This is a genomic window from Psychrobacillus sp. PGGUH221 (assembly GCF_042055255.1).
GTDB lineage: Bacteria > Bacillota > Bacilli > Bacillales_A > Planococcaceae > Psychrobacillus.
This window is the reverse complement of record NZ_JAQMHQ010000002.1, coordinates 57,672-173,014: the sequence shown is the minus strand read 5'-3', so window position 1 is coordinate 173,014 and position 115,343 is coordinate 57,672. Positions and strand designations below refer to the sequence as shown.

Annotated in this window: 110 protein-coding genes and 2 other RNA genes (1 of these 112 only partly in view); 70 read left to right on the top strand and 42 right to left on the bottom strand. The window is 36.0% G+C overall.

Translation table 11 applies throughout. The features are described from left to right. A protein-coding gene (locus tag PGC35_RS04795; protein WP_375218374.1) for a histidine phosphatase family protein crosses the window boundary here: on the top strand, positions 1-525 show its 3' portion. 75 nt of this gene lie to the left of the window's left edge; the window shows 525 of its 600 coding nt (coding positions 76-600); the start codon falls outside the window, past its left edge; it ends in the stop codon at positions 523-525. Between the two features lie 15 nt (positions 526-540). Further along, a complete protein-coding gene (locus PGC35_RS04790) occupies positions 541-1,248 on the top strand; it encodes an alpha/beta fold hydrolase (RefSeq protein ID WP_375218373.1) in 708 nt (235 codons plus the stop codon). 123 nt (positions 1,249-1,371) lie between these two features. Here the strand turns inward: PGC35_RS04790 and PGC35_RS04785 are convergent, their stop codons facing one another. From PGC35_RS04785 to PGC35_RS04770, 4 genes are all read right to left on the bottom strand, one after another. Further along, entirely contained in the window at positions 1,372-2,547 is a 1,176-nt protein-coding gene (locus tag PGC35_RS04785) for an iron-containing alcohol dehydrogenase (protein ID WP_375218372.1), read from the bottom strand. Positions 2,548-2,558: 11 nt separating this feature from the next. Continuing rightward, complete coding sequence (locus PGC35_RS04780) at positions 2,559-3,980, bottom strand: aldehyde dehydrogenase family protein (RefSeq protein ID WP_375218371.1); 1,422 nt, start codon at positions 3,978-3,980, stop codon at positions 2,559-2,561. Positions 3,981-4,001: 21 nt separating this feature from the next. After that, positions 4,002-5,387, bottom strand: a complete 1,386-nt coding sequence (locus PGC35_RS04775; RefSeq protein ID WP_275788792.1) for a hypothetical protein — start codon at positions 5,385-5,387, stop codon at positions 4,002-4,004. Between the two features lie 165 nt (positions 5,388-5,552). Beyond that, a complete protein-coding gene (locus PGC35_RS04770) occupies positions 5,553-6,545 on the bottom strand; it encodes a LacI family DNA-binding transcriptional regulator (protein ID WP_056828746.1) in 993 nt (330 codons plus the stop codon). Between the two features lie 153 nt (positions 6,546-6,698). Here PGC35_RS04770 and PGC35_RS04765 point away from each other — a divergent pair, with 153 nt between their 5' ends. The 3 genes from PGC35_RS04765 to PGC35_RS04755 all read left to right on the top strand — a co-directional run bounded on the left by PGC35_RS04765 (position 6,699) and on the right by PGC35_RS04755 (position 9,652). Continuing rightward, on the top strand, positions 6,699-7,688 hold the full coding sequence (locus PGC35_RS04765; RefSeq protein WP_375218370.1) for a macro domain-containing protein: 990 nt from the start codon (positions 6,699-6,701) through the stop codon (positions 7,686-7,688). 81 nt (positions 7,689-7,769) lie between these two features. Further along, positions 7,770-8,414 (top strand): vWA domain-containing protein, encoded by a 645-nt coding sequence (locus PGC35_RS04760; RefSeq protein WP_375218369.1) that lies wholly within the window; start codon positions 7,770-7,772, stop codon positions 8,412-8,414. 371 nt (positions 8,415-8,785) lie between these two features. After that, positions 8,786-9,652, top strand: coding sequence for a helix-turn-helix domain-containing protein (locus tag PGC35_RS04755; RefSeq protein ID WP_275788785.1), 867 nt, complete (start codon positions 8,786-8,788; stop codon positions 9,650-9,652). A 246-nt stretch (positions 9,653-9,898) separates the two neighbouring features. On the opposite strand, the gene PGC35_RS04750 is transcribed toward PGC35_RS04755, so the two are convergent. From PGC35_RS04750 to PGC35_RS04740, 3 genes are all read right to left on the bottom strand, one after another. Next, the gene (locus tag PGC35_RS04750) at positions 9,899-10,669 is read right to left on the bottom strand and encodes a cardiolipin synthase (RefSeq protein ID WP_375218368.1); all 771 of its coding nucleotides are present in this window, start codon (positions 10,667-10,669) and stop codon (positions 9,899-9,901) included. A 19-nt stretch (positions 10,670-10,688) separates the two neighbouring features. Continuing rightward, positions 10,689-11,210 carry a matrixin family metalloprotease gene (locus tag PGC35_RS04745; protein ID WP_375218367.1) on the bottom strand — a complete coding sequence of 174 codons (522 nt, stop codon included), beginning with the start codon at positions 11,208-11,210 and terminating at the stop codon, positions 10,689-10,691. Positions 11,211-11,489: 279 nt separating this feature from the next. Then, complete coding sequence (locus PGC35_RS04740) at positions 11,490-12,233, bottom strand: hypothetical protein (protein WP_375218491.1); 744 nt, start codon at positions 12,231-12,233, stop codon at positions 11,490-11,492. A gap of 272 nt (positions 12,234-12,505) precedes the next feature. Here PGC35_RS04740 and PGC35_RS04735 point away from each other — a divergent pair, with 272 nt between their 5' ends. The 5 genes from PGC35_RS04735 (at position 12,506) to PGC35_RS04715 (ending at position 20,340) form a co-directional block, all read left to right on the top strand. After that, complete coding sequence (locus tag PGC35_RS04735; protein WP_375218490.1) at positions 12,506-14,287, top strand: LytS/YhcK type 5TM receptor domain-containing protein; 1,782 nt, start codon at positions 12,506-12,508, stop codon at positions 14,285-14,287. Next, complete coding sequence (locus PGC35_RS04730; protein ID WP_375218366.1) at positions 14,265-15,002, top strand: LytR/AlgR family response regulator transcription factor; 738 nt, start codon at positions 14,265-14,267, stop codon at positions 15,000-15,002. The genes PGC35_RS04735 and PGC35_RS04730 overlap by 23 nt, the downstream gene beginning before the upstream one ends. 134 nt (positions 15,003-15,136) lie before the next feature. After that, positions 15,137-16,942, top strand: coding sequence for a carbon starvation protein CstA (gene cstA / locus PGC35_RS04725; RefSeq protein WP_056828738.1), 1,806 nt, complete (start codon positions 15,137-15,139; stop codon positions 16,940-16,942). Between the two features lie 292 nt (positions 16,943-17,234). Beyond that, a complete protein-coding gene (locus PGC35_RS04720) occupies positions 17,235-18,599 on the top strand; it encodes an amino acid permease (protein WP_375218365.1) in 1,365 nt (454 codons plus the stop codon). A 487-nt stretch (positions 18,600-19,086) separates the two neighbouring features. Beyond that, positions 19,087-20,340, top strand: a complete 1,254-nt coding sequence (locus tag PGC35_RS04715) for an MFS transporter (RefSeq protein WP_375218364.1) — start codon at positions 19,087-19,089, stop codon at positions 20,338-20,340. A 78-nt stretch (positions 20,341-20,418) separates the two neighbouring features. Here PGC35_RS04715 and PGC35_RS04710 read toward each other — a convergent pair whose 3' ends face one another. Further along, positions 20,419-20,784: a DUF2188 domain-containing protein gene (locus tag PGC35_RS04710; RefSeq protein WP_375218363.1), complete on the bottom strand. Its 366-nt coding sequence runs from the start codon at positions 20,782-20,784 to the stop codon at positions 20,419-20,421. A 130-nt stretch (positions 20,785-20,914) separates the two neighbouring features. On the opposite strand from PGC35_RS04710, the gene PGC35_RS04705 reads away from it, so the two are divergent. After that, positions 20,915-21,574, top strand: coding sequence for a DUF2238 domain-containing protein (locus PGC35_RS04705; protein ID WP_375218362.1), 660 nt, complete (start codon positions 20,915-20,917; stop codon positions 21,572-21,574). 165 nt (positions 21,575-21,739) lie between these two features. Here the strand turns inward: PGC35_RS04705 and PGC35_RS04700 are convergent, their stop codons facing one another. Further along, the gene (locus PGC35_RS04700) at positions 21,740-22,915 is read right to left on the bottom strand and encodes an ISL3 family transposase (RefSeq protein ID WP_054193193.1); all 1,176 of its coding nucleotides are present in this window, start codon (positions 22,913-22,915) and stop codon (positions 21,740-21,742) included. A 318-nt stretch (positions 22,916-23,233) separates the two neighbouring features. On the opposite strand from PGC35_RS04700, the gene PGC35_RS04695 reads away from it, so the two are divergent. The 7 genes from PGC35_RS04695 to PGC35_RS04665 all read left to right on the top strand — a co-directional run bounded on the left by PGC35_RS04695 (position 23,234) and on the right by PGC35_RS04665 (position 31,356). Beyond that, positions 23,234-24,007: an ABC transporter ATP-binding protein gene (locus PGC35_RS04695; protein ID WP_053590851.1), complete on the top strand. Its 774-nt coding sequence runs from the start codon at positions 23,234-23,236 to the stop codon at positions 24,005-24,007. A gap of 14 nt (positions 24,008-24,021) precedes the next feature. Continuing rightward, entirely contained in the window at positions 24,022-25,917 is a 1,896-nt protein-coding gene (locus tag PGC35_RS04690; RefSeq protein ID WP_375218361.1) for an AMP-binding protein, read from the top strand. A 2-nt stretch (positions 25,918-25,919) separates the two neighbouring features. Then, positions 25,920-26,804, top strand: a complete 885-nt coding sequence (locus PGC35_RS04685) for a branched-chain amino acid ABC transporter permease (RefSeq protein ID WP_056828724.1) — start codon at positions 25,920-25,922, stop codon at positions 26,802-26,804. 1 nt (position 26,805) lies between these two features. Continuing rightward, the gene (locus tag PGC35_RS04680; RefSeq protein ID WP_375218489.1) at positions 26,806-27,870 is read left to right on the top strand and encodes a branched-chain amino acid ABC transporter permease; all 1,065 of its coding nucleotides are present in this window, start codon (positions 26,806-26,808) and stop codon (positions 27,868-27,870) included. Positions 27,871-27,942: 72 nt separating this feature from the next. Then, positions 27,943-29,160 (top strand): ABC transporter substrate-binding protein, encoded by a 1,218-nt coding sequence (locus PGC35_RS04675; RefSeq protein ID WP_053590847.1) that lies wholly within the window; start codon positions 27,943-27,945, stop codon positions 29,158-29,160. A gap of 33 nt (positions 29,161-29,193) precedes the next feature. Beyond that, positions 29,194-29,985, top strand: coding sequence for an ABC transporter ATP-binding protein (locus PGC35_RS04670; RefSeq protein WP_375218360.1), 792 nt, complete (start codon positions 29,194-29,196; stop codon positions 29,983-29,985). A gap of 471 nt (positions 29,986-30,456) precedes the next feature. Then, positions 30,457-31,356 (top strand): LysM peptidoglycan-binding domain-containing protein, encoded by a 900-nt coding sequence (locus PGC35_RS04665; protein ID WP_375218359.1) that lies wholly within the window; start codon positions 30,457-30,459, stop codon positions 31,354-31,356. Positions 31,357-31,729: 373 nt separating this feature from the next. Here the strand turns inward: PGC35_RS04665 and PGC35_RS04660 are convergent, their stop codons facing one another. Further along, the gene (locus PGC35_RS04660) at positions 31,730-32,281 is read right to left on the bottom strand and encodes a hypothetical protein (protein WP_375218358.1); all 552 of its coding nucleotides are present in this window, start codon (positions 32,279-32,281) and stop codon (positions 31,730-31,732) included. A gap of 156 nt (positions 32,282-32,437) precedes the next feature. Between PGC35_RS04660 and PGC35_RS04655 the strand changes: the two genes are divergently transcribed. Together PGC35_RS04655 and PGC35_RS04650 are read left to right on the top strand one after the other, a co-directional pair. Further along, positions 32,438-33,088, top strand: a complete 651-nt coding sequence (locus PGC35_RS04655; RefSeq protein ID WP_375218488.1) for an SIMPL domain-containing protein — start codon at positions 32,438-32,440, stop codon at positions 33,086-33,088. A gap of 287 nt (positions 33,089-33,375) precedes the next feature. Next, positions 33,376-33,717: a zinc ribbon domain-containing protein YjdM gene (locus tag PGC35_RS04650; RefSeq protein WP_375218357.1), complete on the top strand. Its 342-nt coding sequence runs from the start codon at positions 33,376-33,378 to the stop codon at positions 33,715-33,717. 287 nt (positions 33,718-34,004) lie between these two features. Here PGC35_RS04650 and PGC35_RS04645 read toward each other — a convergent pair whose 3' ends face one another. Continuing rightward, a complete protein-coding gene (locus PGC35_RS04645; protein ID WP_375218356.1) occupies positions 34,005-35,321 on the bottom strand; it encodes a helix-turn-helix domain-containing protein in 1,317 nt (438 codons plus the stop codon). Between the two features lie 117 nt (positions 35,322-35,438). Between PGC35_RS04645 and PGC35_RS04640 the strand changes: the two genes are divergently transcribed. From PGC35_RS04640 to PGC35_RS04630, 3 genes are read left to right on the top strand one after another with little or no spacing between them, the layout of a single operon-like run. After that, positions 35,439-36,974, top strand: coding sequence for an AbgT family transporter (locus PGC35_RS04640; RefSeq protein WP_375218355.1), 1,536 nt, complete (start codon positions 35,439-35,441; stop codon positions 36,972-36,974). Positions 36,975-36,999: 25 nt separating this feature from the next. Next, a complete protein-coding gene (locus PGC35_RS04635) occupies positions 37,000-38,310 on the top strand; it encodes an amidohydrolase (RefSeq protein ID WP_375218354.1) in 1,311 nt (436 codons plus the stop codon). Continuing rightward, on the top strand, positions 38,311-39,747 hold the full coding sequence (locus PGC35_RS04630) for a M20 family metallopeptidase (RefSeq protein WP_375218353.1): 1,437 nt from the start codon (positions 38,311-38,313) through the stop codon (positions 39,745-39,747). Between the two features lie 92 nt (positions 39,748-39,839). Here PGC35_RS04630 and PGC35_RS04625 read toward each other — a convergent pair whose 3' ends face one another. The 4 genes from PGC35_RS04625 to PGC35_RS04610 all read right to left on the bottom strand — a co-directional run bounded on the left by PGC35_RS04625 (position 39,840) and on the right by PGC35_RS04610 (position 43,251). Continuing rightward, positions 39,840-40,409 carry a PepSY domain-containing protein gene (locus PGC35_RS04625; protein WP_375218352.1) on the bottom strand — a complete coding sequence of 190 codons (570 nt, stop codon included), beginning with the start codon at positions 40,407-40,409 and terminating at the stop codon, positions 39,840-39,842. Positions 40,410-40,517: 108 nt separating this feature from the next. Further along, complete coding sequence (locus PGC35_RS04620) at positions 40,518-41,114, bottom strand: PepSY domain-containing protein (RefSeq protein WP_375218351.1); 597 nt, start codon at positions 41,112-41,114, stop codon at positions 40,518-40,520. A gap of 80 nt (positions 41,115-41,194) precedes the next feature. After that, entirely contained in the window at positions 41,195-42,553 is a 1,359-nt protein-coding gene (locus tag PGC35_RS04615) for a sensor histidine kinase (protein WP_375218350.1), read from the bottom strand. Then, positions 42,550-43,251: a response regulator transcription factor gene (locus PGC35_RS04610; RefSeq protein WP_375218349.1), complete on the bottom strand. Its 702-nt coding sequence runs from the start codon at positions 43,249-43,251 to the stop codon at positions 42,550-42,552. The genes PGC35_RS04615 and PGC35_RS04610 overlap by 4 nt, the downstream gene beginning before the upstream one ends. Before the next feature lie 204 nt (positions 43,252-43,455). Between PGC35_RS04610 and PGC35_RS04605 the strand changes: the two genes are divergently transcribed. The 3 genes from PGC35_RS04605 to PGC35_RS04595 all read left to right on the top strand — a co-directional run bounded on the left by PGC35_RS04605 (position 43,456) and on the right by PGC35_RS04595 (position 47,487). After that, on the top strand, positions 43,456-44,877 hold the full coding sequence (locus tag PGC35_RS04605) for an NAD-dependent succinate-semialdehyde dehydrogenase (RefSeq protein WP_375218348.1): 1,422 nt from the start codon (positions 43,456-43,458) through the stop codon (positions 44,875-44,877). A 695-nt stretch (positions 44,878-45,572) separates the two neighbouring features. Beyond that, entirely contained in the window at positions 45,573-46,265 is a 693-nt protein-coding gene (locus tag PGC35_RS04600; protein WP_375218347.1) for a Type 1 glutamine amidotransferase-like domain-containing protein, read from the top strand. A gap of 28 nt (positions 46,266-46,293) precedes the next feature. Further along, complete coding sequence (locus PGC35_RS04595) at positions 46,294-47,487, top strand: MFS transporter (protein ID WP_375218346.1); 1,194 nt, start codon at positions 46,294-46,296, stop codon at positions 47,485-47,487. Between the two features lie 93 nt (positions 47,488-47,580). On the opposite strand, the gene PGC35_RS04590 is transcribed toward PGC35_RS04595, so the two are convergent. Both PGC35_RS04590 and PGC35_RS04585 read right to left on the bottom strand, forming a co-directional pair. Continuing rightward, on the bottom strand, positions 47,581-48,210 hold the full coding sequence (locus PGC35_RS04590) for an alpha/beta hydrolase (protein ID WP_375218345.1): 630 nt from the start codon (positions 48,208-48,210) through the stop codon (positions 47,581-47,583). A 99-nt stretch (positions 48,211-48,309) separates the two neighbouring features. Continuing rightward, positions 48,310-50,070, bottom strand: coding sequence for a methyl-accepting chemotaxis protein (locus tag PGC35_RS04585; protein WP_375218344.1), 1,761 nt, complete (start codon positions 50,068-50,070; stop codon positions 48,310-48,312). 302 nt (positions 50,071-50,372) lie between these two features. Between PGC35_RS04585 and cypC the strand changes: the two genes are divergently transcribed. Together cypC and PGC35_RS04575 are read left to right on the top strand one after the other, a co-directional pair. Next, positions 50,373-51,629 carry a CYP152 family fatty-acid peroxygenase CypC gene (cypC, locus tag PGC35_RS04580; protein WP_375218487.1) on the top strand — a complete coding sequence of 419 codons (1,257 nt, stop codon included), beginning with the start codon at positions 50,373-50,375 and terminating at the stop codon, positions 51,627-51,629. A gap of 26 nt (positions 51,630-51,655) precedes the next feature. Next, entirely contained in the window at positions 51,656-51,889 is a 234-nt protein-coding gene (locus tag PGC35_RS04575; RefSeq protein WP_056828685.1) for a hypothetical protein, read from the top strand. A 25-nt stretch (positions 51,890-51,914) separates the two neighbouring features. Here the strand turns inward: PGC35_RS04575 and PGC35_RS04570 are convergent, their stop codons facing one another. Then, positions 51,915-52,799, bottom strand: coding sequence for a DMT family transporter (locus PGC35_RS04570; RefSeq protein WP_375218343.1), 885 nt, complete (start codon positions 52,797-52,799; stop codon positions 51,915-51,917). A gap of 202 nt (positions 52,800-53,001) precedes the next feature. On the opposite strand from PGC35_RS04570, the gene PGC35_RS04565 reads away from it, so the two are divergent. The 9 genes from PGC35_RS04565 to PGC35_RS04525 all read left to right on the top strand — a co-directional run bounded on the left by PGC35_RS04565 (position 53,002) and on the right by PGC35_RS04525 (position 57,974). Further along, positions 53,002-53,265: a metal-sensitive transcriptional regulator gene (locus PGC35_RS04565; RefSeq protein ID WP_053590826.1), complete on the top strand. Its 264-nt coding sequence runs from the start codon at positions 53,002-53,004 to the stop codon at positions 53,263-53,265. A gap of 78 nt (positions 53,266-53,343) precedes the next feature. Then, positions 53,344-53,685 (top strand): rhodanese-like domain-containing protein, encoded by a 342-nt coding sequence (locus PGC35_RS04560; RefSeq protein ID WP_375218342.1) that lies wholly within the window; start codon positions 53,344-53,346, stop codon positions 53,683-53,685. Between the two features lie 14 nt (positions 53,686-53,699). Then, entirely contained in the window at positions 53,700-53,996 is a 297-nt protein-coding gene (locus PGC35_RS04555) for a rhodanese-like domain-containing protein (RefSeq protein WP_056829140.1), read from the top strand. A 51-nt stretch (positions 53,997-54,047) separates the two neighbouring features. Next, on the top strand, positions 54,048-54,605 hold the full coding sequence (locus PGC35_RS04550) for a sulfurtransferase TusA family protein (RefSeq protein WP_375218341.1): 558 nt from the start codon (positions 54,048-54,050) through the stop codon (positions 54,603-54,605). Positions 54,606-54,622: 17 nt separating this feature from the next. Further along, on the top strand, positions 54,623-55,018 hold the full coding sequence (locus PGC35_RS04545) for a DsrE/DsrF/DrsH-like family protein (protein ID WP_375218340.1): 396 nt from the start codon (positions 54,623-54,625) through the stop codon (positions 55,016-55,018). A 55-nt stretch (positions 55,019-55,073) separates the two neighbouring features. Further along, positions 55,074-56,201, top strand: a complete 1,128-nt coding sequence (locus PGC35_RS04540) for an MBL fold metallo-hydrolase (protein ID WP_375218339.1) — start codon at positions 55,074-55,076, stop codon at positions 56,199-56,201. A gap of 27 nt (positions 56,202-56,228) precedes the next feature. Continuing rightward, a complete protein-coding gene (locus PGC35_RS04535) occupies positions 56,229-56,456 on the top strand; it encodes a sulfurtransferase TusA family protein (RefSeq protein ID WP_375218338.1) in 228 nt (75 codons plus the stop codon). A 57-nt stretch (positions 56,457-56,513) separates the two neighbouring features. After that, entirely contained in the window at positions 56,514-57,290 is a 777-nt protein-coding gene (locus PGC35_RS04530; RefSeq protein ID WP_375218337.1) for a sulfite exporter TauE/SafE family protein, read from the top strand. A 72-nt stretch (positions 57,291-57,362) separates the two neighbouring features. Further along, positions 57,363-57,974, top strand: a complete 612-nt coding sequence (locus tag PGC35_RS04525; protein ID WP_375218336.1) for a hypothetical protein — start codon at positions 57,363-57,365, stop codon at positions 57,972-57,974. 54 nt (positions 57,975-58,028) lie between these two features. Here PGC35_RS04525 and PGC35_RS04520 read toward each other — a convergent pair whose 3' ends face one another. Both PGC35_RS04520 and PGC35_RS04515 read right to left on the bottom strand, forming a co-directional pair. Then, entirely contained in the window at positions 58,029-59,126 is a 1,098-nt protein-coding gene (locus tag PGC35_RS04520; RefSeq protein ID WP_375218335.1) for an ABC transporter ATP-binding protein, read from the bottom strand. Positions 59,127-59,236: 110 nt separating this feature from the next. Next, complete coding sequence (locus tag PGC35_RS04515) at positions 59,237-60,130, bottom strand: PucR family transcriptional regulator (protein ID WP_375218334.1); 894 nt, start codon at positions 60,128-60,130, stop codon at positions 59,237-59,239. A gap of 215 nt (positions 60,131-60,345) precedes the next feature. Between PGC35_RS04515 and PGC35_RS04510 the strand changes: the two genes are divergently transcribed. The 3 genes from PGC35_RS04510 (at position 60,346) to ssrS (PGC35_RS04500) (ending at position 61,454) form a co-directional block, all read left to right on the top strand. Continuing rightward, a complete protein-coding gene (locus PGC35_RS04510; protein WP_053590816.1) occupies positions 60,346-60,879 on the top strand; it encodes a YhcN/YlaJ family sporulation lipoprotein in 534 nt (177 codons plus the stop codon). 53 nt (positions 60,880-60,932) lie between these two features. After that, a non-coding RNA gene (ssrS, locus tag PGC35_RS04505) (6S RNA) lies at positions 60,933-61,127 on the top strand. Between the two features lie 132 nt (positions 61,128-61,259). Next, positions 61,260-61,454: non-coding RNA, 6S RNA (ssrS, locus tag PGC35_RS04500), on the top strand. 102 nt (positions 61,455-61,556) lie between these two features. Here the strand turns inward: ssrS (PGC35_RS04500) and PGC35_RS04495 are convergent. Then, entirely contained in the window at positions 61,557-62,162 is a 606-nt protein-coding gene (locus PGC35_RS04495) for a TetR/AcrR family transcriptional regulator (protein ID WP_056828663.1), read from the bottom strand. Between the two features lie 199 nt (positions 62,163-62,361). On the opposite strand from PGC35_RS04495, the gene PGC35_RS04490 reads away from it, so the two are divergent. From PGC35_RS04490 to PGC35_RS04465, 6 genes are read left to right on the top strand one after another with little or no spacing between them, the layout of a single operon-like run. Then, the gene (locus PGC35_RS04490) at positions 62,362-63,048 is read left to right on the top strand and encodes a CoA transferase subunit A (RefSeq protein ID WP_053590814.1); all 687 of its coding nucleotides are present in this window, start codon (positions 62,362-62,364) and stop codon (positions 63,046-63,048) included. Next, positions 63,032-63,685 carry a 3-oxoacid CoA-transferase subunit B gene (locus PGC35_RS04485; RefSeq protein ID WP_375218333.1) on the top strand — a complete coding sequence of 218 codons (654 nt, stop codon included), beginning with the start codon at positions 63,032-63,034 and terminating at the stop codon, positions 63,683-63,685. The genes PGC35_RS04490 and PGC35_RS04485 overlap by 17 nt, the downstream gene beginning before the upstream one ends. 35 nt (positions 63,686-63,720) lie before the next feature. Continuing rightward, complete coding sequence (locus PGC35_RS04480) at positions 63,721-64,683, top strand: 3-hydroxyacyl-CoA dehydrogenase family protein (RefSeq protein ID WP_375218332.1); 963 nt, start codon at positions 63,721-63,723, stop codon at positions 64,681-64,683. Next, a complete protein-coding gene (locus PGC35_RS04475; protein WP_275788671.1) occupies positions 64,680-65,435 on the top strand; it encodes a 3-hydroxybutyrate dehydrogenase in 756 nt (251 codons plus the stop codon). Before PGC35_RS04480 ends, PGC35_RS04475 begins: the two co-directional genes overlap by 4 nt. Positions 65,436-65,454: 19 nt before the next feature. Further along, positions 65,455-66,633: a thiolase family protein gene (locus tag PGC35_RS04470; RefSeq protein ID WP_375218331.1), complete on the top strand. Its 1,179-nt coding sequence runs from the start codon at positions 65,455-65,457 to the stop codon at positions 66,631-66,633. Positions 66,634-66,689: 56 nt separating this feature from the next. Next, on the top strand, positions 66,690-67,997 hold the full coding sequence (locus tag PGC35_RS04465; RefSeq protein ID WP_275788668.1) for an MFS transporter: 1,308 nt from the start codon (positions 66,690-66,692) through the stop codon (positions 67,995-67,997). Between the two features lie 215 nt (positions 67,998-68,212). On the opposite strand, the gene PGC35_RS04460 is transcribed toward PGC35_RS04465, so the two are convergent. Continuing rightward, complete coding sequence (locus tag PGC35_RS04460; protein WP_056828651.1) at positions 68,213-69,094, bottom strand: LysR family transcriptional regulator; 882 nt, start codon at positions 69,092-69,094, stop codon at positions 68,213-68,215. Positions 69,095-69,222: 128 nt separating this feature from the next. Between PGC35_RS04460 and hutG the strand changes: the two genes are divergently transcribed. After that, positions 69,223-70,185, top strand: coding sequence for a formimidoylglutamase (hutG, locus tag PGC35_RS04455; protein WP_275788665.1), 963 nt, complete (start codon positions 69,223-69,225; stop codon positions 70,183-70,185). Next, complete coding sequence (gltS, locus tag PGC35_RS04450; protein WP_275788662.1) at positions 70,182-71,372, top strand: sodium/glutamate symporter; 1,191 nt, start codon at positions 70,182-70,184, stop codon at positions 71,370-71,372. Before hutG ends, gltS begins: the two co-directional genes overlap by 4 nt. Before the next feature lie 116 nt (positions 71,373-71,488). Here gltS and PGC35_RS04445 read toward each other — a convergent pair whose 3' ends face one another. Together PGC35_RS04445 and PGC35_RS04440 are read right to left on the bottom strand one after the other, a co-directional pair. Continuing rightward, positions 71,489-73,012: a solute symporter family protein gene (locus tag PGC35_RS04445; RefSeq protein WP_275788659.1), complete on the bottom strand. Its 1,524-nt coding sequence runs from the start codon at positions 73,010-73,012 to the stop codon at positions 71,489-71,491. Then, positions 73,009-73,398 carry a DUF485 domain-containing protein gene (locus tag PGC35_RS04440; RefSeq protein ID WP_082355274.1) on the bottom strand — a complete coding sequence of 130 codons (390 nt, stop codon included), beginning with the start codon at positions 73,396-73,398 and terminating at the stop codon, positions 73,009-73,011. Before PGC35_RS04440 ends, PGC35_RS04445 begins: the two co-directional genes overlap by 4 nt. Positions 73,399-73,621: 223 nt before the next feature. Between PGC35_RS04440 and PGC35_RS04435 the strand changes: the two genes are divergently transcribed. Continuing rightward, the gene (locus PGC35_RS04435; protein WP_375218330.1) at positions 73,622-77,440 is read left to right on the top strand and encodes an AAA domain-containing protein; all 3,819 of its coding nucleotides are present in this window, start codon (positions 73,622-73,624) and stop codon (positions 77,438-77,440) included. After that, positions 77,433-78,191 (top strand): hypothetical protein, encoded by a 759-nt coding sequence (locus PGC35_RS04430; protein WP_056828642.1) that lies wholly within the window; start codon positions 77,433-77,435, stop codon positions 78,189-78,191. The genes PGC35_RS04435 and PGC35_RS04430 overlap by 8 nt, the downstream gene beginning before the upstream one ends. Positions 78,192-78,336: 145 nt before the next feature. Here the strand turns inward: PGC35_RS04430 and PGC35_RS04425 are convergent, their stop codons facing one another. The 3 genes from PGC35_RS04425 to PGC35_RS04415 all read right to left on the bottom strand — a co-directional run bounded on the left by PGC35_RS04425 (position 78,337) and on the right by PGC35_RS04415 (position 79,887). Beyond that, a complete protein-coding gene (locus PGC35_RS04425; RefSeq protein ID WP_375218329.1) occupies positions 78,337-79,140 on the bottom strand; it encodes a S1C family serine protease in 804 nt (267 codons plus the stop codon). A gap of 112 nt (positions 79,141-79,252) precedes the next feature. Next, positions 79,253-79,426: a hypothetical protein gene (locus PGC35_RS04420; RefSeq protein ID WP_172794311.1), complete on the bottom strand. Its 174-nt coding sequence runs from the start codon at positions 79,424-79,426 to the stop codon at positions 79,253-79,255. Between the two features lie 77 nt (positions 79,427-79,503). Next, complete coding sequence (locus PGC35_RS04415; protein ID WP_375218328.1) at positions 79,504-79,887, bottom strand: SLAP domain-containing protein; 384 nt, start codon at positions 79,885-79,887, stop codon at positions 79,504-79,506. Between the two features lie 640 nt (positions 79,888-80,527). Here PGC35_RS04415 and PGC35_RS04410 point away from each other — a divergent pair. The 3 genes from PGC35_RS04410 to PGC35_RS04400 all read left to right on the top strand — a co-directional run bounded on the left by PGC35_RS04410 (position 80,528) and on the right by PGC35_RS04400 (position 87,020). After that, positions 80,528-84,985, top strand: a complete 4,458-nt coding sequence (locus tag PGC35_RS04410) for a S8 family serine peptidase (protein WP_375218327.1) — start codon at positions 80,528-80,530, stop codon at positions 84,983-84,985. A 203-nt stretch (positions 84,986-85,188) separates the two neighbouring features. Continuing rightward, the gene (locus tag PGC35_RS04405; protein WP_375218326.1) at positions 85,189-86,652 is read left to right on the top strand and encodes a hypothetical protein; all 1,464 of its coding nucleotides are present in this window, start codon (positions 85,189-85,191) and stop codon (positions 86,650-86,652) included. Positions 86,653-86,786: 134 nt separating this feature from the next. After that, positions 86,787-87,020, top strand: coding sequence for a hypothetical protein (locus PGC35_RS04400; RefSeq protein WP_375218325.1), 234 nt, complete (start codon positions 86,787-86,789; stop codon positions 87,018-87,020). Between the two features lie 22 nt (positions 87,021-87,042). Here the strand turns inward: PGC35_RS04400 and qoxD are convergent, their stop codons facing one another. From qoxD to qoxA, 4 genes are all read right to left on the bottom strand, one after another. Continuing rightward, a complete protein-coding gene (qoxD, locus tag PGC35_RS04395) occupies positions 87,043-87,324 on the bottom strand; it encodes a cytochrome aa3 quinol oxidase subunit IV (protein ID WP_053590800.1) in 282 nt (93 codons plus the stop codon). Between the two features lies 1 nt (position 87,325). Then, positions 87,326-87,922 carry a cytochrome aa3 quinol oxidase subunit III gene (gene qoxC / locus PGC35_RS04390; protein WP_375218324.1) on the bottom strand — a complete coding sequence of 199 codons (597 nt, stop codon included), beginning with the start codon at positions 87,920-87,922 and terminating at the stop codon, positions 87,326-87,328. Next, positions 87,919-89,868: a cytochrome aa3 quinol oxidase subunit I gene (qoxB, locus tag PGC35_RS04385; RefSeq protein WP_053590798.1), complete on the bottom strand. Its 1,950-nt coding sequence runs from the start codon at positions 89,866-89,868 to the stop codon at positions 87,919-87,921. The genes qoxC and qoxB overlap by 4 nt, the downstream gene beginning before the upstream one ends. A gap of 61 nt (positions 89,869-89,929) precedes the next feature. Beyond that, complete coding sequence (qoxA, locus tag PGC35_RS04380) at positions 89,930-90,853, bottom strand: cytochrome aa3 quinol oxidase subunit II (RefSeq protein ID WP_375218323.1); 924 nt, start codon at positions 90,851-90,853, stop codon at positions 89,930-89,932. Positions 90,854-91,197: 344 nt separating this feature from the next. On the opposite strand from qoxA, the gene PGC35_RS04375 reads away from it, so the two are divergent. Beyond that, complete coding sequence (locus PGC35_RS04375) at positions 91,198-91,887, top strand: YqjF family protein (RefSeq protein ID WP_275788633.1); 690 nt, start codon at positions 91,198-91,200, stop codon at positions 91,885-91,887. A 39-nt stretch (positions 91,888-91,926) separates the two neighbouring features. Here PGC35_RS04375 and PGC35_RS04370 read toward each other — a convergent pair whose 3' ends face one another. Continuing rightward, positions 91,927-92,601, bottom strand: a complete 675-nt coding sequence (locus PGC35_RS04370) for a hypothetical protein (RefSeq protein WP_275788630.1) — start codon at positions 92,599-92,601, stop codon at positions 91,927-91,929. A gap of 140 nt (positions 92,602-92,741) precedes the next feature. Here PGC35_RS04370 and PGC35_RS04365 point away from each other — a divergent pair, with 140 nt between their 5' ends. Beyond that, complete coding sequence (locus tag PGC35_RS04365) at positions 92,742-93,668, top strand: serine hydrolase domain-containing protein (protein WP_375218322.1); 927 nt, start codon at positions 92,742-92,744, stop codon at positions 93,666-93,668. Positions 93,669-93,842: 174 nt separating this feature from the next. Then, positions 93,843-94,415: a hypothetical protein gene (locus PGC35_RS04360; RefSeq protein WP_053590795.1), complete on the top strand. Its 573-nt coding sequence runs from the start codon at positions 93,843-93,845 to the stop codon at positions 94,413-94,415. 50 nt (positions 94,416-94,465) lie between these two features. Here PGC35_RS04360 and PGC35_RS04355 read toward each other — a convergent pair whose 3' ends face one another. Next, on the bottom strand, positions 94,466-94,675 hold the full coding sequence (locus tag PGC35_RS04355) for a small, acid-soluble spore protein tlp (RefSeq protein WP_375218321.1): 210 nt from the start codon (positions 94,673-94,675) through the stop codon (positions 94,466-94,468). Between the two features lie 187 nt (positions 94,676-94,862). Between PGC35_RS04355 and PGC35_RS04350 the strand changes: the two genes are divergently transcribed. The 3 genes from PGC35_RS04350 (at position 94,863) to PGC35_RS04340 (ending at position 96,523) form a co-directional block, all read left to right on the top strand. Beyond that, positions 94,863-95,123 (top strand): hypothetical protein, encoded by a 261-nt coding sequence (locus PGC35_RS04350; protein WP_275788622.1) that lies wholly within the window; start codon positions 94,863-94,865, stop codon positions 95,121-95,123. A gap of 94 nt (positions 95,124-95,217) precedes the next feature. Further along, positions 95,218-95,499 (top strand): DUF3219 family protein, encoded by a 282-nt coding sequence (locus PGC35_RS04345; RefSeq protein ID WP_053590792.1) that lies wholly within the window; start codon positions 95,218-95,220, stop codon positions 95,497-95,499. Between the two features lie 19 nt (positions 95,500-95,518). After that, the gene (locus PGC35_RS04340) at positions 95,519-96,523 is read left to right on the top strand and encodes an LLM class flavin-dependent oxidoreductase (protein ID WP_375218320.1); all 1,005 of its coding nucleotides are present in this window, start codon (positions 95,519-95,521) and stop codon (positions 96,521-96,523) included. Here the strand turns inward: PGC35_RS04340 and PGC35_RS04335 are convergent. Next, positions 96,520-96,879 carry a hypothetical protein gene (locus PGC35_RS04335; protein ID WP_231687580.1) on the bottom strand — a complete coding sequence of 120 codons (360 nt, stop codon included), beginning with the start codon at positions 96,877-96,879 and terminating at the stop codon, positions 96,520-96,522. The genes PGC35_RS04340 and PGC35_RS04335 overlap by 4 nt on opposite strands. 117 nt (positions 96,880-96,996) lie before the next feature. Further along, positions 96,997-97,299 carry a YunC family protein gene (locus PGC35_RS04330; protein ID WP_056828617.1) on the bottom strand — a complete coding sequence of 101 codons (303 nt, stop codon included), beginning with the start codon at positions 97,297-97,299 and terminating at the stop codon, positions 96,997-96,999. Positions 97,300-97,633: 334 nt separating this feature from the next. Between PGC35_RS04330 and cax the strand changes: the two genes are divergently transcribed. The 7 genes from cax (at position 97,634) to PGC35_RS04295 (ending at position 105,750) form a co-directional block, all read left to right on the top strand. Then, positions 97,634-98,689, top strand: a complete 1,056-nt coding sequence (cax, locus tag PGC35_RS04325) for a calcium/proton exchanger (protein ID WP_053590788.1) — start codon at positions 97,634-97,636, stop codon at positions 98,687-98,689. A 142-nt stretch (positions 98,690-98,831) separates the two neighbouring features. Continuing rightward, on the top strand, positions 98,832-99,770 hold the full coding sequence (locus PGC35_RS04320) for an MBL fold metallo-hydrolase (protein ID WP_056828615.1): 939 nt from the start codon (positions 98,832-98,834) through the stop codon (positions 99,768-99,770). 134 nt (positions 99,771-99,904) lie between these two features. Beyond that, positions 99,905-101,932 carry a Na+/H+ antiporter gene (locus PGC35_RS04315; RefSeq protein ID WP_056828613.1) on the top strand — a complete coding sequence of 676 codons (2,028 nt, stop codon included), beginning with the start codon at positions 99,905-99,907 and terminating at the stop codon, positions 101,930-101,932. Positions 101,933-102,127: 195 nt separating this feature from the next. After that, complete coding sequence (locus PGC35_RS04310) at positions 102,128-103,225, top strand: hypothetical protein (RefSeq protein ID WP_275788607.1); 1,098 nt, start codon at positions 102,128-102,130, stop codon at positions 103,223-103,225. Between the two features lies 1 nt (position 103,226). Continuing rightward, entirely contained in the window at positions 103,227-104,453 is a 1,227-nt protein-coding gene (locus tag PGC35_RS04305) for an amidohydrolase family protein (protein WP_275788605.1), read from the top strand. 153 nt (positions 104,454-104,606) lie between these two features. After that, the gene (locus PGC35_RS04300; RefSeq protein WP_275788601.1) at positions 104,607-105,398 is read left to right on the top strand and encodes a VLRF1 family aeRF1-type release factor; all 792 of its coding nucleotides are present in this window, start codon (positions 104,607-104,609) and stop codon (positions 105,396-105,398) included. Between the two features lie 142 nt (positions 105,399-105,540). Next, positions 105,541-105,750, top strand: a complete 210-nt coding sequence (locus PGC35_RS04295) for an alpha/beta-type small acid-soluble spore protein (RefSeq protein WP_053590783.1) — start codon at positions 105,541-105,543, stop codon at positions 105,748-105,750. Between the two features lie 36 nt (positions 105,751-105,786). Here PGC35_RS04295 and PGC35_RS04290 read toward each other — a convergent pair whose 3' ends face one another. From PGC35_RS04290 to sda, 4 genes are all read right to left on the bottom strand, one after another. Continuing rightward, positions 105,787-106,563, bottom strand: a complete 777-nt coding sequence (locus tag PGC35_RS04290) for an alpha/beta fold hydrolase (RefSeq protein ID WP_375218319.1) — start codon at positions 106,561-106,563, stop codon at positions 105,787-105,789. A 107-nt stretch (positions 106,564-106,670) separates the two neighbouring features. Beyond that, positions 106,671-106,961 (bottom strand): DUF2653 family protein, encoded by a 291-nt coding sequence (locus PGC35_RS04285; RefSeq protein WP_275788596.1) that lies wholly within the window; start codon positions 106,959-106,961, stop codon positions 106,671-106,673. Continuing rightward, a complete protein-coding gene (locus PGC35_RS04280; RefSeq protein ID WP_056828603.1) occupies positions 106,949-107,395 on the bottom strand; it encodes a hypothetical protein in 447 nt (148 codons plus the stop codon). Before PGC35_RS04280 ends, PGC35_RS04285 begins: the two co-directional genes overlap by 13 nt. Positions 107,396-107,607: 212 nt before the next feature. Then, positions 107,608-107,739, bottom strand: a complete 132-nt coding sequence (gene sda / locus PGC35_RS04275; RefSeq protein WP_082355375.1) for a sporulation histidine kinase inhibitor Sda — start codon at positions 107,737-107,739, stop codon at positions 107,608-107,610. 670 nt (positions 107,740-108,409) lie between these two features. On the opposite strand from sda, the gene PGC35_RS04270 reads away from it, so the two are divergent. From PGC35_RS04270 to PGC35_RS04260, 3 genes are read left to right on the top strand one after another with little or no spacing between them, the layout of a single operon-like run. Then, positions 108,410-109,627 (top strand): ATP-grasp domain-containing protein, encoded by a 1,218-nt coding sequence (locus PGC35_RS04270; RefSeq protein ID WP_375218318.1) that lies wholly within the window; start codon positions 108,410-108,412, stop codon positions 109,625-109,627. 17 nt (positions 109,628-109,644) lie between these two features. After that, the gene (locus PGC35_RS04265) at positions 109,645-110,085 is read left to right on the top strand and encodes a CotY/CotZ family spore coat protein (RefSeq protein ID WP_375218317.1); all 441 of its coding nucleotides are present in this window, start codon (positions 109,645-109,647) and stop codon (positions 110,083-110,085) included. A 49-nt stretch (positions 110,086-110,134) separates the two neighbouring features. After that, positions 110,135-111,175 carry a YheC/YheD family endospore coat-associated protein gene (locus PGC35_RS04260; RefSeq protein ID WP_375218316.1) on the top strand — a complete coding sequence of 347 codons (1,041 nt, stop codon included), beginning with the start codon at positions 110,135-110,137 and terminating at the stop codon, positions 111,173-111,175. A 32-nt stretch (positions 111,176-111,207) separates the two neighbouring features. On the opposite strand, the gene PGC35_RS04255 is transcribed toward PGC35_RS04260, so the two are convergent. The 3 genes from PGC35_RS04255 to hutH all read right to left on the bottom strand — a co-directional run bounded on the left by PGC35_RS04255 (position 111,208) and on the right by hutH (position 114,177). Further along, the gene (locus PGC35_RS04255; RefSeq protein WP_375218315.1) at positions 111,208-111,927 is read right to left on the bottom strand and encodes a YwaF family protein; all 720 of its coding nucleotides are present in this window, start codon (positions 111,925-111,927) and stop codon (positions 111,208-111,210) included. A gap of 342 nt (positions 111,928-112,269) precedes the next feature. After that, positions 112,270-112,515: a hypothetical protein gene (locus tag PGC35_RS04250; RefSeq protein ID WP_056828596.1), complete on the bottom strand. Its 246-nt coding sequence runs from the start codon at positions 112,513-112,515 to the stop codon at positions 112,270-112,272. Between the two features lie 165 nt (positions 112,516-112,680). Continuing rightward, on the bottom strand, positions 112,681-114,177 hold the full coding sequence (gene hutH, locus PGC35_RS04245) for a histidine ammonia-lyase (RefSeq protein WP_375218314.1): 1,497 nt from the start codon (positions 114,175-114,177) through the stop codon (positions 112,681-112,683). A gap of 242 nt (positions 114,178-114,419) precedes the next feature. Between hutH and PGC35_RS04240 the strand changes: the two genes are divergently transcribed. Continuing rightward, positions 114,420-115,310, top strand: coding sequence for a DUF4349 domain-containing protein (locus PGC35_RS04240; RefSeq protein ID WP_375218313.1), 891 nt, complete (start codon positions 114,420-114,422; stop codon positions 115,308-115,310). Positions 115,311-115,343 lie beyond the last annotated feature (33 nt).

Sequence of the window (115,343 nt, the reverse complement as noted above, 5' to 3'; positions counted from 1 at the left end):
TCTTTAACCGAGCTAGGAGAGAAACAAGCAAAGAAAATGGCCGCTTTTGTAGCAACACACTTTCCTCCAGACATTATCTTATCAAGCCCATTAAAAAGAGCGAAAAGCACAGCCTTAACACTTCAAGAAGAAGTAGGATGTGTATTAATCGAGGATAAAGACTTAATGGAATTTAATAATGGTGTACTTGCTGGACTTTCAAGAGAAGTGGCTGCTATTAAATATCCCTTACCTCCCAATGGAAGACCTGCTCATATTCCGATTGAGAATGGAGAATCAGAGTTGGAATTTCGTTTTCGAGCAGAAAGGATATTTCATAAAATAACAAATGTATACCAAGAGTACAAGCGGGTGGCGATTGTCTCTCATGGTGGACTAATCTCCCAATTTCTTAAAGCATTTCTTCAGCAGTCAAATACCAGTAATTTTGTATATGCTACTGGAGATACGGGTATACATTTATTGGAGATTAAAGAGAATGTGAGAGTTATTAGATTTTTAAATAATCAGGCGCACTTAAGTTAAATTAGGGGTGGGAAAGTGATACTACATACACATACTAGAGGTAATGGGGAACCAATCGTGTTTTTACATACTGGTCTACAGACAGGATTGACAGACTTTGAGTCTCAAAGAGAGTATTTCAGTAAAGATTTTCAAGTTTTATCACCGGATTTAAGAGGACACGGGCAATCTATTTCGAATGATATACAAAATTTTTTCGAGGATTCTGCGAGAGATCTATTCGAAACGATTGAACATTATAAACTAAAAGCTATCCATTTAGTAGGATGTTCATTGGGGGCTTTAGTTGCTATTAAGTTTGCTCAGCTATATCCTGAGAGACTTTACACATTAACTGTTTCGGGAATTACTCCAGTGAAACCGGATAATTGGATAGAGCTTCATAAAGAAGATGTGGATTCTCAAAAGAATGTAATGAAGAGCGAAGAAGCAAATAATTATTTTAACCAATTATATTCTTCCGACTGGAAACAATTCATTTTAAAGGGGAGAAATGAAGGTTGGTATCCATTCGATGATGTTAAATCAATGCACGAATTTGATTTTCCGGTCCTATTCATCGTTGGAGAAAGAAACCCACACGAAACGGTTGGTGCAACAATATATCCAAAAGCTAATAAAAATGTACATGTGGCAATCGTTCCCTTTGCGGGCCATTTGGTGCAAACAGAACAACCAGAAATATACACTAGAATAGTAGAAGAATTTATAAAACAAACATAACTATTAGGAGACTGTAGGTAATAGTAGCTCCTCCAACGGATACTATTCCATCTATACAAAAGCAATAACAGTCTCGAAAATAATAAAAAACCTGGAGCAGCAATTAGCGCTCCAGGTTTTTTATTATTTCTCTACAACTACCCCATCAAAAGCTGCTTTATATATCGTATAAATGTCTTCTTTTAATAAAGGCATTGGGCTACGAGCAAGGATGCGTTTTTGCTCGACGGCATCGTTAGTTAAGCTATCTAGTGCATCTTCTGTAATGTTAAAGCCTTTTAAAGTAGATGGAATGTTCACATCTTCTACAAGACGTTTCAACTCCGCTACACATTTATAAGATGCTTCTTCTTGAGATAGATTTGTAGAGCTAAAGCCCATCGCTTCAAATATATCTTTCATTCGTTTTTCACAGCTTTGGCGAATATAGCCCATTACATATGGAAGTAAAACGGCATTTGAGTCCCCATGTGCAACATGGAATTGTCCGCCGATTGGATAGGCTAATGCATGAACACCCGCAACACCTGCGTTGAAGAAAGCGAGACCTGCTAAGTAACTTCCATAGCTCATATCAGTTCGAGCTTGCTTGTCCTCGCCGTTTGATACAGCAGTTCTAATTGAGTTACTGATTAAACGAATTGCTTGTAGAGCCAATGCATCCGAGATAGGACTAGCGTTTTTAGAAATATACGCTTCTACTGCATGTGTTAATGCATCTACTCCAGTTGCAGCAGTAACTTTTGGTGGTAAAGAAATAGTTAAAGCAGGATCGACAATTGCCACGTCTGCTAACAAATAGTCGTGTGTTACTACGTCTTTTGTAGTTTCCAAAGATAGAACAGAAATATTAGTCACTTCTGAACCAGTCCCCGATGTAGTAGGGATTAAGATAGAAGGGAGCCCTTTTTTTGTCACTTTTTTTGTGCCAGTCAAATTTAAATAATCTGCAACGTTCCCGTCATGTGCTGCTAACACACCTGCAAGCTTTGTTAAGTCTAGTGCGCTTCCGCCGCCAATTCCGATAACCATATCAAATTCATTGTCACGAGTGTAAGCGACTAATTTTTCACCAATAGCTAAAGGTGGTTCTGGTACAACCTCTGTGTAGATTTCCATCACGTAACCTGCTTCTTCAAGTGGAGAAACTACTTGATTAGTTAAGCCGATCTCCTTTAAAAAAGGGTCCGTAATAACGAGAATTTTTTTTGAATTAAAGCGATTTACTTCTTCTAATAGATAAGAAAGTGAACCCCATCCAGTATAACTAACTGGAGGTAATGTAATTTTTTCAGACATATTAACACTCCTTATTGTTGATTCCAAACTACTAGTTTGGTTTCTGTCATTTCATGAATCGCATACTTTAAGCCCTCTTTACCTGTACCGCTTTCTTTTACTCCGCCATAAGGCATTTGGTCGATACGGTACGTTGGGATATCGTTAATCATTACACCTCCAACTTCTAATTCTTTAGAAGCTTTAAAGGCTGTTTGGATATCGTTCGTAAAAATACCAGCTTGTAGGCCATAGTTTGAGTCGTTGATAGCGTGAATACCTTCTTCAATAGAAGAGATTCGGTTTACAACAACGATTGGTGCAAAGACTTCCTGACAGGAAACTTTTGAAGTGGGGGATACATTTGTTAAAATGGTTGGCATGAAAACACCATTTTCAGTAGTGCCTCCCGCAATTATTTCCGCGCCATGCTCTACTGCTTCCTGTACCCAGCTCAATGCTCTTTCCTGCTCACCTGGATTGATCATGGCAGCTATGTCTGTTGTTTCTTCTAGCGGATTTCCAATCACAAGTTCTTTTGTAGATGATGAAAATTGTTGGATAAATTCTTCGAATAATTCATCCATTACATACGTGCGTTGCAAGGAAATACATACTTGCCCTTGGTTTGAAAATGCGCCCATGACACATTTTGGTACGATCTGCGATAAATCCACGTTCTTGTCTATGATCAATCCTGCGTTGGAACCTAGTTCGAGTGCTACTTTTTTCAATCCTGCTTTATCACGGATACCTTTTCCGACTGCAGGGCTACCTGTAAATGTAATCATTTTCACTTTGTCACTTTCCACTAGTGCGTCTCCAACTGTTTTACCACCACCTGTTACGACGTTGAAGGCACCTTTAGGTAAAGCTGTTTGGTCAATCAATTCAGCTAAAAATAGAGCAGAAAGGGGAGTTTGTGATGCTGGCTTTAGGACAATTGTATTGCCAGCAGCAATTGCAGGTCCTACTTTATGTGCTACTAAGTTTTGTGGGAAATTGAAAGGTGTAATGGCACCGATCACTCCAATTGGCTGTTCAATTGTGTAGCCAAAACGATTTACACCATTTTTTGCAGCATCCATCGGAATCAATTCACCAGTTAATCGTTTTGCTTCTTCAGCTGCAAATTTATAAGTTTCAATTGTGCGGTCAATCTCCGCTAATGCATATTTCATTGGCTTCGCCGCTTCAAAAGAAATAATCTCAGCTGCTTTTTTGCGGTTATCAATAAACAATTGTGTAATATGCTCTAAAATTGCAGCACGTTCGTAAGCAGTAAGTTCAGCCATTTGTTTTCTGGCATCGTATGCAAAGTCGATTGCTTGTTCTACTTCTTCACGTGTTGCTTGTGGTATTTGTGCAATCACTTCTTTAGTATGTGGGGAGTGGAGGTCAGCTAGTTTTTCTGAAGACTTCCATTCACCATTTACGTAAAATTGCTTTTCCATCAAATAATCATCCTCTCGTATTTAACTCATGTCTTCTTCGGTTATTTTATCTTTTATAAATGTATCGTCTACTTCACCTTTGAAGAAGTCTTTACCATAGATTAAAAAGCAAAGTAACAACCCTACTGCGAATCCCCATGCAGCTCCTTTAATACAAAGAACTGCACCGATAATACCAGCAATCCCTAAATCACGTTGGCTCCGTGATTCAAGAATACCAACTTTCACACTTACATACCCTTGAATTAACATCGTTAAAGCTAAAGCAACGCCTAAGATCGGTTCTACTAAACTAACTATTGGTAATAAGAATAAACCTGTATTTGTACCCCAACGGAAGGAACCGACACCACCGAAGATGGAATCCATAGCTTTACGGCCTTTTTTAAATCGTTCAATCATAACTACTTGCATCGCAGACCATAATGGACCGCTCATTGTAACGTCCGGACCTAAAATACTCATTACACTGTTACGCATACCGAATATTAAATGTGCACGACTTGGGCTATATTCAACTTTTTCATCTGGACGTACTGCTGCACCATCTTCAACTAAAGCTTTTGTTTGTAAAACATCACCGAATAATACAATGTAAGCTGCAAGTACAGTAGGTAAACCAGTGATAAACATCATAAGTGGTGGGAAGCCTAACCCAAAAACAGTATATTCATTCCATAATGTGATGAAGTCTGGAGATGAGATGCCCCATTGAATTGTTGGCCAAGCTGCTTCTCCGAATAAAGGAGCAATAACAACTGCTATAATAATCACTGGGAAAATACCTAGTTTAGCAATCGTTCCCCAAAATGGATTGCGATTCTGGAATGTTGCAAAGTGTTTTGAAAATAAAAGATAGAATCCGATACCTATTGCAATTGTAATTGTCCATGGAAAATCATCGAATTTCCCACCGATTTGAAAAACAGAGATGATAGCTGCAAATCCTGCGCCAAGAATAACACCAGATTTCATCGCTGCTGGAATTAATTGTACGACTCTTGAAGCCAAACCGGTTGCGCCTAAGAAAAGAGAAAGAATCCCGAGCGTCATCTGGAAAGCTATCAGCGAATGTACTCGTTCAGGTCCTTCAGGGAACTGTTGGCAATATAACATGATTAATGGAATTGCCGGTGTAATCCATCCTGGAACAGCCGGGTCTCCAAGTAAATGATGCAGTAAATAGAAAAGACCATTTAGTACTATAATTGCTAAAGCTACTTCAAATGGCATTCCTAATAATTCAATTAATAGTGGAATGGCAGATAAATCAACTGCACACATAAGTAACCCTTGAACATAGTCAGGCCATTCAAAACGATAATGAATAAAAGGTAAACGTATTTTAAAAGGTCCTGCTGGTATGTATGGAGATTCTTCCCCAAACTTTCTGTCTTTCCATTTCATAAAAAAATTCCTCCCCCTAACATAATGAAACCCCTTTCAAAACGATATAAATAAAAAATAATCTTACATGAATACGTAACCATTTTTAGAGAAAAATATATAGACTAAAAATGGTTACGTATTCATTTTTGAGAAAAAATAAAACAAACCCTTCAAAAGGCTGTTTTATATTTTCCGTGTTGTGTTTCTACCAAACACTTTAACAGATTCAGTAATTTGTATGCAACCATTTTTTTTATTTTCAATCATTTCTATCAATTTCTGAATAGCTATATATCCTAGATTTTGCTCAGAGACGCTACCAACCGTAGTAAGCTGAATGGACCCATGGCGACTTAAATCTACGTTATCGATTCCAATAATACTAATATCCTCTGGTACCTGTAATTTTTCCTGTATAGCGTCATCGATTAAGTTTAAAGCAATCGAATCAGCTCCGGCACAAATAGCAGAAGGGCGTTTTTTTAGTTGGAGTAACTCATGGAAAGCACGTGTAATATCTTGTTTAGACGTGTCCGTATTAATAATATATTGCTCTTGGAGTGGTACTTTACAATCTTCCATCGCTTGAAGAAATCCAAGATAACGGTTATTGAATGTGCTAACGTTCAAAGTTCCACCAACCCAAGCAATTGCTTCGTGGCCTTGTTCAATCATATGCTTTGCAGATAAATAACCAGCATGAAAATTATCAATTTCAACAAAGTATTCATTATTTTTGTGTTTTCGGTTATAGGTGATAAATGGAATGTCCATCCGCTTCAGTTTTTCAAATATTGGATCATCAATTAATATGCAGGATAAAATAACGCCGTCAACTTTATGGGCAATAGCAGTTGCGTATGCTTCGGAAAGGTTTTTGTCATTAACGAACTGTACATTCACCCGAAAACCCTTTTCATTGGCATAATTTACGATTGCTGTTGTTGTATCTACGAAAAAAGGATTATGTAGTGGACCTGATAAAAGGGCAATTGTATTGGTTTTATTTTGAACAAGAGAACGCGCATGTCCATTTGGTATGTAGTTTAACTCGTCGATTGCTTTCATTACTTTATCAAGAGTTGGTTTTTTAACAGTTTGAGGCATATTTAATACCCGAGAAACTGTCGTTTGGGATACTCCTGCGTGCTTTGCCACGTCTTTAGATGAGACCAAAACGATACCTCCTTTTTACGTTGATAATACATTATTTTATACAAAGTTGCTATATGTAAATGCTTGTATAAAAGAGAAGAGAGATTCTTTCCAACATGCTTTATATTGGCTATCATTTAAGAAAGAGCAACTTTGAGAAGGAGCGTGAAAATTTTGCCATTAGAAATCGTACGAAATGATATTACTAAAATGCCGGTAGATATTATTGTTAATGCAGCTAACGTTTCCCTTCAAATGGGTGGAGGAGTATGTGGAGCTATTTTTCAAGCAGCAGGTGCAGAGCAATTGCAAAAAGCGTGTAATGAAATTGGAGAGTGTCCTGTAGGGGAGGCAGTCATTACGGATGGCTTTCAGTTACAAGCAAAGCATATTATTCATACAGTCGGTCCAATTTGGAGGGGAGGCTCACAAAACGAGGAAGCACTACTTACAGCATGCTATGGAAATGCATTGTCTTTGGCTAAACAATACAATTGTAAATCTATCGCTTTTCCCCTCATTTCTTCTGGCATATATGGCTATCCGAAAGAACAGGCTTTACAGGTTGCCATTTCAACCATTAGTGCCTATTTGATGGAACATGAAATGTATGTGTATATGGTTGTTTTTGATAAGAGTGCATTCAGATTAAGTGGAAAATTATTTACTTCCATTCATGAATACATTGATGAATATTATGTTGAGGAACTAGGTCTACAATTTTCTCGCAATCGACAAGAAGAGCTATTTGAACTGGAGTCTCAAGTTATATTAGTGGAAGCTTCAATAAAAAAGAGGAGCTTGGAAGATGTATTTAAACATATGGAAGAAACATTTTCAGAAAGACTTTTACGTTTAATTGATGAAAAAGAGATGACAGATGTGGAGACGTATAAAAAAGCGAATATTGATCGCCGTCTTTTTTCTAAAATCCGCAATTCTGTTGATTACACTCCGCTCAAAAAAACAGTGATTGCCTTCGCTATAGCATTAGAATTAGATATTGAGGAAACAAAGGATTTGTTATCTAAAGCTGGCTACACTTTGTCACGTAGTAGTAAGTTTGATCTTATAATTGAATATTTTATAGAAGATGAGAATTATAATATTCACGAAATTAATGAGGCATTGTTTGCTTTTGATCAAGTTCTGTTAGGTGCTTAATTTGTCGCCTTGGAAGCGACCTAATTGTATGTCGGAGTTGTTATGCTGAGTTTGTAAATAAAACTTAGGAGGATGACAAATATGAAAAACAATTTAACAGAGTTAGTTTTTATTCTTGATAAAAGTGGCTCAATGGCTGGGCTAGAGGCAGATACAATTGGTGGGTATAATGCGATGCTTGCCAAGCAAAAAAAAGAAGAAGGCGAAGCAACGGTGACAACTGTATTGTTTAACCACGAATATGAATTGCTCCATGACCGTATTAATGTAGGAGGAATTTCCCCAATTACGGAAAAGGAATATGAGGTTGGTGGAACGACAGCCTTGCTTGATGCAATTGGATCTGCAATTCAAAAAATAGGGAACGCACAAAAAAGAACAATGGAAGGGGAACGCGCTGATAAAGTGTTGTTTGTAATCACGACTGATGGTATGGAAAATGCAAGTTGCGAATATACCTATGACAAGATAAAATCAATGATTGCACATCAAAAAGAAAAACATGGATGGGAATTTATTTTTCTTGGTGCAAATATTGATGCCATTTCCACTGCTGCAAAGTTCGGAATCAGGGAGGAGTTTGCTGTAGAATATCACGCGGATAATGAGGGGACTCAGTTAAATTTCCAAACACTCAATGAAGCTGTAACTTCATTCCGTAAAGGGAAAAAGATAGATCGAACTTGGAAAAAAGATATTGAAGAAGATTTTCAGCGACGCTTGTAATAAGGAGTGTTGCGGATGTTAGAAAGAAATCAGCCGTTAAGAATAGGTTGGTTTCTTTTTTTTTGTAATTTTCTTATGTAGTAACTGTAAAAGGGATATATGTAGGAATTAATGAAGGTTTCTAGATATAGTCACCATTAATTGGGGGAAACAATAAATGGTGACTTTTTTCACAATGGTTCTTTTAAAATAAATCCAACTACAGGTATAGATTTATTTCTATTTCAAAGTATTAACCACCAGAAATTAACCAAATATCTTGGATAATAATAATTAATATATCCATATAAATTACCTCCTTTTTCTAAATAATAATTCAATATTATGGTATAATTACAAAATATCAGAAAAATAATATTGGGGAGGTAAACTTGATTAATTACGGGTCTACACTTAAAAAAATACGTAAAAATAAAGGATATTCTCAAAAAGAAGTCGCTGGTAATAGTTTTGCCCAATCTACTTATTCAAATTTCGAATCAAATAAGTCGGATATCCATTCAGCTGGTTTCTTATACCTATTAAATCAACTTCAATTATCTTCTGACGAATTTGAATATATTTTTAATGAATATAAATTTGATAAAGTGACAGAGATTAAACAACAATTTTTTCGTTTGCCATATAATAATAAGCAAGAAATCAAGCATGTTATTAATTCAATAGATATGTATCTAGAAACTAATCAAAATAAGTTTTTGGAAGAATTAAAGTGTATTTGTGAGGCCTTATTAATTTTGGAGATTTCGGGTGATTTAACAAAGGCAAAAGAAAAAGTAATTACGGTATGGGAACGCCTTTCTCGTTATGACCAGTGGTATTTAATGGATATCAAAATCATTAATGTAATTTTATATTTTTTCGATGATGATGTAGCTATTCAAGTAACTGATAAGTTATTAGAAAGGCTAAAAACTTATAAGGGATTAGGAGATTCACTTAGACTCTCTTTAACACTAACGTTAAACTTATCAATGATTCTTATCAAAAATGGTAAGTATTCTGAAGCTCTAGTAAAATTAGAAAAACTATTACAACAAAATTTACATTCATTTCCCTATCAATCCTTAGCTGTATGTTTTAATAGAATTGCTATTTGCTATTCCTATTCAAATAGAGAGAAAGAAGATAATTATAAAATGAAATTATTTAATTTATTGGAAGTCTATGACGATAAACTTTTTTTAAATATGATTCAACATGAGTATGAAAAATATGCTCTACAAAAAGATTATTAGAATAGAAATTACATAGTAGATAATAAACAAACAAAAAACAGCCCTAGATTTCTCCAGGACTGTTCAGTTGTCGACAAAAGGTTTCGATAAATCATCCACTCGATACCTTTTGTCATTATTATTGTATTTAACTTGGGGACATCTTAACTTATAAAATTATCCAATATATTGATTGGAGCGGAAGCGACTCGGCCCCGCCCGCGGCGTCCGCCAGGAGCAGAAAACCCAATTCGATTTATCATAGAATCAGTTACTATTTTGTACTTGTTGAATCAACTCTTTAAGACTCTTACCGCTAATTGTATCAGTGATAGTCTCATGGATTTCATTTTTCACTATAAATGTTTCTTCTGCAAATTGTGTTTGTGAGGTTAGGCTATCTTCATCAATAGTTTCAATGTTTGTTTGAAGTTCTGCTTTATCATTTTTATCGAAGCTTATGGAGAAAGGTTCAATTGCGCCGTAATAGCTTCCTAAATCCTCATTTTTCTTCAAGAAAAGCATATATTTTTTGCCATTGGCTGGCTCTATATATAAGGGGTCCTTATTCTCAATTTCTTTCATATCTACTTTTGTTGCTTCTTTAGTAACTATGCCTTCAGGGGATACTACTGCATCTGATACTTCTAAGGTTACAGTTTCTGCAAAACGATGGTTTACATGGATTTGTTTGCTATCCGTAGAACCTTTAATTGTTTCTGAAATTTTGAAGTTATATAAATGCCCTTCTACGTAATTCTCTGTATCTTCCTGTGAAGGATTATTTGGGTTTCGTGCCATATTCCATTTAGAATCGAGCCCATTATAATGACCAATAACAACTAAATCTGCTTCATCAATCATCACATTTAAATCACTTGTAGAAGGAAAGTCCTTACTGAGTATAACTGTTTGAGGTTCTTTTTCAATCCCCGCTAAGCTGTGAACCTGCCCACTCAATGTCATATATCCTCCAAAGCCGATAACTACAGCTAATGGAATTATTATTGCCATTTTTTTTGCTTTTTTTGTTAACATCAGAAATCCTCTCCTTTTCTTAGTAAATTGCATTTACGCCATTTTTGTCATCTGTTTGTGGAGTGTGCATTGTAGTTCGATCACGACTGCTATTCATGATGGAAGTCCCGCCAGTATGGGCGATTCCAATTGCATGCCCAAACTCATGAACGCCAGTACTTTTAGCAACATTTGATTTTGTAATATTTGTATTTCCGGAGTTAAGATCTCCAGCAAATTTTGTTACTTTACCATCTGAATGAGTTGTTGTCATTCTTCCATAATAGGTAGAAGAGTATTCGTACCAAGAATTTAATGTATTAACAGAGGAAGTATTAACCGTGAAGTTAATGCTGGATGCAGTATACCAAGCTGAGTCTGCAGCAGACCAACCAGATTTGATCACACTTGAGCCGTCATCTAGATTAGTTCCCCACTTATATGTCGATGATTTTGATGGTAGTTTCCATCCGTGTAAGACGTATGCTTCTGAAACACTCGTACTTGCTAAAATAATTGTTATTCCTAACAAAAGTGAAGTAACTACTTTTTTGATTTTCATATTATCCCTCCAATGTTTTATGAAAAAATTAAAATCTTATAATTCCAAAACGATTACTCTCCCATTATTTTTGGGGCTTATAAAGCTTGTCCAACTGGGATAACCTCCTCTAATTTTTATAATAAATTATAGAAATTAAAAGGTTGCAAAATATCAGAAAAATGTTATTTGTGATAATTTTTTGTTTTGCATTCAGTTCAAATTCAGTTAAATGGATATAAACTCTATTACTTCAATATAAAAGACAGAGATCATTAAATCTCTGTCTTTTTGTACTACTTATTGTTGTGCTTTCTTAACGCTATTCATTATTTCATCAATGTTTTTTCCACTAATATTATCAACAACGGTGTAAGGAATTTCATTAATTACATAAAATGTTCTCTCTTCTACTTTTGTTTTAAATTTAAGCTTACTTTTATCAAGGTTGATTAAATTACTTTTTAACTGTGCTACATCATTAGAATCGAATTGAATCATAAAGGGTTCAATAGCGGGATAATAATGACCAAGCTCGGAGTTTTCTTTTAAGAAAATCATATATTTCTCACCGTATGCTGGTTTTATATAGAGCGGATCTTTGTTTTCTACTTCTTTTGTAAAGATGTTCTTAGCTTCTTGAACAATTACTCCAGTTTCATCAACCACTTCATCACTTTCCTCTATTGTAATGATTTCAGAATATCTATGATTTATTAATATTTCTTTTTCTACAGGTTTTCCTTTTAAAGTTTCATTTACTTGGAAATTAAATAAATGTCCCTCTACATTTTCATTTTGTTCAAATGGTGCCTTTTCCATATTCCATTTAGAGTCTAAACCTTTATATTCACCTAGAACAACGACATCTGATTCCTGGACCATTTCACTTAATTCATTTGTTACTTTAAACGTCTTATGTAAAACTAACGTTTTAGGTTCCAAATTATTTTTTGATATGAACCAAAAGGTAATACCTATAATAAGAAACAAAATAAATAATAAGAAATAAAAATAAGTTCTCCTAGACTTAGGTTTAGACATCATTATCTTTCCTCCTTTTAATGAGTAGGTTCTACATAATGAGAAGTATGTTGATAACATTAATTGTCAGATGATACGTTCCTCTTTAATGTATTTAGACAGTTGTTTAGTGGGAAAAGTTACAATAATTTTCTGAATACTATAGTTTCTGAGATATGAAGTTGCTTCTAAACAAAAATAAAATGGCGTTTTTACTAGAGGTTTTTTTCTTTAGATTTTTCAAGTATGATAAACATATTAGAATATTTCGAAAGAAGGAGAACTTAACGATGATATTAGTTTTGGCTGCATTAATGATAGAAAAAGTTGGGATCATCGTTATTGTTGCATTCTTACTTTCTCAAATAAAATCATTTCGACAGGTTATTCACAATGAACACAATTGGAGCGAAAAAGTAATTCTTATTTTAATTTTTGGTGCTTTCGGATTGATTAGTAATTACACAGGAATTGAAATGGAGCGAGGGACTATTGTAAATAGTGGCTGGCTTGTAGGAATTGACCCGGATAATGCGATAGCAAACACAAGAGTAATGGGAGTTGTGATTGGTGGAATATTAGGTGGGCCAGTTGTTGGGCTAGGTGCTGGTCTAATTGCTGGTATCCACAGGTATTCACTTGGGGGTTTTACGGCAATAGCATGTTCATTGGCAGTTGTTGTAGCTGGAATTTGTTCTGGGTATTTTTCTAGAAAACAATTAAAACGTGATAAGAAAATTACACCAATCTATGCTGCAAAGTTAGGAATGACATTAGAAGCTGTACAAATGATTATAATTTTGGCTTTGGCAAAACCATTTGAAGAAGCATGGGCTCTCGTGCAAGTCATTGGGATTCCAATGATTGTTGTTAACGGATTAGGAATGTTTTTATTCATGTATATTATCCAGTCAATCGTACGAGATGAAGAGCGTGCTCGAGCAAACCAAACGAGCCAAGCATTTTATATTGCAGATCAAACCTTGCCTTTCTTTCGACAAGGATTAAATACAAATTCTTGTAAAGAGATTGCAGAAATTATGTTGCGGTTGACGGATGCCGATGCGGTTGCGATGACAGATGAACATCGAGTGTTAGCGCATGTTGGAGCAGAAGCAGATCACCATATTCCAAAGAGAGGCCTAACGACTGGATTAACAAAAAAAGTGTTAGAAACCGGCAGGATAGCAGTCGCCAAATCAAAGGAAGAAATTTTTTGTTCCCATAGTGATTGTTCGTTAGAAGCAGCCATCGTATTACCTTTAAAGATACAAAACAAAACTGCAGGAACATTAAAAATGTATTATATTAAGCCGAGTAAGTTAGATGATGTTCAGCAGCAGCTAGCAGAAGGACTTGCCAATTTATTTTCTACTCAATTTGAGCTAGCAGAAGCTGAAAGACAAACAAAATTATTAAAAGATGCAGAAATAAAAGCATTACAAGCCCAAATCCATCCGCATTTTCTGTTTAATAGTCTCAATTCCATTTCTATCTTATGCCGCACAGATGCACAAAAAGCTAGAAAGCTATTGTTGGAGTTAAGTTCATTTCTACGTGGTAATATTCAGGGAGCTAAACAAATGCTTATTCCTTTAGAAAAGGAAATAGAGAATGTGAAGTCATACTTATCCCTTGAACAAACGCGTTTTCCAGACAAATACGAAATAGAGTTTGAAATAGAAAATAGTTTAGAAGAGATACTGATACCTCCGTTTACGTTACAACCGCTAGTAGAGAACGCCATCAATTACGCATTCACAAGTCTAGTAGGTATAGGAAAGATAAAAATCCAAATTTACTCCTTAAATAACAACCTGCGAATTGTTGTATCAGATAACGGAAAAGGCATTCCAATGAACAAGATAGAATTATTAGGTAAACAAACGATGGTTTCTAAAAAGGGTACGGGTACAGCGATTTTTAATATAAGTAAGAGACTATCTGGAATTTATAATGGCCAAGCAAAGTTAGAGATAACTAGTGAATTAAACAGGGGCACATCTATATTAATTTCTATTCCACTCGATAGTAAAGGAGTTTTACATCAAAATGTTGAAGGCGTATATAGTTGAAGATGAACCATTGGCAAGGGAGGAATTAAAATATCTTCTCACAGAAAGTAAACAAATTGAAGTTATTGGTGAAGCAGATTGTCTTATAAATGCTGTGAAGGATATATCCAAACAACACCCTGATCTGGTTTTCTTAGATATAGATTTAGAGGAAGATAACGGATTAGACTTAGCTAAGCAATTGATCCAGCTTAAACCAACTCCTGCCATTGTATTTGCAACCGCGTACGATGAGTATGCCTTACAAGCGTTTGAATTAAATGCACTTGACTATATTTTGAAACCATTTGATGAGGAGCGTATCCGAAAAACGCTGGAAAAGATAATTCATGTGGGGAAAATCGGAAGTGAGGAACGACGATTCATTTCTTCTGCTAAGAATGTTAATTCGGGAAAAATTGCTGTTTTAGTAGAGGAAAGAATTGTTTTGCTTGAAAATGATTCCATCATTTATTTGGAATCTTTTGAAGGCAAATGTAAGGTCAAAACGATGAGTGATGAATATATTGTTAGTGATTCACTAACTGTGTTAGAGAAAAAATTAAGCAATACCAATTTTATGCGCGTCCATCGAAGCTTTATAGTGAACATGGATCATATTGTAGAAATTCATCCATGGTTTAACTCTACATATAATGTCATATTAAAAGATCGATCAAAAGTTCCTGTTAGTCGAACATATGTAAAAGATTTTAAAATGTACATTGGGTTTTAAATAGGTCAAATTGTATTTCATTTCCCCATTTTTGCAGCTCATCCTTGAAATTTTGTAACTCAACTAGAATATGAATTTATCAATCTTAATTTTAGTATGATTAATAAATACATAAGGGATGGGGGTAAAAGAAAATGAATGCGGTTACAATTGTTATTGGCTCTATTTGTATACTATTAATTGCTTATCGTTTATATGGTACATTCATGGCTGCAAAAGTTTTGAAACTAGACGATTCAAAACCCACTCCAGCTCATGAACTGGAAGATGGTAAAGATTATGTACCCACGAACAAATGGGTTACGTTTGGTCACCATTTTGCGGCGATTGCTGCGGCGGGACCATTAGTTGGACCAATATTAGCAGCACAGTTTGGTTATTTACCCGGCTTACTTTGGCTTCTAATAGGGGCGGTAATCGGTGGAGCGGTTCACGACATGGTTGTACTATTTGCATCCATGCGTCAAGAGGGAAAATCTCTATCTGAAATAGCGAAAAAAGAGCTCGGTCCAGTGGCAGGATTCTGTGCTGGGTTGGCGATGCTATTCATTATTACTATTACGATGGCAGGTCTTTCTTTAGTAGTATTGAGCGCATTAGAGAGAAACCCATGGGGAACCTTTGCTGTAGGGATTACAATTCCGATTGCAATGGGAGTTGGGTTGTACCATAAGAAAACAGGAAATTTAAAAGCTGCTACAATCGTCGGTTTTGGACTTATTATGGCTGCTATTCTTTGGGGACCTAATATTCAAGGAACAGCATTAGGTGATTTCTTAACATTAGAAAAGAGTACTATCGCTATAGCATTACCTATTTATGCGTTTTTTGCTGCGGCGTTACCAGTTTGGTTATTGCTAGCACCTCGTGATTATTTAAGTACTTTTATGAAAATTGGTGTATTCGTAGCTTTAATAATAGGGGTATTCTATGTAAATCCAGCAGTTCAATTCCCTGCTTTAACAGAGTTCATAAATGGTGGGGGTCCGATTATCGCGGGACCGGTTTGGCCATTTGTTTCCATCACCATTGCTTGTGGAGCTATATCAGGATTCCATGCATTCGTTGGTTCAGGGACAACTCCAAAGATGATCAATCGTTGGAGTGATATTAAAGGGGTAGCTTTTGGTGCGATGCTTGTGGAATGTTTAGTTGCAATCATGGCTTTAATTGCTGCTGTATCTTTAATGCCGGGAGATTATTTTGCAATAAATTCCACACCAGAGAAATTTGCGACATTAGGGATGGAAACAGTGCATTTAGATGAGCTAAGTGATGAGATTGGAATGGATTTGGAAGGAAGAACAGGAGGGGCTGTTACTCTTGCTGTTGGAATGACTTATATCTTTACGGAGATTCCGATTTTCGAAAAAATGGCTTCCTATTTCTATCAGTTTGTTATTCTATTTGAAGCAGTCTTTATCCTAACAGCAATTGACTCGGGGACACGAGTTGCTCGTTATCTCATTCAAGATTTCGGTGGAACATTCTTTAAACCGTTAAAACGAACTAATTCAATAGGTGCAACTATTTTCGCAAGTGCGTTAGCTTGCTTTATGTGGGGATATTTACTGTATTCCGGAGATATTAGCTCCGTTTGGGCATTGTTTGGGGTGTCAAATCAGTTAATGGCTTCGATAGGATTGATCATTGGGGCAACGATAGTATTGAAGATTGCGCAAAAACGAAGCTATATGCTTACTTGTTTGATTCCTCTATCTTATCTGTATGTAACAGTTAATGTAGCTGGCTACTGGATGGTGAAAAATGTTTATTGGAATGCAGAAAGCCCAGGCTACAACATTTTAAATGGGACTCTTTCAGTAATCATGTTAGTTCTTGGTCTAGTAATTCTTGTGACCTCCATTCGTAAGTGGTTACAGCTTTGGAAAATTCCACAGCATGAACTAGTAGAGCGTGCTGCAAAAGGAACAATATAAGTTAACCTTTAATACCTTCCAACATACTAAATGTTGGAAGGTTTTTAATTTTTTACGCTAAAATATTATATTTGAATATTTTAATAATTATTTCTATTAAGTTCAAAACATAGGTATATGAAGGGATTAAGGTGTTTTTCCTAAAAATACATTTGTATTTTAAGTCAGTTCTTATTATTCTATGATAAGAAAGATTATTCAGCTTTCTATAAACTTTATAAAACCGTATGTATATTTCGGTTGATGTATACCGAATAAATTAGTTGTAAATATTGCGTCTGGGGGAGCTAACATGTCCAATAATGAATTGAAGAGAGGACTTGAGGCACGTCATATTCAAATGATTGCTTTAGGGGGTACAATTGGTGTTGGTCTATTTATGGGTTCTGCTAGTACGATTAAATGGACAGGCCCATCTGTATTACTTGCATATGCTATATGTGGGATTTTTATATATTTTATCATGCGTGCAATGGGAGAAATGCTTTATGTAGAGCCAAGTACAGGTTCATTTGCGACATTTGGCCATAAGTATATTCATCCGTTAGCAGGCTATATCACAGCGTGGAGTAACTGGTTTCAATGGGTAATTGTTGGGATGGCAGAAATTATTGCAGTTGGGACATATATGCAATATTGGTTTCCCGATCTACCTGCATGGATTCCTGGGCTCATTGCAATGGTGATTCTTGGTGCTGCAAACTTGATTTCTGTTAAATCTTTTGGTGAAATTGAATTTTGGTTTGCGATGATTAAAATCGTGACAATCGTATTGATGATTATTGCAGGGTTAGGTCTTATTTTCTTTGGATTTGGTAATGGAGGAGACGCAATCGGATTATCAAACCTTTGGGAAAATGGTGGTTTCTTTGCAGGTGGTTGGACAGGATTTTTCTTTGCACTGTCGCTTGTTATTGCAGCTTATCAAGGAGTAGAACTAATCGGGATAACAGCCGGAGAAGCGAAGAATCCACAAAAAACATTAACAAAAGCGATTAATAGTATTATTTGGCGTATATTAATTTTCTATATTGGTGCAATTTTTGTTATCGTTACGGTTTATCCTTGGGATCAACTTGATTCACTTGGAAGTCCGTTTGTTGCTACTTTTGCAAAGGTAGGAATTACAGCAGCAGCTGGAATTATTAACTTTGTCGTCATCACAGCTGCAATGTCAGGATGTAATAGTGGTATTTACAGTGCGGGACGTATGCTTTATACATTAGGAATCAATGGACAAGCACCAAAATTCTTTGCGAAAATATCTCATAATGGTGTGCCTCTATTCGGTACGGTCGGTGTTTTAGTAGGTTTAGCACTTGGGGTTATATTAAGCTATATTGCACCAGCCAATTTGTTCGTATATGTATACAGTGCAAGTGTGCTACCAGGTATGGTACCTTGGTTTGTTATTCTTATTAGTCAAATAAGATTTAGAAAAGCTAAAGAGGGAGAACTTAAAAACCACCCTTTTAAAATGCCTTTTGCACCAGTCACAAACTACTTAACCATTGCATTTTTAATTATGGTATTAGTAGGTATGTGGTTTAACGATGAAACACGTATTTCTCTTATTGTAGGGATCATTTTCTTAGCGATTGTTGTAGCAAGCTTCTACATCTTTAAAATCGGTAAACGCATGCCTATAGATAAATAATGAAATAAAAAATATTCTGCCGTTTGATGCTCTAGCATCGAACGGTTTTTTCAAAAGATAAGAAAGATATGAAATTTGATTTACTTAAAGCCCGTATTCATCGGTATCTAATTAATACTATGAAGAAGGGTATTATCATCCTGTTGAATCTATTTTTATCAGCGATATACCGAAAAAAATAGCAAGCGTTCTTCTAATAGAGCGGATGTACAGCGACCGAAATTGCATCTTCGGGAGCTTCCAATATGAATAGGATGGCAGCTATTGCCGCAGGATTACCGACCCTCCACTCCAAAAATTCAAACGGTAACGATATAGCCAGAGTATGTCCAAAGCTCTCTGGAAACGTTTGAAACCTGGTATTTCTTTTTCACGGTTCGCCTGCGCTTTTCTTGTATTGTATATTACTTATTTTTAGCGTACAATATATCGAATTGATAGAATCTTTTAATTTATTTCGTTAGTCGTTAAGGAGGTGGGTGTGATATTGAAACGCATACATTATAGCTGGTTTGTGTTAACCATCGCTTTTTTCTCGATAATTGTAGCGGGAATTATTCGATCATCTTCTGGGGTATTTATTGTACCTTTTGAAAATGAGTTTGGATGGGATAGGTCCATTATTTCTTTAGCTTTTGCAGTTGGTCTTTTTCTTTATGGACTATCTGGCCCATTCATGGCAGCATTGATTGAAGTACTAGGATTAAAAAAGATGATGGTTTATGCGATGTCCACTCTACTTGTAGGTCTCATGCTCACCTATTTTATGGACCGTGCCTGGCAGCTCATTCTCATTTGGGGAATCATCATAGGATTAGGATCTAGTGTGTTTTTAACCGTATTGAGTACATATGTTGCGAATCGTTGGTTTGAGAAAAGAAGAGGACTTGCAGTAGGGATTTTAACAGCGAGCACCGCAACAGGACAGTTAGTATTACTTCCTGTTCTAGCAATTCTTGTAGAAAATTATTCATGGCGCACTGCAATTGGTTTAATACTAGTCCTTAGCTCTATCATGCTAGTAGTTATTCTTTTATTTATGAGAAACTCCCCGAAGGAAATTGGCATTTTACCTTTTGGACTAGAAAAGGAGTTTCCAGAGTCTAATGCTGTGAAAAAGAAAAATCCAGTTGCCATGGCGTTCGAATCATTACTCGAAGCTATAAAAGTAAAGGAATTTTGGTTGTTAGCAGGAAGCTTTTTTATATGCGGGCTTTCTACAAGTGGTCTAATTGGAACCCATTTTATATCCTATTGCATAAGTTATGGAATTCCGGTCGTTGCAGCCGCTTCCATGCTTTCTTTTATGGGGGTTTTTGATTTAGTCGGTACGACAATATCTGGTTGGTTATCCGATCGTTTTGATAATCGATGGTTGTTGTTTTGGTATTATATTTTAAGAGGAGCTTCTCTCGTTTTGCTTCCATTTGCACTCCAAGAAGGCTCACTTTCGTTATTAGTCTTATTCTCTATATTTTACGGATTGGATTGGATTGCGACAGTACCGCCAACAATTAGCATTTCAAGACAAATCTTTGGAATTGAGAGAAGTGGTATTATTTATGGATGGATTTTTGCCGCTCATCAAGCTGGAGCTGCAGTAGCTGCATACGGTGGGGGTTATATGTATAAAGTATTTGACTCATACACTTGGGCATTCTTACTTGCGGGAATCTTTTGTGTTATGGCTAGTTTGTTTGTCATTTTAATAAAAAAACAAAAATCAAGTATAGTAGTTTAATAGATGAATTACATTTTTTATCTTTTAACGTGTTGACCCATCCTGGAGACTCCTGTAGGATGGGTCATACTTTTTTATCTATTCATATAAAGTATCATCAAGGGATCCATTCTCTTGATAGATTTCAAGGACTCCATTATGGTCATTAACATATGGCTTTGCTTTTTCCAACAGTTTTTCCTTCGTTTCTTCCACGAAAATTGCCCGTTCTCCGCCTGATTTCATAAGTGTCCACTCATCTTTTCTTGCTTTTACTTCATACGTTGGACGGTCGGTATCATCTCCATTAATCGCTTTACGTGCTTGTGCGGTTGCTATGGCGATTGCTCGACCTTCATCATAATTGTCTCGTAACAAAGCATTGGCAATTTCAATCGCTTTCTCTCTTACATCAGGGTCTAAATTTTTCATTGAGTCTGGATAATCCTTTTTGTCCCATGGCATTGCTATCGCCTCCTTTGCTTGCATTTTCCCTTATTTCTACCAAATCAAACGCACGGATTCGAATCGGGATTTTTGGATAAACTATACTTATTGAGAAGTATTTTTGCGTGGGATGGAGGAGTGTATACACGTGGATGTGCATAAAAGTTCGAAGGTACATTTATTTCTACTCATAGTTGTTTCTGGTTTTTTCATTTGGTCAGTAATTAAGCCTGCAACCTATTTGGATTGGCTAGCGGAAGTTAGTCCTAGTGTAGTTGTAATAATCATTCTTTTAGCGACATATAAAAAGTTTCGCTTTACAACTCTCTCTTATTTCATCATTGCAATATTATCTATCTTGACATTTATAGGAGGCCACTATACTTACTCAGAGGTACCATTTTTTAATTGGATTAAAGAAGAATTTAATTTGAAGAGAAATAATTATGATCGATTTGGTCATTTGCTTAAGGGAATGATAGTTATAGTAATTAGAGAATTATTACTCCGCAAAACGGCTTTGACGAAAGGAGTTTGGTTGTTTGGAATTACTATGAGTATATCACTTGCCATTGCTGCTTTATATGAAATCATTGAATGGATGAGCACCAAAATTTCCAAAGGAGGAAAAGTTTCTAAAGACTTTTTAGGAATGCAAGGAGATAAATGGGATGCCCAATGGGATATGTTTTTAGCTTTAGTTGGTTCTCTCCTGGCATATATTATTCTTTCAAGGTTGCATGACAAATTATTAAAAAAAATAAAGAAAAATTCATCATTTATGCATGATGAAAAAAGGTTAAATTAAGATGAATTTGTCGAAAACAGAATAAATAGAGTAACTCCTTCTCCTGCAATTCGTCAGGAAAGGAGTTTTTTTACGTTGAATAATTAGGAAAATGAATAGTGAAAAGTTAATAATAGGTAAAACACGCTTAAATTGGTTCATCACCAAAAGTTGTACTTGCACCTGTCATGAAAGTATGTTAGCTGTTTCTAGCCGAACCCGCAATGCAAAACGCTGGATATTTCTGTATCCGTATCCCCGACGTTTCATCAGCTTGATCTTGTTATTTGTTCCCTCCATTTTCCCATTTGAATAAGGGGATAAAATGCACGATATGATTTCGTCTGTTCGTTTGACGAGTGATTTTGCGATGGCGCGAACAGCAGAACAAGGACAAAACAAATACCGATGAACCCAGGCGTTCAAACGACGTTTCGCTTGTCGCTCGTTTTGGCTTTTGGATACATAACGAAAATGTTGAAGGGATTGATAGACAGCCTGCAAGGAATCGCTCTCTTTCTGCCACTCCCGCACCGTTTGGCGTTCCTCCTCGGTGAGCTTCTCGGGGCGCTGGGTCAATAAGCGGCAAACATACCGGACATGCCCATGTTTCTTGTTCCCTTTTCCGAAGGATTTGCGGCATCGATCCAACGCTTCCGTAAACAATTGAATCACATGAAAATAATCGACCACATGCTTCGCTTCCGGACACGCCCCTTGAATCGCTTTTTTCATCGCTGGAGCCAAATCGCTCACGACATACTGAACAGAATCAGACACAGGAGCCAACACACGTCCAATGGCTTCCTCGTTCTTTCCTGCTTCAACGGCATACACTTCTCCCGTTTCGGCATCCATGATCGCCACTCCGTAATCATGCCCTTTTCGAAACGCAAACTCATCGACACAAACTGCCTTTGGTTGGATGTCATTCGATAGGAAGGAAGGGGCATGGGTATAAAACCAACGTTCCACGGTCGTGTAAGGAAGCTTGAGCATACGAGCCACCGCCTGAATGGATGTTCCGATGCAAGATTGCGCCACCCATTGCTGAAACGCATCCGTCGCTACACTTCGAGGGGAAATTCCGGGATAAGACGTGCTGAATGTCATGCCACATGTACCACAACGTCTACGCTCCACAGGGAGTTCCACCCAAAAGATGCCGATCCGTTGAGCATACCCATGCATCCATTGCTTCTTTTTGCCTGTCATTTTGATTGTACGCTTCAAGCAGACAGGACATAATGGGCATTGTTCGGGTAGAGAAAGTTCGAAAATCCAACGTTCTTCTTCTTTTCGCACCTTTTGAATCAAAACATCTGGTAAATCGATGAGTTCTTTGATAAACTGAGCGTACATGCGAATTTTCCTCCAATGGTTTGGTTTGGTCACCTTTACCATACAGGAAAATTCGCATTTTTTGTATCCTCTATTTTCCCTATGCATACCTATCTTAAAATCTCAAGTACAACTTGTGGTGAAGAGCCCTTAAATTTGAAAAAATAATCTCATTTTTATGACTTTTATCACATAAAAATACAAAAACGTCCATTACATAATACGACAAAAAAGTAGTTCTTATGTATCATAAAATACATTGACAAGATGATAATCAGTAAAGTAATATTCAGAAAAAGCTAAAAGGTTAAGCGCTTACAAACAGAAGGGGTGGTTCGAGTGCAACCTATATTAGAAATAGAGAATGTGTCATTACAATTTGGTGGGGTAAAAGCATTAGATGATGTCAGCTATCATATAAAAAAAGGAGAGATATTCTCACTTATTGGTCCAAATGGAGCTGGGAAAACTAGTATGCTCAATTGCATAAGTGGCTTATATCAACCTACCAGCGGATCAATTCGTTATAAAGGACAGGAAATTATTAATATGAAACCTTATAATCGAACGTCCCTTGGTATTGCCCGTGCATTTCAAAATATAGCGTTGTTTGCTCATATGTCTGTACTAGATAATCTAAAGCTCGGAAGACATACTTTGATGAACTCTAGTGCAATTAGCGGAGGTCTATATGTAGGAAAAGCTGCCAATGAAGAAATTGAGCATAGAAAAAAAGTAGAAGAGGTTATTGAGTTTTTAGAGTTGCAAGACATTCGACACACGCCGGTAGGAACCCTTCCGTATGGACTACAAAAACGTGTGGAGGTAGGAAGGGCGTTGGCACTGGGACCGGAGTTAATCTTATTGGATGAGCCGATGGCGGGAATGAACAACTCTGAAAAGGATTTGATGGCCCGTTTTATATTGGATATGCATGAAGTAATGGAAATAACTGTCGTATTAATTGAGCATGATTTAGGAATTGTCATGAATTTGTCTGATCATATTGCGGTTTTGGACTTTGGTAAACGCATTGGATTTGGTACACCAGATGAAATACAAAATAATCCAGAAGTTATAAAAGCTTACATCGGGGAAGAAACCGTTATTTAGAAAGGGGAAAAACAATGAGCGCAGTGAAAACATTACCTAATCTTTTAGCGGAACGAGCAAACAACCATAGAGACGAGGTTGCACTTAGACAAAAATACCATGGTATTTGGAATGAAATAACTTGGGGTGACTATTTAAAAACAGTGGAGCAGTTGACGATATCCCTTTCTGAAAATTACGGTTTCAAGCAGGATGAAAAACTGGCTATTATTGGAGAAAATAGACCGCAATGGCTTTATTCATATATGGCAGCTCAAAGTTTAGGTGGGATGGCAGTTGGTATATATCAAGAATCACTGCCAGAACAAATTGTCTATTATTTAAATGATTGCCAAGCGCGAATCGTGGTGGTGGAAGATCAAGAGCAAGTAGATAAATTGCTTGAAATTGAAGATCAGATTCCAATGGTGGAATATATCATTTTTTACAATAAACAAGGAATGCGTCATTATAAGCATTCTAAATTAGTCGATTTTGATGATGTATTAATTGCAGGGACATCCTTGATAGAAAAAAAACCCACATTCTTCCGTGAACAAACTGAGCGATTGCTCGGAGACGACTATGCTGCTATTGCGTATAGTGCAGCTACTTCTGGAAATCCAAAAGGTGTAATTCTTACACATGAAAATTTAATGGAAGCTGCTAAAAGCCTTTTATTAGTAGATAACATGGAACCTAAAGATGACTACTTTTCTTTCTTGCCATTATCTTGGATTCATGAGCAGGTGATGAGTGGAGTTATACCATTAACAACTGGAATCGTTATTAACTTTCCTGAAAAACCGCATACAGTAATAGGTGATATGCGTGAGATAGGTCCACATACACTGCTTGCGCCTCCAAGAGTCTATCAAACTATTTTGTCGAACTTCACTATACGTATGGAAGGGGCAAGCTGGTTTAAGAAAAAAGTCTATCAAACTTTCAAGAAATACGGAGATATAATGGCGCAGGCCAAGCTCCACAAGCAAGAAGTTTCTTTTAAAGTAAAGCTGATGTATAAAATTGGCGATTTGTTAGTTTTCAGTGCGATTCGTGATCATTTGGGATTCCCAAGAATAAAACGAGCGTATATTGCTGGAGCGGCACTTCAATCAGATGCCTTCCATTTCTTTCATAGTATCGGAGTAAATTTAAAGCAAACTTATGGTGGAACAGAGCTTGCAGGAATCGCATTTGTTCAACGAGATGAAGACATCAATGTGGAGAGCTCGGGCGTTCCTCTACCTGGTACGGAAGTAAGAGTTGGGGAGGGTGGATCTATATTTGTAAGAAATTCAGCCACTTTCGCAAAGTATCTACATGAAGAAGACCACAAATCAATGACGGATGGTTGGATCACGCTGGGAGATTGTGGACGTTTGGGGCAAGATGGGCATCTCTATATTCTTGATAGAAAAGAAGACATTATTACAGATCAAAGTGGGAAATACATTTATCCGAGGATTGTCGAAAACAAATTAAAATCCAGTCCTTATATACAGGAGGCTGTATGCTTCGGCAAGGAAAAACCCTATATGACAGCTATTGTGAATATCGATTTAAACAGTGTTGGACGTTGGGCAGATAAGCAAAGGCTTGTCTATACAGAATACTCAGATCTTGCGAGGAATCCTCAAGTTGTTGAGTTTATAGAACAACAAGTTACGGAGTTAATGAGTCAAATACCAGCATATGCGAGAGTGAAGAAGTTTTCCATACTACACAAACAATTTACCGCAGATGACGGTGAGCTCACAAGAACATTAAAGGTAAGAAGAAAATATATTGAGGAAAAATATCAGATGCTAATCAATGGAATGTATTCTAATTTTTCTAAAGTGACAATGGGTAGTTCGGAAATGGAATCTATTGAGGAGATAAGTTTGCAGGTCATTCAGTTGAACATTAAACAGGAGGTGGCATAGTCATGACGTTTTTTCTTCAAATGCTTGTAACCGGGATAGTAGTTGGAAGTATTTATGGACTGGTTGCATTAGGATTTGTCTTAATATATAGAGCTAGTGGAGCGTTGAATTTAGCGAACGGGGAATTCGTTATAATTGGTCCCTATATCTGTCTAATCTTAATGACGGCTTATAAAATACCATTCATTCTTGCATTACTCATAACACTCGTTTTTAGTGCAGTTCTTGGCCTCGTTGTCGAAAGGCTTGTGATTAGACCAATACAGAATGCTCCTGTTGTGTCTGTCATCATGGCTACTATTGGGTTATCGAGTTTATTAGGTGGTGCAGTGCATATGATATGGGGTCACCAGACAAGAACATTTCCACCTGTTTTCCCTTTAACCCCAATAAATATTGCGGGAGTTATCGTAACGCCTGTTTATTTGTGGTCATTTATCGTAGTAATCGTCCTACTCGTTTTATTTTCACTTTTCTTCAAGTTCTCCAAAATGGGGATTGCCATGCGTGCAGTTGCAGACGATCGACAGGCAGCATTATCAATGGGAATGAGTGTGAAATATGTCTATGCCGCAACATGGACAATTGCAGCAGTAGTGGCTGCTGTTGGTGGGGTACTTCTTGGTAATATAAATGGTCTTAGCCCAACAATGTCCGCAATAGGTTTAACTGTTTTGCCAGTTGTTATTCTAGGTGGCCTTGATAGTGTATTAGGCGCAATAGTTGGTGGCTTTGTAATCGGTATTATTCAAAACATGGCTGGAGGTTATTTAGATCCCCTTGTAGGAGGGGGCTTAAAAGACGTTGTTCCATTTATTATTGTCTTGCTCATTTTGATGTTAAAACCGCATGGCTTATTTGGCAGTAGAAGAATCGAGAGGGTGTGAGATTGTGCGAAATTTGTTCGTGAGGGAAAGCGGTAACTATAAAACTTCTTATAGTGATGATATGAAAATGTTTGGAACTACCGGTTCAAAAATAAAAGCACTACTTATCGTTCTCATGGTACTTTCACTTCCTCTATTTGTGTCCAATTACTGGATTGGACTAATAACGTTATGTGCAATATCATCTGTTGGAGCAATTGGATTAAACATTTTAACAGGGTTTACTGGTCAAATATCAATAGGTGTGGGTGCTTTTCTAGGTGTTGGTGGTTATACATCAGCAATCTTAACATCTACATTAGGTTTAAGTTTTTGGATTTCACTACCACTAGCTGGAATTGTTACAGCAATTATAGGAGGTCTTTTTGGAATTCCATCCTTACGCTTAAATGGTTTGTATTTAGCTATCGCAACCCTAGCGGCACAGGTCATTATTCTCTTTGTCATTAGTAGGTGGGACGGTTTGACAGGTGGCACAGCAGGGATGGTTCTTAGTCGTCCGACTATTGGGGAGTTTTCTTTATCGAGTAATACTGGCTATTACTACTTATGCGTGATCATTTTGTTGTTGACGGTAATGTATGCAACTAACTTATTAAGGACCCGCACTGGACGAGCTTTCTTGGCAGTTCGCGATCGAGATATAGCAGCTCAAATAATGGGTATCAACTTATTCAAATATAAAGTTATGGCTTTCGCGATCAGCTCCTTTTTTGTAGGAATAGCAGGTGCATTGCTCGCACATTATACGATGATTGTAAGCCCAGAACTTTATAATTTCCATGTTTCTATTGAATATTTAGCGATGATATTAATTGGAGGACTAGGTAGTGTATTTGGTTCTATTTTAGGTGCTGCCTTTATTACGCTCTTACCGATAGGCCTTGGTTCACTCATTGATGTACTAGCAGGTTTCATGCCTGACCTGTATCAATTGTTTTCAGCTTTTAAAGATTTTGTGTTTGGAGCGGCAATTATCTTGTTTTTAATTTTTGAACCAGGAGGATTAGCTCATATTTGGCTTAACATTAAAAAGTATTTTAGGTTATGGCCATTTTCTTATTAAACAAAGGGATTGCAGAAGCCGTATTTAAAAAAATGTGTGCTTCTTTATATATGAATATGAGGGGGATTATGAATGAAAAGCAGAAGAAAGTTTACTAGTGCATTAATCGGAATATTGTCTGCCGCATTAATACTTGGTGCATGTTCGGATGATAAAGTGGCGGTAAATGGTAATGTTTCTGAAAGAACGGTTGTCATTGGTGGACTTTACGATATTACTGGTGGTACTGGCGATGTAGGAACACCATATGCCGAGGGAGAACAAGCATATTTCAAGTATTTAGCAAGTAAAGGTGGAGTAGAGGGGATTAGTTTAGAGTTAACAGGAAAAGATTATGCTTATGAAATTCCGGAAGCACAGAAAATCTATCAGGAACTTAGAGATAAAGAAAAGGTTTCTGCAGTACTTGGTTGGGGTACTGGGGATACGGAAGCTTTGCGTCAGCAAGTTGCGAATGATAAGCTTCCATTCTTCTCGGCTTCATACTCAGAGAGTTTGAAGAATTTAGATGAAAGCCCATATAACTTCTTAGCTGCAGCATCTTATTCAGACCAAGGACGTTCCGTTTTAAAATGGATTAAAGAAAACCATAAAGGTTCTAATCCAACCTTAGCGCTATTGTATAACGACACAGCGTTTGGTCGTTCTCCAATTGAAGATATAAAAGCATATGCCGCAGAAATTGGAATTGAAGTCGTCGATGAACAAATTGTTGATGTTCGAGCGACAGAAGCCCAATCTCAATTATTAAATATGGAAAAGAAAAATCCTGACTATGCTATTATTCAAGAAACATGGGGAGCAACAGCTACAATTTTAAGAGATGCTAAAACGCTTGGAATTGACACGCAATTCATTGGGTTGAACTGGGCTTCAGGTGAAGGTGTAATTTCTATAGTAGGAGAAGATGTTGCAGAAGGGTATATTGGTATTCTTTCTCATGCAATGCCTTATGAGGATCTTCCAGGAATGGCAGAGATTAAAGAATATTTAGAAGCTGAAGGTAAGACAATAGATGATATTAATCAAAAATTTATTCAAGGTTGGACTACTGCGAAAATTTTAGTTGCAGGTATTGAAGAAGCTGCAAAAAAACATCCTGATGGCGAATTAACCGGAGAAGAAATTCGTTCAGGTCTTGAGTCTTTACAAGATTTAGATCTTGGTGGGTTAGGGGCTCCTGTTAGCTTTAGTGCAGATAATCATACTGGTACTGAGCAAACACGACTAGGTATTGTAAAAGACGGAAAATGGGAGCCGTTAACGGATTATTTTAGCCATAAAGACTAATATGTAGATATTTTTCTTGAAAGGAGGATATTTATGCTCCAGGTCAATAATATAGAAGTGGTCTATTCGAAAATCATTTTAGCCTTGAAAGGGATGTCACTTCAAGTACCCGAGGGTAAGATTGTTGCTTTACTTGGTAGCAATGGAGCGGGAAAATCCACTACCTTAAAAGCTATTTCTGGATTGCTTAACGGTGATGGAGGGCAAATAACAGATGGTACAATCCAATTTGAAGGAAAGAATATAAATGATATTACACCGGATGTGATTGTAAGGAATGGAATATTTCTTTGCATGGAGGGCAGGCGCGTATTTAGAGACTTAACAGTTGAAGAAAATCTACTGGCCGGGGCTTATTCGCTTAAGGATCGTACGAATATAAAAGAAGATATGGAGAAAATATTTGTTTATTTTCCTAAACTAAAAGCCTTACAATCACGAAAAGCGGGTTTCCTATCAGGAGGAGAGCAACAAATGCTAGCAATAGGTAGGGGTATCATGGCTAAACCCAAATTATTGCTTCTTGATGAGCCTTCCTTAGGCATTGCACCGTTACTCGTGAAAGAGATATTTCAGAACATTAAACAGATTAATGAAGAGGAAGGTACTTCAATATTAGTAGTAGAGCAGAATGCTAATGTTGCGCTTTCCATCTCCGATTACGGATATATAATGGAGAATGGTAGAGTTGTTCTGCAGGGGAATGCAGATTATCTATTATCTAACGAAGAAGTACGAGAGCATTATTTAGGAATTGGAAAAGAAGGAGAGAAAAATTACAAAGAAAATAAAGTATATAAACGTCGTCAAAGAGTAGTTTGGTAATTTATAAGAACGATTGCATGTGTAACGTGCAATCGTTCTTTAGTTTGAAGGAATAGTCCCTGTTCCATTTAAATGCTTTTAGAAATTTTTTATTAATGCAAGACCCGTTCATTTCCGTTCCATGCGGACGCGTTCTGCCGGCATGGCTTCAGCCGCTTCCTTCGCTTCGCTCGGTCCATCAGTTGAGGGGAAGGCAATCTAAGTTCGCCGCATCCTGCTCCTGCGCAAAGCTCGTCGCAAAAGAACTTTTGCGGCAACGATTGCATGACCAACATCGTGTTGGCCTAGGAGGCTAAGGCAACGTCCGCGGATAGGGAGCCGTTTCAACGATTTTCTTATTTATATTACAAATATAACAATGAGCAAAAACTTGTCATTTAATTGATAAATCTCTCTAACCATTTTGAAATGCTACTGACATCTTTGCGTGGTAAGATAAGTCTCGTTAGTGAAAGGGAGGAAATTCATTTTATGAAAAAACACATTGTTGCACTAACCGCAATCGCAGCACTATCAGTAGGAGCGGCGGGACAAGCTTCCGCATCAACCGTTCATACGGTAGAAAAAGGAGATACACTTTGGGCTATTTCTAGAGAAAATAACGTAAGTGTACAAGATTTACAAGAATGGAACGAACTAGATTCAACGTTAATATATCCATTACAGCAGTTAAAGGTACAAGAAACCCATGTTGTCGTTCAAGGTGAAACACTTTTCCAAATTGCACTTTTACATGGTCTGTCGGTGGATGAGTTAATGGAAAGTAATCAGCTTACAAGCGATTTAATTTTTCCTGGAGATGAATTAGTTATCGAAGGAACGAAAAAGGTTGAGCATAAAGTAGATTCGGCTTCCTTACATAAAGCACCCGTAACTAATACAACTGAAAATACATCAGAACCAGCTACAGAAAAAACTGAAGCTCCGGCACCAGCTACAGAAAAAACTGCAGCGCCAGCACCAGCTACAGAAAAAACTGCAGCACCAGCACCAGCTACGGCAAAAACTACAGCACCAGCACCAGCTGCAAAAACAACAGAACCAGCAGCTGTTAAAACTTCAGCTCCTGCAGAATCTACAGCAAAAGAGCTTACTGTTACTTCGACTGCTTACACAGCTTCTTGTGAAGGATGCTCTGGTGTGACAGCTACTGGAATCGACTTAATTGCTAATCCGAACCAAAAAGTTATCTCTGTAGATCCATCGGTTATTCCATTAGGCTCCCGAGTATGGGTAGAAGGCTATGGTGAAGCAATTGCTGGAGATACTGGCGGATCAATTAAAGGAAACAAAATAGATATTTTTATGCCAGATAAACAAGATGCAATCAATTGGGGACGCAAAACAGTTAAAGTAAAGATTTTAGATTAAACATAAAATAGATATCCGGCAAATGCTGGATATCTATTGGTTTGTTAATATGTAAAGCTATAGTAATTCCTGGGGAACTTCTTTCATTGAAATTGTAATGTTTCAACGGATATTTTAAGGGTGCTAGTCTCAAAGAGAGGCTTTAGGATTTGTACGGAATGGGTACCATTTAATGAATTTTTTCAGGATGTTTACCTTACATGCCTAAAGAGCACGAAGAATGAGACCCCGCAAAGGATGGGGAATGAAGCGACTCATCCCGCGAAGACTCGATGGTGTAGCGTGCGACAAGAGTGTATACTCTTAAAATTATAGAAGTGATTTAAAAATCCTACAATATACGCAGCGAACATTTTTATTCATTCAATCATTCCTATTTTATCTTTTCTTCCAGTTCTATTTTTGCAATTATTTTTTCTATTATTGATTCAAGAGCTTCTAATCTTTCCACTGATTGATTCGTATTGACCTCATTTTTATCAAGCTTCTCTAAGGCTGTCTCAAAATACCTCTTTAGAATACTCTCTTGTCTATTGTTGTTTCGTTGAATCCGATTTAATACCTCATTTTGAATACTAGATCGTCTAATCATCATCTTGTTAAATGCAGTTTGCTTACTCAAATGCTCATTCATAGAGGTTTTGTAGCTTTTTGAGGCATGTTTGATTTCGATTACATTTTTCTTCAGATGTTCATACTGCCTTCTGTGGATTTTTCCTTGTATATTTAATACTTCTTCTTGTCTTTGCACGCCCTCTAAAATTTTTTTACATGACTTCTCCAGCTCAGCAACACTTTCAATTAAATGGATGTTTAATGATATCTGTTCTTCTATAAAATCTAACCAAGGATTGAGGTTAAAAGTACTTTGGTTATTTTCCGTGGAAAGGGTAAGTGGAAATAAACGTACCTTCGATTCATTCATATATACAACTCCTTTATAAATAAAACGTGTTGTCATCATTGTTTAGTCTATGAACGAAATCGATTTTTGTGAGCAAATCACCTAGCGATAAATGACAAGTTTTTTATACATAGTGCATAGGATAGTTAGTATGAATTATTCGGAAGGTGGCAATTGATGTATTATCAATCTATGCGAGGCCATTTATTTTCTCCTTTACGGGTCATAACGGTAAGGGGGGACGGTGAGGTTTTTGTAAAACCTAACTATGCCCAAATCCAAATAGAGGTAAGTACGGAAGGAAAAGATGTAAGAGGAGCACAACAGGAAAACGCAAATATTATGAACCAAGTAATACAATCCCTTTTACAGCTGAATATTCCGAGAGAAGATATTCAGACAGCTGCATTTAATGTTCTTCCTCAATATGATTATGTGGAAGGAAAACAAATATTTAGAGGGTACGAGGTTACAAATGCATTGACTGTCAAGGTGAGAGATACAAGCAAAATAGGAAGTGTCATTGATACTGCTATTCAAAATGGGGCAAACCGTGTCTCTGGAATACAATTTAAAATAGAAAATGCTGATCCGTATTACCAACAAGCACTTCGTTTAGCACTTCAAAATGCTCAAACAAAAGCAAAAACAATTGCAGAGACTTTGAAATTGACTTTACACCCTCAACCAATTGAAGTTGTAGAAGAAAGGGAAACGGGACCGATTCTTTATAAATCAGTTGCTATGGCTGACCAGACTTTCTCTACACCAATTGAACCCGGACAAATTTTGATAAATGCAATTGTTAAGGTGAAGTATCAATACTAATTAAATCTTATTATTAGGCTGTTTGATATTTTTATCAAACGGCTTTTTTAGTAGGAAAGTGTTGAAATTGAACTACCTTAAATATAATTTTAAGGCTCTTAGCACCGCCAAAAGTACTAATGTATTTATCCATTATTTCTATTTTTGACTTAGTTGCCGCCTTCTCTATGAAGTACTTTCTACGTAAATTATTGTATCGTAAACATTCCTTTTTCATGGATGTAGGATGAAATAATAAATAATTCTTGTATAATAGGATGCAGTATATGAAATGGGGGAAATACAATATGCCAGCTTTACCAAATTGTCCGAAATGTAACTCAGAATATACATATGAAGATGGAAATCTTTTTGTTTGTCCAGAGTGTGCGCATGAGTGGAGTATAGATACTGAGAGTGAAAAAAAGGAAGATGAAAAGATTGTTAAAGATGCAAATGGAAACGTATTGAATGATGGCGACTCCGTAACTGTTATTAAAGATTTAAAGGTAAAGGGTACCTCTTCTACGTTAAAAATCGGCACGAAAGTTAAAAGTATTCGATTAGTAGATGGAGACCATAATATAGACTGCAAAATTGACGGCTTTGGTGCAATGAAATTAAAATCTGAATTCGTTAAGAAAATATAAGTTTAAAAAAGCGGCTTATCGTTTAAATATAAACGGGAAGTCGTTTCTATTAATCTAAAATGCTTCTCCAGTCCTCATAAAGAAGCGGATCAATGATATTCACATGTTTCATAAACTCGACTAGATAGTGCTGATTTAATCATTCAACTATCATAATTTTCACCATGAATTAGTGGATAATCCCTAGTACTAATGCATTTTAAATAATATGTGTTAATGCAAAAGTAACCACGACAAAATAGACCATTAGATGTTGGTTGATACATCTAACGGTCTTTATGATAACTTTATTCTATTTTGTCAAATTGGATTTGATACACTTTCTTCGGACGTCCTCGTAGTTTTTTCTGTTGCTGCATTAAAACAGTAGCAGCTCCGTGTTCTTCTAGTTTTTTTAGTATTCGATTAGCAGCTCTTGACGTGATACCTAAATGACTGCTTAAATCCTCTGACGCTAGTATGTTAGATTGAAGCTTGTCCATAACGGCAATGATTTTTTGAATTTGTAGAGGAGATGTGTTTAATTTCCCGCTTAATTGTTCAATACCAGAATCATACTGTGTGATTACCTGTATCCAATTTTTATCGCCTAATGGTCCAATCAACTTCTCTTCTTTAGACAAAATGTAAGCCTGAGTTTCCAGTGCTGCACACATTTGTGAAGCTTTTTCAGCGTTTGATCGTGCTTCTTGAATCGAATGACCTATCCCCCAGCCGATATGAACAGGAAACTGTAATTCGTGGGAGAGAAAGGGTACTAGCTGACAGCTAGTCTTATCGTTTGTAATCAATTTAAAGTCAGTGTAATTCGTGATAATTTCATAATACAAAACATTTTTATGAATAATAAAAGACATATGATTTTGTTTGCTAAAATCCAGTATTGCTTTATATAAGGACATTTGTCGATATTCTAATTCCGTTACGTTATTCCTATTAATAGCTATCTCTAAATGACCAATAACAACTTGATTCTCTATTAATTGAAGAAGTTGTATTTCTTTTAACAATGCTTCTATTTTCATAATCATACTTCGGTCAGAAGGAACTACTAATAACAAGTTAATATTATATGGTTTTAATATTTCTGGTAGCCTACTTAATCTAGTCATGCATACATCCACTTTGTTTTGTTGCCACAAATCAACGTGGAGATCTCGAATTTTATCATATACATCAAGATCCGCATATGCGCGGATGCTAGGGTCAAAGATATAGGGTAAATCTTCCTCTGAAGTCCATTCCTTTATCCCCAGATAATTATTTTCCTCGTATAAGAAATCTACTAAACATCTTTTCATCTCGAAGTCTTTGTTCTTATAGATATATTCAGAAAGTGTCCGATAAAAATCAGCTTGGGTGACATCGAAATGTAACATCGGAATGAGTACATCTGAAAAATGTTGTTTAACGAAAAAATAAGGTATTTGTCCACTAAATAATATCCCATCCACCAACTGTATTTTATCTAAAAAAATTGCGTGTAAATGTGCGAGACTATCATAAATTGTGTAAACAAATTCACAATTTTCTAGTTGTAATGCCTCAGCCTTTTTAACCCATTTTAAAGAATTTTCTGTTGTAAAAATAAGAATTCTCGGCATTTTTCAATTTTTCTCCTTTTTCTAAAAATATATTGACTTCCGTAATAAATTTAGTTTACCCTGTTATTTAAAGACATTGGACAAAGGGGTCTTTAATTAATCGAAGGGGTGGTTTTATTGAATAGCACAATTGAAAATAACGAAGAGATTAATAGTGAAAATAGGTTTTCAAGATTTTTATCTTTCGTGGAGAAAGTGGGAAATAAGTTACCACATCCGTTTATTTTATTCTTTTATCTAACAGTTCTTCTCGTTATTCTATCATGGATATTAAGTTTATTTAAAGCTGCTGTAGTTCATCCGAATACGCAGGAAACTGTAGCGGTAAAAAGTATTTTGTCTTATGAAGGTATTCAGTTTATATTATCCGATACTCTAAAGAACTTTACAGACTTTGCACCGTTAGGTTTAGTACTAACTGTCATGTTAGGAATAGGTTTAGCTGAAAAAGTCGGGTTGCTAGAAATGCTTATGAAAAGAGCAATACTCAATACACCTAGAAAGATTATTACATTTACCGTTTTCTTTATTGGAATCTTAGGGAATATTGCTTCCGATGCAGCATTTGTTGTAATTCCACCATTAGCTGCACTGGTATTCTTATCGGTCGGTCGTCATCCAATTGCTGGATTGGCAGTTGGCTTAGCGAGTACCGGAATTGGTTTTACGGCAAATGTATTAATTGCTGGTACAGATGCGTTATTGTCTGGAATATCTACAGAAATATCACAAGGTATTAATCCCGATATTATTGTGACACCACTCGATAACTGGTTTTTTATGAGTGTTTCTACATTTGTTTTGGCTGGACTAGGTACACTCATTACTGAGAAGTATGTAGAACCGAGATTAGGAGTTTATACCGGAGAGCAACAATCTCTTTCCAATGAGATAAGTGCCCTAGAAAAAAGAGGTTTACGTAATTCACTGATTGCTGCACTAATATTCATCGCTGCTGTTGTTGGAGCTATGCTTATACCTAATTCTCCTTTGCTAAACGAAGATGGAACCTTATTGCGATCACCATTTTTGTCAGGGATAGTGCCAGTTTTGTTTCTATTCTTTTTAGTCGTAGGGATTGTTTATGGGGTAAGCACGAAAAAAATCCAATCATCTGCAGACGTTCCTAAATTGATGACAGAGGCAATTGGAACTTTATCTGGATATATTGTATTAATTTTTATGATTGCTCAATTTGTTGCATATTTTAACTGGAGCAATATTGCTATTTGGTTAGCGGTGCATAGTGCAGCAATATTAACGCACTTAAATATGACAAATATATTCGTTATCGTGCTATTTGTATTATTAACCGCATTTTTGAGCTTGTTCATCATTAGTGGTTCTGCATTATGGTCACTAGTTGGTCCCGTTTTTATTCCGCTCTTTATGGTGCTTGGTTATCACCCGGCGTTTATACAACTAGCGTACCGTATTGGGGAGTCTTCTACCAATATGGTAACGCCATTAAATCCTTATTTCGCTATTATTCTATCATTCATGCACGTGTATGATAAAAAAGCGGGAATAGGTACACTCATGTCTCTTATGATTCCATATACAATCGGTTTTCTGATTATTTGGATTATTTTAATGCTCGTATTTGCATTACTTGGTATTCCTATTGGTCCAGGGGTATCTTTATATCTCTAGTTTATAAATCTAAGGAGTGAATAAGATGAATGGGTTTACTATAACTCCTAATTTAATGGAGCAGATATGTGAATGGAGAAGGGATTTTCATCGTTATCCAGAAACAGGCTGGACAGAATTTCGCACTGCCTCCATTATTGCGCATGAGTTAAATCATTTAGGATTTGAAGTACAGATCGGTAAAGAAGTGTTAACAGAGGAACGTATGGGTGTTCCTTCTGATGAACAGTTAGAAGCTTGTTATGAGCGTGCAAAAAATACTGGAGCATACCAAGAATATCTTGAAAAAATGGTAGGAGGATATACAGGTGTGGTTGGGACAATTAAAGGATACAAGCCTGGACCTACTATTGCTTTTCGATTTGATATGGATGCTTTGGAAATTTTAGAAACAAATAGTGCATCGCATATACCTACAGAAAAAGGTTTTCGTTCTTTAAATGAGGGAGTTATGCACGCGTGTGGACATGATGCCCACAGTGCTCTTGGTTTAGGCTTAGCAACAATACTTGCAGAAAGCTTGGAGTACATAGGAGGGACGATTAAAATAATTTTCCAACCAGCGGAAGAAGGAGTGCGTGGGGCAAAATCCATGGTAGATGCTGGTGTAGTAGATGGAGTGGATTATTTTTTAAGTATGCATGTCGGAACTGGGGTGCCATTAGGAACCGTAATTGCTGGAACAAATGGATTTTTAGCTACAACTAAAATAGATGCAACGTTTAAAGGGAAGGCAGCACATGCAGGAGCTGAGCCAGAAAAGGGAAGAAATGCTTTATTAGCTGCGGCATCTGCTATTCTAGGCCTTCATGGAATATCCCCGCATAGTGGAGGGGCTTCTCGGATAAATGTCGGAACCTGTATTGCGGGTGATGGACGGAATATTGTTCCAGCCCATGCTTCCTTACAGCTTGAAACTCGTGGTGAAAATAGTGAAGTCCATTCCTATGTCCATCAACAAGCTTTAACTGTGCTAGAAGGAGCTTCCAAAATGTATGGGACTGAGCTTTCTTGTAGAGTTGTGGGATCGGCCAAAACTTGTTCATCTTCTGATAAATTAATAGAACTAGTTACGGATGCAGCAAAAACTGTAAATAAATTAGTGGAAGTAATACCTCTTACTAAATTTGCCGCCGGTTCAGAAGATGCTACTTATATGATGAATCATGTTCAAAATCAAGGTGGACTTGCAACGTATTCCATCTTTGGAACAACACTATCAGCTGGACATCATCATGAGAAATTTGATATCGATGAGGACGTGTTTCCAATTGTTTTGGAAACTTGGTTGGCCACAATTGAACAAATTTATGTATATGAAAGTGGGAAACTTTAAATGGATAATCTAGCAGATTTAATAGAGTTGTTAATAGAAGAGCAACGAGAGGAAATAATAGCGTTAAGTGATCGAATTTGGGACATACCAGAGACTAGATTTCAAGAATATCAATCATCCAAAATATTGAGTGATTTTTTAGAACAAAAGGGCTTTATTGTTGAACGTGGAGTAGGCGGAATTGAAACAGCCTTTACAGCTACCTTTGGAGAAGAAAAGCCTGTCATTGGTGTACTCGGGGAATTCGATGCTTTGTCAGGTCTTAGTCAAAGAGAAGCATCAGATATACGAGAACCTTTACAAGAAGGTGCAAACGGGCATGGATGCGGACATAATCTATTGGGTACAGCAGGAATCGCAGGAGTTCTTGCAATAAAGGAACTAATTCAACAAAAGAAAGTAACGGGTTCTATCAAATACTTTGGATGTCCTGGAGAAGAAGGGGGATCTGGTAAAACTTTTATGGTGAGAGATGGTGTTTTTAAAGACATTGATGTTGCGCTTACATGGCATCCTAATTCTTACACGGGTGTTTTTTCATTCTCCTCACTCGCAAATTATCAAGTATATTTCTCTTTTGAAGGAAAAGCCTCGCATGCAGCAAATTCTCCCCATCTTGGACGGAGTGCATTAGATGCAGTTGAGCTGATGAATGTTGGTGTCAATTATTTACGCGAACACATTATCTCAGATGCCAAAATCCATTATGCTGTTACAAACACGGGAGGCTCTTCTCCCAATGTTGTACAATCAGATGCAGAGGTATTGTATCTCATTCGTGCCCCTCATTTAAAAGACGTAGAAGAAATCTATCAGCGTGTTATTAACATTGCAAATGGAGCTGCTTTAATGACGGAAACCAAAGTATCCGTTCGTTTTGATAAGGCATGTTCAAATTACATACCGAACCATACATTAAATATGATAATAAATGAAAAATTACAGCATTTTGGTTTGCCGGAATATAATGGGGAAGAATTGAATTATGCTCATAAAATGGCCAAAACTATTACATCTGAAGAGGTTGAAACGGCTATTCTAGATGCAGAGAAATTATCGAGCTACCAAATCACAGATCAATTTTATAGAGAAGGCTATCCTTTTTTTGAAGAGATTATACCCTATGTGAAAAATAGAGAAGTGATGCAAGGTTCGACAGACGTAGGAGATGTTAGTTGGATCGTGCCAACCGCTCAATTTTTTACTACTTGCTTTGTAGCAGGCACTCCACTTCACACTTGGCAACTTGTCTCTCAAGGAAAAACCTCTCTGGCTCATAAGGGATTATTATATGCAGGAAAGGTTCTTGCAGCAAGTGCCATTGAGATTTTTGAAAAACCAGACTTAATAGATTTAGCGAAGCAAGAATTAGCTGCAAGCACAAAAAGTGCCTATCGAAATCCATTGCCTGATAATCTTAGACCGAGCATTCAATAGATATTTAATATGACAGGTTGAAATCAATACAATGAGAGAAGGTTCTAAAGCAATTAGATATTGTTTTAGAACCTTCTCATTTTTAGTTAATTTTATTTATCATCATCATCGTCATCATCATGATCGTCATCATATTCCAACTCTAGTACAGTTCCAGTACTTGCATCGATTTTAATTTCTGCTTCCCCTTTTTTAGTGCGTAATTCTATTTCATACTCATATCTTTCGTCATCTGAGTCCAATTCGATTTTAATGACTTCTCCGTTCACTTTTTCTTTAGCAAGGGCAATTGCATCTTTTTCTGAGATCAGCGATGTGATAGATGTAGTTTTAACGCTAGCTTCAATATCGTCATCGTTATCACTTTCTTTAACACTTAACACCTTTGCTGTATATGCATCAACTTTTACTTCAATTTCTTTATTTTTATCTACATCAATGTCTACATCGTAATATGTTTTTTTGTTCTCCGTCTCTAATTCAACACTATCAAATTTACCGCTAGCTTCCTTTAATGCAATTTCTTTTGCTTTTTCAATACCGATGATTTTATTGCTTTGCTCGGTAGAAATCTTTACGTCATCCTCTGCAAATGCACTAATTCCGACTGCACCACTTATAACTAAGGCGGTTGCCAAAGTCCCTATTACCATCTTTTTCATGTTGTTTCCTCCTCTGTTTAATTTGGCTTACACTTATATAATAAACAGAGAAAAAGAAAGGACGGTTATAAGAAGGTTAAAATTCGGTAAGAAAAAGTATAAAAGAAATTAATCTTCCCAATTAACGGATTTTACTTCTCCTGTGTATGCATCGACTTGAACGATAGCTTCTCGATCTTCCTCGCCATTTTCAATTTCTACTTCAACCAAGTAATAAGGGGCTTGGTCTGGTGGTTGATGTAATTCAGCATCATCATCTGCTAAACCATTTACATGTTTTGCAGCGATATCGAGTGCCTCCTGTTCCGTAATTACCGTGTTTTCTTTTGGTGCAGGATCTTGTGTTTTAGGATCGTTACTCTCACTTTGGGATCCATCTTCAGTATTTGTTGGAGGCTCTTTAGGCTCAACAGGTTGTTCTTTGGGCTTTCCCAGTTGTTTCAAGGAAAGAATATTTCCGCTCTTTGCATCTATCTTAATATTGTATATACCATTTTCAAGCTGCATTTCTATCTGGTATTCATCATGAGTTTTTGTCGTTCGGATAATGTCTCCTGCATATTGGTCTATTGCAACAGCATTCGCTTCTTCCTCTGATAATTCTTGAGCAGAAATGGATGGAGATAACCATTGAAACCATACGATTAAAAGTAGGGAAACGAGGAGTATAGCTCCAGATACCCATACCCATTTCTTTGTCTTCATTGTGCAATCCCCCTTGTAACAGTTTGTGGCAATAGTATATAACGGGAAAGTTAAAAAATGGTGAGAAATAAATTGTTATTTTACTTAGCATTTTTCGTTTTGAAAAAAAGTGTAACCGTTGTACCGCGGTTTTCTAAGCTATTCAGTTCAATTCTTGCCCCGATTGCTTTGGCTATTTCTCTTGCCATAGTAAGTCCTAAACCTATCCCTCCTTGCTTTCTACTTCTAGCTTGATCGACACGGTAAAATCGATCATATATTTTTGGTAAGTCTTCCTTTGGGATTCCAATTCCACTATCTTTAATTTGTATAAATGTTTCATTGGAGGTAGCACTAACATATATAGTAATGCGTTCTTCGCTGTACTTTCTTGCGTTATCTAAAAATATAAAAAGAAGTTGTTTTAGCTTTTGATGATCGGTATAACCAGTAAACATTTCATTGCTTTCGACGGAAATCTCTCTTTGGTAGGTGTTTTGAAACGTATTAGCAGTTTCCAAGACGAGCTCTGTTACATTTATTTGTTCCATTTGGATATTCCATTGTTCCTGAGGTTTTGCTAATTGTAAGAGCTGTTCCGTCATTTCTCTCATTCGAACAGCCTCTGAGTGTATCGCTTCTATAGATTCTTCAAATAGGTCGGGTCGCTCTAGGCCTCTTCGTTTTAAAAGGTCCGAGTAGTTCTCAATAATAGTTAAGGGAGTTCTTAGTTCGTGAGAAGCGTTCGATACGAATTGTTCTTGCTTTTCAAAGTTAGTTTGTAGCAAATCAATCATATGGTTAAAGGTTTCACCCATTTCCACTAGCTCTTCCTCAGAAGTCTCTTCAAGCTTAAGACTCTTAAAGTGACCACTTTTCTGTATTTCTTTCATCGTATTTATCATTAGTCTGATCGGCTTTATGATTAAATTACTAAGAATTCTGCTAGAGATAAATACAGGTATCATCGCGATAATCGTTACACCAATTAACACAATACCCAGAATCTTAATCATCTCATCTGTTGCATGTATACTACTAATCACTTGAAGGTTAACAACTCGCCCGTCATTCCAAACGACTGGATAGGAAACAAAAACATACTGCTTGTTTCCAAACGAAATTATTTTGCTTACTTCGCCCGCAGAAAAGTTGCTTTTTCGTGACTTTAAGGCTGTCTCTGAGGCAGATGTTATTTTTGCTTCAGTTGTCAAATCCTCGTTTAATACTTGGATCATCCCATTCACTGGCACATAGGCTAGGAGAAGCTTGTTAGGTGCAATTCGATCAATTTCACGCCGCACATCTGAAGCGATTTTTTCCACTTCAGCTTTAGCGCGATCAAGTTCATTTGACATCATAAGATGACTGAAAAGAAGGTAGATAGAAGTATTCATTAGAATTAATAAAACGATAAATAACACCGAAGTATATAAATTTATTTTATTTCGTAGTTTCATGTAACTTCCTTTAAGACGTAGCCTACGCCCCTTACTGTATGAATTAATGGATAATCAAAGTCAGCGTCGATTTTTTTTCGGAGATAACGAATATAAACATCAACAATTTTTGTTTCTCCAAAATAATCATAGCCCCAAACCGCCTCTAAAATTTGCTCACGGTCTAAAACTTGACGCTTATTTTTAAGTAAATATAAAAGTAGATCGTATTCCTTTGGTGTTAGAGTTATATCGTTTTTGCTTCGAATGACTTCTCTCGTTTTTTCATTTATCTTTAAGTCACTTACATATATCCACTCGTCATTCTCTTCCAATTTTGGTGCTGTGGCCTGCTTTATCCTTAAAACAGCTCGTATTCTTGCTAGTAATTCTTCCATACGAAAAGGCTTTGTAATATAGTCATTGGCTCCCAGGTCAAGACCGGATACTTTATCTTCTATGGAGTCCTTGGCTGTTAATAAAATTACTGGAATGAATGAGTCCTTTAAACGAATGCGTCGGAGAAGTTCTATTCCGCTCATTTCTGGCAACATAACATCAAGTAATATCAAATCCCAATTTCTTGCGCGGTAGGATTCTAAGGCATCTAAACCATTTGTAGCCTTTCCAATTTCATAACCTTCAAATTCTAATTCTATTTCCAGCAATCTTAAAATTTTTTCTTCATCTTCTACTATTAAAATAGATTCTTTTAACAAAAGCGATACCACCTTATGTAAGCATTTGACGTCTTTATTCTATTCTACACTACTTAATTTTGCCAGGAACTCGAACATTCTGATAATTTATTTCCTAGTTCTCTTGTGTCATTACAATATAAAATCGTTTTATTAATATGTTGTGAGGGGTATCTTTATAATGTAGATAACATAGAAAGAATATATGAAATGGAGTGGAGACGGATGTCTAGACAATATTACATGATCATTAATGGAGCGGAAGTTGGAAAAGAATTACCTGTTATTGAAGTTAGTAACCCTGCAACAGGAGAAGTTTTTGCGACTGTTCCAAAAGGAGGTAAGGAAGAAGCGATACAAGCAGTCGATGTAGCTTATGAAGCATTTAAAAAATGGTCTGCTTTATCTGCATATGAACGAAGTGAACTAATACAAAATTGGCATAATCTGATTAAGGATAATACGGAAGACCTTGCCAAAACGATGACAGAGGAGCAAGGGAAACCTCTTACAGAAGCAAGAGGGGAAATCAATTATGCAAATGGCTTTATTTCCTGGTATGCAGAAGAAGGGAAACGTATTTATGGAGAAATGATTCCCGCAACTCAACAAAATAAACGTATTTTTGTGCATAAACAACCGGTGGGCGTTGTAGCAGTTATTACTCCTTGGAACTTTCCAGCAGCAATGATTACAAGAAAGGTTGGTCCGGCTCTCGCTTCTGGCTGTACTGTAGTAATAAAACCTGCTGGACAGACACCTCTCACGGCAATCAAGTTGGTGCAACTTGCAAAAGCAGCAGGAATACCAGATGGGGTTGTAAATATAGTAACAGGCGATTCTAATTCTATTGGAAATGCTTGGTTAGAAGACTCCCGTGTTAGAAAACTGACTTTTACAGGTTCTACAGAGGTAGGAAAGCGGTTAATGAAAGGTGCAGCGGATACAGTCAAAAAAGTTTCGCTTGAATTGGGGGGACATGCACCTTCTATCATTATGGAAGATTGTAATTTAGAAAAGGCTGCAGAAAATGTTCTTGCCGCGAAATTTCGAAATGCTGGTCAAACCTGTGTATGTATTAATCGTGTATACGTGCAGGAATCGATTGCACAGAAGTTTACTGAGTTATTAATAGAAAAAACGAAGAAGTTGAAGATTGGTAATGGTCTCGAAGATGGCGTGACAATCGGTCCGCTTATTAACGATTCTGCTGTGGAAAAAGCTCAGGAGCATGTAGATGATGCAGCCTCAAAAGGAGCAGAAGTAAAAATTGGTGGGAAAAGAAAAGAAGGTCTTTTCTTTGAACCGACCATTTTAACGAATGTCACTGATGACATGCTTTGTATGCAGGAAGAAACATTCGGACCGGTAATTCCTATTAGTACATTTAAGGATGAAGAAGAAGCAATCCGACGCGCGAATGACTCTATATATGGACTTGCCGCGTATGTTTTTACTGAGAATATTTCGAGAGGTATCCGTATTACAGAAAAATTAGAGTACGGTATTATTGGTTTAAATGACGGTTTACCATCTACTCCACAGGCGCCATTTGGAGGATTTAAACAAAGTGGACTCGGCCGTGAAGGTGGTCACCATGGAATGGACGAATACTTAGAGATTAAGTACATTTCTCTTGGTTTATAGTCTAAATTTATAAAAAGCATGCACATCCGATTATCTTGTAAAGATTTTTGGGATGGCATAGCTTTTTTATTTGTTTTAGCTTTTTATTTTTTGCGGGAATATATCAATAGTAATAAAAGGTATAAACAGGTAAATAGGTAAAATGGATTCAGTCATTTTTTATTTATGATAAAAAAGCTATAGGTTATGGGAATACTACTTATCTATTGACATTCGCGCTGGCCGCACGTCCGCATGAGCCGCTGTATGCGCTAGCGCATATCGCTGTCTCATACGGCACGTCATGCGGCTAGGAAGGCTGTACTCTCTTGAGAAGGTAAGTAGATGCTATTATAGGATTGTTAATGAACAATCCTGAATACAGGATGTAGACTTACTTATTTTAATCGAATTGTTTCTATTTCATCGGATGTTTCTAGGATGTGCGCCTCACACTCCGCAAGAGCGCGAAGAATGAGAAAGGATGTGCGAGCGACTAAGGAGCGACTAAGGAGCGACTCATCCTGCGGAGGCTCAAGTGTAACGTGCGGCAAGCGCACATCCGTGTTCTAGTCTTTAACGTGCGTTCACTAGTTTTTCTTTCTCTCTTAATATTTTTCAAAGACTTGCATTTTAACTATTCAAAATAGTTGAAGTGCAAGTTCTTTTTTTCATGTTACTATTAGTAAAAAGAAAATAGGATGGGGGAATAGTAAATGAAACAAATTATTGCAATGGGTGGTGGAGGTTTCTCCATGGAGCCTGAAAATCCATTATTAGATCGATATATTTTGAAGCAATCCAAAAAGGATAGGCCAAAAATTTGTTTTATTGGTACGGCTAGCGGAGATGCAGATAGTTATATTGAACGTTTTTATAGTTTTTTTCAAAATGAGGCATGTGAGCCTTCCCATTTATCGTTGTTTAAACCACATACCCGTGATATTAAGAAATTCATTCTCGACCAGGACATTCTCTATGTAGGGGGAGGTAACACGAAAAACCTCATGGCTCTTTGGAAAGAGTGGGAATTGGATATAATTATTCGAGAAGCATACAACAATGGAATTATTTTAGCTGGGATCAGTGCGGGGTCACTTTGTTGGTTTGAAGAAGGTACAACGGATTCCTTCGGGGACGAGCTTGAACCTATCTCATGTCTGGGTTTGATTTCTGGTAGTAATTGTCCACATTATGATGGGGAAGAAGATAGACGTCCTGTTTATCAAAAGTTTATTAATGAAGGAGTTATTGGTGCAGGATATGCAGCGGACGATGGGGTTGCTCTGCATTTTATAGATGAAAAATTATACTCTGTTGTAAGTTCTCGTCCACATGCTAGTGGATATCGTGTGGATAAGAACAAAGAAGAGAAGTTATCCACAACTTATTTAGGTTTTGAAAACTAGTTACAAAACATATTGAGGCGATATACTGATGGAATATATACAAAAAGGAACGAAAGAATATAAAAAAGTTAACTTTGCATTATTTGCAGCAGGGTTTATAACGTTTGCTAATTTATACATCACACAACCGATTCTTCCTGAATTTTCAAGAGAATTTCAGGTGTCACCAGCTGTGGCTAGTTTGTCCCTTTCATTTACTACATTTGCTTTAGCTATATGCCTTGTCATCTTCGGATCTCTTTCAGAAGCATGGGGACGTAAACGATTGATGACGATTTCCATCCTTGCGGCTTCTATTTTGACATTAATAATTGCGTTTTCTCCAAATTTTGAAGTGCTACTTGTATTACGAGTGATTCAAGGGGTTGCTTTTGCCGGTCTTCCGGCAATTGCAATGGCTTATTTGGGGGAAGAAGTAGAGCCGGCTAGTCTAGGAGTTGCGATGGGACTTTATATAAGTGGAAATTCGATTGGCGGGCTAGCAGGTCGTATTATTATGGGGACGATGACAGATTTATTTAGCTGGAAAATTGGAATGGTTTTTCTTGGTTTATTAAGTCTAGCGATTAGCATTTATTTTGTCATTTCTTTACCAAATTCTCGACATTTTGAGCCAAGAAAGTTACAATTTAGAGCTTTAACTAATTCGCTTATAGCACATTTAAAAGATTCAAGTATGCTTTGTCTTTTTGGTATAGGTTTTACACTGATGGCGAGTTTTGTATCATTATATAACTACATCAGTTTTAAATTGCTAGGTCCTCCTTATTCACTTAGTACAACGATTGTCGGGTGGATTTTTATTATTTATTTGGTAGGAACATTCAGCTCCACATGGCTTGGTAGCCTAGCGGATCGATATGGTAGACAAAAAATGTTATTTGTTGGAATAGGCATTATGTTTGCTGGTGCTATCCTAACGATTAATGTTGCATTAACACTGAAAATTGTTGGAATTATTATATTTACTTTTGGATTTTTTGGAGCGCATTCCATCACGAGTGGATGGGTGAGTAAAAGAGCGGAACATGATAAGGCACAAGCTTCTTCGCTTTATTTATTTTTCTATTATGTTGGCTCTAGTATTGGAGGTACTGCGGGCGGGATTTTTTGGTCCAAGTTTGGCTGGAACGGAGTCATAGGTTTAATAGCAAGTTTCCTTCTAATTTCAGTAATCTTATCCTTCCTTCTAAAATTTACCTTGAAAGAAGCTCAGAAATAAGTATCCTATTTCTGAGCTTCTTCTTTTCTATATGGTTTTTCCTCTTATTCATTTAATGGATGAAAGAGCAATCTGAATTCCTATAATCAAACATTAATTGTTCTTCAAAAACTCCACAAGATCCTGTTGATTTTGCGGTGGTACACCGTGACCATCATTATATGTTTTAAAGGTAACCTTAGCACCGAGATTTTCGAAATAATCCTTACTTTCAGCACCCCATTGGGAAGGAATAATGTAATCATAATCCCCATGAGAAATAAAAATATCTAAATGATCTACAGATCTTTTGCTATATTCATTTTTTACAAAGTCCGGTATATAGCCACTCAAAGCAACAACACTATTCAATTCATTTCCCATAGTTAAAGCTAGTGATTGTGCTAGCACAGCTCCTTGACTAAAGCCAAGTACAGAAATTTGGTTAGAATCCAACTCAAATTCTACAATTGCCTCGCGAATAAAAGATTGAATATAGACAAGCACTTTATCAAATACTTCTCGATTTGGTTTGCCTTCTTCTTCTATTGTAAAAAACGCATATCCTGGGTTGAAAACGATTGGACCGCGCAAGCTAAAAATATGATGTGTCTTTTCAAAGCCTTTCACTAGCTGAGGCAAATCCTCTTCATTACTTCCCATGCCGTGTAATAAAAACAAAGTTGGTTGATTTTTTTCTGCTACCTGTGGAGCGGTATATTTGTATGTAAAAGGTGAGTTCATTTATTTTTCGTCCCTTCAGGCTAAAGTAAATCCATTTTAACAAAAATAAAACACTTTGTATAAGTCATTCGACATTATACAAAGTGTAAAATATATCCTTTAAAGTTTAAAGTGTTGTACAACTCCATTTAAATCTTCAGCTAACTTCGCAAGTTGTTCTGCGCTTTCAGCTACTTCTTCCATCGAACTACTAGCTTCTTCCGCTGTTGCGGCAGTTTGTTCTACTCCCGCTGCTGATTCTTCCGATATAGCTGCTATTTCTTCTATTGAACCATTCATCTCTTGGCTATTAGCTGCGATTTCAGATAAGTTATTAGAGATTGTTTGGACATTTTCAACCATTTCTAATACTAAAACATTGATATTGTTAATCGCTTCGCCTGTAGATTTAATTTGACCTGCGCCTTCTTCGACCTCATTATATCCACTCTGTAAGAAACTTTTTACTTCAATAAACTCTTCTTGTGTATTATTTACAATGGCCGTAATGTCAGTGACAGAATCATTTACTTGCTCTGCAAGCTTCCTTACTTCGTCTGCAACTACAGCAAATCCTTTTCCGTGTTCTCCTGCGCGTGCCGCTTCAATCGAAGCATTTAATGCTAAAAGGTTGGTTTGCCCTGCAATATCACGTATCACGGTAACGAGATTAGCTATTTCTTTCGTGCGTTCCTCGAAACCTTGGAATTGTTGAACGGATTCTCTTATAATCTGATTTACTCTTTCCATCTGTTTATTAGAGGATTCCATCAAATGCTTGCCCTTGTTAGTCATCTGTAGAACTTCGCTTGTTGAATGTTGGATTTTTTCTCCGTTTTCATTAGCTTCTATCACTCTAGAAACAAACGAATCCATTATGGAAGACAATTCTCCAGTGCTATTGGCTTGTGATTCTGTTCCAAAAGCCAACTCCTGCATGGTTGTAGCTATTTGTTCAGTACCTGCTTTCATTTCATTAGCAGATTGAGTTAGCTCTTCACTATGGCTCGACAATGTTTCTGAGCTACTAGATATACTTTTCATTGCATTTATTATACTACTTTGCATTTTATTCATTGCGTCTGCAAGCTGGCCAGTCTCATCTTTTGATTTCACTTGTATATGTCCTTGAGTCAAATCACCATGAGCAAGATGGTTCATATGTTCAGACACTTTCTTAATCGGTTTAGCAATACTATTAGCAAACAACCATATGATCAAGATACCAACAATTAATGTAATTCCAATTACTATAGAAATCATCTGTAAAATTTCATTTGCGGGTTGATTGAAATCCATCATATAAGTACTTGCATTGACTACCCAACCCCAATAAGGATCGGTTTCAGAATAAGACACCTTTGTCTCTATCACTTTGTTGTTTGTTGGATGAGGCCATTCATAATAAACGAATCCACCACCATCATTCCCCATTTTAATTATTTCTTGAACAAATTTAACTCCGTTAGAATCTTCTGAGTCCCAAAGATTTTCACCTTCAGCAGTTGGATGAGCAAGTTCTAGTCCTTCACTATCCAAAACATACATGTATCCATGTTCACCTAAGCCAATATTTTTATTTATTGGACGTGTTCCATCTGGATTAACATCGCCTAGTATAGCTTTCTTAACTTTTTCCTGTGCTTCAATTAATGACAAATCGCCTTTTTCTACGCTTTCATTTAATACACGTATCATTTCAAGGGTCATTTCTACGCTATTTTTTAAGTTCTGTTCTCCGATTTCATCTAAGCTGGAAGCACTCCTTTCATAACTAGCGATTCCAAGAACAATTAAAGGAATTACTAAAAGCAGAATGGAAATACTAATAAGTTTAGATTTAATGGAAGACATCCTTTTTATAATATTTTTAAAGTTCATTTTAAAACACCTTTCGATTCTATTTCTTTGAAGTTATGTATTGGCTTCTGTCTCTATTGAATTACTTAAAAAATGCAAGTGAACATTACCTTTTTACTACAATATTCCGATAATTAGGTATTTCGTATTATAAAGACAAAGTAAACAATATAATAAATATTGAAGTGTGTCAATAACTTGCGAATAATAATTTTCCTGTCATTAAAAAAAGAGGTTATGTAATCGTAAGTTTTAATAAAAATAAACAGGGGAACACTAATTAAAAAAGTATTGTGAGGATGACCTTTAAGGAGATGGATTAAATAATGAATTCAAATCAGATGCCTCGTGAAGAGGGTATAGATCATAGCCTAAGTTTTTTGAGAGAGGGTTATTTGTATATTCCTAATAGGAGAAAAAGTTTCTCTTCCAATGTTTATGAAACCCGTTTATTAGGTCAAAAGGCAATTTGTATAGGGGGAAAGGAAGCAGCGGAGATTTTTTATGATGACGAAAAGTTTTTGCGAAATGGGGTTGCTCCAAAGCGTGTTCAAAAGACTTTATTTGGCGTTGGGGGAGTTCAGTCTTTAGATAACGAGGCTCATAGACACCGTAAAGAAATGTTTATGTCACTGATGACACCAGATAAGCTGGAGGAGTTAAAGAATATCACTAAAAAGCAATGGGAAAATGCAGTCAATAAGTGGGAACTAACAGACGAAGTAATACTTTACGAGGAAAGTAAAGAAATCCTGTGTAGAACTGCTTGTGAGTGGGCTGGAGTGCCTTTAAAGGAAGAGGAAGTAAAGGAACGAACAATACAATTAGGATTATTATTCGAATCACCAACTGCAATTGGGCCAAAGCATTGGAAAGGTCGGCATGCCCGCAAAAATCTAGAGGAATGGGTTGCGGGATTGATTGAACAGGTAAGAGAAGGACAGTTGAAGCCCAAGGGGGGTTCTGCTCTCCATACCATTTCCATTCATCAAGATTTAAAAGGCGAGCTATTAGATATAGAAATAGCTGCAGTGGAAGTAGTAAATATTATTAGGCCAATTGTGGCAATTGCTATTTATATTAATTTTACGGCGTTAGCCATTCATCATCATCCCGAGGAAAGAGGTAAGTTGAAGGTAGCAAATAATCAATATGCGCAAATGTTTGTTCAGGAAGTTCGACGATATTACCCTTTTTTTCCTTTAGTAGCTGCCAAGGTGAAAAATGAATTTGTGTGGAATGGTTACACATTCGAAAAAGGAACATTGACTCTGCTCGATTTGTATGGAACAAATCATGACGCTGAACTTTGGGATAATGCGGAGGTTTTTAATCCTGAACGTTTTAGTGACTGGAAAGGAAGCCCATTTAACTTTATTCCACAAGGCGGCGGTGACTATTTGTTAGGACATCGTTGCGCAGGTGAGTTTGTTACGATTGAGGTAATGAAAGTTAGTTTAGATTATTTAGTTAACAAGTTGAAATATGATCTTCCAGAACAAGACTTAAGCTATAGCATGGTGAGTATGCCTAGCATTCCTCATAGTAAAATGATATTAACAAACGTTGAAAGAATTTAAACTTACCAAACGTTAGGAGAAAAACTGTGAAAGAATTTAAAGTGACTTACTTCTTTGAGGAAGACCATTATATTAGAAGGTTCATCCATATAGAATCACAAGATCAGGCAGAGGAATTGATTCAAAGTGAGCGAGATCAATATATATCCTTTCGAGATAGCAGGGGAATTTACCACGAGTTGAATACAAGTGATGTACGAGTCATTCAAATTTCTGAATATCATAGAATTGATAAAAGTAAAAAAAGTACCAGTGAATAATAATCCTGGTACTTTTTTATTTAATTTATTTTTTCTTATTCCTTCTACCGAACAATTGAACGATTAGAACGCCTGAAATGGCAATTATTCCTCCGCTAATAGATAGAGGTGACGGTAATTCGTGCAACCAAATCCAAGCTATGAAAATGGATATTACGGGTTCTGCATAGAGCAAGCTGGAAACTGAACTTGCTTTGCTTTGAGACAATGCATATGCCCACATAAGATATGCGATTGCCGTAGGGAAAATGCCTATATAAATGGCTGACAAGTTAGCTTCAAGCGATGCATGCTGTATATCTTCTATAAGTCCAGGAGCAAAAACTAGAAAAGGTAAAGTCCCTGCCCACGTAAAATACGCAGTTAATTCGATCGGGGTATATTTTGTTAATAAAGATTTTTGGAAAACAAAAAAGATGGAAGTAGCTAAAGCAGCTATAATCACTAAAAATACACCAGGAGAAATGTCAAAAGATGATTCTCCAGTTCCTAAGCCAATAATTGTAATACCGATAAACCCGAATCCTAATCCTATCCATCCAAATGTCCCGATTCGTTCTTTTAACACAACTACAGCAATGATCGTAGTGAAAATAGGTGCTGAACCAATGAGCATACCAGCTGTACCAGCAGTGATAGTCAATTGACCGAATGTTACACAGACATGGTAAATACTAATTCCAATCCAACTTAGAGCAAAAATGGGTAACACATCTTCTTTTTTAGGTAAACTAAATCTCATTTGAGGTATAAAAGCAAGAATAATAAATATAAAGGAAGCAATAATAAAACGAAATAATATCAAGTGGCCAGCAGAGTAGCCTCCTTGAAGGCTGGCGCTTATCGAAGCAAATGTTGAGCCCCATATAAATACTGTAAATATTGCTAAGAGAAATGCTTTTTTATTCAATTTTTCACACCTAACTTTCTGTGACTGTCCTATGAAGGCTAACAATTGTTCATGATACGGCTAACTGGCACTTCATGCAACAAAAAAAGACAGAGTATATAAAATGAAGTTTATATGTTGACAATATACCTAATGGGGTATATTATCGTCTTAAGAACAAAAAAAGAAAGTGATCACCTTTTTGGAAGGAGGTAATTCTAATATGTCGTCTTATGATGCCAAAACGATTAATAGGATTAAGCGTATAGAAGGACAGCTGCGAGGAATATTACGTATGATGGAAGAGGGGAAAGACTGTAAAGAAGTAGTTACTCAGCTTTCAGCAGTTCGTTCTGCAGCAGACCGAACCATCGGTGTAATAGTAAGTAACAATCTATTAGAATGTGTACAAAACGCAGAAGGTAATTCTGATAAAGTAAATTCAGCAATTCAAGAAGCGATGAACCTAGTAGTTAAGAGCCGATAAAATACGGCTTTTATTTTTAAATGAAATTATACCCCGGTTGGTATTTTAGTATCGAAAGCTTTAAAGGAGGTGAAGAAAATGGAATGGGTTTTTATTGTTGTAATTGTTGGTTTTTTTGCATGGAGACTGATGCCTTCTAAAGGCGTAAAAACAATCTCTACAGCGGAGCTTAAAAGTATGTTGAACGATCAAGATAAAGTATTTGTTGATGTGAGAACTCCTTCTGAGTATAAAGCACAAAACATACGACAATTCAAAAACATCCCACTTGGATCATCGTTTGAAAAGTTGCCAAAGGATAAAGAAATTGTTGTTATTTGTCAGAGTGGTATGCGGAGCAATAATGCTTGCAAAAAATTAAAGAAGCTAGGATACGAGCGCGTGACAAATGTCCGTGGGGGCATGAGTGCATGGCGTTAAGAGGAGGAAATCAGATGAAAGAGATTACAGCAAAAGAAGTAGAGCAAAAACTTAAAAGTGGCGAAGACCTTCATATAATTGATGTCCGTGAAGTAGATGAAGTAGAGGCTGGTAAAATAGCTAATATCATTCATATTCCACTTGGTTTGTTAGAATTTCGTTTGCAAGAATTATCTAAATCAAAACAATATATTGTAGTTTGCCGTTCTGGTGGAAGAAGTGGTCGAGCTACACAGTTCTTAGAAAGTCAGGGATACGATGCGACAAATATGAGTGGAGGAATGCTAGCTTGGGAAGGGGAAGTTCGCTAAAAATTTTTTATCAAAAATAATACCCTTACAGGTATTTAAGGAGTGAAAAAGATGAAAGTAGACTATTCTTTAGACGCTAAGGGCTTGGCTTGTCCGATGCCTATTGTTAAAACCAAAAAAGCGATGAATGATTTGATAGATGGTCAAATAATAGAGGTAGTAGCAACGGATCGAGGGTCAACAGCGGATATTGCAGCATGGTCTGAAACGGTCGGTCACCAATATCTTGGGACAGTTGAGGATGGGGATGTATTAAAGCATTATATCCGTAAGTGTTCCAACGAAACAGTTGTGGAAAAGTTACATGGACAAATTATTCATTTAGACGAACTTTTAAAAAAAGTTTCAGAGGGAGCTTTACTTTTAGATGTCCGAGAAGAAGCAGAATATGCTTTTGGGCATATCGAAGGCGCGAAATCGATTCCAATGGGCGAATTGGAGAGACAAATGAACGAGCTAGAAAAAGATAAATCCATATATGTTATTTGCCGTACAGGTAAGCGTAGTGATTTAGCGGCACAAAAATTAGCGGACAATGGTTTTACAAATGTCTGGAACGTAATACCTGGTATGACCCAATGGAAAGGCGCTATTAAAAAATCAATTTAAATTTGGAGGAATAAACAATGTCAAATAAAGTAGCGATTATCGCAAGTAATGGTGGTCTATTCGACGCATATAAAGTATTTAATATAGCGACAGCTGCAGCTGCCACAGAAAAGGAAGTTACCATCTTCTTCACGTTTGAAGGATTGAACTTAATTCACAAGAAAGGTATGCAGGCACTACCTATGCCGGAAGGTCGTGAAGCTATTGCAGAAGGATTTGCCAAGTCCAATGTGCCAAGCATTCCGCAATTAGTTGAAATGGCTCAAGAACTTGGAGTGAAATTTATTGGTTGTCAAATGACAATGGATGTTATGGGATTAACGAAAGAAGATTTTGTAGATGGAATGGATGTTGGCGGAGCAGTGACCTTTTTAGAGTTCGCAAAAGACGCGTCACCAACACTAACTTTTTAAAAGGGAGAGCCCTTTAAAAATTTTTACCGAAAATAATACCTATGGGGGTAATTAAATGACTTTGAATAAATGGACAGCAGAACAAGTAGCAAAGAAAGTAATGAAGAACGAAAGATTATTTATTTTAGATGTTCGGAATGCTGATGCTTTTGCTGACTGGAAAATTGAAGGTCACAAATTTGAGTATTTAAATATTCCATACTTTGAATTATTGGATGGAGTAGAAGATATCTTACAGCAAATTCCTTCAGATACACCTTTATTAGTTGTTTGTGCAAAGGAAGGCTCATCTATAATGGTAGCAGAAATGCTTTCTGATGCTGGGCGTGATGCAGCATACTTAGAAGGTGGTATGAAAACGTGGAGCGAATATCTAGAACCAGTAAAAGTAAGTAATCTTGAAAATGGGGGAGAGCTTTACCAATTCGTAAGATTAGGTAAAGGGTGTCTTTCTTATATGATTATTTCAAATGGAGAAGCTGCAATTGTTGACGCAACACGGATGATAGATGTATTTACAGATTTTGCAGCAAGTAAAAACGTGAAGATAACAAATGTATTTGACACTCACTTACATGCGGATCATATTTCTGGGGGACGTCATATTGCAGAAAAGACTGGTGCAACTTATTACTTGCCACCAAAGGATGCAGAGGAAGTTGTATTTGATTACACACCTTTAGAAAACGGAGTAGAGGTGAGAATTGGCGATAGTACGATTGCCATTCAATCCGTGTATTCACCTGGACACACAATTGGGTCAACATCATTTGTTGTAGATAATAAGTTTTTATTAACAGGAGATATTTTATTTATTGATTCCATAGGAAGACCTGATTTGGCGGGTCTTGCAGAGGACTGGGTAGGTGATCTCCGTGAAACTCTATATAGTCGTTATCGTGAGCTTTCAAATGAGTTAATCGTATTACCTGCACACTTTATGATTATCGATGAGTTAAACGAGGATGGTACAGTGGCAAAACGTTTAGGCGATTTGTTTGAAGAAAACCATGGTTTAAATATAACGGATGAAACAGAATTCCGTAGTATTGTTACGGATAATTTACCTCCTCAGCCAAATGCATACGAAGAAATTCGTCAAGTTAATATGGGGAAAATTGTCCCTTCAGGTGACGAACAAACAGAAATGGAAATCGGTCCAAACCGTTGTGCAGTACGGTAAAAATAAATTATGAAGGGAGAGATGAATATGTATTCTACTAAACTATTAGATGCAAAAGGATTAGCTTGCCCGATGCCAATCGTTCGTACGAAAAAGGCTATAGACACTATTGAACCAGGCGAAATATTAGAAGTACATGTTACCGACAAAGGAGCCGTTGCAGACATTCCAGCATGGGCGGCTTCAGGCGGCCACACGATTATAGAGCAAAAAGAAGAGGATGACGTTTTGAAATTCTGGATTCAAAAAGCGTAAAAATGGAGAGGGAGGCCAAAAAAGAGCTTCCCTTTTTTAGATAGGAGTGTAAGAATAATGGATATAGCATGGATTATTACTATCTTTTTAATAGGCTTTATCGGTTCATATATTTCAGGGATGCTAGGTATTGGTGGATCGATTATTAAATACCCAATGCTATTATATATTCCCCCAATGTTCGGATTTGTAGCTTTTACAGCGCACGAAGTTTCTGGTATTAGCGCAGTCCAGGTACTTTTTGCATCGATAGCTGGTGTATGGGCATATCGTAAAGGCGGTTATTTAAATAAATCTCTTATCGTCTATATGGGAGGAGCTATTTTAGTAGGGAGCTTTGTTGGTAGTTTTAGTTCCCAATCTTTATCGGAAGCAAGTGTGAATATTGTATATGGAATACTCGCATTAATTGCAGCAATTATGATGTTCATCCCAAATAAACAAGTGGATGATATTCCGCTTGATCAAGTAACATTTAATAAATCATTAGCAGCTATCCTTTCATTTATTGTAGGTATTGGATCAGGGATTGTAGGAGCGGCTGGTGGATTTTTGTTAGTGCCGATCATGCTCGTAGTTCTAAAAATTCCTACACGTATGACCATTGCAACAAGTCTTGCGATTACTTTTATTTCATCGATTGGAGCTACAATTGGTAAAGTTACTACGGGGCAAGTAGAATACTTTCCGGCAGTCATTATGATCATTGCAAGTCTTATTGCAGCGCCACTAGGAGCAAAATTTGGGAAACGTTTGAACACAAAGATACTTCAAATGATTTTAGCGGTACTTATTTTAGCGACTGCTATTAAAATTTGGATGGATATACTGTAAAGGGGCAACTTGAAGCAGAAATTGCTTCAAGTTTTGCTATGAAAATAAATATAAAAAAGGAGGTTAGAGCATTTGGTTGCAACGGAATGGTATAGGGTTTTTTCCATGACAGTTCCTTCGACATGGTTAGCCTTTGTATTCGCAGCTATACTTACAGCTTTAATACTATATGTTAAATTCGGTAAAGCAATTTCCAATCAATTTAGTGATATGATTTTCCTTTTTATTGTTGTATGGAAACTTAGCATTGTATTAACAGATTTCTCCACGATTATCCAACATCCTTGGATGATATTATATTTTTCAGGGGCTAGAACAGGCGTATACATAGGAGTAGCGTGGATAATTCTCTATATGTTTTATCTTCTTAAGAAGCAAAAGCCGTTTCCGTTGAATAATGCTCTAATTTTTACTTTTATCTCGTTTTATAGTAGTTTCGCGGTTTTAGTAGTTATTCTGAATAATTCTTCTCTTCTTCAAATTGGGTTCCCATTAACCCTTGTTTTCTTCATAGCATTGTTAATGTACAAATATAAAGAATCTATTCGATTGGCAATTCTATTTTTATTCCTATTTTGCGTGTTACATTTAGTTTTACAGAAACCCCTTATAAGTACTTCCATGATTACTGCTACTATGTTTTGTGTGGCAATTTTATTTCGTGAAAAACGTTGGAAGATTTAAAGTCCATAAAAAAAGAAGGAGTCCACATCCAAGATGAGGGCTCCTTCTTTACTTCTATCTAATGCGACTTTCTGTTTCCTTATCGAAGAAGTGGGCTCTAGTTAAGTCGAATGCGAGTTTAACTTTTTGACCAGGTTCCATTGTAGCATCAGCATTTATTCTAGCTACATATTGTTGGTTTGTAATAGATGAATACACCATAAGTTCAGCCCCTGTTAATTCGGAAACTTCTATATCAGCATCTACTATAGAGTCAGGAAATAGAGCGAGAGCTTCAGTATCTCCAGAGATATGTTCAGGTCTTACACCTAATATAACTATTTTCCCATCAAATCCTTGGGAATTAAGCAAGTTCCATTTCTCCGCAGGAATTCTCAGATTAAAATCACCAATCTTGAAATAACCATTATTAACTTTTCCTTCAAAAAAGTTCATTGCTGGTGAACCAATAAATCCACCTACAAAGACATTTTCTGGGTTCTCATACACTTCTTTCGGTGATCCGATTTGTTGTATGAAACCATCTTTCATAACGACAAGACGTGATGCCATAGTCATTGCTTCTGTTTGGTCATGTGTTACATAAACTGTAGTTGTTTTCAGGCGAAGGTGTAATTTTGCAATTTCAGCACGCATTTGAACACGCAGTTTTGCATCAAGGTTAGATAATGGTTCATCCATTAGGAATAATTTTGCATCACGCACAATTGCGCGACCAAGTGCTACCCGCTGACGTTGACCACCAGATAGAGCTTTTGGCTTCTTATCTAATAGTTGCTGCAGGCCAAGAATGTCAGCTGCATTTTTTACACGCTGATCAATTTCAGCTTTTGAAAACTTTCTAAGTTTTAATCCGAAAGCCATATTATCGTAGACATTCATATGCGGATACAGTGCATAGTTTTGAAATACCATTGCGATATCACGATCTTTTGGAGGGACATCATTCATTAATTTGCCTTCGATTCGCAATTCACCAGTCGTAATTTCTTCAAGACCGGCAATCATCCGGAGTGTTGTAGATTTTCCGCAGCCGGATGGTCCAACCAAAACGATAAACTCTTGATCCTGAACACGTAAATTAAAATTGGAAACTGCAGTAGAACCGTCATCATAAACTTTAAAAATATTATCAAGAACTAACTTCTCCATATAAGCACCCCTTTAGTATTTAATCTATACATTAAGGTTACCAATAGAGACAGATGGATGGTATGGACGATATGCACAATTATTAATATAGAAAATTGTGCAACTTTGATTTAACGATTGTTAGCAATTAAGCTTGCACAGTAAGCAATAAGGGCACCGTCAAAACTACGAACGGATATTCCTGTAATATCTTGAAATTTAGTTAGACGGTAATGGAACGTGTTTCGGTGAATATGTAATTTCTTGGCTGTGACAGATGCATTAAAGCCGTTTTCAAAAAATTGGTGGACTGTTTGTAGTAACTCCATATCATATTCAATTGGATTGAGAATCTCTTTGCGAATAATATGTTTCATTTCTTCTGACATTTGTTCAATCAAGTTGAAGGGAAAAACATTTTCCAATGTATAAATTCTTTCCGTATGGTTGGCGGAGATGCCTTTTTGAAACCATTCTTTTTCTGTAGAGAAATGAACAGAAAATAGCATATTGGTTTGGTGAAACTTCCCGATATATAACTTTGCTTTTATAAAGAAATCACTTTCAAGTGCAGCAATAAAAGAAGCAAAATCCTCCGTTGTTTGAACATATGAAGACTTTTCCTCAATGAGTAACGCATTTTGAGAAGAAACAAAAACAAATTGCATAGCATCACCAAAAAATACATGAACAGCTTCTTCTAAATCAGCTTCATTAACATTTTTCTTAAAATGAATTTGAATGACTCGAATATCAGTTTCAGTTTTTATAGGAGCAAGACCATCTCCACGTAGAAAATTCATCCACTTCATGGAAACAGTTTGATTAGTTGATAGATCTAAACTTACTTCTGAATAGAGAGATGCAAGTAATGAATATTCACGATGGGAGACTTCCGATTTGTTTATTTGTAACCAATTATTCAAATACGGATTGTGGAAAATATATACTTCTTCTTCTAATTCAGTAGGATATTCGGACAGAATTTGAATGGATGGAAATAGTATAGTTAGTTCGTTTTTCAATTAGTTGAATCTCCTTTCTTAAAAGTATTAGAGTAATTTCAGGGATAAAAAAGAGATTTAGATTATATTATTATTTAATCATAATGAGAAAAATAACTAAAGACGATTAGCGAAAACGTAAATAAGCACTTTATAAAAATATTTTATTCTCCTAAGAATATCTCGGTTAAAAATACTCATCCTATCGTTATGACATGATGAAGGAGGATTTAAAAATGAATAAAATATTACAAGTATCGATGACTTTGCTTTTAATTAGTTCTTTAGTGGGGTGTGGAACGGCTAATAATGACGACAATAATGCAAATAATGATAATAATGATGTAACAACTAACGAAACGGTAGATACAAATACTGCTAACGATGAAACAGGTACTGATACTAATGAGGATAACGGAACAAATGGAAATAATGGAGATCAACAGCTAGAATTAGCAGATGATGTTGCGAGTAAAATTGCAGAGATGGAAGAAGTGGAAAGCGCCAATGTTATTGTGACAAATAACAATGCCTATGTTGGGGTCCTTTTAAAAGAAGGAGTCAATGAAAATGACGATCTTAAAAGTAAAATTGCCGATCAAGCAAAAGCAACAAATGGAAACTTCGATAATGTATATGTGTCAACAAACCCAGACTTTGCTCAAGAAATCACTGAATATGGAGATAAAATTAGAGCAAATGAGCCTGTAGAGGGATTGATGGAAGGATTTACAGATACAATTAACAGAGTGTTCCCAGAAGCAAAGTAATTACTGGAATGCATTACCGTTGAAAAAAGTAATAAATAGGTTTAGTATATAAATACAAGCTGCGTTGTACGTATGGATATTAAGTTTTAACCTTTATGCTGTAACAGGGAGTTTTATATAGAAACTGGAATGACAGGCCTCATTCTCTTTAGACAATGAGGACATGCAGGATAGTTTTTGCGAACACCCACTTTGAGGAGTGGTGGTTTAAAACTTTCTTATGTAAGTACGGCAAAGGCGGCTTCCTTAAATGTACATTTCAAACACCATCTTAACGGATGGTGTTTTTTGTTTTAATGACTTAGGGACTCAGAAGGCTAGCATAATGTGTTGGTAGCAATTACCGTTGAAAATAGTTGAGAATAGGTTTATTATATGTATACAAGCTGCATTGCACGTATAAATATTAAGTTTTAACCTTTATGCTGTAACAGGGAGTTTTATATAAAAACTGGAATGACAGGCTTCATTCTCTTAAGACAATGAGGACATGCAGGATAGTTTTTGCGAACACCCACTTTGAGGAGTGGTGGTTTAAAACTTTCTTATGTAAGTACGGCAAAGGCGGCTGACTAATTATAAATAGTAATGACCGGTTCCCATGGGAGCCGGTCTTTTTGTATTGTTCTATGGATCTTTCCATTTCTTTATGATTGGCAATCAAGAGATTCATCTTTCTAACTTTTCTTTGTTAATCCGTCAAGAACTGCTTTAGTAATTGGGATGGAAAACGATTCTAAGCTACGATCGGTATTTTGTAAACCCCAATGATAAATTGTGCCCATATAGGATTGGGTGATTATTGTCGAAACATCATCTAAGGAAAGCTCAGGATGGAGTTTTCCCTTTGTAATAGCTTCTTCTAATAATGAGCGGATGATTTTAAAGAGTGAACGATTTGAATCTAGAAAATATTTATGCTCGTTGTTTTCTAATGCTGCACTATAAATTACTTTCATCAAGTCTTTTCCCATTTCTTCGTCTAGAAAGCGCATTAACTTTTGCGAGAAAATAGACAACTTTTCCATCGGATCCATGTCGTCGGGAAAGGATTTATAAACTTCCTCATAATAATGATCCACTTCGGTAAAACGTACTAAAAAAATATCGGATTTTGAACGGAAATGCTGATAAAAAGAGCCTTTAGATGTTCCACTTTTTTTCACAATATCATCTACTGTTACCTTGGTGAACCCTTTTTCCGCAAAAAGTTTTAGTGCAACTCTTAGAATTTTTTCCTTTGTTTCTTCCCCTCTACGCTGTTTTTTTACACGTTCAATCATAAATTACCTCCAACTATTATTGACAGAATACTCACAAATATTTTAATATTAGACTGCAGTCTAATTTTATGTATCTCATTATATACTAAAACAATCCGATTAAATTTTTTGTACAGTTAAAACTTATTTAATTCTATTTTAGTTTTCTAAAAAAAGAAAGCGCTTTCTATTAGTTGAACTATAAAGTGGAGGGATAACATTGAACAAAATAATTGATTCAAAGGAAATTCGAAAGTTATTTAAAAGTGGCGATCAAATTTTAACTGGTGGATTTGGTTTATCAGGAACACCTCTTACGATTATCGATGAATTATTAGAAACAGATATAAAAGATTTGACAGTTGTCAGTAATAATTTAGGAGACTTGGGGCAAGGACTTCATAAGTTGTTCATGCAAGGAAAGATAAAAAAAGCAATCGGTTCCTTTTTTTCTATTAATAGAGAGGCAGTAATTGCTTGGTCTAAAGGTGAATTAGATATTGAGTTATTACCACAAGGTACACTTGCTGAGGCAATTCGTTGTGGCGGGGCCGGCATCGGGGGGTTCTACACAAAAACGGCAGTAGGAACTGAATTAAGTGAAGGTAAAGAGGAACGTGTAATTGATGGAGAAAGATATATTTTTGAGAAGGCTATTAAAGGCGATGTTGCCATTATTAAAGCAGCAAAAGCAGATCGACTTGGAAACTTAGTATATTACACCACTGCAAGAAACTTTAATCCGATGATGGCAACTGCTGGCAAGATTGTCATTGCAGAAGTTGATGAAATTGTAGAAGTAGGGGAATTGGATCCTGAATACATTGTGACCCCTCATGCTTATGTAGATTATGTCATCCAAAGTAAATATTCCAAAGTAGGGAGTGAGTATGTTGAGTCTAGATAAAAAACATATCATTGCAAAGAGAATTGCGGAAGAGCTAGAAGATGGTCAAATCGTGAATTTAGGAATTGGTATTCCTACAATCGTATCCGAGTATTTAGAAGATAAAGAGGTATTTTTACAAACTGAAAATGGATTATTAGGAATGGGACCACCTGCAACAGAAGATAATTTGGACATTGATTTGATTAATGCAGGAAAAGAGCCTGTAACGTATTTAAAAAGTGCCTCTTTTTTCAGTAGTGCAGATTCATTTGCATTAATTAGAGGCGGTCATGTGGATGTTGCAGTACTTGGTATTCTCCAAGTTGATGTCCATGGAGAAATTGCTAACTGGGCAGTACCCAACCAACCCATTTTAGGTGTTGGGGGAGCGATGGATTTAGTGACAGGTGCAAAAAAGGTAATAGTAGCGGCGACATTGTTTGCGAAGGATGGAACTTCAAAATTAGTGAAGGAACTTACGTATAAAACAAGTGGGATTCGAAAAGTAGATTTGTTTGTATGTGAATATGCTGTTATTAAATTCACGTTAGAAGGTCCTAGAGTAGTAGAGTTATTGGGAGATATGTCTTTAGAACAATTGAGTGAAAAGGTAGGTATTCCATTAGAGTATTTAAATAGTCCAATAGAGATTTAATAGTCAGCAAAATATTCAATAAGGGGGATATACGGTTGATAAATCAATTAGGAGTTATTGGTGCTGGAACGATGGGGTTTGGAATTGCTTTTCAATTTGCTATTAATGGGGTGCAAACAACGCTAACGGATATTTCTGAAGAAATGCTTGAAACAGCAAAGGGGAAATTTCACATTTACTTAGATTTATTTCGTGCTGAAGGATATGACATTAGATACAGCGATCAGGAAGTGTTATCTCATATTTCTTTTACAACGAACATTAATGATTTAGCGGATGTCGATTTAATAATAGAAAGTGTATCGGAAAATTTAACTTTGAAACAAAAGCTTTTTAAACAATTAGATGACATTTGCGCAGAACATACAATTTTAGCATCCAATACGTCAAGTTTAAAACTTTCAGACATTACGGTTGACGTTAAGAAACATAAGGATAGAACAATATTGACTCATTTCTTCAACCCTGCCCATATTGTTCCGCTTGTGGAACTTCTAAGGTCAAATGAGACAAGTGATCATGTGTTTAATGAAGTAAAAGATTTTTTAGAATCAAACAATAAGGTGACGATTGAAGTGAAAAAAGAGATCGATGGCCTTGTAGCAAATAGAATCCAAGTAGCTATTGTAAGAGAGGCACTGGCTTTAATTGAAGATGGGGTTGTAAGTGAAGAAGATTTAGATACAGCAATCTTCCAAGGACCTGGGTTCCGTTTTTCCTCTAGCGGTCTGTTGAAGATTTTAGACTTTGGAGGATTGGACATTTGGAAGGCTGTGTTAGATGGCCTTCAATCGAAAATTGAATCGAATGTTAGAGAGTTTAAAGCAATTGAGGAAAGGGTTGAATCAGGAGCAATTGGTGTTAAAGCAGGTAAAGGATTTTATGAATATCCTGGTAAAAGTTTTGATGGATATGTAAAAGAAAGGGACTCTCAACTGATTAAACATCTTCTTAACACCCAATCCGAGTTGAAGGCAAAAGAGGAGGTCAACTTATGAGTAAGCAACGAGTAGTTATCGTGACGGGTGGTGCCGGGGGAATGGGATATGCCATCGCCCAAAAATTTGTTACTCAGAATGACTTCGTATACGTTGCCGATCTAAATCAAGAAGCAGCAGAAAAAGTAGCGAAAGAATTAGGAGAAAACACGAAAGGGATAGCACTAGATGTAACAAATGAAGAAAACGTTCAAGCTGTTATACAAGCAATTGTAGAGGAAAAAGGCTCCGTCGATGTTCTAATAAATAATGCTGGACTACAGTATAGATCAGCAATTGAGGAGTTTCCGTTAGATAAGTGGAATCTACTTATCAACGTTATGTTAACCGGAGTATTTTTAATGACGAAACATGTTTTTCCTTACATGAAGAAAAATCAATTTGGAAGGATTGTCAATATATCCTCTATTCATGGAAGGTTGGCGAGTCCTGAAAAAGTAGCATATGTTGCAGCAAAACATGGTGTGATAGGCGTAACAAGTGTGACAGCATTAGAAGGTGCACCATTTAATATTACCGCTAACTCCATATTACCAGGTCCAGTACTTACTCCTTTACTTGAAAGACAGTTAAACGATTTAAAAAGTGTTGGAAAAACAGAACAAGAAGCATTAGAGACTATTATGTATCCAAGACAAGCGATGAAACGCTTTATCTCCCCTGAAGAGGTTGCTTCAGGTGTGGCGTATCTTGCAGCAAATGAGGCAAGTGGAATTACAGGTGAACATTTAAGTGTTTCAGGTGGAATGTAAAGACAAAGGGGGATATTAAATGACAACTTATATTATTGATGGTGCAAGAACAGCTTTTGGAACTTTTGGAGGTTCACTAAAAGATGTGAGTGATATCGATTTAGGTGTAGCAGCTACAGGAGAAGCTATTAAAAGAAGTGGAATACCAGCTTCTGATATAGATGAAATCATCTTCGGAAATATTATCCAAACAAGTGGTAGCTCTGCTTACCTAGCAAGACATATTGGACTAAAAAGCGGAATGAAAGAATCCTCTAGTGCACTAACACTAAATAGACTTTGTGGATCGAGCTTACAAGCCATTGTCTCAGGAGCACAGGCAATTGCGGTCGGGGATGCAAATGTAATAGTTGCTGGAGGAACTGAAAGCATGAGCTTAGCTCCGCATGTATTAAGGGGAACCCGATTCGGCTCGCCTAACAAAGCGCCGTTAGTAGAAGATATGCTTTGGGATACTTTAACAGATAAATATGTTGGTTGCGGGATGGGGATGACAGCTGAAAACTTAGCAGTACAATATGATATTTCCCGTGAAGAACAAGATGCTTTTGCAGTTCAATCCCAGGAGAGAGCAATACAAGCGAGAGATAGTGGCCGCTTCGCGGAAGAAATAGTGCCGATTACGATAAAAGGTAAAAAAGGAGAAGTAACATTTGATACCGATGAGCATATTCGAGAAGGTGCAACAATAGATGGATTGGCGAAGTTAAAGCCAGCATTTAAGAAGGATGGCACGGTAACTCCTGGGAATGCAAGTGGAATTAATGATGGAGCTGCAGCTGTATTACTTGCTTCAGAGCAATATGTAAAAGAGCATAACTTAAAACCATTAGCAAAGATTGTTTCTTGGGGAGTGGCAGGTGTTGATCCAAAAATTATGGGTATTGGTCCTGTTCCAGCAAGCAAAAAAGCATTAGAAAAAGCTGGTTTAACTTTGGATGATATAGGATTGTTTGAATTAAATGAGGCATTTGCTGCACAATCATTAGCGGTGATTAAAGAACTAGGCTTGGATACATCAAAAGTAAACGTGAATGGTGGCGCAGTTGCGCTTGGACATCCTGTAGGTGCTAGTGGTACGAGAATTACTTATTCATTAGCAATTGAAATGAAGAAAAGAAATGTCCGTTATGGGCTAGCTTCGCTTTGCATTGGTGGGGGACAAGGTATTGCGATGATTTTGGAAAACGTGAACTAAAAAGCTGCGACGGGGATTGAGAATGTAGTAAAAGATCACACAAAGGGGAGAAAAAAATGACTCAAACAGTTAATGCACTTGAAAAAAGAACGATAAATAAAACAATGCTTCGCATTTTACCATTTATATTAGTTTTGTATATTGTAGCTTACTTAGACCGAGTGAATTTAGGTTATGCAGCGTTGCAAATGAACGCGGAATTAGCATTAACAGCGGAAGTTTTCGGACTTCTTTCAGGTATTTTCTTTATTGGTTATTTCTTCTTTGAAGTTCCAAGTAATATGATTATGCACAAAATTGGCGCAAAGGTTTGGATTGCACGTATTATGTTTTCATGGGGTATTATAGTTGTCTTAACTGGTTTTGCACAAACAACAACTCATTTGTACATTCTTCGTTTTTTATTAGGTGTTGCTGAAGCTGGGTTCTTCCCAGGTATTATATTGTATTTAACTTATTGGTTTAGAGCCCGTGAAAGAGGAAAAGCAACGGCCGTATTATTACTCGCTTTACCAGTTGGGGGACTCATTGGAGCACCTGTATCGACATGGATTCTAGATAATATCTCTTGGCTATCTATGTCTGGATGGAGATGGATGTTTATTTTAGAAGGTATTCCAGCAGTTATTCTAGGATTCATTGTTATATTCTATTTAACAAACAGACCAGCAAATGCTAAATGGTTGTCTCAAGAAGAAAAGGATTGGTTAGAAGGAGAACTAGAGTCTGAAAGACAACAAAGCTTAATGGTAAACAAAGTTTCAAAACGAGAAATGTTAAAAGACTCAAAAGTTTGGAAGCTGTCGTTACTTTATTTCGCAGCATATACAGGAATATATGGATTGTCTTTCTGGATGCCAACTATTATTAAATCTCTATCTGCAACAGCGACTACTAACTTAGAAATAGGTTGGTTGGCTATGATTCCTGCTGTTGTCGGTATACCTGCTATTCTATTTGTTGGTTGGAGTGCTGATAGAACGAATGCACATAAATCACATTTACTTGTATGTTTCCTTATTTCGATCATAGGATTTATAGGTTGCGGATTTTCCAATAGTGTATTTATGATGGTCCTTATGTTAGCCATAACTTCTGCTGGGCTATATGGATTTACTGGTTGTTTCTTTGCATACTTAACTTTCTTCTTTACAGAATCTACCGCACCTGTTGGAATTGCTTTAGTTAATTCATTTGCAGCTTTAGGAGGATTTGTTGGTCCGATGATTCTAGGAGCTGTAGCGTTTACTTCAGGTATGTTTATTATTGCAGGGCTGCTTGCAATAGGAGGAGTAACATTAATGTCATTAAAATTAGCTTCAGAAAGAAAGTTAGAAAAGCTAAAAGAAGTCCAAGCTAATTAAATTTCCATTATAAAAACCGGTTCCTTTTTGGGACCGGCTTTTTATTTTGTATTTGCTCCTTGCATGCCAAACACAAGGACGTGCAGTCAGCGCGAGTCCATTCGTCGCACTCTTGCGGCGTGTAATGCGCATATCTTGGATACTTCCTTAAAGTGGTGCAATTTTACACACTGAAGCAGTTTAAGTGGAAGTAATAACATTTAAGACTCATAAATCTAATTAAAATAAGAGTTAGTTCGGTTAATAAAATCATGTATAGCAGGGGATACATAACGATTTTTTAAATAGGTCAAATAAACGGTCCGATCTATTTCTATAGAATCAATGGTTCTTTTAACTATTGAGTAATCATAAGGTCCTTGCAAATAGTTTTCAGGTATTAGTGTAATGCCTAAGTTTTCACGAACTAAAATTAATGCAGTTTCAAAACGTTCAATCTCATATTTTATGGTAGGTATAATATTTTCAGTTTTAAAGAAATTTAAAACATCATGCCTAGTTTGAAACCCCTCGCTACTTATTATAAATGGTTCTCCTACCAAGTCTTTTAGCTCTATATATTCAAGCTTTGCAAGTGGGTGGTTAGTATGAAGTAATAAAACAAGCTTTTCGTGATATAAAGGAATGGTTGTAATATCGTCTTCCTCGATAAATTGATTGGTAATAATAAGGTGTGTTTCATAGTTTCGTAAGGAGCTTTTTACATCAGCTCCACTTAATACTTCCGTTAATTTAATTCGAATATCTGGAAACTCTTTTATATATGGCCGAATCACTTTTGGTATCCAATGTTTTGCGGATTCTATCATTCCTATTTGAAGTTCTCCACTCCCGATAAGTTTGACTTCTCCCATTTCTTTTTTTGCAATTTCCATCTCGGATAAAAGATGCACGGCCCTTTTATATAAAATATGTCCCGCTTCAGTTATTCCTATATTCCTAGTACTCCGTTCAAGTATTTGAAATCCTAATTCACCTTCTAAGCTTTTAATTGCATTACTTAGAGAAGGTTGTGAAATATGAAGTATTTGAGCAGCTTTGGAAAAGCTCATTTGATCTACTATTGTTACAAAATAAGAGAGTTGTTTTAAGTCCATTTGGATTTCCTCCGTACATATATAGTTTAAAGCTATAGATTTATAACAATTATATATTAGAAATAATAAATGAGTTCTTATATAATTTAGAAAATATAAATAGAAAGAATTAAGAAGGGACGTGCAGCATGTTAAATAAAGTGAAGGACGGTATTTGGTCTGGTCGGACCGATCATCGTGAAAATAGATCTAGCTTTCGATATCACCAAATCATAGAGTTACCTCAGATGGATGATTATAAACCTAACAAAGAAACTTGTGTCATTATCGGATTTGAAAGTGAGGAAGGGGTTAGACGAAATAAAGGTAAAGTTGGTGCAGCAAAAGCTCCAGACGCTCTTCGATCTGAACTAGCAAACTTACCGTGGTTATTTCCCTCACACAAGCAACTTGCGGATATCGGGTCAGTTACGTGTATTGAAGAAAACTTAGAAGATGCTCAATGTCAACTTGGAGAAACAATTACAAAAGTTTTAAACAAACAAATGACTCCAATTATTTTAGGTGGCGGACATGAAACCGCTTACGGACATTATCTCGGTGCACGTAACTATATTGGCTCACAAGCAAAGCTAGGAATTATAAATATCGATGCTCACTTTGATTTAAGATCATATGATGAGCAACCCTCTTCTGGTACTATGTTTAAGCAAATATTGGATCAAGATTCAAACAGTAGTTATTGTGTTGTTGGCATTCAGCGTTTTGGGAATACGCAGGAGCTTTTTGACCGAGCGGATGAATTGAACGTTCAGTATATCCTTGAGGAAAGTATGAATGTAAGTCAAATAGACAAAGTAAATGAAACACTAAACGATTTTATAGAAGAAAATGATTATATCATTCTTACTTTGTGCGCAGACGTTCTGAACGCTGCTTTTGCCCCAGGTGTAAGTGCTCCATCACCATTTGGTTTAGATCCAAGTATTGTGCGATCTATTATAAGGAATGTAACAGCACATAAAAAAACATTATCCTTTGATATTTCAGAGGTGAATCCTCTTTTAGACGAACATAACCGTACTGTAAAACTAGGTGCGTATTTAGTAAATGAAGCAATCACAAGTTTTCTTAGGAGGGATATTAAATGACACTAGCATTAGATCAAGTTACTACTATCTTTCTTGCCATAGCTCTATTAGTGCTAGGTACGTTTTTAGTAAAAAATATTGGTTTCTTAAATAAGTTTTGTATACCTGCTCCGGTAGTAGGAGGATTACTTTTTGCTTTAGTTGCAACCATAGCGAAAGCTCTAGGGTTATTAGAAATTACTTTGGATACATCATTACAAGGAATATTTATGCTCACATTTTTCACAACAGTTGGGCTAGGTGCAAGCTTTAAGCTAGTAAAATTAGGAGGGAAATTACTCGTTATTTATTGGCTGGCATGTGGTTTTTTAGCCCTTGCCCAAAATACAATTGGAGTTTCGATGGCCTATTTATTTGATATTCATCCGCTTATCGGTATGATGGCAGGAGCAGTTTCAATGGAAGGTGGTCATGGAGCGGCTACAGCGTTTGGCCAAACTGTGGAAGATCTCGGTATAAACTCAGCGTTATCTATCGGGGTAGCTGCAGCAACATTTGGGCTAGTTGCTGGAGGGCTGGTAGGAGGACCTGTGGTGAAGTTCCTCGTTTCTAAGTATGGTTTGAAATCTACAGAACTTGAGGAAGTTGAGGAAGTAAACCCATTGGAAAGTAACAAGCCAATACAAACGAATACGTTTTTTACACAATTATTCCTCATCACTTTTTGTATGGCATTAGGAACTTATTTAGGTAGCTTGTTCTCTTCGGCAACTGGATTTGTACTTCCAGGATATGTGGGTGCAATGTTTGTGGCAGTAATAGTCAGAAATATAGTAGACAAAGTAAATCCTAAAATAGTAGATATGCAAAGTATAGGTTTAGTAGGAGATATTACATTAGGTATTTTTCTTTCGATGGCTTTGATGAGCATCAAACTATGGGAGGTAGCTGATTTAGCTTTACCTATTTTAGCTATTGTTTTTGTACAAGTTGTTTTCATCGTCCTTTTTGGTATATTCGTATTGTTTCGCTTATTGGGAAAAAATTACGATGCAGCTGTAATGGTTGCTGGTTTTACTGGACATGGACTTGGTGCAACACCAAATGCAATGGCAAATATGGCAGCTGTAACGGAAAGGTTTGGTCCTTCTAAAAAAGCATATTTGGTTGTACCGATTGTAGGTGCATTCCTAATTGACGTTTTTGCAATGCCAATCATTATCACGACTATAAATCTTTTTCAATAACAATAAAAGAAGCAAAGAGCCGAATTGCTCTTTGCTTCTTTTTATTTTATGTTTTAGATTATAGGGAACAAGTTTAACGCCACTTTCATTCTTAATTACATAAAACTATTCAGTAATTATTTTAAACCAATGTTTGCTTTAACATCAACTTCTGCATATTTCTTTTGATCAGCACGAGCACCGACTAGAGAACCAACCCAACCGCCGATAAAACCGGCTGGAACAGATATAATCGCAGGATTTGTTAATGGAAATAATGCTTCACCTGTAAAAGTCATAGAACCATCCGCTGCCCATAAGTTAGGGCTTAATGCTACTAAGATAAGGGCAACGACAAGTCCAGTAACAATTGCTGTCAATGCACCTGTCGTATTGAAATTTTTCCAATAGATTGTATAAATAATTACAGGTAAATTTGCACTTGCTGCAATACAGAAAGCAAGTGAAACTAGGAAAGCTACATTCATGTTTTGTGCACCTAATGCTAATATAATGGAAATTACAGAAACACTAACTGAAGCTAAACGTGCTGCTTTCATTTGTTCTTTTTCTGTTACTTTACCTTTTTTGAAGATTTGTCCATATAAATCATGGGCAAAAGCAGAAGCGCCTGATAATACTAGTCCTGCAACTACTGCTAAAATAGTTGCAAATGCTACCGCAGAGACAAAAGACATTAAAATGTCGCCACCTAAGGCTTGTGCTAGAAGCGGGGCGGCCATATTTCCAGCTGCATTTGCTCCCATTATTTTTTCAGAACCTACTAAAGCTGCTGCACCAAAACCTAGGAAAATCGTTAAAATGTAAAAGATTCCTACGATCCAAGTAGCGTATATAACTGAGCTACGAGCAGTCTTCGCATCTTTTACTGTAAAGAAACGCATTAATATATGAGGCAATCCTGCAGTACCTAACACTAATGCAATCATCATAGATATCGTGTCTAAACCATTTGTATATTTTACCCCAGGATGTAAGTATGCTTCTCCGTGAGATGTTGCGCCTTTCATTTCTGTAAACATACCAAATATATTGAAATTGAAATGCCATAAAACTAAGAAAGAAATAATGACAGTACCAACCATTAATAGAACAGCTTTGATAATTTGAACCCAACTGGTAGCTGCCATTCCTCCCCATAAAACATAGACAGTCATCATAACTCCAACGATTAGAACAGCAATCCAATAATCAATACCTAATAATAATTGAATAAGTGCGCCAGCCCCAACAAGTTGAGCGATCATATAAAATAAAACAATTGTTAAAGTACTAATTGCTGCAGCCCCACGGATTTTCTTTTGATTAAAACGGGCAGTAATCATATCTGCGAGCGTATATCGACCCAAGTTACGTAAAGGCTCGGCAACAATATATAAAACAACTAAATAAGCTACTAAATAACCAATACTATAGAAGAAACCATCAAATCCGAAAAGTGCAATGGCACCAGCAATTCCAAGGAAGGATGCGGCTGATAAATAATCTCCAGCAATTGCGATTCCGTTTTGCCATCCAGACAAACCACCACCAGCAGTGTAAAACTCACTAGCTGAATTAGTACGTTTAGAAGCGATATACGTGACGTATAAAGTTAATGCCACAATACCTACAAAGAATGATAAACCAATTAGACTCATTTATATCCACCAGCCTTTTCCTTCTCTAAAATGTCATTTGCTTCTTGATCGAACGTGTTTGCCTTTCTAACATAGATCATACATAACGTCCAAGTCATAATGAATAGTGCAATCGAATAAACCCATACCCAAGAAACGTCTCCAAAAGCATTAACGTTTAAAATTGTTGTGTAGGAAGTCAAAATTGGTAGGGTGATATAACATACAAAAAAGAATAATGACATTGGTAATATGAATCTGTTCTTTTTTCTTTTTAATTCTTTGAATTCTGGACTTTGTGCAATAGCTGTGTAATTTGTTGATGTTTTTTGAGCATCATCTTTTGAAAGAGTTTTACTGTTTCTGTGGTCATCTGAAATGTAAACGCTTTCTAAATTCTTTGCCATTTTCCATACCTCCATTAATTCCGAATCAGTTTTTGGAAAATTCTGTCCTAAACTGTAATTTAATAATATGAAACTATTAAAAAAATATCAAATAAAAGTTCACAAAATATTCAATTTTAACAAAAACTTAATGATGAAAATTAAAATCCAACCTTCTCCATTCAAGATTTGCTCAAAAAGTGCTAACATAGATAGGTTGATTAATTTGTAAGGAGGCATGTGCATGGAGAAGGAATTAACTAGAATAGAAACGTTCCGAAGCAATCTTATTGTGACGAATAATGCACGTAAAGGTATTCTAGAATGGTCTACAGATGAACATGCCTTTTTTAAAATGCAGGAATCGTTTGCTATATATATGGAGAAGAGACCGGTCAATTCTCATGGAAACACGTCGCTTTCTCTTTACTTTGATAATGAAATGAATAGAATTCTATCAGATAAGTTAAATGGTAAGGTTGCTGTAATGGAATGTGTACTTCAGAATGATGGGTTTCTAGCTACTGGTTTTCATGTAAGAGGAGAGAAAACTAGAGTCAGAACAAATCGCCGTTTAGCTGTAAATTTGAAGTTTGTTACAGCTCGAAATAATGGAGCGGGCCTACCAATTCAACTCCACACTAAAATTCGTGAATTGCCTATTGCTGAGGAAAGATCAGAATATGTAAAAAAACGAATTACAAGTTGGGAAGGATATTTAAAAATACAAGAACGAAATGCTGATATTGCAGATATTACTACAGAATTTTCTAAAATAATGTTAAATGAAGATTTTTCTAGAATGACACTCATTGGTACTACCTTAAACGGAAATGAGTGGAATAAAATAAAAGGTCTTAGCGTTGCGTTGAAGGGATATCAATATGATATTGGTGACGTTTTGAAGGTCGATCGTTCTAAGAAAACGATAGAAATTGATTTAAAGCCAAAGATCAGAGATATGGCAAGAAGAAATCAATTGAACCCCAAAGCAAAAGAAGCTGTATTTAGTAATTTTGCTACACTGAGCCAAATTAGAAGACTTCGCAAAGGATTTGAAGATTTACAAAACGGGCTTGCAGCAAATGCTAATCTTGAAAAAATATTATTTGAAGATAGACCCGCTATACGTATTACAAATAAGACAGAGAAACTGAAATTTCATAATCAATTGAATGAGTTTCAACAAGAAGCTGTTACAGGTGCTATGTCAGCGAAAGATTTATATGTAATACAAGGTCCACCAGGAACAGGAAAGACCACCGTTATTTCCGAAATCTGTCAACAAAATGCAAAGGCGGGACTCAGAACTTTAGTTGCTTCTCAGTCCAATTTAGCTGTTGATAACGCACTTAGTAGATTACTCTCAAATAAAGACATTCGTATTTTGCGCTTCGGCCGTACTGAAAGCATTGAAGAAGAAGGTAAGAAGTTCATAGAGGAAAATGTAGGGCAATATTGGAAAGACCAGACACTTAGTGCACTACAAAGAGAGTTAAACTCTCATCCCGTAAAAAAAGAACAATTATCAAGTGAAATTACTACCCTTGAACAACAAATTGATTCTCTTCAAACTCAATTGGTTTTATTAAAAGAAAAGATAACACAAAAAGAAAATGCCAAGATTGAGCATACGTCAATAATGGAAGAGATAAAAGGGCTTAAAAGAAGTTTGATACTTTTAAAGAAAGAACAAGAAGAATTAGAAAAAACTAAAACCACTTTAGAAAAAACGCTACAAGGACTGCAGATGGAAATTACCAAGATGGAAGAATTTATTCATGCAAATCCATCTGGTGAACAATTAAAAGAAAAACTAAAACTTTTAGAAGCTGAATTAGAGATTATTAAAAATCAGCTTTATTATCAGCAAATAATGCAAGAAGTTAGTGAAGCCGAAAAATTAGTAAATGACACAAGACAAAAGTTTAAAATGCGGCAGCTTAAAATAGACAGTTTCAAACAGTTTTTGACGGAGATACCTTCTACGCGTAAATTCGAACAGTTAAAGAGTTTGATAAAACACTATGAGTTTACACCACTTTCTATGTTAGAGAAGCAAATAGAAGAATTGGACAAATTAATAGAAAAAATACAGTCATTTGAAGACTGGGAAGAACTAAACAACAGGTTACAATCAGCTATTGTTTACATAGAGAGTATATTCAAAAAAAACAATATATCATTACAAAATGTAGGTAGTAGCGGAGTGTTTTTTGATTCATCTTACTCAGTAAAAGAAATTCATCAATTCATAGATATCATGAAACGAATGCTTACGTCAGGAGAAATCGATTTAGAGAAGCTAAAAGTGTATTGGGAAGGATTGAACGTAAGGAAAAAATTTGTTTGGAAGCAAGGAACAATTTTAAACAACTCAAAATCAGACTCAACTAAACGTTTTCAAACGATTAAATTAGAATTGGAAGAGCAACTTAAAAGAGCAATCATTCAAGCAGAACGAGATATATATGAATTAAAAAACAATGGTACAGCTAATAGCGAAAAGTTAAATTTATTAATGGACAAAAGTAAAAATATTAAAATAAAACTTGGAGATGTAGAAAATATACAGTCACCACAAAAACTAGAAGAAGAACTACAACAAAAAGAATTTTTATTTAATGACTTAAAGAAAACAGAAGAAACTTTAAAACAGTATTTAAATCGACTAGAACTTAAAAAGAATGAAGAGCGGGTTAGCTCCGATCAATTGGAGTCCTATAAAGAGACTCTATTAGAAACAGAGATAGAAGGTAAACGAATTAATTCCGAAGGATTAGAACAGGAAAGAAAGCTTAAAGCTTTAGATGAATTATTAAGGCAAAATTTAGAGGAAGAGCGCGAGCTAGTGGTAGTTGAAATTGAAAAACTATCTGAAAAGAAGCTCTCTTTAACACGTGAAAAAGAACGTTTACCTATTACACAGGAACTTCAAAACGAATGGTTTTCTCTACTAAGTGAAGCAAATGACCATGATTTAGATGAAATTCGAAAGCTTTATGTCAGACATGCAAATGTAATTGGAACAACTTGTGTAGCTTCCGCAAGAAAAGAGTTTATAGACAACTATCCTGTCTTTGATGTTGTGATAATCGATGAAGTATCAAAAGCTACACCTCCAGAATTGTTATTACCAATGCTAAAAGGTAAAAAAATAATTTTAGTTGGAGATCATCATCAGTTACCTCCACTTGTTGGGGAAGATACGCTGGATGAGACTTTAAAGGCGATTCTAGAAGAAAGTGATAGTTTTGAGGAAAAGGACGAACTGAAGAAACTCTTGAAGGAGTCTTTATTCGAAAGACTATTTAAAAATCTACCTAAGAGTAATAAAACGATGCTTGCCATTCAGTATCGCATGCACGAAAGCATTATGGATACGATTACTCCCTTTTACGCAGAGGAGAATTATCGATTGCAATGTGGATTAGTCGATTCTGATACAGTACGTGATCATTTACTAGATTCACACTACGTTAAAAGAAGTGATCATTTAATTTGGATGGATATACCTAACGAAAGATCCTACTTTGAAGAAAAAGTAAAGGACGGAAAAAGTCGTTTTAACCAAGGCGAATTGAATACTATACGTGACGTTTTGATGGATTTAGACAAAGCTACAGAGTCTGCGAAAAGTGAAGGAAGAATGGGCTTAGATGAAAGAAAGAGTATCGGGGTAATTAGTTTTTATGGAGAGCAAGTGAAAAGAATTGATCGATTAATTCAACAAGAGACAAACTTTAAAAATTTGACTTTCCGAACAGGGACGGTAGATAAATTTCAAGGGATGGAAATGGATGTTATCATTTTAAGTATGGTACGTAATAACAAAGATAATAATGCCGATATAGGGTTTGCGAATGATTATAGACGTTTGAATGTAGCCCTTTCTAGAGCTAGGGAATTACTAGTTCTAGTAGGAAGTACTGAAATGTTCACTCAACGTGCTAAAAGAAAAGATGCTAGAGAAATGTACAGTGGCTTGCTAGAGGTTGTAAAAAATAAAGATGGACTAAAAGATATAAAAGGAAATGTAATAGGAGTTCTAGAAAATGCGTGAGTTGGAAAACCGATTAAAAAGAGAACTGCAACAGAATTTGAACGTCAAAATTATGCATTCATCTATGTGGAGCATACCAGTTCATTCGATTGAGGCTGAATTTATATGTGTGAAGCGAACAAAAATGGACGTGCTTATGAAGATGATGCTCATTGCTTTTCAAAAGACTACAAAGATAAATGCGGAAGAATTAAGTGAATTATTACTTGTAGAGCAACTTTTTATACAGGATTTAATTGATTTAATGCAAAGAACACTTCTGCTAGAGAAGATAGAGAGCGGATATAGGCTTACAGATAAAGGAAACCAACAATTAGCAAATGGCATATTTGAAGAGGAACAGAAGCCTGAGACTAACAATATACTATATAGCCCTTCTCATGAGGCATTCTTGGAAGGTGAACTTAAGGAAGCAACGGGTGAAGAAGAATTAGAAGTTTATAGATATGTAAAAGAAGGATATCTGGATGAAGAATTGTCTTTTGAGGATGAGACATTGATAAATGCACTCCGTATAAACGGTGCTGAATCAGGAGAAGGAGACGTTCAGACGGTACTATCTGAAATTGTCTCATCGACGGATTTATATATCGATGATATTCCTTGTATAGAATTTATTTTGTATGATAAAAAACAAGACATCATATATGCACGAGTATGGAATACATTATTAGAGCGGTGGGATGAAAAACTCGAAAACCAACTGAATGAGAAAGAACGCTTGGATTGGCGGAAAACTTATTTAGAATAGTATTTTACATTAAGTGGCAGAAAGAGACGAATGTAAATGTAAGCGAGACAAGTTTTCCGGTAACCGAGACCAAATTTCAAAAATCGAGACCAATTCTCACACAACCGAGACCCTTTAGTTTCCTGCACTAAGGGGTCTCTTTGTATTATTTTGTATTAAGATACTCATCTATAGGCACAAATAATCCGACCCTGCCATGTTCATCATGATCTAATGTGGCGAAAATAACCCCAATTACTTTACCATCTTTATTCAAAACAGGGCTTCCGCTATTCCCTCGATAAACTGGTGCTTTCATCATGACTACAGGTACGTCCCAATCACTTAACTGAGTATAATCAATAATTGTTCCTTCATTTGCAATACCAGTAAAACCTAGTGGATTACCAATAAAGTATATAGATTCATCAGCTTCAAAAGTAGTTCTCTCCGCAAGCTCCAAAAATGGAAGATCCTCCTCCTTAATATCTAATACAGCAAGATCGACAGAAGGATATGTATCTATTACTTTAGCACGAAAACGCCTGTCATCAGGAAAACCAACTGTTACAGTTTCATTACCTTCCACAACATGATAGTTAGTCAAAATCATACCATCGCTTGATATAGAAAAGCCGGTTCCTTTGCTATCATCTGTTAAGATGACTACGACAGACTTTTTATAAACTGCTATCTCTTCCTGAGCAGACAATTTTGCAGACGTTTTAATAAATTCAATAGCTGGAATAGAGTAAATTTGAAAGATTGATGCAAATGTACTGACAAACAGAATAGAAGCCATCAAATAGAATACCCATTTTGGAAAAGGTCTCTTTGGTCTATTACTCTTTTTTTCAAGAGCTTCTTTCTGAAGTGCTTCCCTCTGTGCCTCTAATACAAGTTCGAGAAACTCTTCTTCGCTTAGCTCTTCCTCTTTCCAATCATCCTTATGTTTTTCATTTGGATCCATACGCACCCGCCTTTGTTTCAAACACATGTTAAGAAGTATTATACACAAAGTTTAGCTCTTTCTACATAACACAAAGCAGCCCATTCTTATAGGACTGCTTTGCATGTTGTAGTTAGTATGATTTTTCTCTCTCGCTTTTTTCACGTTGATTTGGGGTCATTGGTTCATGCTTTGGTTTTAAGTTTCCGAGTTCAGCTAATTCTAGAGATATCTCTTCTTTCTTACTACTTGGATTTTTTGCCATAGAACCTTTATTGTTGCTAGCGCCCCTGCGATTTTCACTCATAAAGTAACCTCCTTTAAAATTTTTCATACCTCTTTAACTTGGTTCAATAGGAGTAAAAGATGTATATCAAATATGGACTAATTATTAATAATGACTAAATGACCGTTTTGAAATGTAGCATAATTCTTTAGGCTCTCAACGGGAAATATGAAAGTCCATGGCATACTAACTTTGGGTTTAATTTTCAATGTTTGTAGTGTAAAAGTATGCTCAGCAAGAAAATTTTCATTTTCCATATAAGCTAATTTTTTATTATAAAAAGTAATCTCTTCTTCAGAAAAATTATGTACAAGTACAGTAATCAATAATTCACTCTTATGATTCACTGCTTGCCAAATTGGTGTTAGAAGAATATCTTGAGACTCCGTTTTGTATGTTTGGAGGAAAATTTCTTCGATTTCTTTTCGATCCTTACTGGATAAGGACTTATCCCATGATGCTTCAAACTCAAGCTTTTGCATTCGTGAAACCTCCTTATATTAGTATTGGCCTATTATCGAACAGTTAATTAAGACTACATTAATAACTATAATAATTTTGGAAAAAATAACCTAATAAAACGATCCATTACTATCCAATATATGAATATTAGCAGATTTTTAAGTGTATGTTCTATAATTACTAATTCATTCTAAACATAAATTAGAAATACGGATAAAAAGAACTAAATAATGATTAATAAAATTAGTAGTCAATATGACTACAATGATTAAATAGGATGAATGAAGTATTTTTAGAAAAAATAACCAAAAATTGTAGTTATGATAAAAATTTGATATTCTCTTTAATGCCAATGATACCAATGCTCTATTAAACTAATATTAATTTTTCATAGATAAATAGAACTATTGAGAATTTAGTGTAAAATAGTAAATAGTTATTATTTCCGAAAATTCTGAAAAATAACGACAAAGTACGACAAATTTCACACTTCATTTCAAATATAGTGATACTTAACAACAAGAGATTCACGAACGACACCATTGATTCTGTTTGCCTAAGTAACTTAGGAAAGGAGGTAAAGGTGTTTTTTATTTAGTCTTTTTTAAACAAGGGCGAGCAGCGGACGTTAATTTAATTTTTGTAAAATTCAAAGGAGGAATGAAGTTGAGGAAGAAAAGTAGTTCAGTCAAAGCTCTTAGTGTTGTAGCATCTTTACTCATGACGTTTTCGCTAGTAGCACCAAATGTTGTAAGCGCAGAAACAACTAGTAAGCTTCATCAATCGTTCAGAGATTCAAGCTCTAATAACATTTCTGTGAAAGACAAATTGAATAGCCGTCTGCTTGAAAACTTTAAAAACGATGAGAAGGTTACATTCCTGATTAAATTCAAGGAAAAATCTGACTCTCTTCAAGTGGCTGAAGAAGCAAGAAAAAATGCAGATGAAGCAAACCTATCAGCTCATAATACAAAGCTTATTCAACGCTCGGCAGTTGTATCTGAGTTAAAGGCAACGTCTATTGAGTCTCAACAAACGGTTAAACAATTTTTAGAACAAGAAATAGCGAAAGGAAATGCCGAAGATCTTACCTCCTACTACATCGTAAATGGGATGGCAGTTACTGCGACACAGGAAGTAGCTGAAAAGATAGCAACTTTCGCAGAAGTAGAAAAAATATTACCAAATGAAACTCGTCAACTGTTTACAACAAAAACAGAAAATGCGGTCGTTCCTAAAGCAGAAACTGCAAATATCGAGTGGAACATTGAGCGTGTGAAAGCGCCAGATGTTTGGGCGATGGGCATTGATGGTTCAGGAACGGTAGTAGCAAGTATCGATACAGGAGTTCAGTGGGATCACCCAGCTTTAAAACAAAAATATCGTGGTTACAATGCAGCAACTGGACAAGTCTCACATGACTATAACTGGTTTGATGCAACAGCTGGACGAGCTACTCCATATGATGATATTGACCATGGGACGCACGTAACAGGAACAATGGTTGGTAGTGAACCAAATGGTGCAAACCAAATTGGTGTAGCTCCGGGAGCAAAATATATTGCAGTAAAAGCTTTCTCAGCAGCTGGTGGTACTGATGTCGACTTGTTAGAGGCGGCACAATGGATTTTAGCACCAACTGATGCAGCTGGAAACGCACGTGTTGATATGGCTCCGGACATTGTTAATAACTCTTGGGGTGGCGGTCCTGGTCTTGATGAATGGTACCGTGACGTAGTTATTAACTGGCGTGCAGCAGAAATTTTCCCTGAATTCTCTGCAGGTAACACAACGCTTTCAAATCCAGGTGGTGCAGGATCGGTTGCAGCACCAGCAAACTATCCTGAATCATTTGCGACGGGTGCAACTGATATCAATAACAAAGTGGGTAGCTTCTCACTACGTGGTCCTTCGCCTTATGCGGAGATTAAACCAGATATCTCAGCACCAGGTGTAAATATCCGTTCATCCGTACCGGGTGGTGGCTATGAAGGTGGTTGGAATGGGACATCTATGTCAGGTCCAGCGGTATCTGGTGTAGCGGCACTTCTTCGACAAGTAAATGCGAATTTGACGGTTGATGAAATGGAGGAAATTTTGCTTAATACAGCTAATCCTTTGACAGATGCTCAATATCCAGCAGTTCCTAACCATGCATATGGATATGGGTTAGTGGATGCTTATGAAGCAGTATCCTCGATTATTACTGGATTAGGAACATTAAAAGGACAAGTAACCCAACAAGGTGATGACAATGAAGCACCAACATTTGAACATACAGCTCCAAGCGAGACGTATGCGGGAATGGATTTAGAATTGTTGATAGATGTTAATGATAACATTAGCGTTGCTTCAGTTATTCTAAACTATAAAGATGCAGATGGAGCTTGGCAAGTAATTGAAGCTGGTCGCAAATCTGGTGATTATAAAGCTGGCGAGTTCGGTGTAGTAGTTCCTGGTGAATTAATCACAGGTAACTCATTTACGTACAAATGGATTGTAAACGATTTTGGTAATAATGAAGTAAGCAGTGAAGAATATGTTGTTCAAGTGAAACCTGGAATTACGGTTGGATACTTTGAAGACTTTGAAGGACAGCCAACGGGTTGGTATTCATTTGGAGAACAAAACAGTTGGGAATGGGGCGTGCCTACATCCGGACCAGGTAATGCTGCATCAGGTGAAAAGGTATATGCAACAAACTTAGCTGGATTATACGCGAATCGCATGAACGCGACACTTGTTGCACCTCCAATTGACCTGCCAGAAGGAAACTCATACTTGCAGTTCAAACATTGGCACAATTTTGAGCAATCTTCCTCAGGAAGAGCTTGGGATTATGGACATGTATTTGTTTCGACTGACCAAGAAAACTGGACGCAATTACTAATGGTTCAAGGTCAATCGAATGGATGGGTAAGTGCAGAGGTTGATCTGTCTGCTTATGCTGGTCAACGTATTTACATTGGATTTAATGCATTCTCTGATGGAAGCGTTCAAAGAGATGGCTGGTATATCGATGATGTATCTTTAGCTAATATCTCACAAACTGGAAAAGTATCAAAAGGAAATAAAGGAACAATCGGAAATAACGGAAATAATGGAAATACAAATAACGGAAATAACAAGGATAAAGACAAAGATGCATTAAAAGAAGCGGTTGATCCAAAGACAATCAGACCTGTATTACCTGTAAAAGAAGCACCACCAGTAGAAGAAACAATTGTTAATCCTACCCTTCTACCATTAGGTGCTCAAGTTAGTGTACTAGAATCAGGACGCTCGGTTTATTCAAATCCAGCTGATGGTTCTTATTCATTAACACATGGTGCAGGAACGTTCACCGTAAAAGCGGAAGCTTATGGATTCACCTCAGAAGAACAATCTGTAACGATTGAAGCTGATGGTACAACAACTGCTAATTTCACTTTAGATGAAGTAGCACAAAATACAGTAAGTGGTACAATTACGGACCAATCGACAGGTGAAGGTGTTGCAGGAGCAACAATTTTACTTGTGGAAGATGCAAACATCACCCCTGTGGAAACGGATGCATCGGGTAACTATTCACTTACAGCATACGAAGGTGATTACACATTAAAAGTAGTTGCTCGAGGCTACCATAGCCAAGAAGTTTCCATTACTATTGGTGATGAAGCAATTACGCAAAATATTGCACTAGAGCCATTCTACACGTATCCTGGTGGAGAAATAGGTTATGATGACGGTTCAGCTGAAAATGCTCGTGCTTTTAATGCAGCAGGAAATGCATGGGCGGTAAAAATGTCTCTACCTGAAGGCAAAGAAAACGGTATCGTGACAGATGGCGTATTCCGATTCTGGGACACTGAATGGCCAGTCCCTGGTGGAACTGCATTTGCTGTTGAAGTTTGGGATGCTACAGGTGCAGATGGTGCACCAGGTAAGATGCTTGCAGGCCCGATAGATGCAACAGCTTTACGTAACGGTGAATGGACAGTTGTGAATTTAACTGAACACAACATTGTCGTAAATGGCGACTTCTTCATGGTATACCGCCAAACTTTTGCAAACCCAAATACACCAGGTTTAGCAACAGATGAAAATGGAACAAATGCAGGAAGAAGTTATCAAGGAGTTTCTGGTGCTTGGTCTCCATCACCAACTGCTGAAGGTAACTATATGATTCGTGCTCGAGTAAGCTATGAAGTAAGCGCGCCAGTCATCACATCTCCTGCTGCTAATTTGACAACAAGTCAAGAAGCGTTGACTGTTGAGGGGACTGCATCACCGACTGCTACTATAGAGTTGAAACAAAACGGTAAAGATTCTGGATCTGTTATTGTAGGCAATGACGGTAAATTTGCAATCCCTGCGACACTTACGGAAGGTGCTAATGAGTTCAAAGTGGTTTCAGTGTTAGATGGCAGAACTACAGGTGAATCTGAACCAGTTACAGTGATTTTAGATACAATAAAACCTGAAATGACTATAACAAGCCCAAAAGATGGTGATAAAACTAATCGTGAATCGGTAACTGTCGAAGGTACCGTTACAGACGCAAACCTTGACTTCGTAAAGGTTAACGGTCAAACTGCACAAGTTGTTAATGGAAAATATTCAAAACGTATACTTCTTGAGAACGGTGCGAATGAAATTACAGTCATCGCTCAAGATAAAGCTAAAAATAAAACTTCCAAAAAAGTGACAGTAACTGCACAATACGATGCACCTGTCATTGAGAACTTAAAACCTGCACAAGACCTTCAATTGACAACAGGTAAAAGCGTTAAAATTGAATTTGATAGTGAGCCAGGATTGAAGACAACATTTGTCATCCATATGCCACTAACAAATGTTGGAGATGTTCAAAACGCTACGGAATTACCAATGATGGAACAATCTAATGGTCACTATGTCGGATACTGGACAGTACCAGCAGATACTGTTGCCAACGGAGCAGTTATCGAAGTAAAAGCTGTTGACAGCTTCGAAAACGAAACACGCGAAAGAGCAGCGGGTAAATTATACATCAATGTAGCAGCGCCTTCAGCTCAACCATCAGTTGAGACACCTGCAGAGACTCCTGTGGATGCGCCTGCTGAAACGGAAACACCTGCTGAAAAGATGGCGGAATAAACGATTCTATTGAATGCCGAAGAGGATAAAAATCCTCTTTGGCATTTTTTAGTTTTATAGTTAGTTGAAAAATAAAAACTTTAGATGGAATAAAAGAGCTTTTAGTTGGAAAAATGACCCTCTTTGTTGAAAATAAAACTCCTATAAAAAACTAGTGTAGTCCTTTCATTACTCCGCATATGATGTGTTGAAAGGGGTGTGCGATGAATTATTATGTAAATGTGTTTAAGAACTTTTTGCCTCTAAATGCAGAGATTCTAGAGTTACCGGAACCCCAAGATATACCGGCTGTAATTCTAGCAGATATCGATGGAGATCGTTTGGAAGAATTAATTGGCGCATATAGACATGAAGAACAAAACTATCTCTTAATATTAAAGAACAATCATGAACAATGGCTTCCATTAATTCATATTCAAGGTAATGGTTATGGCATAGCAAATTTAATGGCAGCGCCAATAACAGATAGTTGGATCAATACATTGATAGTAGGTTGGCAAATAGGTAGTATATGGTCTCAATTAGATCTGTTGCAATGGACAAATAGTGGATTTGTACAGCTATCTACTGAGGATCTTGTATATAGTAAGTTGGAAGTAGAAGATATGCCAGGTACTTATGGAGAGGATGGTCAATATGAAATGGCGGTTTGGACTCATGATACTGGAGAAGCCTATAAAGTAGAAGTATATCGATTCACCGATAGTGGACTAGTACGAGCAAAGGATGTCTATCCTTATTACTTTAAAAAAGTGGGGGACTACTACAAGAGATTATTACAAACGAATGATTTCTCCTATTACTGGTACTATTTGGCTGATGCACAGAAGAAAGCTGGTGATTTGGAACAAAGTTTAGCTTCCATTGATAAAGATTTGTCCTTTCGCTCCCCATACCCTTCAAGAGATATGTTGCTAGATAAAAAACAACAGATTCTTAGACTCTTACAAGATAATAAATCTAACGGTCAAGGTATTATTACACATACTAGAGGAGATGTGACAGGTGATGGTATTATGGATACCATCTACCTTACGGGTGAGAAGAGAGAAGATAGCCCGTTTTGGCAAAACATTACGTTAAATATTCTATATGGAAAAGACAATATAGTAGAGAGAATTTCACTAAAGCAAAATGCTGGCTATAATCCTACCTTATTTCTCGGAGATTTTACTGGAAACCAGGTATATGACATTTTGATTGTCATAGATACAGGTGGAAGTGGTGGTACGATTTACGCTTATATTTTTTCTTATATGGAAGGGAACATGCGTCAAGTGTTTGATGTAGAAGAATATAACGAACAGTCAAAATATGAGGTTAACTATCAAAATCAATTTAAAGCGACTGTAACTAGTAGTTATCCTTTGAAGAAATATACATTGGATTTAACTTATAAGGGGGAAGAATATTTATCGGAGATCTATAACGAAAATGGAGCATTAAAAGAGCCGATTGAGGGTTGGGTAGATCCCGTGAGTGGTTTATATCCAATCGATTTCGCTAGAGACGGAACTTACGAGCTTACTGCATTTCAAAGAATCGCGGGAAGATATCATGCGGATGCATTAGGGTATGTTCAAAATGTATTAAGCTGGAATGGAAGCGAATTTATCACCGAAAGACAAAGTGTATCTATTTTTGGCGAGGATTTATCTAATAGATAATAGGATAAAGAACTACTACAAGTGACATTTTTGTAGCAGTTCTTTTTTATTACCGATTGTTCATATAATTGACAAAAAGTATTTGACAAATTTGTGAACACGTTGAATAATATAGAGTAAGAGGGGTGTTTTAAATGGAATCATATGTGAAAATGTTACATGCTACAAAATTTGTAGGTGCAATTTTGTTAAGTGTAGGAATAGCTACCTTTTTATATGGATCATTAATAAGCGAATATAGTACTGTTATGGGTGTAGGTATTGGAATAGTAATGGGAGCAGTCTTTATTTTTCTAATAGGGATGATTCTAGTTGCTTCGGAAGAAATGGTATTAAACTCTAAAGAATATAGAAAAGAGAGCGTCTAAAATGACGCTCTCTTTTTTCTGTTTACATATCCCAAACCAACGTCAGCAAGGTGCCTAGTATGGTTAATATAGCAAGGATTAAACCATAATATATATTTACATAAATAGAATTTTTATCGTTGGTCTCACCTGCGTGCATAAATACTACCAGCTGAAGACCAGCTTGTATAAATGCCGTAAGGAGAAGAACAGTCATACCAATTGAGTAGGACATATCAGTAAAATACACTAATAGTGCCACTGCTGTAAGAACTAATGAGAATGCAAAGCCCATTACTTGTTTAAGAGGGAATAATTCTTTCATATTACATCATTCCTTTCAAGTAGATGAAGCTGAAGATGAAAATCCAAATAATATCTAAGAAATGCCAATAGAGAGAGAAAATAAATGATTTATTGGCTGTTTCCGGAGTCAAGCCACGTTTTTTGATCTGCAATAGGATAAATAATCCCCAGAAGAAACCAAGTGTAACGTGTAATCCGTGGGTTCCTAAGGTCGTTAACAAAATGGCAGTAAAAGCACTAGTTTGTAACCCTGCTCCAACATGCACATAGTGAATGAACTCATAAATTTCGAAGCTTACGAATGCTGCCCCAAGTATAAGAGTAACCGCAAAGAATGCCATTGTCGCTTTTTTATTGTTTATTCGCATAGCATGAATGGCAAGTCCAATCGTAAAGCTACTTGTTAATAGTAAAATCGTTTCAACTAATACTGGTGTAATTTCAAAAATTTCTGCCCCAGAAGGTCCATTGCCAATACGATTTTCTAAAGTAAAATAAGATGCAAATAGTGTCGCGAAAAGCATAATTTCCGCACCAATGAAAATCCAAAAACCTAAGATTTTTAAGCTATTTTCTTCCGTGCTGTATTCAAGTGGAAGCGAGTTATCTACCTTCATTTTTTAGCACCTCGCAATTTTCTTTCAGTTTCTTCGATTTCCTCTACAGAAATATATCTTCCATGGTCTTTCTCGAATGAACGATAAGTCAAACAAGCTAAAATACCGATCAATGACACTATGGCAAGTGGCCAAATGCTGAATATCATCGCAAATCCAAAGACAAAGAAGATACAGCTCATGATAAATGGTAAACCACTGTTATTTGGCATGTGAATTTTTTCAATTTTTCCATTGAATAATTCATGACCATTTTTCTTTGAATCCCAAAATGCTTGTGTCGATGCAACTTGTGGTGTAATTGCAAAATTATATTCTGGTACTGGAGTATGTGTTGCCCATTCAAGTGAACGTGCATCCCATGGGTCACTAGCAATATCCCTTGAAGCATAACGAGTACTATAGTAAATATTGTAGACAAGAAGGACAAAACCTACTGCCATAATTGCTGCACCAATGAAAGAAACCATATTTAACGCACTAAAACCGGTTGATTCAGAGTAAGTGTACATGCGACGTGCCTGACCATCTAAGCCTGTAATATACATTGGAATGAAGGCTAGGACAAATCCGACTGATAAAATCCAAGCTGTCCATTTCCCAAGCTTTTCGTTTAACATGAAACCAAATATTTTTGGCCAATAGAATGTAAGACCAGCTAGCATAGCGTAAACCACACCTGGAATAATTACGTTATGGAAATGAGCTACTAAGAACATCGTATTGTGATATTGATAGTCAGCAGCTGACATTGCAAGCATTACTCCGGTAACTCCACCTAATGTAAACAGTGGGATAAACATTATGGAATAAAGCATTGGGGTAGTAAATTCAATTTTCCCTTTCCAAAGGGTGAACAGCCAGTTAAATATTTTAACCCCGGTCGGAACAGCTATTGCCATCGTTGTGATGGAGAATATACTATTTGTTAACGCACCTTGGCCCATTGTGAAGAAATGGTGAGCCCAAACTACAAATGATAGTAAAGAAATGACTACCATTGAAGCAACCATGGACTTATAACCATAAAGGTTGCGTCGTGCAAAGGTTGAAATAATCTCACTATATAGACCGAATGCAGGTAAAATCAAGATATATACTTCAGGGTGTCCCCAAACCCAGAACAAGTTAGCCCAAAGCATATCCATACCACCATTGGTGGTTGTAAAGAAGTTTGTTCCAAATAATCTATCCATTGTCCCCATTGCAAGCAATACTGTTAATACAGGGAAAGCAAAAACAATGATGACGTTTGCGATAAATGCAGACCAAGTGAACATTGGCATTTTCATAAGAGTCATGCCAGGAGCTCTCATTTTTAAGATAGTCGTTATAAAGTTAATACCAGTCATTAATGTACCAATTCCGGCGATTTGAATAGCAATCATGTAATAATTCGAACCAACGGATGTACTAAATTCATTCCCTGCAAGAGGGAAGTAAGAAGTCCAACCAGCATCAGGTGATCCACCCACTATAAATGAAATGTTGAATAATCCCATTCCCATAAAGAATAACCAGAAGCTCAATGCATTTAGACGAGGAAATGCAACGTCACGTGCTCCGATTTGTAATGGTACTAGGTAATTAAAGAAAAATATAATGAACGGCATAGCCATAAACAGAATCATTACGACCCCATGTGTTGTGAAAACTTCATTATAATGCTGAGAATCTAGAAACGTGTTCTCCGGCATTGACAGCTGATAGCGCATCATAATTGCATCAACGCCACCTCGGAACAGCATAAGTAAGGCTGATAGCAAATACATGATCCCTATACGTTTGTGATCAACAGTTGTGATCCATTCGCGCCAAAGGTATCCCCATTTCTTAAAGTAGGTAATTCCTACGACTATAGCAATCATCGTAAGACCAATACCAACCATGGATGCGTATATTAAAAAGCTTGGATGTGGTACGGCAAAGCGATCAAAGAAATCCATACTTTTGTAACTCCTTTCAGGAATCTATAGCTTGAACTATAGTAATCTAATAAACTTCTAATTAATGATGAGCGTGACTTGATTCCTCATCGGTATTAGTTGATTCGTGATTTTCGTGTTCTGATTCTTCTGCGTCCGTTTCAGTAGAGCCATGGTCATGGTTAGGCGCAGGTGAGAATTCTAAATGTGTTCCTGTGTAAGTAGAACGTCCAAGGTGGCCTGGTTCTAATAATTCCTCAAACTTTTCTTCGGTTAGAGGTTTTGCTGTTTCATGTACTTCTTTCACCCAATCATCGTAGTCTGCCTGAGACATAGCTGTAACTTCAAATGTATTTTCTGCAAATCCTGCTCCACTGAAGTTAGCATTTCTTCCAACAAACTCACCTTGTGTATCTGCTGCTAAGTGCAAGGTGGTGACCATATCAGCCATGGCATATTTTTGTCCACCTAATTGTGGAATCCAAAAACTAGTAATTGGTCCATAAGAATATAATTTAAACTCAATTGCACGGTCTTCAGGGATGTACAAGTAGTTAACAGTCTCGATATCTTCTTCTGGATAACTAAAATGCCATTTCCAGTTAGAAGAAGAAGCATAAATTATTAACGGCTCTTGATCTTCATATCCTGCTGGAGTCGCCTCTACTTCATAATTACTTTTTACAGAAACGATTGAAAGAAAAATGACGATCAAAATAGGAATACCGATACAAATTGCTTCAACGATTGGACTTCCTTCTATATGAGGTGGCTCGTAATCTTTACTTTGATTAGAAGCGCGATATTTTATTAGCACAAATACTAAAATAGCTAAAACGACAATAACTATACCTGACATCAGCCAGATAGAAAGCATAATATCATCAGCCTGAGTTTTAGCTTGAGGACCTTTCGGGTCTAAAACTAGTAATGGTTCACAACCTGTTAACACAGTGGCAATAGTGAAAATCATCGTCATTAGAGCCCACTTCATTTTTAATTTCATAGTTGTACCCCTTTCAATTCTGTTTATAAAAAGTTGTGGTAACTAATCATGCGAATAATAATTGGAGGAATTCCTATCCGTGCCTCTATCTTATTACCGCAACTTTAAAAAACAAACTAATAGAATAGGGCTTCACAAAATGTTCATGAAGATATGAACAAATTAAAATAGTTCCGTAACACAATTGTGAAAACAGAGGTAAAATGTCAAAAAGTATTCATTATTGTGGATAATCTTGGTTTAAATCAAAAAATTAATAATATCAAACTTTTGCGAGTTTGAAGGTCCACCTATTTGGAAATAATTCTTAAAAGATCCTAGGCAGAAAGGAGACGAATTTTGGAATGAGACCATGGGTTATGACGCAGGAATGGCGGGATGTCCTTTTCCTTCATTGGCCAGTTTCGGCAAAGGATATACGTGATCACATACCTTCGGAGCTAAAGTTAGATCTATATGACAATATGGCTTGGCTTGGTTTAGTCTCTTTTCAGGTAAAAGGTAATCGCCCGAGACTTGTCCCCCCTATTCCAGGATTGAGTTCTTATTTAGAACTAAACGTTCGTACATACGTCAGCTATAAAGGGAAATCAGGTGTTTTTTTCTTTAGCTTAGATGCGAATAATCCAGTAATCGTAAAATTGGCGACCATAGGAAACTTTTTACCTTATCGTCAAGCTAATATCCATTTACAAAAAAGAAACAACATTTTTTCAGTTTCTAGTAAAGTGAGTAATGCGAATTCAATTCCCGAAACGCTAATCACTTCATTTGAGCCGATGCCAGAAATTATGGAAGGAACTTCATTAGAACGGTGGCTGACAGAGCGTTATTGTTTATGGACAAAAATAAATAATGATTTATACCGTGTGGATATTTGGCATGCTCCATGGAAATTGCAAAATGTTAAAGGGGAAGTTGTAGAAAATTCTATGGCTTCTTTTCTAAAAGGTGATTATCAAAAAAATCCACCAATCGCTCACTACTCAAAAAGGAAAAAAGTTCGATCTTATTTACCTATCAAAGAGAAATAAAAGGTTTCAGAACGTTTTATTGTTCTGAAACCTTTTAAATTAAAAATATTGAGGGAATTGCTTGATGATTGCCTCGGCAATCATATCTCCCATTTCTAAAGCTTGCTCTTCGATTTTGTCAAAAACCTCAATGTCCACTTTATAATTTTTTTCAATCATATTAACTGCCTCTGATTTTGTTAATGTCAAATGAGTATAAAACATTTCTTTTAATTCTTCTTTATTAATATAAGGGTTAATACTGCTCCAAAATGCAACAATTTCATCTGCATTTTTAAACCATGCTTTTTCTTTTTCCTCCACAGTTGTTGAATCACCTTTTACTGCAGCGGTTACTAGTTGCGCTGCTATTACTAAATGCTCCTTTAATAACCCCTCATATTGATTTGCAATTTGGTCTCCATAGTAAGGACGAATACAATTCGCTAAATCGGTTGCGTTTCTTAAAAGCCGTTCTTGGACGAATGGCAAATCAGGTAAGTTAAATACAATGCTTGTAATTGTCATTCTCGTCCAGTTGACGTGCTCCATCCACAAAAGACGATTCATACTTATAAAATCGAATTCATTTTTACTAATAAATTGATCATGATCAGCCTCTTGATTCAATATAAATCGAACTGGAGCTGTATATTGAGAAAAAGGAGTCTTATAAAACGAGCTTAGGGGATAAGAAGAATAACGGAAATACAAAATATCATCATTCCTTTTCATTTTTTAATTGCCTATAAGTTACAATACTCGAAAGGATTCATTCTTGTGATTAGTAGTAAAAGGTTGAGTTCCCAAAAGTTACTTATTATAATAATAGTAAGTAATTTTTTGAATAGTAAGAATTAATAGAGGGTAAAAACATGATAGATTTTGACTACTTAAAAAGAGAAATAAAAAAGGAGAAAGTTACTTCCTTACTTGTATATCAAAAGGGAAATAGTATTTTCGAATACTACAAAAACAATAAACAACGTGAAAAGGTTCATAAAATGAATTCCTGTACCAAAAGTGTACTTTCAATCTTAGTTGGAATTGCACTAGGGAAAAAGCATTTAACATCCATTCACTTACCTGTCTATACCTTTTTCCCAGAGCTTTTTAAAGAACAAACGGATAGTCGTAAATTAGATATTACTATTTATCATTTGTTAACGATGACAGATGGATTGGACTTTCCCGAATTTGGTGAATGGAATAGCTTTGCACCAATGGTCTATCATCCGAATATAATGAAGTTTGTTCTAGAACGTCCAATAATCCATCCTGTTGGCACATATATGAACTACAACTCGGGTTGCTCCCATATATTATCTGCTATTCTCCAGAAAGTAACCAACATGAAAACGGAGGAATTTGCCAATAAGTATTTGTTCAAGCCGTTAGGTATTAAAGAATTTAATTGGTATTCAGATAATATGAACATCAATAAGGGGGCAGATGGGCTCGTTTTAAAAGCGACAGATATGATGAAAATCGGCCAACTAATGTTGCAAAATGGTGTTTATAACAATAAAAGAATAGTTTCGGAGGAATGGATAAAGACTTCTACTACACCATATTTTAAAACATATGAATTAATTGGTTACTACGGGATGCATTGGTGGATAAATAAACTGGATGATAAACAATATTTTACATACGAAAATACGTATCATTTTGCATTAGGATTTGGCGGGCAATATATATTCATTTATCCAAAAGAAGAGATAGTCATAGTGATCACGAGTGAAATATATGAAAATAGCTTACTGCCATTAAGAATAGTCCAAAAAAGTTTTTTAATTTAAAGCTTGTGTTTCTGTCTTCTTCAGCACCAAATGCGTCTAAGAGTGTTTTCATAATATGGGAGCGACGAAGGAGTAATTTATTCTGCGGAGGCTTAAGCGCAGCGTGCGCGTTTAATAGGTTATTAATTTTGAATAACCAACTGTTTAATAGTAATAAAAAAGGGGACTATTGGGATGCATAGAAGATACGATAAAAAGCATATCTTTTTGGCTATTGGGGCTTGTATCGTTTTGTTTTCACCTGTTTATTTGCTTATTATACCTTTAGCGGTTGTGAATACGCTCTATTACAAAAAAGGTATTTGGATTACGTATGCACCAACGGAAAATTATGTGACATTTGGGGTAAGCTTGTTTTTAATCGTTCTGGCCTGTTTAGTATTGGGATTTCTCGGTATACGGAAATGGACGGTTGGAGCAGGGGTGTTTTGTGTACTTCTTAGTAGCTTGGTTTTTTATATTGCTTCTTTATCTTATATTACTTTATCAGGGGAAGAAATTTCTTATCGGACTCTTTTTTCAAAAGAAAAACAATCCTATTCTTGGGAAGATCTTGAGAAGCTCGTTTATTATGTAAAGCTACCTGAGGATGATGAATTATCCTATTATGAATTTTATTTTAAGGATGGGCAAATGATGAAGATGAAACAAAATAGTTACGTAACAAATTTACAAGGAAATTTAAATGGTACAGTGAGGGCAATGCAAATTCCTTTACAGTATGTCGAAGAAAATGGTGTTGAATAATTCAATGATTAGCCCAGTAATCTAACGATTATTGGGCTAATTTATTGCTTTTAAATATACCCGTTAATTCGGGATTTTTCTTCTGCAACAATCTCATCTTTCAATTCTTCTATACTTTCTTTACGTCGTTCGTTTTTCTCCTTGATTGAAGCAAGTTCTTTTCCTTCAGCGAATTCCATTGCTGCTTCAGCTGCTTCCATATTATGAATTGTTTTTTTAAATATTTCTTTATTATCAGCTGAATCATTATGCTTTGGCATTATATTTCCTCCTCGATTAATTTAGAATCTTTCATGAAATAGTATTTCCAAATTCAACAAAACTATTTGAGGATTATATTACTAAAGGAAAACTTTTGGTAGAAAACTTTCGGATGAATAAAAATGGTGTTAAATTGCCATAGTAAAGACGTATTGAATTAGAGAAAAACCTAAGGAGGACGTTACTTTGGTAGATCACACCCAAATGAGCTGGAAAGAAGATAATGTCATTTCTCAACTGCACAATTCTGTTGATAATGTTACGTTTGCGGTAGGGCAAGCTCTAACTAATCCCACAGAGCAATTTATTCAAAATGCACAGGATATGATTGACCGTGCGGAGCGTTCCGTTAAAATGGCTCTAGACAGTAGAGGGAATTTGGAGCCTATTAGTTCACTGCAGGAGCAGTTGAATCAAGATAAGGAAAGATTAAACAGATTAAGTTAACAGGAAGTAACAAGCTAAAGAATAGCGGAATAGAGTACAACACCTTTGAAGATGGTACACTGGAAACAAGTACTGAATTCGGAGGTGTTTTTGCATGGTTGTAAAAGAAATTATGCTAGATAATGCTTGTATAAAGATAGACAGCTATAAGGAAGAAATAGTAAATGGTTTACAACAAATTTCGATCGTTTTTAGTGTAACGAGTGAAGAATATCATGACATTGCAGTTTTACTATACAAAGGTACTTTTCATGTAAAAGTTCCTGAGAGAGATTTGTCCTTTACGGGCACCATTAATAATTATTCTACTTCTATTACAAATTTATATGAAAAAGGTCAAGTGGGAGAATATAAATTAAGTCTAATCGAAGAGTAAATGGAAGGAGGCTTGTTTCATGAAGTTAAGTATTCTAGATCAATCGCCTATTTCGTCCAATAAATCTGCTAGAGAGGCATTATATGAATCGATGAGGCTAGCACAAGTTGGTGAGATGCTAGGGTATACTCGATTTTGGATGACAGAGCATCATGATTTACCTGGTCTGGCAAGTTCTGCACCTGAAGTGATCCTTGGATTCATTGGATCAAATACTGAAAGGATTCGGTTAGGTTCGGGTGCTACTTTATTACCGCATTACAAACCTTTTAAAGTGGCGGAGGTTTTTAATACACTTGCTACATTATTTCCTGGTCGAATCGATTTAGGTCTTGGACGTGCACCTGGTGGGTCAGCCGAAGCAACAAACGCTTTATCAGAAAATTTTTTGCAGAACGTGTATAGTATGCCAAGTTTATTAAAAGACTTACTCCATTTTTTAAATAATGATTTTCCTGCTGACCATCAGTTTTCAAAAATTTCTCCTTCACCTGTTCCAGATGAATTACCAGAAACTTGGCTTCTCGGGACAAGTAGAAAAAGTGCATTACTTGCCGCGGAATATGGACTTGCCTATACATTTGGGCAATTTATGAGTGATAAGGATGGAACAGCTATTATTCAGGACTATCTTGATGCTTATGTACCTAGAAAGGGTGGACAAGTTCCTCAGGTGATGGTAACTGTCACAGTTTTCTGTGCTGAAACTACCGAACGAGCAGATGAAATTTCATTAAGCTCGTTTATTTGGTCTTTACAAAAAACAAAAGGGGAAGGTCAGCAAGGTGTACCTTCTATAGAAGAAGCAAAGCAATATAAACTAGATGCTCGTGAAAGAGAAACTTTGGTTAATATGAGACAGAATAGTATTATTGGTAATCCCCAAGACGTGAAACAGAGGTTAATGGAACTTCAAGCTAGTTATCAAGCCGATGAAATCATGATCAATACAGTTACATATTCTGCGGAAGACCGAATCAACTCTTATAAATTAATTGCAGCCGAATTAATACAGAAGGATTAGACTACTTCCATTTCATTTAGAGCAGTACATACATTTGATTCTTGTATTTTTTCGGTTGCTTCGTCTATTAAGTGTTGAATGAATGACTCATCGTCAAAGTCTTCGGGATCAATCTCATATTTTTCTAACTCAATATACACATTTGCTCGTACATTGGATTCGATTTCTACTAAATCTGTAAAGAAAAACCCCCATCTCTTTTCTTCGAATCGTTTACCGTTAACATGAATAATGGAGGAAGTCACCATAGAGGATGGAACAGAATAATTACTTTTAATCGCAATAACTGTATCGCCATTATTTGCAGTAAAAATCATTTCTTTATAACCGATATCAAAATACTGTTTGAACTCCACTTTATTCAAGGATAACCCTCCAAACTAATAGATATATGGTAAGTATATAAATAGATTAGAAAGATTATGACAGATAGATTTAAAGAGAGTTAGGCATTTAACTGCCTAACTCTCTTTTTATATCATTTTTAACAGTGCTTCTCTCCCAATCATTCCTTCTGTGATTCCCAGTTCTTCTGCTTGGAAAGTAATTGACTCCAACGGCGCATTAATTAGTTGTTCAATGGTCTTTACGCCAACCGCTCTTCCTGCTATTACTTTCCTGTCCTTTAATTTTTCGTTCAACAATGCAACATCTAGGGCACCGCACATAATATATCCTTTTTCGTTTGAAACGGTAAGTAGGTTTGTTTTAGGTAACTCCACAGAAACTGCTATAAATGTATGACCTTCAATATCGATTGGGTACATCTCAATCATCTATACATCACTCCTTTTCTTCTCACTTAACTTATGTAAGTAGGAGGAAAAGTGTTTACTCGTCGATTTTCTGAGATACCCAGTCGATTTTCTGAGATACCCCGAGATTTTCTGAGATACTCCGAGATTTTCTGAGATACTCTGGGATTTTCTGAGATACCCCGGGGATTTTCTGAGATACTCCGGAGATTTTCTGAGATACCCCGAGAAATTCTCCAGCACAAGTCCAAAGGCCGTTTAAACTGATTAGAAATATAGTTTCCGTATAGAGTTGTTTTTTTATTTTCAAAATGGGGAAGATAGAAAGGAAGTATACTTTGATAAAGAGGTGATTTTGGTGGACAAATTGTTTGCCATTCTCGTTTTTGGAGGTGTGCCACTAGTTCTGGCTGGCGCATTTTTTGATTGGTCAGATATGATTATGTTCTTACTTTGTTGTGCAAGTATTGTGGGGCTTTCCGGATATATAGGGAAAGCAACGGAGAGTTTAGCTATTGTAAGCGGACCAAGAATTGGTGGATTATTAAACGCAACATTTGGTAATGCGGTTGAACTTATTATTTCTATATTTACATTGAAGGCTGGTATGGTTGGTATTGTACTCGCATCGCTTACTGGTTCGGTTTTAGGAAACCTGCTACTTGTGCTTGGACTTTCTTTTTTTGTAGGAGGATTAAAATTTAAACGTCAAAAGTTTAGCGTACATGATGCAAGATACAACTCAGGCTTGCTTATTTTTGCGGTAATTGTTGCATTTGTTATCCCAGAAGTATTTTCTATATCAATGGATACACAAGAAACATTGAGTTTAAGTATTGGAATTGCAGTGGTTTTAATTGCTCTTTATCTTGCAGGATTATTTTTTAAACTTGTTACCCATCGAGGTATATTTGCTTCCACTGATCAACCTCAGAAAGAAGAAGAGATACCTGAATGGACAAAGGGTAAATCAATTTTAGTGCTTCTTATTGCAACTGTAGCGGTTGCTTTTGTTTCAGAGCAGCTTGTTCATACATTTGAAATGCTAGGAGAAAAGTTTGGTTGGTCTGAGTTATTTATTGGTGTTATCATTGTTGCAATTGTTGGGAATGCCGCGGAGCATGTTTCGGCAATTACGATGGCTGCCAAAAATAAGATGGATATATCAGTTGAAATTGCGGTTGGTTCTACGCTACAGGTGGCAATGTTTGTAGCTCCAATACTAGTTATCATTTCTTTATTTATGCCAGAAGCAATGCCGCTAGTTTTCACGTTACCTGAATTGGTTGCGATGATTACTGCTGCATTACTTGTCATTAATCTTTCTAATGACGGGGAATCGAACTGGTTTGAAGGGTTAACACTTTTCGCAGCATACTTAATTATGGGAATTGGATTCTTTCTTCTTTAGCAGCAAAATAATAAGTCGGCACCACTAACTGTGGTGTTGCTTTTTTTTGTGCCAATCTATGTATGTTTATACTATTAATAAATGATAAAATATTGAAAAGGCTGAATATTGTAGTCAATATTTAAATAAAGGGGAAATGATGATGCAAAATGATTATCCAATCCAGTTAAACGATAGAATTTATTTGATAGATGGATATGACTTAGGAGTGGCTGAGCGAACGGGTACATATGTCATTCTAGAGGAAGAGATAACGATTGTTGAGACAGGACCAAGTCCATCCGTAAAGCACGTTAAAGCCGGATTAGAAGCGCTAGGAATTACATTGGATCAAGTAAAATACATTATTGTTACACATATTCACTTAGATCACGCGGGTGGAGCGGGCTTACTAATGAGAGAATGTCCAAAAGCTAAAGTAGTAGTCCATCCGAAAGGTGCAAGACATTTAACGAATCCTGAAAGACTAGTTGCTGGTGCTAAAGCGGTATATGGAGAAAAGTTTTCGAAGTTATTTGATCCGGTAATTCCTATTCAAGAGGAGTTACTACTTGTTAAAAATGATGGAGACACTTTAAAGATTGGTCCAAATTGTATGTTAAAATTTTTAGACACTCCAGGTCATGCAAAACATCATTTTAGTATTTATGATCCTGTTAGTAATGGTGTGTTTACAGGAGATACAGTAGGAGTTCGATATGAACAATTGATTTCAGAAGGGGTTCATTTGTTCCTTCCGTCTACTTCACCAAATCAATTCGACCCGGAGGCAATGCAAAGGGCAATCGATCGTATTAAGGATATGAATGTAAATTATATTTATTATGGGCATTTTGGTATGACTGACATTCCAGAAAAAGCTCTAAACCAAGTATCTAATTGGCTTCCTATTTTTTTGGAGGAAGCAAGAAATATAGTTGCAGAACAAAAGGGGTACGAAGAGCTTGCACTAAAATTATTAAACCTAGTGAGGAACCATCTTCGAGTGGAGAATATTCCAGACGACCATGAGGTATATAATTTAATTCAGCTTGATATGGAAGTAAGTGCAATGGGTATCATCGATTACTTATCAAAATAATAGATTAGAAGGGATTAGCTACAAACAATGTTTGTGAAAAGTTAATCCCTTTGTAGATTTTAAACCGGTAATTTGTAATAACTCCATAATCTCTTTAAAATTAATAGTGTAAAGAAATAGAGAGGGGACACGGGATGGAATTTTTTTTAATCATACTACTTTTGCTCATCACCATCGGTCTCTCAAATTTTATTAATCATTTTATGCCATACATACCAGTGCCAATTATCCAAATTGCACTAGCAGTTTTGTTAGCAGCCTTTCCTTTAGGAATTCATGTGCCTATGGATCCAGAGCTATTTTTTGTTCTATTTATAGCTCCTTTGCTTTTCCATGATGGCAAAAATGTTTCGAGACATGCATTATGGAAATTACGCAAACCAATTCTATTGCTTGCACTTGGTTTAGTGTTTATCACTGTATTAGTTATTGGGTATTTAATTCATTGGCTGATTCCGTCGATTCCTTTATCTGCATCTTTTGCGTTAGCGGCGATTCTTTCACCTACAGATGTAGTGGCAGTAGCAGCTATTTCTAGCCGTGTTAAGATGCCAAAAACAATTATGCATGTATTAGAAGGCGAAGGTCTTATGAATGATGCCTCTGGTTTAGTTGCGTTTAAATTTGCGGTTGCGGCAACCGTGACGGGTGTATTTTCATTAGCAGAGGCAAGTTGGAGCTTTTTAGTAATTGCAATTGGAGGATTTGCAGGAGGTGCAATTCTTGGATTTCTCATTATTCGCCTGAAGATATTTATCCGACGACTTGGGATGGAAGATGTCACACTTCACATGCTAATTCAAATTCTTACTCCATTTGTTATCTTTTACATCATCGAGCATTTTCATCTCTCTGGTATATTATCAGTCGTTGCAGCTGGTATTGTGCATGCTATCTATAGAGATCGAGATCAGTCTCCTTTAATGCAACTTCAAGTTGTTTCTAAAAGTACTTGGAGTATTCTCATTTATATTTTGAACGGCTTAGTATTTGTATTGTTAGGCTTACAGATTCCGAGTGTCATGAATGAAATTTTTGAGAACCCAATGTTTAATAATTACGAGGTAATTAAGTTCATCTTAATAATTACTGTAGCACTATTAATATTACGATTTTTGTGGGTGTACTTAGGATGGTGGGGAGGGTGGTTGCATAAAAAGCAAATTCCAAAACCTTCTCTGCGAATGATCGCAATAACAACTATTTCTGGTGTACGAGGAGCAGTTACATTAGCTGGAGCCTTTACTATCCCATACGTTCTAGCAGATGGAAGTCCTTTTCCTGAACGTTCACTAATCATTTTCATAGCTGCAGGAGTAATATTAGTTACTTTAGTATTAGCAAGTATCCTCTTACCTCTTCTTGTAGAATCGGATAAAGGTAATTCAGAAGAGTTGAAAGATGAGATGGAAAGGACTGCGAAGATCAGTTCTATAGATGCTGCCATTGGTTTTATCCGTGAAGTGATGAATGAAGAAAATAATGGCGCTGCTGTATCCATCATTTCTAATTATTCTCGCATGCGAAATGCTCTGAAGAATGTAAATGCAGCGGATACCGAGCAATTGAAATTGATGGAAACGGATATTCGTATGAAGGCACTTGCGGAGGAAGAAAAATTTATTGATGGATTGAAAGAAGAGGACCAAATAGACCGGGAAATTATTTATTTGATGGATGAACATATTCAACGGATGAGAGTAGCGGTTACAAACCGGATGCACTACAGAGGATTATTTATTTGGACAATTTTTAAAAGAACTTTTTTCAATTTCATTCAATTATTTACACCTAAAAAAAATAAAAAACGATCTGTTGATCATCAAAAAGTTATTCAACTTAAAGTGAATATGGCAAAAGCTGCAATCAATTATCTGAAGTCACAAATGACTCTTGAAAACGAAGAAGTTTATTTGTTGATTATCGGTGAATATAATGACATGATTATGAAATTTAAGCTAGCAAAAAAAGGTGCAGAGCCTAAGAAATATGCCCAAATGAAAAGAGAAATACAAAATAAGGCTTTTCAAGCGGAGCGAGATGAAATTCAAAACCTTTTCGAAAATCGAGAAATTACTGCCGAAGTCACGAGAAAACTTCGTAAACAGATTAATATTAGAGAAGCGTATTGGATGGAAGAGAATAGTTTACAAAAGCATTAACAGTAAAAAGCAGTCAATTAATGATTAATTGACTGCTTTTTACTATACAAACCCTACAAGCCTATTAGTTGAGCAACGATGATTGCAGCTGTAGAAATTTCGTACTAGATGGCAACATGTTAATTAAACGATAGATGGTATTCACACATAATTCTTTGAGTACATAAGGTATAAAAAGTGTGAGGAGGTTGTTCGTTGAATAAAGATCAATTGTCTAATTCAAAAATAAAAACTTCTCGATCTAAATGGCATTATTTTGAAGTAATAGGTTTAATATTAGTAGTTGCATCCTTACTAATTCTATTAGTTAATCCAAATTCGTTATCCGATTTCTTTAATGCAGTGATCTCTGAAGTTAAACCGATTGTTGTAGATGTCTTTTTAACTAGTGAGATAGGTATTGCTATTATTATAAGTGTTATATTTGGTCGTATAATTGAAAGGCTTGGATTTACGGATGGTTTAATTCGGCTTTTTGTCCCAATTATGAAGGGTCTAAAAATAAATCCATCAGTCATTATTCCAAGTGTTTATAATATCCTTGGTGATATTAATGCGGCTGGAAAAATTTCTGGTCCGGTATTAGTTAAAGCAAAAGCAACAAAAGCGGAACAGAAAATTGCAGTAGCTACAATGATTCAATCACCTCAATCTTTTGCGACATTAGTATTAGGGCTTATAGCATTATCCGTGTTTAATATTAATGCATTTCCTCTTATAATTATCTCCATATTCCTTCCAATTGTTGTTGTTCCATTCATTTTATCCAAAACAATATATCGAGACACCAAAAAAGTTGAGTTAGAAGAGCTACCTCGCTTTACTCCTAAGACTAGATTTCTAGAAACAATTTTCACATCTGCTAAAGAAGGTGCCGAGCTCCTTTTTTTAACTATTATCCCTGCAGTAGCGGCGGTATTTTTCTTTATAGGTGCTTTAAAATTCTTTGGAGCATGGAACGTAATTGAATCAAGTTTATCCTCCATATTAACCTTTCTCAGTATCGAGCCATCGACTGGAATTGTTTCCATATTAGCAGCACCTACACTGGCTGTTGCTCAACTTGCAGAACTGGCTAGTACAATTGATCCGCGTCTTATTGTTGGATCATTTGTATTAGCTAATTCTGGCTTACCTTTATCCGTTATCTTTGGTCAGATTCCAGTGACATGGGCAGAATCCTCTGATCTGAATGAAAGAGAAGCTTTAATTGCTGCAATTGTTGGAATGATTATCCGAGTTTTAACTGCTTGTATATTGGCGTATTTTTTAACTCCATTATTGGTGGGCTAGTATGAATAATTGTTACATCATTCGAGGTCAAAAAATTGTCACTGTTAGTAAACTTGGAACTTTAATGAGTGGTGCAATGGTTATTAAGGATGGAAAAATTTTAGATGTTGGATTATGGGAAGATTTTCGAGTACGATATCCATCTATTCCAGTTATTGATTTTTCAAACTATATAATTACGCCAGCATTGGTGGATTGTCATACACATTTATTGGAATTTGCTCCAAGTTCACTTTATCCGATTACATCCGAAACGCACTTTCTAGCAGCCAAGAGTATTCTATTACATGCCATTTCCTCTGGGATTACTGCGATAGGTGAACAGATTTGTGGAAACCCGTTTTGTGACTTTTCAAAAGAAGATTATCAACAGGCAGTTCATGGGTTGCCAATAAATGTTTCATTTGCTACAACGAGTATATCTATAGGTTTTGAAAATTTAGCGCATTTTTCATTCGTAACAAAATCTCAAAGTATCCAAAAAGAGGATTTAATTAATCCGTCGTTAGTGAAGAAAATTGCTTTAGAGAGTGAATATCCAGGGGAGAACATTTTTATCAATGCAACACCTGCTAATTTTACAAAAGAAGAAGTACCAAAAGCTGGGGTAGTTATTTATTCTCTAGAAGAAATGAAACAGATTACAAAAATATATCATAGTTTAAATAAAAAAATTGGAGCCCATGTAGCTGGAGAGGAAGGAATTGAACTAGCGTTAGAGGCAGGGGTAGATGTTTTGCATCATGCACATGGAATATCTGACATACAATTAGAAAAAGTTTCACAAAAAGGGAAGGACATTGTGGTAACTCCAATGGGTGGTACTCATTTATGTCCAAATTCTCCTAATGAAATTCTTCGAATGGTAAGTAAAAATATTCCTGTATCTATTTCGACTGATGCATATCTTCCGCCATATTTAGGAACTTCGTGGTTGCCTTTTGAAAATTTATCTTTGAGGGGACCAGAAGTTTTAATGTTGATCGCACATCCATCCATGCAGCTTTTAAAGAATAACCACCATAATGAAAATGAAATTTTAGCCTTAATTACCGACAATCCAGCAAAAATATTAGGGAAAGATCATCAATTTGGGCGTTTAGAAAAAGGGTTGGATGCAAATTTCCTTGTTGCAGAAGGTATTCCTGGTTTGGAAATAACGGACGTAGAAAAAATAAAAAAAGTTTTTTATTTAGGGAAAAAAGTGATAGATCGAAAAGTACTTTAATATACTGTTTTAATGGAATCAGCCAATTTATTTTGGTTGATTTTTTTTATTATATAAGTAAAAATTCCATCCAAAACATAACACTTCTCTGTCGTATTATCTAGAACATTTGAGGGGAAAGCTAAAGTTGTGCAAAAAAAAGGAGGATAAAAAATGACAATTAACAAGGAACTTCAGGCATTAAAAGAGTATAGCTGTAGTGATCGGTGTGTATTGAGTGTTTATTTAAACACCAATCCAGGTGATCCGCAACAATTAAATGGCGGTTGGAAAATCCATTTAAAGAGTGGTCTGAAGAGACTTGGTGAGTATTTAGAGGGCTCAGATGAAAATGAAAAAAAAGCTTTTAATAAAATAAAGAAAAAAATAATAAATGAATTGGAAGACAATCAACAGGAAATGCGAAAAGGAGTAGTCATTTTTGCAAGTGCCACTGATGATCTATGGTCTGTCCATTATGTTCAAGTTCCAGTAAAAACAAGTTTTTATTGGGAAAACCATCCTGTGATTGAACAGTTAGAGTATATGTATAAAGCATATCCAGAAGCAGGAATTATCATGCCTAGCTTTGGGGAAGTTCGCATTTTAGATACTGCAATGGGATTCGTGCGAGATGATTTGACGTTTAAATACGATCCAGTTTCTGAAGTGTGGGGAGAAATGAAAAAAATGGACGCACAGGGTAGACGTCCAGTGGCGGATAGTAAAAGTGCTGTGCTAGATCCGAAATATAAGGTGAATAAAAACAGTTTCTTCAAAGGAATGAGTACGACTCTCGAGCAATTGAAGAAAAAAAGAGGATGGCGCGAATTCCATGTAGCTGGGGAAGCTGAAATGGCCAATGCTTTTTCCGAAAGCATAAGAGATACTCCAGCAAGTTGTATTTACAAAAATCTAAATAACAGCAAAGCACATGATGTTATTCATCAAATATTTGAAAAATAATAATTTAGGGGTGCTGAGTAAAACATATTACTCAGCACCTATTTCTAAAAAGTATAATACTCATTGTCAAATTTCACCTTCAACTTTTTTTGCATAATCGTTTCAAATTTACACAATCTATTCTCACAGGGAGGTGAATAACATGGCAAATTCAAATCGTAATCAACTTCTAGTACCAGGAGTGGAACAAGCTCTTAACCAAATGAAATATGAAATTGCTCAAGAATTCGGTGTACAACTTGGAGGAGAAGCTTCATCGCGTGCTAACGGTTCCGTTGGCGGAGAAATTACTAAGCGACTAGTAGCTCAAGCCCAATCACAAATGAGCGGTTTTCAAAACAACCAACAATAATTAATTAAGCCGGTGGGTAAATTACCACCGGTTGTTTTATGTTATTTTTATACTGTCTATTGGTGTTCTTTCATAAGTAATCCAATTTTCAAGTAGATTATTAAAATAATCCGGGTCAGCTATTGGTATGCCATGACCTACATTTGGAATGATTAAACCATTGCAATGAGGGTTACTTTTTAGGAGGTCTACTGCTGATTTTTTCATAATACTTTTTTCTTTTTCGCCAACAGTAACTAATATCTTTGATTTAGCCTTGTTAAAATTATGCGGTATTTTATAGGACATATTCTCTTCTAAAATTTGTATAAGCGTTTCTTTCTTCATTTGAGTGCTTTCTGTATAATACTTTTCAAATTGGTCTTCTCTGATATATAAAGTTCTTGATTGGAATTTAGAAAATGCTTTATTTTTTATTAATGGGAAAGTTAATCGAATGGAAGGGCCAATTAATGATTTAGCGACTGTACTTGGTCTAACTAAGGCACTATTTATAATTGCATAATCAATTAAGTTAGGCTTTAAACTTAGCATCTCGATCAGTACTTGAGCTCCTAAAGAAAAACCGGTAACAATAATTTCTTTATCCTGTGCTTTCTCTTCAATTAATTCATTTAGTTTTTCAGCACTACCTTTAATAGAAAAGCTATTCTCACTACTAATACCTTGTGCGGGTAAATCTGGAACTAAACAATGGTATTGTTTGAAATAACGGACTTGCTCATCCCACATCCAACCACTAACTCCACCACCATGTAGGAAGACTATTAATGGAGCATTTTTATCCCCATATTCAACATAATGTATTACCAAGTTTATCATCTCCTTGTATTATGACGAATATTATTACTATTTTATGATTATTAGATAGGTAAAAAAAAGACCAAATCAGTAAGTGACTTGGTCTAATCTATTATTATTTAATGTATTGCAGCAATAATACCTTCTTCGTCATCTAATCTAAGTTCTATTCCAGCGGAGATTGGATCTATATTTAGAAATTCCTCCATACTTTGACGCAAAGCTTCTATTAAGTTGAATGTAGTAAGAACTTCAGTTTCTCCTTTAATATATGCTTCGGCTGAAAATCCATTTTCATCGTCATACATTAATTCTACTTCGATTTCTTCCACTTCCACATTCTTTTTACGTGAAATATAAACGCAAACCGCATTTATAATATTTTGCTCCGGAATGATTAGCTTCTCCATGAGTTAGCTTCCTCTTGTTTTTTCTTTTTAAAGATGTCAAAGATTTTACGAATAACAACGACGATAAAAATGATCGCTGCAGCATTGATAGCGAAACCAAGAAGAGAGCCTAATGCACCCATATTAGCAAACATGCTACCAAAGAGTAATCCAGCAATTCCTCCAACAAATAAACCTTTCATAAGACCACCTGAGAAAAAGCCACCTTTATTGTTAGTAGTCGTATTTGATTTGTTTGTTGCAGTAGTAGAATCTTGTTGTTTCTTTTGAATATTAGAATTGTTGTTAGTACTATTATTATTCGTGTTGAAGCTTTTCTTTCCAGATTTATAAGATTTAGCCTCTACAGTCGTTGATTGATCATTGAATACAAAGCTACCAACTGATGAAAATACAAGTGTTGCTGTAAGCAAAGCTGCTACTAGTTTTTTCAATTTATATACCCTCCAATATGGAATGTGAGATTTTTTATAAGAGATTATCATCTTACATCTATTATATACGATATAAAGTGAAAATAGTTTCACTTTACCTCTGATTTTTCTCCTATCTCCATACATATGTCTAAAATGCGTCTAAAACGGCACTTTACTTCGGAAGGGCCAGCAACTGTAAGTGAACTTAAAAGTAAAAGAGATGAGATCAATCATTTTAGAATTAATTGTTCAATCACTAGAGAACGACGGCGAATTTCCATTTCTAATAAGAATATAAAGTCTGGAGATAGCTTGAGTTCCTTTGCTGCAACATAAGATTCTATTAATAATTCATCCGACATCTTACTCACCTTAAATCCACCTCCTATAATTTGATAAAAGAACCATCATTTTATGTAACTTAAACCTTTTTGTTAGATTAATTAATCTACTATAAATCTATCAAAAAGATTAGTTTGGAACAACCGTTCGTTTATCCACAGATAAAAGTGGATAAACTGTTATTAACTTGTTTATATTTAATGAAAGGGTATTGTTTACGCTTGGGATAATGTGTATAACTTTATCCACAGTAGTGGAAAACATCGAATTTTGTCGAAACATTTTAACTGAAAATATGAATTTTGTGTGCTTTTTTATGTATAAATACAAAAAAAATATATTTCCATTCGTATTCTTATGTAATTATCCTAAATAAGAATCTATTTAATAGATTTTACTGAAATAATTAACACCTTATCCACAAGTATTTGTGGATAAGGTGTTAATTAATTATATTTATTCTCTATTAACGTCTGTTTAATAGGGAATGTATTGTTGATAACGTTATCCACAAAATAAACATACACCAATATTCAAGACCTTTTCATTTTCAGGCAGGGTAAATATTTCATAAAAAACTATATGTTTATCTGAATCATCGTCCCAATCATAATAATTTAAGATTGAATACTATATTGGGAAGATTAAATATTTGCCTAAAAGCAATTGAAAGGTTGATGAAAATAAATTATGAAGACAATCATATTTGTCGGAAGTAATAAATCTGGATCAAGCAGAGAAGCACTGAGAGCGGCTGCAAGGCTAGGTTTTTTCACTGTGTTACTAACCGATAGAGAAGTTTTTCTAGAAAACAGACATGATTTTCCCGAGGTTCACCAAATGGTTTTAACAGATTTAACTAATTATAATTTATTAAAATCATGTATAGGAAAAGTCCAAGAACAAGGTAAAAAAATTGAAGCTATTTTAAGCTTTATTGATCCATTTGTCCATGTAGCTGCAAAATTATCTAAGGAATTAAATATAACCAAAGTTCCCCCAGAACCATTAGAAAAAATGGAAGATAAAGTATTGACACGTGAACTATTGAAAGGTCTCTCTGCATCTCCGTACTTTGAAACATATAAAAAAGGGGAATCCCTAGAAACGTTTATTGTAAATCAAAAAAATCATTTTCCCCTAATTGTAAAATCTCCAATTTCCACAGGATCTAAAGATGTTTTATTAGTCAAAGATGTAAAACAATTTACTCAGTGTATAAATAAGTTAATAGAGAAAGGATGCGATGAAATTTTAATTGAGGAATATTTAGAGGGTCCTCAATACTTAATCGAGGCTTGTGTGTACAATGGCGAAGTTCACATCATAGCAGTTCTTGAACAAGAAATTAAGCTTTTTGAGCGTTTTATTGTTACTGGTTATTGTCTGTTGGCAGAAATGGATACAAACTTCCATAACAAAATTTATGAAACAGTTTGTTCTATTTTAGAGCGATTTAGTATGGATAATGGGTCCTGTCATTTAGAAATGCGTTTAGTTAATAATGAATGGAAGTTAATTGAGATAAATCCGCGCATATCAGGAGGAGCGATGAATAGAATAATTGAGATAGCGTATGGATTTAATTTAGTTGAAGAAACAATAAAGATATTTTTAGGACAAGAGCCTAATTTTAATAGGAAGATTAAAAGGTTTGTGTTTGCTCAATATTTAACGAGTGATTCTACTGGTACTCTAATAAAAGTAACAGGTAGAAAACGCTGTTCAGGGCTACCTGGTATAGAAGAGGTCTTTATAAAGCCTAAAAAAGGGAAACTACTTCATCCACCTTTATCAATGGGAGATCGATATGGATATATCTTAGCTTCTTCAGTTGATAAGGAACAAGCCATTAGTCTTGCTAAAGATGCTGCAAAGGAAATCCGTTTTTATATTGAACCTGTATAGAAGGGAGTGAATGTGTGATGGGTGAAAAGGAGCAAGATAAAATAAAAATAGACGATTCTCTCAATAATCTTGAATCTATTTTAAAAACAATTTATGAGACACAAAACAAAGCTAAGCTAGTAATATTCAAAGGTATCCTGCATGAAACTATTCCAATTGTGTTGTTTGAAACCAAGACATACGAACCTTATTTAGCCTACGGAACAACCTCCTCATCCCAAACTGAGTTTAGAACACGTTTCTTTCGGATTGAAGATATAGTCAACCAGCTTGTTTACCTATCGTTATTATGTCCCATGGACGTAGAAGGTAATTATCTAGACACGATGCGTATTCCTTATCGACTGGAAAAAACCAAGATCATTGTGAGTGCATCCTTACAAAACTTTTGTAGCGTTCAGTGTATCGATCCGAAATTAGTAAATAGATTAAGCATTAATATTGGAGAAAAATGGTAAGTGATAATTAAATTATTAATAAAAAAGAGTAAAGGGAGTTGGGAATTAAATGACCTTAATTGGTATGCTGCATCATAGAGCAGAACCCGAGAAAGTAAAAAAGGCATATGCATATGCTGTAGTAGCAAAAGCAGAAGGTGTAGATTTTTTTTACTTTACGCCTGGGAAAGTTGATATTAAGAACGAAAAAATTTTAGGGAAATACTATGAAAATGGTAAATGGATTGAAAAGGAATATCCTTTTCCAGATGCCATTTATAATGCAAGTTTTCCTTTAACTGACAAAGCAGAACTAATCGTTGATTATTTATCTGAAAGAATTCCATTTACAAGTCATTCCATAGGAAATAAATCTGACGTGCAAAACAGAATTAAGAAAGGAAAAGATTTTAATCACTATTTAATTCCGACAGTCCAATTTACGAAGGAAAAAGACTTACTTGATATGATTGAATTGCATGAGCAAGTTATTATAAAACCTGTTTCTGGGAGTAGAGGATCTGGAATTCTTTTTATTGAAAAAGAAAATGCCAATACGTTTATTATAAATGATTCCGGAAAAACCACGATTTGTAGTAAACAGGATTTAATAGACCTTGTATTACTTAAAATAGAGGAAGAAGAATATATCATTCAAAAATTTATATCAAGTAAAATAAAATCGGGCCAGGTCTTAGACTTTCGATTGCATGTCCAAAAGAATGGAGATGGTGAGTGGGTAACCACATCCATTTACCCTCGTATAGGAGCTTTGGGTAGCATAACCTCAAATTTAGGTAACGGAGGTTTTACTGCTTTTCCGGATCCTTTTTTGCAAATAGAGTTTGACAATGAATGGTTCGATGTAAAAAAAACACTGGAGTACTTTTCAGTAAGTTTTGCAACTCACTTTGATTCTTTATATGATGAATTTTATCTAGATGAACTAGGAATAGACGTTGGAATGGATGAAAATCAAAGAATATGGTTGTTTGAAGTAAACTGGAGACCAGGAATCCCTGTAATATTTAACGGAGAATTAGATGTAGCGAAAAACACAATTAAATATGCTGAATTTTTAGCTAATAACAATAAAAACTTACCTTCTTGAAATAAAGAGGGGAGTTTTTTTGTTTAGAACAATCATTCAAGTAGTTCTTTTAGATGTCGATTCCATCTCCTGAAGATTAACCAGAAAGCCGAAAACATAAAAAATGCTACCAATTCAAAAGATAAAATATACCACGGGTATGGTCCTAAGAAGTCAAGCAGACTACCATTTATAGGTTTTTCTCTTAGAAACATGTAGTTACCATGAACAACTATGTTAATAGCAAAAATAAAAGGAAACATACAATTTAAGTAAAACATCGTTTTAAGAAGTCCTTTAAATGTAGGGGTATATTTTTTTACCCACAAAACGTAAAATGCAGTCACTATTATCCCAGAGTGAATGAAAAAGAATTGAATAAACTTAAAACTTGGAAACCCTATTTCCAAAGATGGTGTTAGTAAAGCTTGAAGAGCACCTCCAAAGCCTGCAAAGAAGATGAAATCATAAAAACGTTTGCTTCCAGTCCATAATATAAAAATTGAAAAAAACAAACTGAAACTGCATAAATGGAATGGCATAGATTCACTTAAATTCCACTCTCGGGTAAAAATGAGTACAAAATGATAAGAGATTTCCATCATCAATAATGAAAGTGCAAAGAGACGTTCGAATAAGTTGGAACTCATGGTTGAATCAGATAATCTATTTTTTAACATAAATAGGAAAAATAAAATTACAACTAATAAGACAATTGCTATTATGTGTTCAAATGAGAACATGATGAATACATTTTTGTTGTTTTCTTCCATGAAATTTCCTCTTTCCATGAGTTCTTAATTATTCTATTTGTATGGAAATAGCTATAAAAAGTTCCTATAAAAATAGGTAAAGACACGCCTTTTATAAACGTGTCTTTACCTATGAATGTATATATTCGAACCAATTGAAACAAGGGAAGAAGCTTTGAGGACGTAGGAGCAGATTAATATTGTAATTAATTTTTGAATAGGACAATCCCGCTTTCTCATATTCTTTATCATTCGATTAAAGGAGTGATGTATTTGGCGAATAAGAAATGTAAAACATGTAAAAAAACAGGGTTAGGACCATGTAAGTGTGGAAAATAAAAAACCGCCGAGAAGGCGGTTTTTCTATTCTCGATCTTTATCCATAGCTTCGTCATCTGTATCTTCTACGTCCTCTTTATCCTCGTCTGATCCATTGTTTTCGCTATTTTCGTCATTATTATCATCCACGTTTACATCAACATCTAGATCCTCTTCCACTGGTTCGTTTGTATCCGTGTCATTTCCATCACCACATCCTGCAAGCAAAGCAATGGAAAGAAAGGCTGCTATACCAATTTTCAGCCATTTATGCTCTAAAGTTAAGTTCATATTAAATGTCCTCCAATTATCAATTTAACTTACTTTGTCTTATCTACCCTTTTTGAAATGAAAGATAAACGTTTCTCCTTAAGATTTTAGGGGGGGTGTACACCACTTAAAAGAAACAAAGAAAACGGCGAATGATCGTTTTCCATTCGCCGTTTTCTTATTTAACTATATTGTTATAGCTGTCTCTGATTTTAAGTATTTATTCAAGTTTTCTATATCTAAACTAAAGATCCTGTCTTTCGTAATGGAAGGAACAAATTCTCTTATATCATGCCATTTTTTAGACAGTGATGGAGCCATTAAATCTATACCTCGATATTCAATGCCTTGGATGGCACAAATTAATTCGATAGCAAGTACTCTTCGTGCATTTTGAATAATTTGGTTAGCATGTCGAGCGCCTATTGTTCCCATACTTACATGATCTTCTTGGTTTGCAGAAGAAGGAATAGAATCGACAGAAGCAGGATGAGCAAGTGTTTTGTTTTCTGATACTAAGCTTGCAGCCGCATATTGCATAATCATGGCACCGGATTGTAGTCCGGGTTGTGGACTTAAAAAGGGAGGAAGACCCTCATTCAATTGGGGGTTCACTAATCGTTCAATTCTACGCTCCGAAACGTTTGCTAGCTCTGCTATAGCAATCTTTAAGAAATCCATTGCAAAAGCGATTGGTTGCCCGTGAAAGTTGCCTCCAGAAATGACTAATTCACCATCATCAAAAATTAAAGGGTTATCTGTTGCAGCATTCATTTCAATTTCTAATTTTTCTTTGACATAACTTAGTACTTGCCAGCTGGCTCCATGAATTTGAGGGATACAGCGTAGAGAATATGCATCTTGTACACGTTTTTCTCCTTGCTTTGTAACAAGTTTGCTCCCTTCAAGCCATTGAAGAACACGTTTTGCAACAGATATTTGCTCAGGATATCCACGTGCCTCGTGGATTGCAGGATGAAAAGCGTCTGTTATTCCTTGAAGTGCTTCAATCGTCATAGAAGCAATCCACTCACTTTGGTATGCAAGTGTTTCTGATTCCAACCAGTTTACTACTCCTTGTGCAGTCATTGCTTGGGTTCCATTGATAAGTGCAAGACCTTCTTTTGCTTCAAGAACAATAGGTGTCAAGTTATGTTTAGCCCATATTTCATTAGAAGGGACATGTTTATCTCCATCCCAAACAAAACCTTCACCAATTAAAACCAGTGCTAAATGTGAAAGGGGAGCTAAATCACCCGATGCCCCGAGAGAACCTTGCTGAGGAATTACAGGGTGAATATGATTATTTACCATGAATGCAAGTCGTTCAAGTACCTCAAGTCGAATTCCAGAAAATCCTTTTAATAAGGCATTTAGGCGTAGAATAACCATTGCACGAGACACTATTTCATCAAATGGTTGCCCGATACCACATGCATGGGAACGTATGAGATGGAGCTGTAGCGCATGAACATCCTCTTCCTCAATGCTAACATCACTAAATTTACCAAAACCAGTATTAATACCATATACAGTGCTCTTCTCTTTTACGATTCTTTCAACAGCTTTCCGGCTATTTTGCACTAGTTCTATTGCTTTTTGATCCAATTTCACTTCTTTTGTTTGATATAAAATGGCTCTCATATTTTCTAATGTAAGCCCATGTCCTTTTAATATTATCATTTTAGATCACAATCTTTCTTTTTTAAGTTAATGTCCATGAAAACCCTCCTTAATTCTTATCTATATTCTATCTAAATATTTCAATAAATTAAGTGTTTTTGTGAAAAAAGTAAAAATTTCTCATCTGCTAATTTGGTGCATCATTAGCATAGTAGACTGATAAATAGAAAAATTTTCTAGATATTGTGTAACGATTCTTAGCCGAAATCGTCTGATTGTTCAAAGATAGGGGGCAAATGGCAATGAAAAAAATAGTTTTGCTATTATTTTTTATCGGTTTATTTGGTTTTCTCATCGCTTGTAGCAATAAGGAGATGGCAGAAGAAATTAAAACAGAGGAAGCGAACGACTCTGCTATCTACTCTGTCAAAGAGGAGAAGAGTTCACTCGAAGTGGTAGAAGAGGATAGACCAGTGGATGATTCAGAAGTTATATCTGAAACTTCAACTGAGCGTATGATTATTCACAAAGCAATTATTAAGGCAAATGTAAAAGAACTCGCGAAGGCGCAGAATAATATTGAACAAAAGGTTAAAAAGTATGGTGGATATATTGTGAGTTCGGATGTGTATCAGGAAGATGATCTATCAAGTAGTGGTAATATAATTGTTCGAATTCCAGAACATTATTTTGAAACTTTCTTATCCGAAGCAGAGGGAGAAGCTTCAAAAGTGATAGAACGTAATGTTACTGGTCAGGATGTGACCGAGCAATTTGTCGACTTAACCTCTCGCATCAAATCGAAGAGAGTTGTGGAGGAACGTTTGCTAACATTTATGGAAAATGCAGAGAAAACCGAGGATTTATTGAAAATTTCGTCTGATTTAGCGAACGTTCAAGAAGAAATTGAAGTCCTAGTTGGTAAGGTTAACTATTTAGAAAATCAAACATCTTTTTCAACAATCGAAATAGCCTTGTATGAAAACCGTGTAATCGTTCCTGAGATAGAAAACAAAGATTTAAATACATGGGAAAAAACAAAGAAGCAATTTGTCACGAGTACTAATGTGATATTGACTGCTGGCTCGGGAGTTATTGTATTTTTCATTGGGAACTTACCTGTGCTCCTCATTTTGTGTGTTATAACTTTTGCTGTGTATTGGACGATAAAAAGAAAAAGAATAGAAAAATAATAAAATGCGGTGTTCTAAATTTATTTTAGAACA

Coding starts and splice junctions, on each gene's coding strand:
- PGC35_RS04785 (WP_375218372.1), bottom strand. CDS start 2,547: ATGTCTGAAAAAATTACATTACCTCCAGTTAGTTATACTGGATGGGGT.
- PGC35_RS04780 (WP_375218371.1), bottom strand. CDS start 3,980: ATGGAAAAGCAATTTTACGTAAATGGTGAATGGAAGTCTTCAGAAAAA.
- PGC35_RS04775 (WP_275788792.1), bottom strand. CDS start 5,387: ATGAAATGGAAAGACAGAAAGTTTGGGGAAGAATCTCCATACATACCA.
- PGC35_RS04760 (WP_375218369.1), top strand. CDS start 7,770: ATGAAAAACAATTTAACAGAGTTAGTTTTTATTCTTGATAAAAGTGGC.
- PGC35_RS04750 (WP_375218368.1), bottom strand. CDS start 10,669: ATGTTAACAAAAAAAGCAAAAAAAATGGCAATAATAATTCCATTAGCT.
- PGC35_RS04745 (WP_375218367.1), bottom strand. CDS start 11,210: ATGAAAATCAAAAAAGTAGTTACTTCACTTTTGTTAGGAATAACAATT.
- PGC35_RS04740 (WP_375218491.1), bottom strand. CDS start 12,233: ATGTCTAAACCTAAGTCTAGGAGAACTTATTTTTATTTCTTATTATTT.
- PGC35_RS04730 (WP_375218366.1), top strand. CDS start 14,265: ATGTTGAAGGCGTATATAGTTGAAGATGAACCATTGGCAAGGGAGGAA.
- cstA (WP_056828738.1), top strand. CDS start 15,137: ATGAATGCGGTTACAATTGTTATTGGCTCTATTTGTATACTATTAATT.
- PGC35_RS04720 (WP_375218365.1), top strand. CDS start 17,235: ATGTCCAATAATGAATTGAAGAGAGGACTTGAGGCACGTCATATTCAA.
- PGC35_RS04710 (WP_375218363.1), bottom strand. CDS start 20,784: ATGCCATGGGACAAAAAGGATTATCCAGACTCAATGAAAAATTTAGAC.
- PGC35_RS04700 (WP_054193193.1), bottom strand. CDS start 22,915: ATGTACGCTCAGTTTATCAAAGAACTCATCGATTTACCAGATGTTTTG.
- PGC35_RS04690 (WP_375218361.1), top strand. CDS start 24,022: ATGAGCGCAGTGAAAACATTACCTAATCTTTTAGCGGAACGAGCAAAC.
- PGC35_RS04685 (WP_056828724.1), top strand. CDS start 25,920: ATGACGTTTTTTCTTCAAATGCTTGTAACCGGGATAGTAGTTGGAAGT.
- PGC35_RS04675 (WP_053590847.1), top strand. CDS start 27,943: ATGAAAAGCAGAAGAAAGTTTACTAGTGCATTAATCGGAATATTGTCT.
- PGC35_RS04670 (WP_375218360.1), top strand. CDS start 29,194: ATGCTCCAGGTCAATAATATAGAAGTGGTCTATTCGAAAATCATTTTA.
- PGC35_RS04665 (WP_375218359.1), top strand. CDS start 30,457: ATGAAAAAACACATTGTTGCACTAACCGCAATCGCAGCACTATCAGTA.
- PGC35_RS04660 (WP_375218358.1), bottom strand. CDS start 32,281: ATGAATGAATCGAAGGTACGTTTATTTCCACTTACCCTTTCCACGGAA.
- PGC35_RS04655 (WP_375218488.1), top strand. CDS start 32,438: ATGTATTATCAATCTATGCGAGGCCATTTATTTTCTCCTTTACGGGTC.
- PGC35_RS04650 (WP_375218357.1), top strand. CDS start 33,376: ATGCCAGCTTTACCAAATTGTCCGAAATGTAACTCAGAATATACATAT.
- PGC35_RS04645 (WP_375218356.1), bottom strand. CDS start 35,321: ATGCCGAGAATTCTTATTTTTACAACAGAAAATTCTTTAAAATGGGTT.
- PGC35_RS04635 (WP_375218354.1), top strand. CDS start 37,000: ATGAATGGGTTTACTATAACTCCTAATTTAATGGAGCAGATATGTGAA.
- PGC35_RS04630 (WP_375218353.1), top strand. CDS start 38,311: ATGGATAATCTAGCAGATTTAATAGAGTTGTTAATAGAAGAGCAACGA.
- PGC35_RS04625 (WP_375218352.1), bottom strand. CDS start 40,409: ATGAAAAAGATGGTAATAGGGACTTTGGCAACCGCCTTAGTTATAAGT.
- PGC35_RS04620 (WP_375218351.1), bottom strand. CDS start 41,114: ATGAAGACAAAGAAATGGGTATGGGTATCTGGAGCTATACTCCTCGTT.
- PGC35_RS04615 (WP_375218350.1), bottom strand. CDS start 42,553: ATGAAACTACGAAATAAAATAAATTTATATACTTCGGTGTTATTTATC.
- PGC35_RS04605 (WP_375218348.1), top strand. CDS start 43,456: ATGTCTAGACAATATTACATGATCATTAATGGAGCGGAAGTTGGAAAA.
- PGC35_RS04600 (WP_375218347.1), top strand. CDS start 45,573: ATGAAACAAATTATTGCAATGGGTGGTGGAGGTTTCTCCATGGAGCCT.
- PGC35_RS04595 (WP_375218346.1), top strand. CDS start 46,294: ATGGAATATATACAAAAAGGAACGAAAGAATATAAAAAAGTTAACTTT.
- PGC35_RS04590 (WP_375218345.1), bottom strand. CDS start 48,210: ATGAACTCACCTTTTACATACAAATATACCGCTCCACAGGTAGCAGAA.
- PGC35_RS04585 (WP_375218344.1), bottom strand. CDS start 50,070: ATGAACTTTAAAAATATTATAAAAAGGATGTCTTCCATTAAATCTAAA.
- PGC35_RS04565 (WP_053590826.1), top strand. CDS start 53,002: ATGTCGTCTTATGATGCCAAAACGATTAATAGGATTAAGCGTATAGAA.
- PGC35_RS04560 (WP_375218342.1), top strand. CDS start 53,344: ATGGAATGGGTTTTTATTGTTGTAATTGTTGGTTTTTTTGCATGGAGA.
- PGC35_RS04555 (WP_056829140.1), top strand. CDS start 53,700: ATGAAAGAGATTACAGCAAAAGAAGTAGAGCAAAAACTTAAAAGTGGC.
- PGC35_RS04550 (WP_375218341.1), top strand. CDS start 54,048: ATGAAAGTAGACTATTCTTTAGACGCTAAGGGCTTGGCTTGTCCGATG.
- PGC35_RS04545 (WP_375218340.1), top strand. CDS start 54,623: ATGTCAAATAAAGTAGCGATTATCGCAAGTAATGGTGGTCTATTCGAC.
- PGC35_RS04540 (WP_375218339.1), top strand. CDS start 55,074: ATGACTTTGAATAAATGGACAGCAGAACAAGTAGCAAAGAAAGTAATG.
- PGC35_RS04535 (WP_375218338.1), top strand. CDS start 56,229: ATGTATTCTACTAAACTATTAGATGCAAAAGGATTAGCTTGCCCGATG.
- PGC35_RS04530 (WP_375218337.1), top strand. CDS start 56,514: ATGGATATAGCATGGATTATTACTATCTTTTTAATAGGCTTTATCGGT.
- PGC35_RS04520 (WP_375218335.1), bottom strand. CDS start 59,126: ATGGAGAAGTTAGTTCTTGATAATATTTTTAAAGTTTATGATGACGGT.
- PGC35_RS04510 (WP_053590816.1), top strand. CDS start 60,346: ATGAATAAAATATTACAAGTATCGATGACTTTGCTTTTAATTAGTTCT.
- PGC35_RS04495 (WP_056828663.1), bottom strand. CDS start 62,162: ATGATTGAACGTGTAAAAAAACAGCGTAGAGGGGAAGAAACAAAGGAA.
- PGC35_RS04485 (WP_375218333.1), top strand. CDS start 63,032: ATGTTGAGTCTAGATAAAAAACATATCATTGCAAAGAGAATTGCGGAA.
- PGC35_RS04475 (WP_275788671.1), top strand. CDS start 64,680: ATGAGTAAGCAACGAGTAGTTATCGTGACGGGTGGTGCCGGGGGAATG.
- PGC35_RS04470 (WP_375218331.1), top strand. CDS start 65,455: ATGACAACTTATATTATTGATGGTGCAAGAACAGCTTTTGGAACTTTT.
- PGC35_RS04465 (WP_275788668.1), top strand. CDS start 66,690: ATGACTCAAACAGTTAATGCACTTGAAAAAAGAACGATAAATAAAACA.
- PGC35_RS04460 (WP_056828651.1), bottom strand. CDS start 69,094: ATGGACTTAAAACAACTCTCTTATTTTGTAACAATAGTAGATCAAATG.
- hutG (WP_275788665.1), top strand. CDS start 69,223: ATGTTAAATAAAGTGAAGGACGGTATTTGGTCTGGTCGGACCGATCAT.
- gltS (WP_275788662.1), top strand. CDS start 70,182: ATGACACTAGCATTAGATCAAGTTACTACTATCTTTCTTGCCATAGCT.
- PGC35_RS04445 (WP_275788659.1), bottom strand. CDS start 73,012: ATGAGTCTAATTGGTTTATCATTCTTTGTAGGTATTGTGGCATTAACT.
- PGC35_RS04440 (WP_082355274.1), bottom strand. CDS start 73,398: ATGGCAAAGAATTTAGAAAGCGTTTACATTTCAGATGACCACAGAAAC.
- PGC35_RS04435 (WP_375218330.1), top strand. CDS start 73,622: ATGGAGAAGGAATTAACTAGAATAGAAACGTTCCGAAGCAATCTTATT.
- PGC35_RS04430 (WP_056828642.1), top strand. CDS start 77,433: ATGCGTGAGTTGGAAAACCGATTAAAAAGAGAACTGCAACAGAATTTG.
- PGC35_RS04425 (WP_375218329.1), bottom strand. CDS start 79,140: ATGGATCCAAATGAAAAACATAAGGATGATTGGAAAGAGGAAGAGCTA.
- PGC35_RS04420 (WP_172794311.1), bottom strand. CDS start 79,426: ATGAGTGAAAATCGCAGGGGCGCTAGCAACAATAAAGGTTCTATGGCA.
- PGC35_RS04415 (WP_375218328.1), bottom strand. CDS start 79,887: ATGCAAAAGCTTGAGTTTGAAGCATCATGGGATAAGTCCTTATCCAGT.
- PGC35_RS04410 (WP_375218327.1), top strand. CDS start 80,528: ATGAAGTTGAGGAAGAAAAGTAGTTCAGTCAAAGCTCTTAGTGTTGTA.
- PGC35_RS04405 (WP_375218326.1), top strand. CDS start 85,189: ATGAATTATTATGTAAATGTGTTTAAGAACTTTTTGCCTCTAAATGCA.
- PGC35_RS04400 (WP_375218325.1), top strand. CDS start 86,787: ATGGAATCATATGTGAAAATGTTACATGCTACAAAATTTGTAGGTGCA.
- qoxD (WP_053590800.1), bottom strand. CDS start 87,324: ATGAAAGAATTATTCCCTCTTAAACAAGTAATGGGCTTTGCATTCTCA.
- qoxC (WP_375218324.1), bottom strand. CDS start 87,922: ATGAAGGTAGATAACTCGCTTCCACTTGAATACAGCACGGAAGAAAAT.
- qoxB (WP_053590798.1), bottom strand. CDS start 89,868: ATGGATTTCTTTGATCGCTTTGCCGTACCACATCCAAGCTTTTTAATA.
- qoxA (WP_375218323.1), bottom strand. CDS start 90,853: ATGAAATTAAAAATGAAGTGGGCTCTAATGACGATGATTTTCACTATT.
- PGC35_RS04375 (WP_275788633.1), top strand. CDS start 91,198: ATGAGACCATGGGTTATGACGCAGGAATGGCGGGATGTCCTTTTCCTT.
- PGC35_RS04370 (WP_275788630.1), bottom strand. CDS start 92,601: ATGAAAAGGAATGATGATATTTTGTATTTCCGTTATTCTTCTTATCCC.
- PGC35_RS04365 (WP_375218322.1), top strand. CDS start 92,742: ATGATAGATTTTGACTACTTAAAAAGAGAAATAAAAAAGGAGAAAGTT.
- PGC35_RS04360 (WP_053590795.1), top strand. CDS start 93,843: ATGCATAGAAGATACGATAAAAAGCATATCTTTTTGGCTATTGGGGCT.
- PGC35_RS04355 (WP_375218321.1), bottom strand. CDS start 94,675: ATGCCAAAGCATAATGATTCAGCTGATAATAAAGAAATATTTAAAAAA.
- PGC35_RS04345 (WP_053590792.1), top strand. CDS start 95,218: ATGGTTGTAAAAGAAATTATGCTAGATAATGCTTGTATAAAGATAGAC.
- PGC35_RS04340 (WP_375218320.1), top strand. CDS start 95,519: ATGAAGTTAAGTATTCTAGATCAATCGCCTATTTCGTCCAATAAATCT.
- PGC35_RS04330 (WP_056828617.1), bottom strand. CDS start 97,299: ATGATTGAGATGTACCCAATCGATATTGAAGGTCATACATTTATAGCA.
- PGC35_RS04320 (WP_056828615.1), top strand. CDS start 98,832: ATGCAAAATGATTATCCAATCCAGTTAAACGATAGAATTTATTTGATA.
- PGC35_RS04315 (WP_056828613.1), top strand. CDS start 99,905: ATGGAATTTTTTTTAATCATACTACTTTTGCTCATCACCATCGGTCTC.
- PGC35_RS04305 (WP_275788605.1), top strand. CDS start 103,227: ATGAATAATTGTTACATCATTCGAGGTCAAAAAATTGTCACTGTTAGT.
- PGC35_RS04300 (WP_275788601.1), top strand. CDS start 104,607: ATGACAATTAACAAGGAACTTCAGGCATTAAAAGAGTATAGCTGTAGT.
- PGC35_RS04295 (WP_053590783.1), top strand. CDS start 105,541: ATGGCAAATTCAAATCGTAATCAACTTCTAGTACCAGGAGTGGAACAA.
- PGC35_RS04285 (WP_275788596.1), bottom strand. CDS start 106,961: ATGGAGAAGCTAATCATTCCGGAGCAAAATATTATAAATGCGGTTTGC.
- sda (WP_082355375.1), bottom strand. CDS start 107,739: ATGTCGGATGAATTATTAATAGAATCTTATGTTGCAGCAAAGGAACTC.
- PGC35_RS04270 (WP_375218318.1), top strand. CDS start 108,410: ATGAAGACAATCATATTTGTCGGAAGTAATAAATCTGGATCAAGCAGA.
- PGC35_RS04265 (WP_375218317.1), top strand. CDS start 109,645: ATGGGTGAAAAGGAGCAAGATAAAATAAAAATAGACGATTCTCTCAAT.
- PGC35_RS04260 (WP_375218316.1), top strand. CDS start 110,135: ATGACCTTAATTGGTATGCTGCATCATAGAGCAGAACCCGAGAAAGTA.
- PGC35_RS04255 (WP_375218315.1), bottom strand. CDS start 111,927: ATGGAAGAAAACAACAAAAATGTATTCATCATGTTCTCATTTGAACAC.
- PGC35_RS04250 (WP_056828596.1), bottom strand. CDS start 112,515: ATGAACTTAACTTTAGAGCATAAATGGCTGAAAATTGGTATAGCAGCC.
- hutH (WP_375218314.1), bottom strand. CDS start 114,177: ATGATAATATTAAAAGGACATGGGCTTACATTAGAAAATATGAGAGCC.
- PGC35_RS04240 (WP_375218313.1), top strand. CDS start 114,420: ATGAAAAAAATAGTTTTGCTATTATTTTTTATCGGTTTATTTGGTTTT.